The sequence below is a fragment of the Micromonospora sp. R311 genome, from assembly GCF_056780015.1.
The window spans coordinates 56829-170151 of sequence record NZ_JBSWCE010000008.1 but is presented as its reverse complement, the minus strand read 5'-3'; the positions used below and the strand labels follow the sequence as shown (position 1 = coordinate 170151).

Below are 113323 nucleotides of genomic sequence, written 5' to 3'. Positions count from 1 at the left end.
GGTGCAGCCGGTCAACAGGGCGGCCGTGACGACCGCCGCGAGCAGGGTGGTCATCGCACGGCGCATCCGCGGCCTCCCCCAGCCACCGACCGTCTTCCGACGGTGCGCTCAGGGTAACCAGTTATGACCGCCGGGTGACAGACCGGAGGCGCGGTCGGAAAACCACCCGCCCGCCCCCTGGTGACGGCGGGCGGGACGGCCGGCCGAGGCGGACCGGCTCAGACGGCGGCGAGCGGGCTCGGCACCGGGTCGCCGGCCATGCCCGGGGCCACCCCGGCCGGGTCGGCACCCAACTCGATCACCCGGTTGTCGGCGTCGACGTGCACCACCCGGGGCCGGTGGGCGCGGGCCTCGGCGTCGTCCATCTGCCCGTACGAGATCAGGATGACCAAATCGCCGGGGTGCACCAGGTGGGCGGCGGCGCCGTTGATGCCGATCACGCCGCTGCCCCGCTCGCCCGGAATGACGTACGTCTCCAGCCGGGCGCCGTTGGTGATGTCCACGATCGCCACCTGCTCGCCGGGGAGCAGGTCCGCGGCGTCCAACAGATCCTGGTCGACGGTCACCGAGCCGACGTAGTGCAGGTCGGCCTGGGTCACCGTGGCCCGGTGGATCTTCGACTTGAGCATGGTCCGCAGCATCGGGGTGCCTTTCGCGCGTGCGTGGTGGGGTTCAGGATCGGGGGGCGAGCCGGATCGCCGTGTTGTCGATGAGCCGGGTGCCGCCGACCCAGGCCGCAATGAGCAGCCGGGCCGGGCCGGTGACCGGCCCCGGCTCCAGGTCCGGGTCGGTGAGCACCAGGTAGTCCAGCCGCGCGCCGGGCGTGCCGGCGCCGAACCCGGCGTGCGCGGCGGCCAGCACGGCGCCCGCGTCCAGGCCGCGGTCGGCGGCCTCCGTGCCGGCCCGCAGCGCCGCCGAGAGGCTCAGCGCGGCCTGCCGCTCGGCGGGCGAGAGGTAGCGGTTGCGGCTGGACAGCGCCAACCCGTCCGGCTCCCGCACGGTCGGCACGCCGACCACCTCGACCGGCACGTCGAGGTCCCGGGCCATCCGCCGCACCAGGGTCAGCTGCTGGTAGTCCTTCTCGCCGAAGAAAGCCAGGTCCGGGCGGGTGAGCTGGAGCAGCTTCAGCACCACGGTGAGCACCCCGTGGAAGAAGCCGGGCCGGCTGTGCCCCTCCAGGTCCTCGCCGAGCGGGCCCGGATTGACCCGGACCCGGGGCTCGCCGTCCGGGTACATCTCCGCCGCCGAGGGGGCGAAGACCAGGTCGGCGCCGGCCCGCCGGCAGACCTCCAGGTCGGCGTCGAGGGTACGCGGATAGCGGTCGAAGTCCTCGTTCGGACCGAACTGCAGCGGGTTCACGAAGATGGTGACCAGCACGTGGTCGGCCCGCTCCCGGGCGGCGCGCAGCAGCGTCTCGTGCCCCGGGTGCAGGGCGCCCATGGTCATCACCACCCCCACGGTGCCCTTGAGCCCGCCGCGCGCCGCGGCCAGCTCGGCGCGGGTGTGCACCACTTCCGTCACGCGGCACCTCCGCCGGTCGTCACCTGCTCGATCACCGTGCCGCCCTCGTTCGCGACTGCGGCGCTCGCGAACCGCGACTCACTCCCCGCGCTCACGCGGCCACCTCCCGCGCCGTCCCGGCCAGCACGCCGAGCAGCGACTCCGCGTCGACCGGGCGCAGCCGGCCGGCGGCGATGGCGCGGTCCGCGGTGCGCCGGGCCAGCGCCAGGTACGGCGCGACCGACTCCGGCGCGGTGGCGGCGAGCCGGGCCAGGTGCCGTTCCACGGTGCCCGCGTCGCCCCGGGACACCGGGCCGGTCAGCGCGTCGTCGCCGAGCCGCAGCGCGTTCTCCAGGGCGGCCCGCAGCAGCGGGGCGAGCACCTTCTCCGGCTGGGCCACCCCGGCGTCGCGCAGCCGGTCGGCCGCCTCGTTGACCAGGGTCACCAGGTGGTTGGCGCCGTGCGCCAGCGCCGCGTGGTAGAGCGGCCGGTCCGCCTCGCCCACCCACTCGGGCACGCCGCCGAGGTCGGCGACCAGCCGGGCGGCCAGCGGGCGCAGCTCGGCCGGGGCGGTCACCCCGTACGAGATGCCGGCGAGCCGGCCGAGGTCGTCCGGCGTACCGGTGAAGGTCATCGCGGGGTGCAGGGCCAGCGGGCGGGCGCCGACGGCCGCGGCCGGGGCCAGCACGGCCAGCCCGTGCGCGCCGGAGGTGTGCGCGACCACCTGGCCCGGGCGGAGCGCGCCGCTGTCGGCCAGGCCGGCGACCACCCCGGCGAGCGCGTCGTCCGGGACGGCGAGCAGCAGCAGGTCGGTGGCCGCCCGGGCCACCGAGGTGGCGGAGCGGCGGGGAACGCCGGGCAGCAGCAGGGCCAACCGGGCGCGGCTGGCGCCGGAGACCCCGGCGGCGGCGACCACCCGGTGACCGGCGGCGGTGAGCGCGGCGCCCAGCACGGCGCCGACCCGACCGGCGCCGACGACGCCGACGGTGAGGAAGCGGGGGATGGTGACCGAGGCGCCGGGAAGGGCGCCGCCCGACGGTGCGGCGGCTCCACGTGGGGCCGCCGGACGCGGGCGCAGCGGTGCGCTCATGGCAGACGATCCAGTCCTCGAGAAGGGGTACCGGTCGACCGCAAGTATGCGCCGGGGCCACGATATTGAAACAAGGATGTGTGAAAACCTTCACCGACCGGGCGACCGGGCCGCCCCGGTGGCGCGGAGCGGCCCGGTGTGCGCGCGGATCAGCGGGCCGGGCGCAGGAAACCGGCGTCCAGGAACTTGAAGTTGGTGTCCGTCCGGGCCTCGCCGTCCGCACCCGGAGTCTCCGGGGTGTTCCGGCCGTCGTGCACCACCAGCAGGCCACCGGGGAACCCGGGCAGCGGGGTGGCGACCACGGCCGCGCCGTCGCACTCCTGGGACCCGTCGACCCGGCCGTCGACCACCGCGAACCGCCCGGTCGGCCGGCCGGTCCGCCGGTCGTAGGTGTAGAAGGTGTCGTCGCCCTGGCTGGAGACGACCAGCGTGCCGGTCGACCGGCCGGTCCGGTAGATGGTCAGACCCTCCACGTCCTGGGCGATCCGGCCACCGAACCCGGGATCGGCCGGGTAGTCGGTCACGCAGTCCTCCTCCCCGGCGTCGTACGCCGCCGGCACGCCGTACTCGCGGACCCGCTCCACCGGCACCGGCGCGCCGGCGAACCGGCCGCCCACCAGGCGGGTACGCCACAGCCCGACCTTCTCCTGGGCCAGGTGCACCACACCGGTCTCCGGGTCGACCACGGTGCCCTCGACCTGCGGCCCGTCACCCGGGTCGGTGCACGGCGACCAGCTGCTGCCGTCCGGCAGGGTGAACGTCGCGGGCAGGGCGAGCCGGTCCACCGGGCGGTAGGAGACCCGGCCGGCCCGCTCGACCAGCCGGAACACCCCCACCTCCGGGGTGCTGCGGCGGCTCACCACCGCGTATGCGGCGCCGTCGCGGTCGGTGAACGTGCCCAGGCCGTACGCGGTGCGCTGCGTGTTGACCTCGGCCTGGTCGCGGCTGAACGCGAACGGCACGTCCGGGGCGGTGACGTCGGTCAGCCGGCGGGTGCCGGGGTCGATCCGGTAGAACCGCAACTGGTCCCGCCCCCGGTCGGTGACCACCGCCAGGTCGACCCGCCGGTGACCGAGCCGGAACCCGGTCACCAGGTCGACGTTGTTGAACCGGCCGGCCTCGTCGCCGGGGCCGGGCGGCGGCGGGGTGGCGATCGCCTGGCGCTCCCGGGCCCGCAGGTCGTACACCCGCAGGCCGCCGTTCTTCGCGGTGGCCAGGACCAGGCTGCCCGCCGGGTCGGTCGGGTGCACCCAGATCGCCGGGTCGTCGGCGTCGGCGTCGCCGCCGGCCGCGTCGTCGTGGAGCGAGGGGGTCTCGGTCGCCGCCCGCACCGGGCGCGGGGCGTCCGGCGCGGCGACCGCCGGGGTGCCGGCCAGCAGCAGCGGTACGACCGCCAGGGCGGGGATGAGGGGTCGTCTCATGCCGGTGACCGTAGGGTCGGCACGGTGACGCACCCTGAACGTGGGATGAACTGATGCCGATGCCGATGCCGATGCCGTGGCGGGACGCGATGAGCCGGGCGCTCTACGGGCCGGGCGGGTTCTTCGTCTCCGGCGCCGGGCCGGCCGACCACTTCCGCACCAGCGTGCACGCCTCACCCGCGTTCGCCACCGCGCTGCTCCGCCTCGTCTCGCAGGTCGACGCCGCCCTCGGCCACCCGGACCGGCTCGACGTGGTGGACGTGGGCGCTGGTCGGGGGGAGCTGTTGCGCACTCTCGCCGCGCTGGCCGCTGCCGGGGTCGCGGATCGACCTCTGCTCGCCCGGCGGCTGCGGCTCACCGCGGTCGAGCTCGCCCCCCGACCCGCGGACCTTCCCCCGGAGATCGCCTGGTCTGCTGAGATCCCCTCCAACATCGTCGGGCTGCTCGTGGCGACCGAGTGGCTCGACAACGTGCCGCTCGACGTGGCGGCGCACACCTCCGACGGCTGGCGTTACCTGCTGGTCGACCCGCCCACCGGCCAGGAGAGCCTGGGTGACCCGGTCGGCCCGGAGGATGCCGACTGGCTGGTGGCCTGGTGGCCGGTCCCCGAAGCGGACCCGAAGTCTCCCTCGGACCGCGACTCGACTTCGCTGGTAGGCGTGCCGGGCTGCCCGGAACCCCCCACGGCAATGCGCGCCGAGATCGGAAGGACCCGCGACGAAGCCTGGGCCGAGGCGGTCGGAAGACTCGACCGAGGGCTGGCGTTGGCCGTGGACTACGGACACCTGCGCGAGAGCCGACCGGTGGACGGGAGTTTGACCGGGTACCGGGGCGGGCGGCAGGTGCCCCCGGTGCCGGACGGGTCGGGTGACGTCACCGCGCACGTCGCCATGGACTCCGTCGCCTCCGCCGGTGAGCGGGTCGCCCGGTGTGCGTACGCGCTGGTGTCGCAGCGGGAGGGGCTGCGGGCGCTCGGGGCGGACGGCGGCCGACCACCGCTGAGCCTGGCCGCCGGTGACCCGGCCGGGTACGTGCGCGCGCTGGCCGCCGCGTCGGCAGTGGCCGAGCTGACCGACCCGGCCGGGCTCGGTGGGCACTGGTGGCTGCGGCAACCGGTCGGCATCGACCCGGAGCCGTTCGTGGCACGATGACGGGCATGACCACGGACGCCGGCGACCTTCGCGAACTGACCGTCGGCACCGGGGCCGGCCTGGTGGCGGGCACCGGCGGGGAGCAGCTCGGCACCGACATGGTGCTCAACATCGGGCCGCAGCACCCCTCCACGCACGGGGTGCTGCGGCTGCGGTTGGTGCTCGACGGCGAGCGGGTGGTCTCCGCCGAACCGATCGTCGGCTACATGCACCGGGGGGCGGAGAAGCTCTTCGAGGTACGCGACTACCGGCAGATCATCGTGCTGGCCAACCGGCACGACTGGCTCTCGGCGTTCGCCAACGAGCTGGGCGTGGTGCTGGCGGTCGAGCGGCTGATGGGCATGGAGGTGCCCGAGCGGGCGACCTGGCTGCGGATGGCCCTCGCCGAGCTGAACCGGGTGCTCAACCACCTGATGTTCCTCGGCTCGTACCCGCTGGAGATCGGCGCGATCACGCCGATGTTCTACGCCTTCCGGGAACGGGAGACCCTCCAGGCGGTGATGGAGGAGGTCTCCGGCGGCCGGATCCACTACATGTTCAACCGGGTCGGCGGGCTGAAGGAGGAGGTGCCGTCCGGCTGGACCGGCCGGGCGCGGGCCGCGATCGGCGAGGTGCGCCGGCGCCTGCCCGACCTGGACAACCTGATCCGGCGCAACGACATCTTCATGGCCCGCACCGTCGGCGTCGGGGTGCTGTCGGCCGTGGACGCCGCCGCGTTCGGCGCGTCCGGTCCGGTCGCCCGGGCCTCCGGGCTCGACCTGGACCTGCGCCGCGACGAGCCCTACCTGGCCTACGACCAGCTCGACGTGCCGGTGGTGACGAAGACCGCCGGCGACTGCCACGCCCGCTTCGAGGTGCTGCTCGACCAGGTGTACGCCTCACTCGACCTCGCCGAGCAGTGCCTGGACCGGGTGGACCGGCTGACCGGGCCGGTGAACACCCGACTGCCCAAGGTGCTCAAGGCGCCCGAGGGGCACACCTACGCCTGGACCGAGAACCCGCTCGGGATCAACGGCTACTACCTGGTGTCCCGGGGTGAGAAGACGCCGTGGCGGCTCAAGCTGCGCACCGCGTCGTACGCGAACGTGCAGGCACTGGCCACCCTGCTCCCCGGCTGCCTGGTGCCGGACCTGATCGCCATCCTCGGCTCGATGTTCTTCGTGGTCGGCGACATCGACAAGTGACCGGCCGGCGACCGGGCGGTCAGCGCCAGCGGTCGGCGGAGCGGGCGCCGCCGGCGCGGGGCACGTCGTCCTGCGGCGGGTAGCCGTAGCGCTGCTCCTCGCCGCGTGGCCGCCAGCGCTCCGGCTCGGGCTCGGGCTGGTAGTCGCGCGGCGGGTCGGCCTGGTGCCCCCGCTGCCGGGGCGGACGCCACTCCTGCGGCACCGGCACCCCGCCGACCGGCAACGCCGGCCGGTCCTCCGGCTCGGCCCAGCCGTCGCGCCAGCCCTCCTCGCCGCCCCGGTCGGTCGCCCGCCGGGCCGTCGCCCAACGGTCCGCCACCCGGTACTCGGTGCCGCCCGCGTCGGCGAGCACCTCGGCGCGCCGTTCCCCGACCCGGACCTCCCGGCCGTGCTCGTCGTCGCGCACCGCGGCCCAGCGGTCACCGGCGCGCAGCTGCGACCAGTACTCCCCGCTGTCGGGGTCCGCCTCGTCCGGCTGGTACGACCGGTCGCGCCCGGCCGGCTCGCGCCAGCCGGTGTCTCCGGTGCCGGCCCAGCCGCGGTCCTCGCGCTGCTCGGACCAGCCCGGCTCGTCCCGCCGGCCGGACCAGCCCCGCTCCTCGCGCTGGCCGGGCCGGTCCCACTCGTCCCGTGCGGCGGCCGGCGTCGACCAGCTGCGGTCGTCGTCGCGGCCGTCCGCGTCGCCGTACCCGGACCAGGAGCGGTCATCCGCCTCGGCGGCGCCCCACGACCGCTCCTCGGCGTCCGGCGCCCGCCGGCCGGCGTACCCGCCGCCGTAGCGGGTGCCCGACTCGCCGGGCACCGCGGCGGCGCCGTCCACGATCGTGTGCCGCGTGGTGACGTGCACGGTCTCGGTGTGCCGGACCACCCCGAGCGGGCGGGGCGCGGCATCGGACCGGCTGTCGTGCTCGGCGGGCCGGGCCGCACCGTACACCCCGGCCGAACCGGCGCTGGTCCGCTCGCCGCCGCCGTACACCCCGTCCGGGCCCGGGGCCGGGCGGTCGGACCCGTACCGGGGCGTCGACTGCGACCGGCGGGCGGGCTCCTCGTCGTCGCGTTCCGGTCGCCACCGGGGCGCTGCCTCGTCCGGGACGCGGCCCCGGCCGGCCGGCATCTCGTCCGGAACCTCCGCGGCCGGTACCCGGGCCCGGCCGGCGCCGGCCGGCTCGTCGCCGGCCAACGCGGCGACGCTGGCGTCCAGCCGCCGGCGCAGCCCGGCGACGGCCTCCTGGGCCCGCTGCGCCTGGTCGAGTGCGTGGTTGCCGCGCTGGGCCGCGGCGACGATCTCGCCCCGCAGCTCCCGCCGGAGCTGCTCGATCTCCTCCAGCAACTCCTCGGTGCCGTGCTCGCCGCCGCCGTCGGCGCGCAGCGCGATCGACAGGCCGATCAGCACCACGGCCAGGATGGCCAGCACGGCGGCGAACCGCAGCGGCCCGTTGCCGTCGGCCACCAGCAGGATCAGCGCCGCCACCGGGGCCAGTGCCACACCGATCCAGAAGAGCGCGGTGAGCAGTGGCGGATTGCGCTTGTCGGCGGGGGCGACCGGGGCTGGCATGGGTGTGCAGCCTACCGAGAGTTGCCGTGCCTGGGAACGGTCGGAAGCGTCCGCGCCCGGCCTTCACCGCGGGTTAACCGATGGTTGACAAGGGGCGACCCCGCACCTCGGTGCGACAGGGCGTCCGGCGTGCCGGCCGGGGGTGGCCGGCACGCCGGACGGGTGGCTCAGCCGGTGGCCAGCGCCCCGTCGGAGGAGAAGACCAGCCCGACGCTGGCCGCGCCGGTCTTCAACGCGTTCTTGGTCTGCGGACCGCCCGCGTCGAGCGAGCTGAACGAGCCGGCCTTGAAGTCGTAGACCTCGACCAGCCCGGCCTGGCACTTCGGCCGCTGCGGGCACTCCGGCGGGCCGGCCAGCACGGTGGCCTGGCCGGAGCACTTCGCGGCGAGGTCGGAGAGGGTGCTGACGGCGTACTTGTCGGCGAACGCCGTGGTGACCGCGAAGGCGTTCTGGTCCTGTGCGGCGGACGGCGCACCGAAGGCGATGCCCACCTTGTCGCCGGCCGCCTTCAGCGCGGTGACCGTCTTGTCCAGGTCGGGCGAGGAGACCGGCTGGGCGTTCTGCCCGTTGGCCTTGGTGTTGAGGAACTCGGCCATGGTCGCCGCGTACTCCGGGACGACCTGGATCTCGCCCTTCTCCAGGGCCGGCTCGTAGAGCTCGCGGCTGCCGATCTGCTGCACCCGGACCTGGTAACCGGCGGCGGTCAGGGTGATCTTGTAGAGCTCGGCCAGGGTCTGGCTCTCGCTGAAGTTGCCGGCGCCGACCACGACCTGCCCGCCCGGGCCCTTGGCGATGCCGGCGGTGAGGTCGTTGGCGGTGGCGAAGTCCTTCGCGGCCACCTCGGGCGTCTTGCGGTCCACGTCGACGGCCTTGTTGAGCTGGATCAGCTTCGGCGTGTCGAGCGCGGTGGAGACCTTGTCGAGCGCCGCGACCAGCGGCGGGGTGGCCACGTCGACGTTGACCGCCGGGATGATGTTGTCGGTGTTCTGGAGCTTCTTGTCGTCGTCGAGGACGACCAGCTGGTCGCCGGCGACGGGGGCGCAGCCGGCCCCGCTGGCGCCCTGCTGGGGCGCGTCGGTGCCGGAGGAGCCGGCGTCGCCGCATCCGGTCAGGAGCCCGGCCGCCGCGAGGGCGCCGACCGCCCCCACCGCCAGGCGTGTACGTGCGCGCATGATGCCCGCCTTCCGTGTCCCGGCGCGGCCCGTGTCGGGCCGGCCGCGTGTCCGACGGACGACTGCTTGTCGATCGCCCGCGTTTCCACCCAACATCTTCCGCAGGGGTCCGACAACCTTGAGCGAGGTTCGTCACCGGATCGTCACGCCGGGGGCCGGCACCGCCGATCCGTGCCCGGCCGGCCCGCCGGGCTGGTCCGGCCGGCCCGCCGGGCTGGTCCGGCCGGTCAGCGGTGGCGGATCAGCCCCCGGCGACCGCGTCCGCCGCCCGCCGGTTCGCCCGGCGGCGGACCGGACGCAGCGGCCGGGGGGTCACCAGCCGCTCGACCACCGCCAGCACCAGCTCCACCAGCACCGCCAGCCCGGCCACCAGGACACCCCCGGCCAGGATCTGCCCGCCGCCGGCGGCGATGTCGAGCCCGAACCCGGCGCGGATGATCTGGCCCAGCCCACCTCCGTTGACGAAGGAGGCCAGCGCCGCGGTGGCCACCACCTGCACCGCGGCCGTGCGGAAGCCGGCCGCGAGGTAGGGCACCGCGAGCGGCAGCTCGACCCGGCGCAGCAGCTGCCAGCCGGAGAAGCCCATGCCGCGCGCCGCGTCGCGGGCCTCCGGGTCGGCCTGCCGCACCCCGGTGTACGCGTTGGCCAGCAGCGGCGGCACCGCGAAGACGGCCAGCGCCACCACCACGGCCGGGCGGCCGAAGCCGAGGAAGGTGAGCGGCAGGATGGTCAGCAGGGCGAGCGTCGGCACGGCGAGCGTGAGGTTGGCCACCAGCACCACGAGGCCGCCGCCGCGGCCGGTGTGCCCCAGCCAGAGCCCGATCGGCCAGGCGACCAGGCAACCCAGCGCCACCGCGGCGGCGGACATCGACAGGTGCTCGCCGAGCCGGTCCAGGATGCCGCCGGGGTTCGTCCAGTTCAGCGGGTCGTTGAGCCAGACCAGGGCCGCCTCGACCGGGTTCACCGCCGCCGCCTTCCGGGTCGTCGGGCGGGCCGGGCGCTCACGCGGCCCGCCCGCGCCGCAGCCAGGGGGTGAGCAGCCGGCCCACCCCGGCGAGGAACAGGTCGAGCACCAGGGCGAGCAGCACGCAGAGCAGCGTCCCGGTCATGATCTGCGCCTTGTAGAAGTTGTTCTGGAAGCCGGCGAAGATGAGCTGCCCGAGACCGCCGCGCCCGATCACAACCCCGACGGTGACCAGGGCCACGGTGGAGACCGTGGCCAGCCGCAGCCCGGTGAGGATGCCGGGCAGGGCCAGCGGCAGCTCGATCCGGAACAGCCGGCCCCACCGGCCGTAGCCCATCCCCTCGGCCGCCTCCCGGACCTCGGGCGGCACCTGGTTGAGCCCGGCGATGGCGTTGCGCACGATCACCAGCAGCGCGTACAGCACCACCACGCTGAGCACGGTCACCGCGCCGATGCCCAGGTAGGGGGCGAGGAAGGCGAAGAGCGCCAGCGACGGGACCGTGTAGAGCACACCGGTGAGTGCGAGAATCGGGCCGGCGAGCCGGCGGAACCAGTACGCCGCCACCGCGAGCGGCAACGCGACCAGGGCGGCGATCAGCACCGCGCGGGCGGTCAGCGAGGCGTGCTCCCGCACCGCGGCGAGGATCGTGTCAGAGTTGTCCCGCACGTACTGCCAGGAGAACCACGGGTTACCCGGGTCGGCCCGGTAGCTCAGGCGGAAGGACACAGGTGGACGTTACCCCGGAGACCGGCGGCGGGGCGCGCGCGGCGTCGATCAGCCTGGAGGGCATCCGCAAGCGCTACCCGGACGGCACCGAGGCGGTCCGCGAGCTCAGCCTCGACATCAAGGCCGGCGAGCTGGTGGTGCTGATCGGGCCGTCCGGCTGCGGCAAGTCCACCGTGCTGCGGATGATCAACCGGCTGGTCGAGCCGACCGGGGGCCGGATCCTGCTCGGCGACGAGGACGTGACCCGGACGGACCCGGTCCGGCTGCGCCGCCGGATCGGCTACGTGATCCAGAACGTCGGACTCTTTCCACACCAGACGGTCAGCGCCAACGTCGCCACCGTGCCCCGGCTGCTCGGCTGGCCCGGCGAGCGCAGCCGGCGCCGGGTCGACGAGCTGCTGGAGCTGGTCGGGCTCGACCCGGCACAGTTCGGCCGACGGTACCCGCACGAGCTCTCCGGCGGGCAGCGGCAGCGGGTCGGGGTGGCCCGGGCGCTGGCCGCCGATCCGGTGGTGCTGCTGATGGACGAGCCGTTCTCGGCCGTCGACCCGATCGTGCGGAGCCGGTTGCAGGAGGAGTTCCTGCGGCTGCAGGCCGAGGTGCGCAAGACGATCGTGCTGGTCACCCACGACCTGGACGAGGCGGTGCGGCTCGGCGACCGGATCGCGGTGCTGTCCCAGGGCGGCCACCTGGAGCAGTACGACACGCCGGCGGCCCTGCTCGGCGCGCCCGCCACGCCGTTCGTCCGGGAGTTCGTCGGCGCCGACCGGGGGATCCGCCGGCTGGTGGTGACCCCGGTCACCCGGGAGATGCTGGCGCCGCTGGCCGACGCGCCGCCCGACCTGCCGGCCGTCCCGCTCGGCGGGCCGGCGTACGACGCGCTCGCGGTGCTGCTGACCTCGGCCGCCGACCGGGTGCTGGTCACCGACGGCGGGCGGCCGGTCGGCGTGCTCACCCGGGCGGGACTGCTCGACATCGGCCGGCCCGAGCGCTGAGCCGCGCCGGGCGGCCTCGGCCGCCGCGAGCGCCGAAGCGCGGGACGACCGGACCGGCTCAGGCCCGCCCGCCCAGGCTGGCCGTGCCCACGATCCAACCGGCGAAGAAGCCGTACGAGGCGCCGGTGCCGGCGGCCTGGAACGCCGCGAGCAGCGACGGATCCGGCCCGAGGAACGCGGCGAGCAGCGACGCCAGGCCGCCGGCCAGGACGTACGCGGCCCAGCCGGAGCAGAACTGGCTGACCGAACCCTGCACCCGGGCCACCTGCGCGGCGGGCAGCAGGTAGAGGAAGGTCGCCGCGAGCGCCACCACCAGCACCGCGCGCAGGTTGCCGGCCAGCAGCCCGCCGTCCGCGCCGGTGAGCCGCCAGGCCGGCCAGCCGAGCAGCCGCAGGAACCAGCCACCCGCGGAGTTCGGGTCGGTGTGGTCCTGGGCCCAGCCGACGTACGCCGGGCTGCCGCAGACCGCGACCAGGACGAACGCCGCCAGCGCACCGGTGCCCGCCGCCGTGCCGTAGCGGCCGATGCGCCGCGGCCGGTTGGTGAGGGCCATCCGGGTCAGCTCCCGGCGGCCCGCTCGACGCCGGCCGGGCTCACTTCGGGTGCTTCATCAGGTAGTCGATGAAGGCGGCGCGCAGCAGCGGCTCCGACTCCTCGTAGCCGTGACCGGTCAGCTCCCGCCACAGCGCGTTCGCCTCGTCGATGATCGGTCCGACCGAGTTCGGCGCCCCGTCCAGCACGGCGGCCTCGTCCGCGTTCGGCAGGTGCCGCAGCACCGACCAGAAGAAGCCCGCGTCACGGCGTTGCCGGGCGACCGCGAACGCGCGCTCCCGCAGCTCCTCAGTGGACAGGGCGTCGAGTGCGGAGAACGACGGGCCGGCCCCGGGGGTCGATGGTGTGTCGGTCATGCCGCCGAGCCTAACCGCCGAGATCACCCGGGGCCCGGTGGACGCCGCAGCGGCTCACCGGCCGGCGTCGTCCCACCGGCGGGGCCCGGTCTCCCACTGCGGCCCGTTCCACGGGTCCGCCGGGCTCTCGATGGGCTGCGTGGGCAGCGTGGGCGGCCAGCTGTCGGCCGGGCCCGACCGGGGCACCGTCCAGCCGGTGCTGATCCGGCCGTCCCCGCCCAGCGACGACTCCGCCACCGTTGCGGCCCCGGGCCGCCCGAACGCCTCGACCAGCCGGGTGAGCACCAGCCCGACGCCCAGGGCCGCGCCGCCGACCGCCCAGCGGCTCAGCGTCCAGCCCTGGGCCTGCGCGTAGGCCAGGACGAGCGCCACCAGGCAGACCGCCAGCAGGGTGCCGAAGACGCCGCCGCGCCGGCCGTACGCGCTGGTCCCGGCGAGCAGCGCGGCGCCCACCGCGAGCACCGTCCAGTCCAGCCCGGGCGTGGGCGCCACCGGCCCGCCGCCGCCGCTGGCCACCAGGACCCCGGCCAGCATGGCCAGCACGGTCGAGCCGACCATCGCCCCGGCGGCGACGAACGCCGCCGCCGCGCCCCGGCGCCGGGCCGGATCGCCGACCGGGCGGAACCGGCCGAGCAGCCGGCGGACCGGCCGCACCGCCCCGAGCAGGCCGCCGAGCACGGCGACCGCCGCGAACCCGGCGAAGAGCTGGGCGGCCCCGCTGCGCGGGTCGTAGCCGCCCTGCACCAGCACCGGCGCGGAGCGCTGCTCGATGTACACGATCACCCCGGCCGCACCGGCGAGGCTCGCCGCCCAGGCCGGGACGTGCAGCACCACCACGGCCAGCGCCACGGCCAGTCCGCCGACGGCGGCCACCGCGGCGGCCGGGGCGACGGCGTCCAGCATCCCCCGGTCGCCCTGCTCGGCCACGTGCAGCGCGGCGGCCACCGCGACCGGGCCGATGGCCAGGTTGACCGCGGCGGTACGCAGACTCAGCCCGGCGGCCAGCGCCAGCAGCCCGAGGGTGGTCACCTCGATGAGCAGGGAGCGCAGGTCGTCGCCGCGCAGGGCCTCCGGGCTCTCCCGCCAGAGCAGGAAACCCAGCACGCCGACCGCGACCAGGAGCAGCGACTCCCAGGTCAGGTGCACGGCCATCCGGTCCCGGCCGGGCTCGCCGTGCGCAGGGTCGTCGAAGACGTTCTCCAGGACGGCGGCCGGTACGCCGGACGAGGGTTCATCCGACCCGTCGCGCCCCGGTTCGTCGTACGCCATCAACGCCTCCCACCCTGGCCGGTCGTCCAGGTCCGACGCGCGGGCGGACCGGGGCGGCCGTTGCTCTCCGGTCGCCAGGCACGGTACCGGCGCAGGCAGCCGTGCGTAACCCCCGGCTCAGCGCGGGCCGGGGCGGGTGTCCCGGTCGCCCGGTTCGCGGTCCTCGTCGTCCTGTTGCTCGGGGACCCGGCAGGAACGCTCCAGCCAGAGCGCGGCGGCGACCAGGGCGAGCGAGGCGAGCAGCCCGGCGCCGGCGGCCGGCCGGTCCTCCGCCGCGGCGCGGGTGTTCTCCACGAAGAGCCAGCCGGACAGGCCGGCGTAGCCACCGGTGAAGATGGCGCCGGCCAGCGAGGACGCCTTGGCCAGCACCACGAACCGGGCGACCATCAGCGGGTTGACCGGGTCGCGGCCCGGGCGGCGCTCGATCCGGCCCCGGGTGTTGATCGCGGCGTACCCCTCGAGCACGGCGAGCCCGGCCAGGGTGACCACGGGCAGCCAGGGCAGCCGGGGCATGCCGCTGTAGTAGAAGCCGCTGATCAGCAGCAAGGCCGCCGCCGCGGCGGCGAGGGCGGCCACCACGAGGGTGGAGATCCGGGTCGGACCCATCCGGCCGGGACCTGGCCGGCCGGGTGGTCGGGACTGCGGCTGGGTCATGCCGGCCGGCTCCACTGGCTCATGCCGGCACTCCGCTCCGCTGCGTGCCGCCATGAGGCACCACCGCTGAGCTGATGATTCGCTCGCTGGCGCTCGCTCATGCCGTCGACTCTATCGCCAGTTCCGGCCGGGGACGCAGATCCAGGGCGTCGGCGGCGGCCGGCCCGGTGGTGAGCAGGTCGGTCAGCCAGCCGTGGCCGGGCAGCCGGCCGTACGGCTGGATGTCGATCCACGGCCGCAGCACGAACGCCCGCAGGTGCGCCCGGGGGTGCGGCAGGGTCAGCTCGGGGTCGTCGCTGAGCACCGGCTCGTCGTCGTCGGTCCAGACGGCGATGACGTCGACGTCGAGGGTGCGCGGGCCGAACCGGCGGGCCGGGTCACGGGTGCGGCCGGCGGCCCGCTCGGCCGCGCGGGCCCGCTCCAGCCAGTCCCGCGGGCTCGCCGCCGGGTCCGCGGCCAGCAGCACCGCGTTGAGGTACGCGGGCTGGTCGACGTCGCCCCACGGCGGCGTCTCGTACACCCCGGACACCACCAGCACGGTGTCGCCGAGCGCGCGGACCGCCGCGCGCAGGTGGTCGAGCCGGTCGCCGAGGTTGCTGCCCAGCGAGAGGACCGCCCGGGTCACCGGGCACGCGTCCGGGCCATGGTGACGGCCACGTCGGTGAAGGCGTGCGGGACCGGCGCCTCGGGCTTGTGCACGGTCACCGTCGCGGTGACCGCCCGGGGATCGGCCAGGCAGACCGCCAGCAGCCGGTCGGCGAGCGTCTCGATCAGGTTGACCGGCTCGCCGGTCACCACCGCGACCAGCCGCTCCGCCAGTTCGCCGTAGTGGACGGTGTCGGCCACGTCGTCGGAGCGCGCGGCCGGGGCCAGGTCCAGCTCCAGCACGGCGTCGACGACGAACTCCTGGCCCTGCTCGCGCTCGAAGTCGTAGACCCCGTGCCGGCCGTGGGCCCGCAGGCCGGTCAGCTCGATCCGGTCGGTCACCGGTCTCCCCCTCCGGTCGGCACGGGCCCGGCGACGAGGCGGGGGCGGCCGGTGGCCTGCCAGACCGCCAGCGCGTCCACGGTGGCCCGGACGTCGTGCACGCGTACGCCCCAGGCGCCGGCCGCCACCGCGAGCACGCTGGTCGCGACGGTGGCCGCCTCCCGGCCGTCGGTCGGGCGCGGGGTGCCGTCGGGGCCGGCCAGCAGCCGGCCCAGGTACGACTTCCGGCTCGCCCCGAACAGCAGCGGGAAGCCGAGATCGAGCAGCTCGGGCAGACGCGCGCTGAGCTCCCAGTTGTGGGTGGCGGTCTTGGCGAAGCCCAGGCCCGGGTCGACCACGATCCGGTCGGCGGCGACCCCGGCGCGCAGCGCCTCGTCGACCCGCTGACCCAGCTCGGCCCGGACGTCGGCGACCACGTCGGTGTAGCTGGCCAGCTCCCGCATCCCCCGGGAGTGGCCACGCCAGTGCATCAGCACCCAGGGACAGCCGGCGTCGCGCACCACCCGGGCCATGTCCGGGTCGGCGAGGCCGCCGGAGACGTCGTTGACCACCGCCGCCCCGGCCGCGAGCGCCGCCTCGGCCACCCGCGCCCGGCTGGTGTCGATGCTGGTCGGCACGCCGGCGGCGGCCAGTTCGCGGATCACCGGGACCACCCGGGCCACCTCGGTCTCCGCGTCCACCCGGTCGGCGCCGGGCCGGGTCGACTCGCCGCCGACGTCCACCAGGTTGGCGCCCTCGGCGCGCAGCCGCACGCCGTGTCCGACGGCGGCGTCCAGGTCGGCGTACCGTCCGCCGTCGGAGAACGAGTCGGGCGTGACGTTGAGGACGCCCATCACCACCGGGGCCGGGGCCCGCACCAGATCGGTCACGGCTAGACGGTACCGGTCGTCGGACGGCCCGGACGGGCCCGGGTGGCCGGCCGTACGGCATCCCTGACGAGGGCATTGGAACAGGTGTACGATCGGTCGTCCGGGTCGGATCAGGCAGGCTCTTCGCGGCTTGTCGCAAACAGGGCCGGCCCGTACGCTTTGGAATTGCCCAGCATCGAGATGGCGAAGCCTGGAGGGAGGGCCGAAGCGGGAAATACCGCCCAAAGCTCACCACTCTCCGTGATGAGTAACGAACGCAGGGTCCCGCACGCTGCGCACAGTGAGCACCGTTCCCGCCAGGCATGCCTACTGCACCGCCGCGGCGCCGCCGGCCGCGATTTGGGGAGGTTCCAGTGATCGCCATCGAGCTGATGGAGACGGCATCGTCCACCGCCGCCCACCTGCTCTCCACCCTGGCGTCGACTCCACTCGCCGAGCCGGCGCCGAAGGGCATCGACACCGAGGGTGTCGTCACCTTCTTCGCCAGCAAGATCGCGCCGATCCTGCTCGCCGTCCTGGGCGTCATCTTCATCGGACGGGCCAGCCGGGGCGAGATCTCCAAGGTGCTGACAAGCTCCGCCATCGCCATCGTCGGGCTCGCGTTCATCGCCGGAGCGGCCACGCTCTTCTTCATCGGCGACTACCTGATCGACCTGATCTTCGAATAGGCGCGGGCTCGACATGCGGCTGCGCACCGACGACGACATCTACCGGGCTCGCCTGGTCTACCTCGGGCCGCCCGGTTACACCCTTCCGGTCCACCTGCCGTACGCCCAGTACGGGCTGTTCATGCTGCTCGTCCCCCTCTACATGTTCATCCACTGGCTGTTCACGCTGAAGGTGGAGCTCTTCCCGGCCTGGGAGATCGCGCTCGCCATCGTGACCACCTCGTTCGTCTTCCGGTACGTCGACCCGGACCGGCCGGCGCGGATGGTGATCCGCACCGCGCTGACCGACTGGCGGCGCACCCGGGAGCCGGCCGCCGAACAGCGCGATCCCCGCCTGGTCGGCAGCCGGATCAGGATCCGGGAGGAACTGGCATGACCGGGCAGTCGTACGACGCGGGTGAGGCGATCGCATGAACCGCTCTTCCACGCCGGGTTCCCCGGCCGGGCGTCCGGCCGCCCCGCCCGGTAACCGTGCGCGATCGTTCGACTACGCCGACGATCCGGAGTTGGACGAGGCCACCCTCGACCCGGCGCTGGTGCCCGCACCGGGGCACGGCGGGGTGGGCGTCTTCCAGGCACCCCGCCCGGTGCCGCGCCGGGCCGCCGCCGAGCCCGCGCCGGCACCGTCCACGAGCGACAGCGCCGACATCGACTCCCCCTTCCTCGACCTCTTCGGCGCGGCCCACCCGGGGGCGGCCCGGTCGGCGCGGCCCCGCCGCGGCGCCGAGCGTGAACAGCCGGCGATCCCGCAACAGCCGACCCCCGCGCCCCTGCCCGCGGGGCCGGCGGCGACCGAGGTCGCCCCGGCGCCGCCCGCACCCGTCGAGGACGCCGCCCCGACGTACCAGCCGCCGGCCCGCCGCCGGGTGCCGCAGCAGCCCGGCGACCGGCTGCCCGTGGTGCGCCCGCCGGCGGAGCCGGAGCCGGCATCGGCCGGCCCGGCCACCGACGCGCCCGAGCCGCCCGCCCGCCCGGCCCGGCGGGCGGCGAGGCAACTGCCCGAGCGGCCCGCCACCCGGGAGGTCGCCCCGCCCCGGCAGCGCGCCGCCGCACGACGCAACGAGCCGGCCAAGCCGATCCGGGTCAAGCCACCGAAGATCAAGTTCGGTGACCGCGATCCGGCCGTGGAGCTGGCCATCACCGAGATAGCCGGGCACCTCACCTTCACCCCGAACACCGTCACCGCCTGGTACTGGCTGCCCGAGGTGCGCTGGGCGTTCCGGCCGGACGCCGAGCGGGAGGCGCTGCTCTCGGCGATCTCCGAGCAGTACGCGGGCCTCGCCGGCTTCCGGCTGCACCTGCGGCGCACCACCCGGCCCTTCCCGGCCGACGAGTGGGCCCGCACCATCGACGCGCACACCCGAGCACCGCTGCCCGACGTGCCGGGCACGCCGGGCTGGGCCGACCACCTGGTGGCCGCCCAACGACACCTGCTCTCGGTCAACCACGCCGAGGGCCAGACCTACCTCGGGGTCACCTTCGCCCGGCGGTCGCTCGGCGACTCGCTCACCGAACGGCTGCTGCGCACCTTCGGCCGGGGCGTCGCCGAGGGCGAACGCCGCCGACTGGGCCGGACCGTCGAGCAGTTCGACGAGGTGCTGGGCGCGTTCGGCATGCGCGGACGGCGGGTCACCGCGCAGGAGCTGGAGTGGCTCCTCTACCGCTCGGTGGCGCTCTGCATGGCGCCGCCCGGCGCGCTCTCCCCGGTCACCGACGGCCGGTGGGAACGCGGCGACCTGTTGGCCCTCACCGAGCAGGTGGAGCGCTACCGCACGCCGTACGGCTCGACGGTCAAACTGGTCAACCGGGTGACCGGTGAGGAGCGGCACGTCGCGGTGCTGGCGGTGGGCCGGATGGAGCCGCTGGAGATCCCCGAGCGGCACGAGCCCTGGCTGCACTTCCACGAGCGGCTGCCCTGGCCGATGGAGATCTCCACCCGGGTCGACATCCTCGGTCCCGGCGACTCCTTCCGTAACCTCGAACACCGGCTGCGGATGATCCGCTCGCAGCAGCTCGACTACGCCGAGCACGGCATCGACGCCCCGCCGGAGCTGGAGCGGCTGGCCAAGCGGGCGCTGGTGATCGGCGACGAGATGACCACCGGGCTGCCCGTCGACTCCGCCCGCGCGCACGGCTGGCACCGGATCGCGGTCGGCGGCCGCACCCGCGAGGAGTGCCTGGAACGGGCCCGGCGGCTGGTCCAGCTCTACTCCCGCGAGCTGCGCATCTCGCTGCAACACCCGAAGAACCAGGACTGGCTGGCCCGCGAGTTCATCCCCGGCGAGCCGATCGCCAACACCGGCTACGTCCGGCGGATGCCGGTCAACCTGCTCGCCGCGGCGCTGCCGCAGGCCGCGTCCACCGTCGGCGACCGGCGCGGCGACCTGATCGGCCGGACGGCCGGCACCTGCCGCCGGCCGGTCTTCCTCGACCTGCACTACCCGATGGAGGTACGCGAGCGGTCCGGGCTCGCCGTCTTCGTGGCCGAGCCGGGCGGCGGCAAGTCCACCCTGCTCGGCGCGCTCGGCTACCTGGCCGCCCGGCGCGGCGTGCAGGTGACCCTGCTCGACCCGTCCGGCCCGCTGGCCCGGCTCTGCGCGATGCCGGAACTGCGCCCGTACTCGCGGGTGCTCAACCTGACCGGGTCGGAGCACGGCACCCTGGCGCCGTACTCCCTCATCCCCACCCCGCTGCGCAGCGAGTTCGGCCCCGGCGCGACCGGCGACCGGGAGTTCGAGATCGCCGTCTCCAACGCCCGCGCGGAGCGGCGGATGCTGGTGCAGGACATCTGCATGATGCTGGTGCCGCCCCAGGTGGCCCGGGAGGCCAGCACCGCCACCCTCTTCCGGCACGCCGTACGCCAGGTGCCGGCGGAGGAGACCTCCACCCTGGACGACGTGGTCACCATGCTCGGGCAGGTGGACGACGACGCCGGCAAGGAACTGGCCAACCTGCTGCTGGACACCGCCGAGATGCCGCTGGCCATGCTCTTCTTCGGCCGGCCGCCGGAGGGGCTGCTCGGCGCGGACGCGGCGCTCACCGTGATCACCATGGCCGGCCTCCGGCTGCCCGACCTGAAGATCGAGCGGGAGTACTGGTCGGCCGAGGAGGCGCTCGCCCTGCCGATGCTGCACACCGCGCACCGGCTCGCCGTCCGCCGCTGCTACGGCGGGTCGATGTCCTCCCGGAAGCTGGTCGGGCTGGACGAGGCGCACTTCATGGAGGGCTGGCGCTCCGGGCGCTCGTTCCTGGTCCGGCTCGCCCGCGACTCCCGCAAGTGGAACCTCGCCGCGCTGGTGGCCTCGCAGAACCCACGCGACATCCTCGGCCTCGACGTGCAGAATCTCGTCTCCACCGTCTTCGTCGGCCGGATCGCCGAGGACACCGAGATCGCCTCCGAGGCGCTGCGCCTGCTCCGGGTGCCGGTCAACGACGGCTACGAGGCGACCCTCGCCTCGCTGTCGACCGCGGACGCGACCTCGGCCAGCCGGCTCGGCTTCCGTGAGTTCGTGATGCGCGACGTCGACGGGCGGGTGCAGAAGGTCCGGGTCGACGTCTCGTACGTCGAGGGGCTGCTGGACCACCTCGACACCACACCCGCCGCGGTCGCCGCCGCGACCGGCGTGCTGCCGACCGTGCCGGACCTGGAGGCGTGACATGGCGAGGGCCCGGGCGCTTCTCCTCGCACTCGGCATCCTCGCCGGGGCCACCATCGGCTGGCCGGCGGTCGGGGCGACACCGGCGTCGGCGGCCCCGGTCGTCACCGCCCAAGCCGCGGCCGACCTCTGCACCACGCCGGAGTGGCAGGCCGATTTCCGCGCCTGCGTCGCCAAGCTGAAGGACGTATCCGCGGCTCGGGCCGACTGTCTCGAGGCACCCACGCCGGGAACCCCTGACGCGGGGCTCGCCGGCTGGTTCGCGAGCGCGCCTCCGGAGGCCGCGACCGGCGGGGTGACCGGCCGGTACAGCCTCTACGGATACGCGGGCTACAGCTACACGACATACGACGTCGGTTGCGCAGCGCCGGTGCTGCATCCCGACTACAAGTTCACCACGACCATCGCGAACGGCGAGTTCATGATCGCAACGGCGGTGATCGGAGCCTCGAACGCCTTGCGTGAGCGGGCCTGGGATCCGCGTTCCATGTGGGGTTGGGCCGACCCGCTGGTGGAGAAGGCCACCAAGGCCGTCTACCAGAAGGTGTTCAGTGTCTTCGGCATCGTCACCCTCTGTGTGGTCGGGCTCTACCTGCTCTGGCGCTCCCGCCAGTCGGACATGAGCAACGCGATGACCACCGCCGGCTGGGCCCTGCTGGTGATGGTGGCGGTCACCGCCCTGGCCGCCTGGCCGGTCAAGTCGGCGAACGTCGCCGACGGCACCCTCGTCACCACCCTCGGCGTGGTCCACGACGCGGTCGGCCCACAGGCCAGGGACGTGGCGCCGGGCCGGTGCATCGATCCGAATCCGGACCGGTGCAAGGACCATCGCCCTCCCGCCGTCCGGGCAAGCGACACCGCCACCGAATCCATGCTCTACCGGAACTGGCTGCGCGGCGTCCTGGGCTCCGCGGACAGCGAGACCGCCAAAAAGTATGGACCGGCCCTGTACGACGCACGGTCCTTGACCTGGGGTGAGGCGCGGTCAATGCGCGCCAATCCCGCGACCCGCCAGGCGACCATCTCCGCGAAACAGCAGCAGTGGATGAAGGTGGCGGAGCAGATCCGGATAGAGGACCCGGAGGCGTACGAGTACCTCCAGGGGGTGCGGGACATGGACCGGGTCGGCGCCGGGTTCATCGCCGTTCTCGCCTCGGTGCTGTTCGCGATGTTCGACCTGACCGCGTCGGTGCTGGTGCTGCTGGGCTTCCTGATCTTCCGATGGGCGGTGATCGCGGCGCCGATCCTGGGCACGGTCGGCCTGCTGCGCCCGGCCAGCGCGGGGCTGCGCCGGCTGGCGAACGCGGTGGTCGCCGCGGTCTTCAACATCGCCATCTTCGGCACCGGGGCCGCCATCTACCTCTTCGCGGTCGACCTCATCATGAGCACGACCACGCTGCCCGGTTGGCTCCAGGTGGTGCTGGTCTGGCTCTGCGGCGTGGTCGGCTGGCTGCTGCTGCGTCCCTACCGCCGGATCACCCAACTCGGCGGCAAGGACAGCAGCGAGGCGGTCAGCTCGGCCGGTTCCTGGCACCGGCGCTTCTTCCGGGACATGCGCACCGCCGCCCGGTTGGACGTGGCGGAGCCGGGCGGCACCGCCGAGCCCGCGATGGGCAGGCGCCGCACCGTCGTGGCGGAGCAGACCCGCCTGCGTCCCGAGGCGCGGCACGAGGATCCGGCGCACGCCGCCGGCGGTGCCGACCGGCAGCGGCCGGACGGCCGGGATCCGGCGCGCGAGGCGACCGCACCGGAGGACCGGGGCGGCGGCGCCCGGCCGGCCGCGCCCCGGCCCCGCCGCCGGGCCGCCTGGACCGAGCCGGACGTGCCCGAGGAGAGCCCGTCCTACGTCATCTACCGTCCGGGCACGGCCGACAGCACCCCCGATCGGCCCACTCCCCGGATCCGCTCCGAGGCCCGGTGAGTGCGGTGCGACGAGCCCTGGAGTTCCTGGTCACCCGGGCGCTGCGGTCCCGACTGGGGATCGCGCTCGCGATCGCCGTGGTGGTGTTCGGCATCATCGGCGCGGCCCGGCTGGTCGCCGGCCCCGGTGACCCGACGGCCGGCCTGGCCAACCGGCCGAGCCAGCCGGTCACCACCGTCGACCCGCACGCGGGCGACGACGGCGCGATCACCACCGCCGCGCCGGCCTCGCCGGTCACCCGCCCGGGTGCCCGCACCCCCGAGCAGACGGCGGAGCGCTTCGTCGCCGCGTGGCTGGGCAGGCCCGGCCTGACCACCGATCAGTGGCACGAGGGCCTCCGGCCGCTCTCCACCCCGGCGTTGACCGAGAAGCTCGCCGGCGCCGAGCCGGCGGGAGTGCCGGCCGAGCAGGTGACCGGTGAGGTCAGGCTCCGGCCCCGCACCGAGACCTTCGTCGAGGCCCTGGTGCCGCTGGACACCGGACGCCTCCGGCTGGAACTGGTGGCCCCCGACGGGCAGTGGCTGGTCGACGCGGTGGACTGGGAGCAGGCATGAGCGACGAGATGCGACCGCCCCGGCGACGGCTCCGGCTCGGCGCGCTGGCCGCCTTCCTCACCGGGACCCTGGCCCTGCTCTGCTGTGCCGGTGGAACGGCCGCCTTCTTCCTCACCGAACTGGGCGGCGACGCCGGCGAGCAACTGACCCTGGCCGGCCAGGAATGCACGGACAACTTCCAGGTCAACGCGACCGGGAAGATGCCCCGCATGTCGGAGTACGGCGACATCCAGCTGCGCAACGCGGCCCGGATCATCAAGGTCGGGCAGGAGATGAAGGTGCCGCCGCGCGGCTGGGTGATCGCGGTGGCGACCGCGATGCAGGAGTCCGGCCTGCGAAATTTGGCCAACCGGACGGTCGGGCAGTCGCGGGACCTCCCGAACGAGGGGGTCGGCGCCGACCACGACTCCGTCGGCCTGTTCCAGCAGCGGGCCAGCTGGGGCAGCGTCGCGCAGCGGATGACCCCCGAGTACGCAGCCCGCAAGTTCTACGAGAAGCTGCTCGACGTACCCGGATGGCAGCGGATGCCGCTGACCCGGGCGGCGCAGAGGGTACAGATCAGCGCCTTCCCCGACGCGTACGCCAAGCACGAGACGCTGGCCTCGCGGATCGTCGACGCGCTGGCCGGCGGCGCGGCCCGCACGGCGCAGATCGGCGACCGGCAGGTGTGCGACGCGGCCTCCGGCGCGGAGATCGCCGCCTCCGGGTGGACGGCTCCGATCCCGGGCGGTGTCGGTTCCGGCTTCCGCACCGCGAGCCGGCCCGGCCACAACGGGGTCGACATCGCCGCCCCGACAGGCACCCCGATCCACGTCGCGGCCACCGGTCGGGTCCTGGTGTCGCGCTGCGACCCGGACAACGGCGGCCGGCTGAGCTGCGACGTGGAGGGCTGGCCGGGCAAGGGCGGCTGCGGCTGGTTCGTCGACGTCCTGCACGCCGGCGGCACGATCACCCGCTACTGCCACCTGGTCTCGAAGCCCCGGGTCCGGGTCGGCCAGACGGTGCAGGCCGGCGAGGTGATCGGCGAGGTGGGCAGCAGCGGCAACTCCTCCGGCCCCCACCTGCACTTCGAGGTGCACACCGACGGCGACCGAAGCAGCCGGAGCGCGATCGACCCGGTGCCGTTCATGCGGTCGCGGGGCGCGCCGCTCAAGCACGCGGGATGAGACGCTCGGTGCCATGAAGGACCCGCTGCCCGACCCGTTCGCGGACCAACCGGACTGGGCGCCGGCACCACCGCGACCGATCGAGGTCGTGCCGGCGACCGGCCGGGTCGAGCTGCGGGGCCGACGCGTGCTGGTCGGCCTGCCGGGGCTGGGCTGGCGTGGCGACCTGCGTGCCGACGAGCGCGTGGTGCAGGGCAGCCGGACCTACGTCCCGGTCATTCCGGAGCACGAGTGGTACCGCGCGGAGGCCGACAAGGTGGAGGTCTTCGCCCCCCTGGTGCCGGTGGAGCGGGTCTGGGTGGAGACCGTGGGCACCCGGCCGGCGGCCGCCGGCGGGCAGCACGAGAGCGGGATCCGGCTGGTCTCCCTGGACACCCCGACGCACCGCCCGCCGACGCCGGTCGTCGAGGCGGACTCGGTCAGCGGTCGCCGGGTCGTGCACGTGGTCGATTCCGTCGAGCACCGCGACCTGCGGGCGGTCACCGAGACCTATTCCGGCGCCGACGGCGACATCTGCGTCCGGGTGACCCCGGAGGTGGAGTGGTACCGCTGGGCCTGGCGCGGCCAGTCACCGACCACCCTGGAGGTCCCGGTCCACCTACTGTGGATTGAATGAGGTCAGCTGACGGGCGCGCCGGCGCAGACCTGCCAGCCGTCCCGATCCTCCACCTCGAATTGCCAAGCGTCGGTCAGGCTCTGCTGAACGCCGTCGACGGAGGCACTCCGCCGGATCGTCGCCATGACGGTCGCCTTCGCCGGCCCACTCGTCGAAACCACGACATTCTCGATGTTGATGGAAAAGCCGACGCTCAACTCCTGTTCGCGCCGCTCCAAATTAGAGCGAAAACTGTCGATGGAGGGCAGTGATCCGTCGCAGGTGAAAAGAGCAGCTCGACCCTGGTCACGCGAAACCAGCGCGGCCTGCAGATAGCTCACCACCACCACGTCCGGTGCGCTCCGGTCCGGGGTGGCCGCCCGGTTGTACAGCACGAACCCCGCCACCACCCCGCCGAGGCAGAGCACCGCGAGCACCCCCGCGACCACCGTGAGGACCGTGCGCAGCCGCCGCCGTGGCCGCTCCGGCGCCGGGCTGGCCTGAGGCGGCGCCAACTGCTCGGGCGGCATCCGCTGCGCCGGTACGCGGGAGACCTGGGAACCGGCGGGGGGCTGCACTGATTCCACTCCCTGAGGCTAGCCGCTGGCCGCTCCGGACCCAATGCCCCAGATTCAGCGGATCGTGACGGCCCCCGCTGCACCGGTGAGATCCACGACAACACCGACGCAGCGCCGCCGCGCATCCGCCGGGAGCGGCTCGACCTGGGATACCGTCACTGGCGGGGTTGCCAGCCTCGGGCAGAGGGGGTGGACGGGTGGCCGGTCCGAAGGCACGTACCAACCGCGCCGCCGCCCTGCACCGGCGGGCCGCCGCCACCGCGGCCGCCGCCGCGGTGATCCTCGACGAGACCCGTCCCGCCCCGGCCGACCAGCGCCGCCAGTACGAGTTGGCCGAGCGGCTGCGTACCGCGGCGGCGCTGCTGGCCCCGGGTTGGTCCGGGGCTCCACTGGAGACGCTCGCCCCGGCCGCACCGGCCGGCGAGGGCCCCCCGCCGTTCGTCCGGGTCGGCGTCGCCGCCCCGCTGGACGACGCCCGCTTCCCGGCGCTGGTGCCGCTGCTCGGCACCGGTCACCTCACGGTGGACGCCGACGCGCATGACCCCCGGGTGGCCGGGCTGCTCCGGGCCGTACTGCTGCGGCTGCTGGCGGCGACCCCGGCCGGAGCGCTGCTGGTCCGCGCGGTGGACGCGGCGGGTGGCACGCTGGCGCCCTTCGCGGCGCTCGCCGATGCCGGCCTGCTGCCGCCGCCGGTGGCCGACGTGGCCGGGCTGCGGGCGGTGCTGGCCGAGGCGGAGCAGTGGGTCGCACCGGGCGCGAGCGGCCGCCGCCGGCACGACCGGACGCTGCTGCTGGTGATCGCCGCGCTGCCGGACCCGACCGGCCCGACCGACCTGGCCCGGATCGAGGCCCTGGCCGAGCAGGGCCGCTCGGCCGGGTTGCACCTGGTGGTCGCCGGCTGGCCCCGGCCCGGCCGCGGGCCGCTGCCCCAGGCCACCGCGCTGGCGATGCGCACCGCGTACGCGCTGCTCGGCGACCCGCCCGGGGCCTCCTTCGCCGGTCCCGGCGCGGAGCCGCCGGGTGGGTTGAACTCGCCGGTCTTCGTCGAGGCGGACCCGCCCGCCGACCTCGTCGACGCGGTCTGCCGGCGGCTCGCCGCTCAGGTGGAGGCGGGCTCCCGGCTGTCGCTGGGCGACCTGCTGCCACCGGACGACGCCGAGCTGTGGACCGCCGGTTCGGTCGACGGGATCTCCACCACGGTGGGCGACGCGGGCGGGCGTCCGGTGTCGCTCGGTTTCACCGAACTGACCCCGCACTGGCTGGTCAGCGGCCGGTCCGGGACGGGCCGATCCACCTTCCTCACCACCGCGCTGCTCGGCCTCGCCGCCCGGTACGGCCCGGACGAGCTGACCCTGCACCTGGTCGACCTGGGCCACGGCGAGTCCTTCGTGGAGTTCCTGCAGACCGAGCGGGACCGCTCCTGGGTCCCGCAGGTCCGCGCCGCGGCGATGGCCGCCGACCGGGAGTACGTGCTCGACCTGCTCGAACAGTTGACCGCGGAGCTGCACCGCCGCGAGGAGGCCGGGCGCCGGGCCGGCGGCCAGCGCTACGCCGAGCTGCGGGCGCACCAGCCGCTGCCCCGGATCGTCTGCCTGCTGGACAATCTTCCGCGACTCTTCGCCGAGCGGGACCGGTTGGCCACGGACGCCGCCGCCCGGTTGGAGGCGCTGGCCCGGGGCGGCCGGTCGTACGGCATCCACCTGGTCCTCGCCGGCGAGGGTGACCTAGGGCTGGGCTCGCGCGCCGACGGCGGGCACCGCGACTCGATGCTCGGCCAGTTCCCGGTGCGGGTGGCGCTGCCCGGCGGTGGCGCGGTGCTGGAGCCGACCAACGACTCGGCGGCGGGGCTGCCCGTGGGCAGCGCCGTGGTGAACACCGCCGGTGGGCTGGGCGGTCCCCGGGGCGCGATCCGGGGGCACGAGCGAATGGTCCGCTTCCCCGACCCGCAGGACGACCCGGAGACCGTGGAGCGGCTGCGCCACCGGCTCTGGTCGGCCCGGCCGGAGGGGTCGGGACCACCGGTGGTCTTCGCCGGCTACGCGCGCCCGCTGCTGCGCAACGATCCCCGGCACCGGGCCGCGCTGGCCGGGCAGGCGCACGGCCCGGCCGCCCTGCTCGGCCGGGCGGTGGACGTGGCCCGTACCACGGTGGCGGTGCCGCTCGGGCCGGCGGCGGGCCGGAACCTGGCCGTCCTCGGGCCGGAGGCGGCCGGGCTCCTGGTCACCGCGGCCCGCAGCGCCGCCGCCCACCACCCGCCCGGTGGCGCCCGCTTCGTGCTGGTGGCGGCGGACGGCGCGGCCCGGCCGGTCGCCGACGCGCTGGCGGCCGAACTGGCCGCGCGGCATCCGGTCGACACGGTCGACGTGCCCGGCCTGCTCGCGGTCGCGGACGCCGGCGAGCCGGCCTACCTGGTGATCTTCGGAGTGGACGGCGCGTCGCCGGAGCGGCTGCCCGCCGCCCGGTTGCGGGCCCTGCTGCGGGAGGGGCCGCCCGCCGGCCTGCACGTGCTCGGCTGGTGGCGCACGGTGCCGCCGTTCGCCGCGCTGCTGGAGCCGGCGGACGGCGCGGTGGACAAGCTGGCCGCGGTGGCGGCGGTGGACGTGCCGGGCGCGCAGCTGGCGGCGGTCTTCGGCCGCCCGGTCGACTGGCGGCCCCGGCCCGGCCGGGCGGTGCTCTGGGACGGGCCGGGCGAGCGGGGCACCGTGCTGGTGCCGTTCGCCGAGGAGGGAGCGGTATGACCGGTGGCGAGGCGCGCGGCCGGGCCGGGCCCGCCGTTCCCGGCCGGCAGCGCGACGGCGGGCGGCGGGTGCCGGCCCAACCGACCGGCGCCGACCCGGTCCCCGCCGCCTGGACGGACTACCTTGCCGCGGCCCGGCAGCTGGACGGGGTACGGCGGGACGCGGTCACCGCCGCGGGTGAGCAGGCCCGGTCGGTGCAGGCCGCCCGCGAGGAGTTGACCGCGGTACGCACCCGGTTGGCGCCGCAGGAGGCGCGGCTGCGGGAGCTGGGCGTACCGCCGATCTCGCTGGTGCCCACGCCGCCGGAGCTGACCGAGGCGACCCGGTCGATGGCGGGTGGTCCGGCGGCGGTGCTGGCCGCGCTGCGCGCCGCCCACGGCCGGGCGGACGCCGCGGACGCGGCGCTGGCCGCGCGCGGTCCGGTCAGCCCGGCCACCTGGCCGGCGTGGGTCCGCAACCTGCTGGTGTACGCGCCGCTGGCGCTGCTGGTGCCGGTGATCCAGGTGGTGGTCTACGTCGCGACCGGGCCGGGCCCGGCGAGCGTGGCGGCGCTGATCTGCGGGCTGCCGATGCCGGCGGTGGCGTTCGCGGCCGGTTGGATCGGCACCGGGCGGCTCTTCCCGGCGCGTCCGGGCGGGCGGACCGACCGGACGACCCGGCTGGGTGCGCTGGTCTGCCTGGTCCCGGCGGTGCTGGTCACCGCCGGGCTGCTGCTCGCGCTGCTCGCCGGCTGAGCCGGGGCGGCCACCGGCCGCCGTGGCCGCCAGCCACCGTCCGCACGGACGGCGGCCCGGCAGGCGACGGGGCCCCGACCGGTTCGCTCCGGACGGCAATCGGCCGGCCACCGCGGGACGCCGGGCCGGCCGGTGGTTGCTCGCGGGTCAGCGGGGGATGATCAGCGCCATCGCCTCGGCCCGCGACTTGGCGTCGTGCTGGAGCGTGCCGCGCACCGCCGAGGTGATGGTCTTGGCGCCGGACTTCTGGATGCCGCGCATCGCCATGCACATGTGCTCGCACTCCAGCACCACCACCACGCCGCGCGGTGCCAGCTTGCTCATCAGCAGGTCGGCGATCTGCGAGGTGAGCCGCTCCTGCACCTGCGGCCGGCGGGCGAAGACCTCGACCAGCCGGGCCAGCTTGGACAGGCCGGTGATCCGGCCGTCCGGCCCGGGGATGTAGCCGATGTGCGCGCTGCCGCGGAACGGCAGCAGGTGGTGCTCGCAGAGGCTCATCACGTCGATGTCCCGGACCAGCACCAGCTCCTCGTGGTTGGCCTCGAAGGTGGTGCTGAGCACCTGGGCCGGATCGACCCGGAGGCCGGCGAAGAGTTCCGCGTACGCGCGGGCCACCCGGGCCGGGGTCTGCTGGAGCCCGTCGCGGTCCGGGTCCTCCCCGACGGCGATCAGGATCTCCCGGACCGCCTTCTCGATCCGGCCGAGGTCCATCGTGTCCTCGACCGGCCGGCCGGTGAGCTTGCCGCTGATCAAACGGGCGGCGACGTAGTCCAGGTCGTCGCCGTCCGGTTCGGTGGCGGAAGCGGCCAGCCCCCGGTCCTGGGGGCTGGCCGCCGGGTCGGTACTCAGTGCGTACCGTCCGAGTTGTTCGAGGTGGCGCCACCGCCGACCGTCGCCTCGGCGCCGTCGGCCTGGGCCTGCACCTTGAGCGCCTCCTTCTCCGCCGGGGTGAGCACCGGCGGCTCGGTGGAGGGCTGCCGCTTGCCGAAGCCGTTGTACGGCGCCATCGGCGGCCGCTTGGCCACCCGGGCGCAGATCCGGGCCATGTCGGCGGTGGAGAGGGTCTCCTTCTCCATCAGCTCCAGGACGATGTTGTCCAGCACGTCCCGGTACTCCACCAGGATCTCCCAGGCCTCGTCGTGGGCCAGCTCGATCAGCGCCCGCATCTCGGCGTCGATCTCGGCGGCGACGGCGTCGGAGTAGTCCCGCTCGTGGCCCATGTTGCGGCCGAGGAACGGCTCGTCGCCGCTGGTGCCGTACTTGATCGCACCGAGCTTGGAGCTCATGCCGTACTGGGTGATCATCGCGCGGGCCAGCTGGGTGGCCTTCTCGATGTCGTTGCCGGCGCCGGTGGTCGGCTCGTGGAAGACCAGCTCCTCGGCGGCCCGGCCGCCGAGCGCGTAGGCCAGCGTGTCGACCATCTCCGCGCGGGTCTGGGTGTACTTGTCCTCGGTGGGCAGCACCAGGGTGTGGCCCAGCGAGCGACCGCGGGACAGGATCGTCACCTTGTGCACCGGCGCGGCGTGCGGCAGCGCCCAGGCGACCAGCGCGTGCCCACCCTCGTGGTACGCGGTGATCTTCTTCTCCTGGTCGCTCATCACCCGGGTCCGGCGCTGCGGACCGGCGATCACCCGGTCGATCGACTCCTCCAGCGAGTCGTTGGTGATCGCCCGCTGGTCCTTGCGGGCGGTGAGCAGCGCGGACTCGTTGATCACGTTGGCCAGGTCGGCGCCGCTGAAGCCCGGGGTGCGCCGGGCCACCGCGTCGAGGTCGACGTCGGGGGTGAACGGCTTGCCCTTGGCGTGCACCCGCAGGATCGCCTTGCGGCCCTCCATGTCGGGGGCGTCCACCGGGATCTGCCGGTCGAACCGGCCCGGGCGCAGCAGCGCCGGGTCGAGGATGTCCGGCCGGTTGGTGGCGGCGATCAGGATGACGCCGCCCTTGGTGTCGAAGCCGTCCATCTCGACGAGCAGCTGGTTCAGCGTCTGCTCGCGCTCGTCGTGGCCGCCGCCCATGCCGGCACCGCGGTGCCGGCCGACGGCGTCGATCTCGTCGACGAAGACGATCGCCGGGGCGTTCGCCTTGGCCTGCTCGAAGAGGTCGCGGACCCGGCTGGCGCCGACACCGACGAACATCTCCACGAAGTCCGAGCCGGAGATCGAGTAGAACGGCACCCCGGCCTCGCCGGCGACCGCCCGGGCCAGCAGGGTCTTACCGGTGCCGGGCGGGCCGAAGAGCAGCACGCCCTTCGGGATCTTGGCACCCAGGGCCTGGTACTTCGCCGGGTTCTGCAGGAAGTCCTTGATCTCGTGCAGCTCCTCGACGGCCTCCTCGGCCCCGGCCACGTCCGCGAAGGTGGTCTTCGGCGTGTCCTTGGTGATCATCTTGGCCTTGGACTTGCCGAAGTTGAGCACCCGGGAGCCGCCGCCCTGCATCTGCGACATGAAGAAGAGCAGCAGGAGCACGAGCAGCGCGATGGGCAGGAGGTTGACCAGCAGGCTCACCCAGATGCTGTCCGAGGAGACCTTGGTGTCGGCCGGGCCGGTGATCCGGTTCGCCGCCTTGGCGTCGAGGACCTCGTTCCAGACCTGGTCGCCGACCTCGTACGGGAACTGGGCCTCGATCCGGTCGGTCGTGGTGTCGCCGAACTTCGCCTTCTCGGCGAGTTCGAGCTGGAGCGTCTGCTCCTTGTCCTGGAAGACCGCCTTGTCGATCTTGGCGGTGTGGAGCTGGTCGAGCGCCACCGAGGTGTCCACCCGGTGGTAGCTGGGGCCAGCCGTGAAGAGTTGACTGAGCACAACGGCGCCGAGGATGACCAGGATGATCCAGACCACCGGTCGGCGGAAGAAACGCGTACGTTCCATGCTGTTGTCGGGCACCGAGACGCCCGCATCCTCCTGATCGACGTCCTGACCGTCTGAATGGTGTCGCCGCCTGGGGCGGCGCCGGGCCGCCGTGCGGGCCGGCCGCGACCCCGAGGCGCGAGTCTGCCGCGCCGCGGTCATTCGACGGTACACCGTGCGCGCGAGAAGCGAGCTTGCGAGCCCCGCAGTCACGCCCCATCGAGATCGACGGAGCGCCCCGCGGCCGGGCCCCCAGCGCGCCTTTTCGCTCCCAGCGGAGCCCGGGCGATGGCCGGCGTGGCGAGGAGTCCGGCCCCGGCCATCCGATCGCCCGGTCACGCGGTCGAGGGGCCGGGAGCGGAGCTGCCTCCGCGCCACCGACGTCCACGGTAGTCCGATCGGCTGGGAGTCCGCTGAACGTCCGCTCGACGCGCGCCGATGCGAGGCGGGCTCAGGACCGGGCGTAGACCTCCGGCTTGAGCACGCCGACGTAGGGCAGCTCGCGGTAGCGCTCGGCGAAGTCGAGGCCGTAGCCGACGACGAACTCGGTCGGGATGTCGAAGCCGACGTACTTCACCGGCACCGACACCTTGACCGCGTCGGGCTTGCGGAACAGCGCGACCACCTCGACGCTCGCCGCGGAGCGCGACTCGAGGTAGCGCAGCAGCCAGGAGAGGGTCAGCCCGGAGTCGACGATGTCCTCGACCACCACGACGTGCCGGCCGGCGATGTCGCGGTCCAGGTCCTTGAGGATGCGGACCACGCCGGAGGAGGTGGTGCCCTGGCCGTACGAGGAGATGGCCATGAAGTCCAGTTCGGCGGGGGGCCCCTGCCGGCCCAGCGCCCGGGCGAAGTCGGCCATGAACATGACCGCGCCCTTGAGCACGCAGACGAGCAGGAGCCCGTCCTCGACGTGGGCGTAGTCCGCGGAAACCTGCTTGGCCAGTTCCGCGGTCTTCTCGCGGATCTGCGCCTCGGAGATGATCACGTGGTCGATGTCGGCGTCGTACCAGGAGCCGTCAGCCATGACCCCTAGCCTGCCGTACGCCGGACGGCCCCCGTCGGCGGGGCCGCCCCTTTTGGCGCGGTCCCGCCCAGGATTTTTCCCGCAAAGTTGACCAATCACCTCAGCAGGTACGGGACCGCCACCGGCGGCCGTCGTCGCTGGGCTTCCAGTCGGCCGAGTCCCGGCTGTCGGCGGTCAGGCCGGTCGCCGAGGCCACGGCGAGGAGGACGAGGAACAGAAGGAAGAACAGGAACTCCATGGCGGCGCTCGCTTTCGCACGTTTGCTGTCGTTTTCGCCGCCGGTGCGCACCGGACTGGATCCAGTTTCCGCCGCTCCGTCCGCCCCGGACAGTGGCAGGAATGCCACCGGGGCTCGATTTCCTGCCACCTCCGGGGTTACCCTCGTCACATGCTGCGCACGGTTGCCGTCCTCGCCCTCGACGGGGTCGCCGCGTTCGAGTTGGGCGTCCTCGCCGAGGTCTTCGGCACCGACCGCACCGCCGACGGCTTCCCCGGCTACCGCTTCCAGGTGTGCGCCCCCGACGGCGCGCCGGTGCGCACCGCCTCCGGCTTCCACCTCGTCCCGCACGCCGACCTCGGGCCGGTCGAGGAGGCCGACCTGGTCGCCGTGCCCGCCCACCAACACGGGACGACCGTGCCGCCGGAGGTGCTCGACGCGCTGCGCCGGGCCGGCGCCCGGGGGGCCTACCTGCTCAGCGTCTGCTCGGGAGCGTTCCTGCTCGGCGCGGCCGGGCTGCTCGACGGCCGTGACTGCACCACCCACTGGAGGTACGTCGACGAACTCCAGCGCCGCCACCCGGCCGCCCGGGTGCAGTGCAACTCGCTCTACGTCCAGGACGGTCGGTTGCTCACCAGCGCCGGCACCGCGGCCGGCATCGACGCCTGCCTGCACCTGGTGCGCCAGGAGCACGGGTCGGCCACGGCCACCCGGTTGGCCCGCCGGATGGTCGTCCCGCCGCACCGCGACGGCGGGCAGTCGCAGTACGTCGAGGCGCCGATTCCCAAGGCGCCCGAGGCGCCCACCCTGGAGCCGGTGCTGGAGTGGCTGATGGGGCACCTGGACCGGCCGGTGACGGTCGACGAGATCGCCGCCCGGGCCGGCATGGCGCCGCGGACCTTCGCCCGCCGGTTCCGGGCCGAGACCGGCACCACCCCGCACGACTGGCTGACCAACCAGCGGGTGCTGCTGGCCCGGCGGCTGCTGGAGGAGACCCGGCTGAGCGTGGAGGACGTCGCCGACCGCTCCGGGTTCGGCGACGCCGCCGCGCTACGGCACCACTTCGCCCGCCGGGTCGGCGCCACCCCGCACAGCTACCGGACCACCTTCCGCGACCGCGCCCACGCCGGCTGAGTTGCCGCGTCCCAGCACGGCCAGGCCGGCCGCCGCGGCCAGCGGGTGGCTCGGGAGCGCCGACCCGGCGGCGACCGCTCCTCAGGGCCCGCCGACCCGGGTCAACCGGCCGTCCCGGCGGACCACCCGCAGGCCGCCGGGCAGGTGCGCCGCCCCCTGCCCGCGCCAGCCGGTGACCAGCGTGTCGAGGGCGGCCACGTGCCGGTGCGACAGCGCGGCCGGCGGGGCGCCCAGCTCGCGGGCCCAGGCGTGCAGCACCCGGCCGCGTACCGCGGGTGCCAGGTCGGCGAGCGCCGCCACCGACAGCCCGCCGGCCGGGTGCCGGACCGCGGCGAGCGCGGTGGCGGCCAGGTCGTCGAGCGTGGCGTTGTCCGCCGCCACCAGCCGGGCCGTCCGGGCCAGGTTCTCCAGCACGCCCGGCCCGAGCGCCCGCACCAGCGCCGGCAGCACGTCGGCCCGGACCCGGGCGCGGGCGTACGAGGGGTCGGCGTTGTGCGGGTCCTCCCACGGGGTCAGCCCGAGCACCGCGCACGCCTTGCGGGTCTGCTCCCGGCTCACCTCCAGCAGCGGGCGCAGCAGCGGCACCCCGGCCAGGTCCCGGCGGGCGGGCATCCCGGCCAGCCCCCGCGGACCGGCGCCCCGGGCGAGCGCGAGCAGCACCGTCTCGGCCTGGTCGTCCCGGGTGTGGCCGGTGAGCAGCGCCGCCGCCCGGTGTCGCCGGGCCACCTCGGCCAGCGCCTGGTAGCGGGCCTCCCGGGCGGCCGCCTCCGGCCCACCGGGACGGCCGACCACCTCGACCCGGACCGTCTCCACGGGGGCGAAGCCGACGTCGCCCGCCCAGGCCGCCACCGCCTCGGCCCGCTCGGCCGAGCCGGCCTGCAGGCCGTGGTCGACGGTCACCAGACCGGCCGGCCGACCCAGCCGGGGCGCCACGAAGACGGTGGCCGCGGCCAGCGCGAGCGAGTCGGCGCCACCGGAGCAGGCGACCAGCACCGGTCCGGGCGGCAGACCGGCCAGCGCGCGGCGCACCGCGACCCGGATCGCGGCGACCGGCGGGGCGAGCGCGGCCACGGCCGGACGGTCAGCCGACGACCGGCACCGGGCCCACCGGCCCGTGCACCCGGGCCACCCAGGCGTCCGGGTCGCCGAGTTCCTCGAGCCGGGGCAGGGTGAGCGGCGAGTCGAAGACCTTGTTGAAGCCGGGCATCCCGACCCGCTCCACCACGCCGTGCACGAACTTGCGGCCCTCGGCGTACTGGCGCATCTTGACGTCGACGCCGAGCAGCCGGCGGATCGCCTTCTCCAGCGGGTTGCCGGACTCCCGGCGCCGGTTGAACGCCGCCCGGATCCGCTCGACGCTCGGGATCACCTGCGGGCCGACCCCGTCCATCACGAACTCCGCGTGCCCCTCGAGCAGGGTCATCAGCGCGGTCAGCCGGTCCAGCACGGCCCGCTGCGCGGGCGTCTGGACGAGGTCCAGCACGCTGGTGCGGCTCTCCGGGTCGCGGACCGCGTCGGAGAGGGTGGCCACGCCCCGGCGCAGCCGCTCCAGCAGGTGCTCGCCGCCGCCGGACGAGGCGTCGACGAAGGCCTGCACCTCGCCCAGGAAGTAGCCGCGCATCCAGGGCACGGCGGTGAACTGGGTGCGGTGGGTCACCTCGTGCAGGCAGACCCAGAGCCGGAAGTCGCGCGGGTCGGCGTCGAGCTTGCGCTCCACCTCGACGATGTTCGGCGCGACCAGCAGCAGTTGCCCCGGGTCGGCGGAGAAGACCTCGTACTGGCCGAGCACCCGGCCGGAGAGGTACGCCAGCACGGTGCCGGCCTGCACACCGGTGAGCCGGGAACCGATCGCCTCGGTCAGCGGGCCGGGCTGCTTGTCGCCGGAGAGCCGGCTGACCAGGGGGCTGATCACCTCGCGCAGCCCGGCGATGTTGGTCGCCGCCCAGTCCCGCCGGTCGACCACCCGCACCGGCGGGTGCGACACCTGCGGCCGCAGCCCGGTGTAGTCCGCGACGTGCCCGGCCGCCTCCTCGGTCAACCGCCGCAGGTCGGCGACCACGTCGGTGGCCTCCGCGTACGACACCCGGGGGCCCGACTTGCCCAGCGCCCCCGCGGTCGCGGCGGCCAGATCCCAGTCCACGAACTGCGCCATGCACCCACCGTACCCGCGCCGGAACACCCCGGCCCGGGCTCGCGGTGGCGATCGACGCCGGTCGCGGCCGGCCCGGGCACCGGGTGGGCCACGCCACCGCCGGGGCGGCGCGGGTCAGCGGCAGCCGCAGCCGGCCAGCGCGGCGCCGATCCGGTCCAGCGCTCCCCGGGCGGCGTCCATCCCGTCCGGGGGCACCGCGTCGGTGAGCACGGCGAAGGTGAGCAGCCGCCCGTCGGCGGTGGTGACCAGCCCGGCGATGGCGTGCACCTTGGTCAGCGTGCCGGTCTTGGCCCGGACCACGCCGGCGCCGGCCCTGGACCCGCTCGCCGCGAAGCGCTCGCCCAGCGTGCCGGACCAGCCGGCGACCGGCAGGCCGCCGAAGACCGCGGCCAGCTCCGGCCGGCTGCCGTTGCCGGCGAGGGTGACCAGGTCGGTGAGGAGCGAGGGGCTGATCCGATTGGTGCGGGACAACCCGCTGCCGTCGGCGAGGGAGAGCTCGTCGGCGGGCAGGCCCAGTTCGGCCACCACGGCGTCCATCGCGGCGGCGGCGCCGGTGAACGAGGCGGGCTGGTCACGGGCCAGCGCGACCTGGCGGGCCAGCGCCTCGGCGACGATGTTGTCACTGTCGCTGATCATGATGTCGACCAGCCGGACCATCGGCAGCGACTCCACCTTGCCCAGCTCGCCGCCGGGCGCGCCGGCGGTGGCGTCGGCGCCGGCCGCCGGGGCCCTGCCGCGGCTGACCTTGTCGGCCGGCACGCCGAGCAGCCGGGCGAACGCGCGGCCGGCGACCAGGTCGGGCTGGGACACCCGCTCGGCGCCGTGGTTGCCGGCATCGTGGTCCCGCTTGGCCTGCGGCACGTCCTCGCGCGCACCGTCGGTCATCAACGCGGTGATGGCGCCGCCGTACCCGCCGGTGGGGATGTCGGCGTCCCAGCCGGGCTCGTGGACCGGGCCGGAGTAGAGCGAGGAGTCGACGATCACCTTGGTCGGCGCGGTGCCGCCGAGCGCCGCCTTCACCTGGGCGGCCAGGTCGTCCAGCCGGGCCGCGCCGGGGTAGAAGCCCTTCCTGTCGACCGCCAGCGTCGGGTCGCCGCCGCCGACGATCACCACCTCGCCCGGATTCGCGCCGGCCACCGCCCGGGTCGGGATGCGGTATCCGGGACCGCGCGCGGCGAGCACGGTCACCGCGGTCACCAGCTTGGTCACCGAGGCGGGCACGGTGCCGTCGTCCTCGTTGGCGCCGAAGATCGGCTGGCCGGTGGCCACGTCGGCCACCGAGACGTTGACCCGGTCACCGAGGGCGGCCGCGCGGACCAGCGGGTCGAGCGCGGCGGAGACCCCCTCCGGGGTGGGGAGTGGGGCGTTCGCGTCCGCCCCGGCCAGCACCGGCACCGGCGGTGGATCGGCCGTCCCGGCGGCGGGCCCGGCGGCCCGGTCGTCGCCGAGCCAGCCCGCCACCGGGCCGGGACGGACCACGACCACGCCGGCGGCCAGCGCGAGCAGCAGCACCGTGGCGAGCACGAGCGGGAGCGGCCACCGGCGCCGGGCCGGAGGAGGGGGCACGGCGGCCGACGGCGGCGGACCGCCGGGCGGCGGCGACACCGGGCCGGAGGCACCGGCGTGGAACTGCGGCACCCTGGCCGTACCGGAGGCACCGGCGTGGAACGGCGGCACGCTGGCGGTCCCGGAGGCGCCGGGGTTCAGCGGGCGGCCGCCGGGCGGGCCGGCGACGCCCGGGTACGGCGTCCCGGGCGCGGCGGCGGCGTTCGGTGCGTCGCCGCCCGGCCGCCAGGGCGGGGGCGTGGGTCGGTCCGCGCCGTACGCCGCGGCCGGGTCGGCGGACGGCTGCGGAGCCTGCGGAGGGTGCGCGTCGGGGACCCGGAACCGGCCGGTGGCGGCACCCGGAGCAGATCCACCCGTACCACGTCCAGCACCCGCCTCCGGGCGGTAGTGTGAATCTTCCCTCCCCACGACCCCCTCCTCCCCCACGAAATTCGGCCTGGGTGACACTACTTCGGTCCGAACACTATGCGGTGGCCGGAGCCGGCGGGTGGGCATTCACCCGGACCGGGCGGCGCCGGTGGTTTCCGTTAGCCAGCGTGGGCAAACGAGGGAGCGTGCAGATGGATTTCGACGTGACGGTTGAGATCCCGAAGGGTCACCGCAACAAGTACGAGGTCGACCACGCGACCGGCCGGATCCGGCTGGACCGCACCCTCTTCACGTCCACCCAGTACCCGGCGGACTACGGGTTCATCGAGGGCACCCTCGGCGAGGACGGCGACCCGCTGGACGCGCTGGTGCTGGTCCCCGAGCCGACCTTCCCCGGCTGCCTGATCCGCTGCCGCACCATCGGCATGTTCCGGATGACGGACGAGAAGGGCGGCGACGACAAGGTGCTCTGCGTCCCCTACGAGGACCCGCGCCAGGAGCACCTGCGCGACATCCACCACCTCGGCGAGTTCGACCGGCTGGAGATCCAGCACTTCTTCGAGGTCTACAAGGACCTGGAGCCGGGCAAGTCGGTCGAGGGCGCCACCTGGGTGGGGCGGACCGAGGCCGAGGCCGAGATCCGGGCGTCGTACCAGCGCGCCAAGGAGGCCGCGGAGCGCGGCGACGCCGGGCACTGACCCGCAGCGACGTTCCAACGGGCCCGGGGGCCGCTCAGCCGAGCAGCCCCCGGGCCCGTTCGTACAGGTCGAGCACCGCGCAGGCGACCGGGACCACGGAGACCACCAGCGCGGTGTCGGTCAGGTCGGCGAGCCGGCCGAGGTAGGGGGAGACCGGCCGGGAGGCGTACGTGCGGCCCGCCGCCACCGCCAGCACGGCCACCGCGAGCCCGCCGACGACCAGCACCAGCCGGCCGGCCGGACCGGAGCCCGCGGCGAGCACGGCGCCCAGCACCGCGTACCCGGCCAGCCCGGCGGCCACCGTCGGCACCCGGTGCCGCAGTGCCACGAACAGCCGGGAGCGCAGCAGCAGCACGGCCCCGGCCACCGCGACGAGCACCCGGCCGGCGGTCCCGCCGGCGACGCCGAGCACCAGCGCGGCGGCGACCGCCAGCACCGCGTGCCCGAGCAGCATCCCGGTCAGCATCTCCTCGGTGCGGGCCACCGCCGCGTGGACCCGGCCCCGGTCGGGCAGGTCCCGGGCCCGGTCGTCGCCGGGGGCGCCGGTCGGCAGGGTGATCGGCGGCAGCGGCACCTTGCCGAGCCGGATGGCCAGCAGCGGGACCGCACCGACGGCGAAGACCAGGACGCAGAGCAGCACCGCGGCGGTGCCGGCCGGGTCGAGCAGCAGCCCGCCGAGGGCGGCCGGCGCGCCGGCCGCTCCGACCACCGCCCCGGCCACGAAGACCCGCAGCCGGGTGGCGATGCCGGCCAGCCCGAGCACCGACACCAGCAGCAGCGCCACCGAGCCGGCCAGCAGCTCCGGCGCGCCCAGCCAGCGCAGCGGGGCGAGCGGGCCGACCGGGTCGCCGGAGCTGACCGCGAGGGCGCCGGCGGCGGCCGCGTACGGCAGCGCGTAGCCGCCCAGGGTGGCGCCGACCGGCCCGTCCCCGTGCGCCCGGGACGCCACCGTGCCGGCCAGGGTGAGCAGCAGCGCCACCACCGCCGCGGCGGGCCAGCCGGCGCCGCGCCCCGGACCGCCGGCGAGCACGGCGAGCAGCCCCACTCCGAGCGGCACCGCCGCCCCGGCCAGCACGGCGGCCCGGGTGGCCGCGGGCGACCAGGCGCCGCCCCGCCGCCGGGCGCCGTCGGCGATCGCCTCCACCACGTCGTCGTACTCCAGCTCGGGCCACTCGGCGCGGGCCGGCACCAGGTGCAGCACCTCGCCGTCCCGGACCCCCTGCGGCAACAGCGCCTGCGCGGTCGCCAGCACCGCTCCGTCGGTACGCCGCAGCACCCAGCCGCCGTGCCGCTCGCCGTCGTCGGCCAGCCCCTCACCGGCGTGCCGCAGCACCTCCGGCAGCAGCTCGGCCAGCGGGACCTGCTCCGGCAGCGCGACGTCCACCCGCCGCTGCGGGGCGCTGATGGTCACCCGGGCCAACCCGATTGTCATCGACCGATCTCCATATCGAGCGGGTTTGGTGGCTGCGCGGACGACAGGACTTTACCTACCATGAGCCAGGCTCGGGTCACCGTGCGCAGTCAGGAGGGTGGAGTGTCCACTGTCGTCATCAAGCGGCCACCCCGACGCCCGGCGCCCGAGATCCCGGTCGGCGAACTGCCGGTGGAGGCGCCGCCGGAGATTCCCGCGGTCACCGGCGGGCGCTGGCAGCAGCTGCTGATGGTGCTGCCGATGCTCGGCGGCACGGTGGCCATGGCGATGATGTTCGGCCGCGGCGGCGGGGCCTACTCGTACGTGGTCGGCGGCATGTTCGGCCTCTCCTCGCTGGCCATGCTGGTGACCTCGTGGGGCAGCGCCTCCGGCACGCCGAAGAAGTCGGAGATGATGGCGGCCCGCCGGGAGTACCTGCGACACCTGACCGCCCTGCGCCGGCGGGTCCGGCAGACCGCCGGCCAGCAGCGCGCCGGGCTCTACTACCGGCACCCGGACCCGGGCCGGCTCTGGTCCACGGTGGAGAGCCACCGGGTCTGGGAACGCCGGCCGGTCGACCCGGACTTCGCGGTGGTCCGGGTCGCGGTCGGGCCGCAGACCCTGGCGACGCCGCTGGTCCCGCCGGTCACCCGCCCGCTGGAGGAGCTGGAGCCGATGACCGCGGGGGCGCTGCGCCGCTTCCTGGACGCGTACTCGGTGGTGCCCGACCTGCCGGTGGCGCTGTCGCTGCGCAGCTTCGCCCGGGTCCACCTGAAGGCCACACCGGCCGGCGACGGCCGGGCGCTGGCCCGCGCGATGCTCACCCAACTGGCCGTCTTCCACGCCCCCGACGAGCTGCTCGTCGCGGTCTGCGCCGGGCCGGAACGGCGGAACGCCTGGGAGTGGGTGAAGTGGCTGCCGCACGCCCACCACCCCGGCCGTACCGACGCCCTGGGCCCGGTGCGGCTGGTCACCAGCGCCGCCGCCGAGCTGGAACGGCTGCTCGACGACGTGCTGGCCAGCCGGTCCCGGTTCAGCCCGGCCGGGCCGGCGACCGACGGGCCGCACGTGGTGGTGGTGCTCGACGGCGGCGACCTCACCGGAGCCACCGACCTGACCGGGGACGGCGGCATCGACGCCGTGACGGTCATCGACCTGGACACCGCGCCGCCGCGCCTGCTGGACCGGTTCGCGCTGCTGCTGGAGCTGCGCGAGGGTCGGCTGCACTCGCACTCCACCGAGGGACACGTCGAGGTGGGCACCGCCGACCGGTTGGAGCTGGCCGACGCCGAGGCGGTGGCCCGTCGGTTGGCACCGCTGCGGTTGGCCAGCGCACCCCGTGGCCCGGACGCCCCGGCCGGCGCCGAGCCGGGGCTGCCCGAGCTGCTCGGGCTCGGCGACCCGGAGAGCTTCACCGCCGAGCAGGGCTGGGTGCCCCGGTCACCGCGCGAGCGGTTGCGGGTGCCGATCGGGGTGGGCACCGACGGCGGCGCCATCGAACTGGACCTCAAGGAGTCCGCCCAGGACGGGATGGGCCCGCACGGCCTGCTGATCGGGGCCACCGGCTCCGGGAAGTCCGAGCTGCTGCGCACGCTGGTGCTCGGGCTGGCCACCACGCACAGCTCCGAGCAGCTCAACTTCGTGCTGATCGACTTCAAGGGCGGCGCCACCTTCGCCTCCTTCGACCGGCTGCCGCACACCGCCGCGGTGATCACCAACCTGGCCGACGCCCTACCGCTGGTCGACCGGATGGTCGACGCGATCAACGGCGAGCTGGTCCGCCGCCAGGAACTGCTCCGCCGGGCCGGCAACTTCGCCGGCCTGCGCGACTACGAACGGGCCCGGGCCGCCGGCGCGCCGCTCGCCCCGCTCCCCTCGCTGCTGCTGATCTGCGACGAGTTCTCCGAGCTGCTCTCGGCCAAGCCCGACTTCATCGACCTCTTCGTACAGATCGGCCGGCTGGGCCGGTCGCTCGGCGTACACCTGCTGCTGGCCTCGCAACGGCTGGAGGAGGGGCGGCTGCGCGGCCTGGACACGCACCTGTCGTACCGGATCGGGTTGCGGACCTTCTCCGCGCTGGAGTCCCGGACGGTGCTCGGGGTGCCGGACGCGCACGAGCTGCCCCGCTCGCCCGGCCACGGCTACCTCCGCTTCGGCACCGAGCCGCTGGTCCGGTTCAAGGCCGCGTACGTCTCCGGGGCGGTACGCCGGCACCCCGTCGCCGCCGGCGCGGGCGGTGCCGGCAACCCCCGCCTGCTCGCCTTCTCCACCCACTACGTGCCGCCGCCGGAGCCGGCCGGGCCGGCCGCGCCACCCGCCGAGGAGGACGGCACGGAGAGCCTGCTCGAGCTGCTGGTCGGCCGGCTGGCCGGGCAGGGCCCGCCGGCGCACCAGGTCTGGCTGCCGCCGCTGGGCCACCCACCGGCGCTGGACGAGCTGCTCGGCCCGGCCGGCCTCGACCCGGCGCGCGGGCTGACCGTCGGCAACCCGGAGCTGCACGGCGCGCTCCAGGTGCCGGTCGCCGTGGTCGACAAGCCGTTCGAGCAGCGCCGCGACCTGCTCTGGTTGGCGCTGGACGGCGCCGCCGGGCACGTGGCGGTGGTCGGCGCGCCGCAGAGCGGGAAGTCGACCGCGCTACGCACGCTGATCTGCTCGCTGGCGCTCACCCACACCCCGGCCGAGGTGCAGGTCTACTGCCTCGACTTCGGCGGCGGCGGGCTGGCCGGGCTGCGCGACCTGCCGCACGTCGGCGGGGTCGCCGGGCGCACCGACCCGACCGCCGTCCGGCGTACCGTCGGCGAGATCGCCACCCTGCTGGTCGACCGGGAGCGGCGCTTCGCGGAGCTGGGCGTGGAGTCGATGGCCGCCTGGCGGCAGCGCCGCGCCGCGCTGGCCGGCACCGGCCCGCCGGCCACCGACCCGTTCGGCGACGTGTTCCTCGTGGTCGACGGCTGGGCCACCCTGCGCGGCGAGTACGACGACCTCGAGCCGCTGATCACCGACCTCGCCACCCGGGGCCTGTCCTACGGGGTCCACGTGGTGGCGACCGCGCTGCGCTGGCTGGACTTCCGGCCGGCCATCCGGGACCTCTTCGGTTCCCGGCTGGAGCTGCGCCTCGGCGACCCGGCCGACTCGCTGGTGGCGCGACGGGCCGCGGCGAACGTGCCGGAGCAGAGCGCCGGCCGGGGCATCACCGCGGAGAGCCTGCACTTCCTCACCGCGCTGCCGCAGCTCGCCACCGGTGCGGACACCGCCGACCTGGTCAAGCAGGTGGCCGCCGGCTGGCCCGGGCCGGGCGCGCCGCGGGTGCGGCTGCTCCCGCCGGTGCTCCCGTACGCCGAACTCGACCTGACCGCGACGACCGGGCTGCGGCTGCCGATCGGGGTGGCCGAGGCGGACCTGCGCCCGGTGGTGCTGGACTTCGCCACCGAGCCGCACTTCGTGGTCTTCGGCGACGCCGAGTGCGGCAAGTCGTCGTTCCTGCGCGCGCTGGCCACCTCGATCATCACCCGGTTCACCCCGGAGCAGGCCCGGGTGATCCTGGTCGACTACCGGCGCAGCCTGCTCGGCGCGATCGAGTCGCCGCACCTGATCGGCTACGGCACCGCCGCCGCGCACACCGCCGACCTGATCGAGTCGGCCACCGGCTACCTGCAGGCCCGGCTCCCCGGCCCGGAGGTCACCCCGGCGCAGTTGCGGGAGCGGTCGTGGTGGTCCGGGCCGGAGCTGTTCGTGCTGGTCGACGACTACGACCTGGTCGCCAGCGGGCCGGCCAACCCGTTGCGGGCACTGGAGGAGCACCTGCCGCACGCCCGCGACGTCGGGCTGCACCTGGTGCTGGCCCGCCGCTCCGGCGGCGCCGGCCGGGCCCAGTACGAGCCGATCGTGCAGCGGCTGCGGGAGCTCTCCACGGCCGGGCTGGTGATGGCCGGCAGCCCGGACGAGGGGGCCCTGGTCGGCCCGGTCCGGCCCGGGCCGCTGCCGCCGGGGCGGGGTCGGCTGGTCACCCGGCGCGAGGGCGTACGCCTCGTGCAGCTGGCCCACCTGCCGCCACCGTGACAGGTGTCCCCGGATAGCCCCGGAAGAGGGGGTGGAACCGGTAATCTCCGATCGTCGTCTTTCCGGAACCGATGAATGGCTGGGGATGTGACCAGGGTGCGGCACGGTCGTCCGCCGACGGCGCGACGGGTCGCCGGCCGGGCGCTGCTCGGTGTGGCGGCCACAGTCGTGTCGCTCGCCGGTGCAATGCCCGCCGCCGCCGCCCCCGCCCGACCGGTCGCGGGCCCACCGGCGGCCTTCGCGCCGGCGGACAGCCAGGCCCGCGCCGACCAGGTCCGCGGCGAGCAGTGGCAGCTCGACGAGCTGGGGGCGAAGACAGCCTGGCGCACCTCGACCGGGCGCGGGGTCACCGTCGCGGTCATCGACTCCGGTGTGGACGCCGACCACCCCGACCTGGTCGGCCAGGTGCTGCCCGGCCACGATCTGGTCGCCCCGGACGGTGACGGCGACCCGGACCCGGTCGGCCACGGCACCACGGTGGCCGGGCTGATCGCCGGGCGCAACGACGACAACCGGGGCGTCGTCGGCCTCGCGCCCGACGCCAAGATCCTGCCGGTGCGGGTGCTGGACGACGAGAACCGCTACGACGACGCGCTGATCGTCGCCAAGGGCGTGCGCTGGGCCGTCGACAACGGCGCCCGGGTGATCAACCTCTCCCTCGGCGGAAGTGGCGACAGTCCGGCGCTGGCGGCCGCGCTCGACTACGCCTTCGCCCGGGACGTGGTGGTGGTCGCCTGCACCGGCAACCTCGCCACCTCGACCAACTCCAAGGTGTGGTACCCCGCCCGGGAGCCGGGCGTGATCGCGGTGTCCGGCCTCGATCGGGACAGCGAGAACCTCTGGTCCGGCGCGATCACCGGCCGTGCCACCGTGCTCACCGCCCCGGCCACCGGGCTGGTCGGCGCCCGGCCGCCCGGCGGCTACTGGCGGGTGCAGGGCACGAGCTTCGCGGCGCCGCTGGTCGCGGCCACGGCCGCGCTGGTCCGGGCCCGCTACCCGGAGATGTCCGCCGGCGACGTGGTCAACCGTCTGCTGGCCACCGCACGCGACATCGGCCCCGCCGGCCGGGACGACCGCTTCGGGTTCGGCCTGGTCGACCCGGTCGCGGCGCTCGACGCCGAGGTGGCCCCGGTCGGCCGCAACCCGCTGGACGACCACTCGTCGCCCGGCGTGGTCGGGTTCGGTCCGGCACCGGGTTCGGCCGAGGCGGCCGGCGCCGGGGCCGACCCGCTGGGCGACTGGACCTCGCCGCGCCAGCAGAGCCGGTGGACGGCCCAGCCGGCGGGCGCCGAGCACGACTCGACCCCCGAACGGCTCTGGACCGGCGCGGCGCTCTTCGTCGCCCTGCTCACCGGCGCGGCGCTGATGGTGCGCCGGTTCCGGCAGTGGGGAAGGCGTTGACCCGCCCGCGCCGCCGGCCGGGTCGGCCACGCCCGACCGCACCCGGACGACCGAATCACCCCGGCACGGGCCGGACGCCCGACCCACCCCTTTGCGGACGGTACGCCTGACACCGCCCCGTCCCGGGTAGAAAAGATGGCATGACCTCGCCCGGCCAGCACACTCTCCCGGCTCCGCCGGGGCCGTCGTGGCGGCGGCGCCGGCTGCACCCGGACGACTCGGGCGGCCTCCGCCTCACCCTCGCCGTCGCCGCGGCGTTCCTGGTGCTGGTGCCGTTCGCCCTGCTCGCGCTCCTGGTCCTGGCCGGCTGGCCACCGCTGCGTCAACTGGACGCCACGGTGGCCGAGTCGCTGCACGGCTTCGCCGCCGACCACCCCGCCTGGGTCCGGCTGATGAGCCTGTGGACCAACGTGTTCGCGCCGATGTCCCTACGGATCGCCGCGCTCGCGCTGGTCGTGTGGCTGGCCCGGCGCGGCGCCCGGCAACTGGCCGTCTGGGTGGCCGTCACCATGCTGGTGGGCGGGCTGCTCAGCCCGCTGCTCAAACTGCTCTTCGGCCGGGCGCGGCCGGACCTGCCCGAGCCGGTGGCGCAGGCCGCCGGCCTCGCCTTCCCGTCCGGTCACGCGCTGAACGCCGCCCTGGCCGCCGGGGTCCTGCTGGTGGTCTTCCTGCCGTACGCGCGGGAGCGGGCCGCCCGCTGGGCGGTGCTCGCCGCCGCGCTGCTGCTGGCCGGGGTGACCGGGTTCAGCCGGCTGGCGCTCGGGGTGCACTGGACCAGCGACGTGCTGGCCGGCTACCTGCTCGGCACGGCAGTGGTCGCCGCGACCGCCGCCGCCTTCACCGTCTGGCGCCACCATCCCCCATCCGCCGCTCCCCACCCTTGAGGAGCGAGCGGGGCGACACGGTCAGGGACAGTGCGGGGCGTCGGCGCCTGACGGGTGGGCGAGGGGTCAGGTGCACTTGCCGGTGGCGACGCCGCGGGTGCGCTCGGCCCCGGCCAGCGCGACCGGGCGAGCCTCGCCGGCGGTCACCGCGAAACCGGTGTTCGGGTCGTCGGCGGCCGCCGCGAAGATCACCCCGAGCACCAACCCGTTGGCGGAGACCAGCGGCCCGCCGGAGTTGCCGCTGCGGACCAGCGCCCGGATGGTGTAGATCTCCCGGGTCACGTCGCCGGAGGCGTAGATGTCCGGCCCGGTGATCCGGTCCACGTCGCGGACCCGGGCCGACTGCGCGTCGTACGGGCCGTCGAGCGGGAAGCCGAGCACGATCGCGTCCGCGCCGCTGCCCGTGTTGCCGGCGGCGAAGCGCATCGACGGGCCGGGCAGCCCCGGCACGTAGAGCACGGCCAGGTCCCGGTCCGGGTCGTAGACGACCACCTCGCCGTCGTACCGGTCGCCGTTCAGCTCCACCGCCACCGTGCGGGTGCCCGCCACCACGTGCGCGTTGGTCATCACCCGGTCGTCGGCGTAGACGAAGCCGGAGCCCTCGATCCGGCGCGAGCAGCTCGGCGCGGAGCCGAGCACCTTGACCACCGAGCGCTGGCCGTTGACCACCACCTGGGAGCCGGCGAGCGCCGGGTCGGGCGGCGAGACCTGCCGGGCGGAGGTACGGCCCAGCCCGTCGAAGACGTCCGGGAAGCCGTTGGTGTCCACCGTGTCCCGCAGCGCGGTGGAGAGCTGCTGCGCCCGGTCCGGCAGCACCCGGTCGACCACGGTGAGCAGCGCGCTGTTCTTCACCGACGCGGCCAGCCAGGGCAGCGAGGACGAGCCGAGCGGCACCGCGACCAGCCAGGCGACCAGCAGCACCGCGAAGATCGAGACGAACGCCCCGCCGATGTCGTCGACCTGCTTGCCCACGTCGCTGGTGATCGTCTTGCGGAGGTGGGAGCCGAGCCAACCGGCGAGCGCCTGGCCGACCACGGCGAGCCCGAAGACCGCCACCAGGGCGATCAGCACCCGGGTGCCGCTGTCCACGAACTGCTGGGCCAGCAGCGGCCCGATCTGGAGGCCGGCGAGGGCGCCCAGGAAGAAGCCGGAGAAGGACAGCAGCCCGATGACGAACCCCTGGCGGTATCCGCTGATCGCGAACACGAGCATGAGCAGCAGCAGGACGAGATCGACGGCGGACACGGGTCAAGCGTACGGGCAGCGCGCTCGCGGGATGACCATCGCTTGCGGAAGGTGACCGGCGGGTCAGCGCAGGGCGCTCTCGTCGACCTCGTCGGTGCCGGCCGACGGCGCCGGGGTGGCGGCGGTCGGCGGCAGCTCGACCACCCGGCCGGGCGGCCACGGTCGCGCCCAGCCGCCCATCTCCAGCAGGGTGGCCAGCACCCCCGCGGTGAAGCCCCACACCAGCATCCCCCGGGCGGAGAAGGCCGGGCCGATCCAGCCGCTCGGGTGCCGCACCCGCATCCGGTTCGCCGGGTCGACCAGCTCGGCGATCGGCAGCCGGGCCACGTGTGCCACCTCGGCGGGTTCCCGGGGATGCACCGGGTGCGGTGCGTGCCACCAGGCGAGCACCGGGGTCACCACGAAGTCGCTGACCGGGATCCAGAGCCGGGGCAGCTCGGCCAGCACGGTGACGCTGGTCGGGTCGAGGCCGACCTCCTCGTTCGCCTCGCGCAGCGCGGTCGCCGAGGCGTCGGCGTCGTCCGGGTCGGCCGCGCCGCCCGGGAAGGCCGGCTGACCGGCGTGGTTGCGCAGGGTGGCGGCGCGCTGCAGGATCAGCACGTCCGGACCGGCGCCGGGTTCCTCGCCGAGCAGCACCAGCACGGCGCTCTCCCGGCCGCCGTTGTCCGGCGTGGCCAGTCGGGTGAAGTCCTCCGTACGGGCGTCGCCGAGCCGGCTCAGCAGTGGCTCGATCCAGGGCGGTGGCTGCCGGGTCACGCCGGCACCGCCAGGCCCAGGTGCTGCCGGACCAGCGCGGCGAGGCGGGCGTCGTCCAGCGCGCCGGACGCGTCGACGTGCCGCACCCGGCCCTGCCCGTCGACGAAGAGGGTGAGCGGGATGGCGTTGCGGCCCAGCGCCCGTTGCAGCGCCTCGCCCTGGTCGACCAGGACCGGGAAGCGGATGCCGAAGTCCTCGCCGATGGACTGCGCGCCGGCCCGACTGTCGCGGCTGTTCACCCCGAGCACCTGGAGCTGGCCGGTGGTGCGCTCGCTGAGCCGCTGGAACGCGGGCAGCTCCTTGCGGCAGGGCGGGCACCAGGAGGCCCAGACGTTGACCACGGCCGGGCCGCGGAGGTCCCGGAGGGCGACCGGCGCCCCGCCGGTGAAGCAGTTCAAGGTCAGCTCGGGCAGCGGGTCGCCCCCGCCGGACCCGGCCGGCGACGCGGCGCTCGCCGGGGTGGTGGCCGGCGCGGCGGTCAGCGCGGTGCAGTCCTGGAACGGGGACGGCCGGCTGGCGGCGGCGCCCTGCCGGGTCGGTGCGGCCTCCTGCCCGGTGCCGGTGCAGCCCGCGGCGGCCAGCAGCAGCGGGACGAGCAGGGCAGCGAACCGCCGGTTCATCGGTGCCCCGTGGTTCGCGACTGCGGGGCTCGCCGGACCGGCTCACTCCTCGCGCTCACGGTGCCTCCGCGACGACCGCCTGGGCCGGCACCAGCTCCGGGTCGACCCCGGCGGCCACCGCGAGGTCCCGCGCCCGCGGGCCCTTGAGCAGCTTGGCGGCCGCGGCCGGCTCGGTCGGGCCGGTGCCGTAGGACGGGCAGAGCTTGGCCAGCGTGCAGGCGCCGCAGGCCGGCTTGCGGGCGTGGCAGACCCGCCGGCCGTGGAAGATCACCCGATGCGAGAACATCGTCCAGTCGCGCCGCTCGATGAGCGCCCCGATGGCGTGCTCGACCTTGACCGGGTCGGTCTCACCGGTCAGCCGCCAGCGGCCGACCAGCCGGTGGAAGTGGGTGTCGACGGTGATGCCGGGCACGTCGAAGGCGTTGCCGAGGATGACGTTGGCCGTCTTGCGACCGATCCCGGGCAGCGTCACCAGGTCGGCCAGCTTGCCGGGCACCCGGCTGTCGTAGCGCTCGACCAGGGCCTGGCCGAGCTTGATCAACGAGTCGGTCTTGTTGCGGTAGAACCCGGTGGGCCGGATCAGCTCCTCCAGCTCGGCCCGCTGCGCGCCCGCGTAGTCGGCGGCGGTCGGGTAGCGGGCGAAGAGCTTCGGGGTGACCTCGTTGACCTTCTTGTCCGTGCACTGGGCGGAGAGGATCGTGGCCACGGCCAGCTCCAGCGGGTTGGAGTGGTCGAGCTCACAGTGCGCGTCGGGGTGGGTCTCGGTCAGCACCCGGCCGATCTTGCGGGCGCGCCGCTTGCGGCCCAGGTCGGTCTCGGTGGCCCCGGGAGAGCTGGTGGTCACGCCGGCCAGCCTACGTCGCCGGTCCGACGAACCGCCGGGCCCCACGCGCCGAGCCGCCGGATCAGCCCTCCGCCGGCGGGCTGATCCGGCCGGAGTCGTCGAACCGGGCGCCGGTCTTCGGGAAGTCGCTGCGGGTCAGCTGCCGCACCAGGCCCAGACCCCGGTCGTCCCGGTCCATGGTCGGCTTGCCGATGGAGTTCATGTACGTCGACACGAAGGACCCGCCGGCCCAGCTGCCGTCCGGCTTGAGCGACACCTTGAGCACCCCGCCCCAGCCGAGCCGGCCGGCGTTGCTCAGCGAGTTGCCGCCGCCGGCGAAGTTGCCGAGGCTGTAGGCGATCAGGCGGCCCTTGTAGAACTCCATGCCGCGCAGCACGTGCGGCCCGTGCCCGACGATCAGGTCGGCGCCCGCGTCGATCATGGCCTTGGAGAACTTCACCGGGTCGCCCCGGTTCTCGCCGAGGAACAGCTCGGTGCCGGGCCGCACCCGGGTCTTGTCCGACCCCTCGGCGCCCATGTGCACCTGCACCACCACCAGGTCGGCCATGCCGGCCGCCTTGGTGATCACCTGCTTCGCCGCCGCGATGTCGATCAGGCTGTTCGACCAGACGTACGACGAGAAGCCGGCGACGGCGACCTTGACCCCCTCCACCTCGACCACGGTGATCTGGTCGGGGGCCCCGGTGTGCGCCAGGTCGTAACGCTCCAGCGCCTTCTGGGTGTTCTCGTAGCCCTTGGGGCCGTAGTCGTAGCCGTGGTTGTTGGCCTGGTTGAGCAGCTCGAAGCCGGCGTCGCGCAGGTGCGCGGCGTACTCGGGCGGGGCCCGGAACTGGAAACAGCGGGTCGAGTTGGCGCCGCACTTGCCGGTGCCGGTGTCGACGGTGAGCGGCTCCTCCAGGTTGCCCATCACCAGGTCGGCTTCGAGCGCCTTCTTGACCGAGTCGAAGAAGCCCTTCCCGCCGTTGGGGGGCAGCCGGTTGGGCGCGTTGCCCATGATGATGTCGCCGGTGGCGGAGAGCGAGATGGACTTCTCGGCCGGCTGCTCCGCGGGGGCCGAGCCGACCGGGGCGCCGGTGGCGCCACCACCCGCGCCGGGCTGCCAGACCGGGTCGCCCGCCGGGTCGCCGCCGCACCCGGCCGCGAGCACTGCGGCGAGCAGCACGACGAGCGCCAGCGCCGGGCGGCGGCGCGGGCGGGGCGTGGTGGTGGCGGCAGCGTACATCGCCCGCGACCCTACCGGTCGGCAAACGGGCGGACGAGAGCCGATCGGCCAGAGATTCAGCCGGCCAGCCGATCGGACCAGGGGACCACGGTGCCGGCCCCGCCGGTCAGCACGGCGGCGTGCACGGCCCGGGCCAGCGGGGCTCCCCAGACCGAGCGCGGGCCGCCGTACTCGGCGACCGGCCCGTCGGCCGGGCAGAGCACGGTGACCGCGTCGGTGGGGGTGCCGGTGCCCGGCATCCCCAGCTCGCCGATCGCCTGCGCCTTCGCCTCGGTGGCCGTGGCGACCGCGTTGACCAGGGCGGCGTCGCCGAGGCGCGCCGGGACGTACAGCACGATGTTGACCGTGCCGACCCGCTGCCCGGGCGCCGCCGGCGCGGGCGCGGCGGCCCAGACCGGGGTGCCGAGCCCGACCGTCGCCCAGGCCCGCACGCCGGTGTCGGTCCGGGCCACCACCTCCGCCACGTCGACGCCGGTCAGCAGGCCCACTCCGGGCCCGTCCAGGCCGAGCTGGCCGGCCAGGCCGGCCAGGTGGTCGGCGGGGTCGTCCCGGTCGTACGACATCGGCACGGTCGCGTTGACCACCCACCGCCGTTCCCCGATGCCGCCGCCCAGCGGCGCGGAGCTGACCGCCCGCAGCGGGCGGTCGGCGCGCCAGACCAGCAGCGGCACGTCGCGCCCACCCTCGCGGCGGGTGGTCAGCAGGGGGTCGCTCAGCACGCCGTGACCCTACGACCTGGGGCGTGACCGGGCCGCCGGGGCCCGGAAATCGCGCGATCCTACTGGTCGGGCGGGTCGGTAGGGTTACGCCCGGGGATCAAGATTCCAGGGGTGCACCTCTGATTCGTGCTCAACTGTGCCTAGACTTGGCGGCGCGCGAGGGATCAGCGGACGGCGGACCCGGCCGAGAAGACGGCACGCGCAACCGGAGGTGCGCGATGGACGAGGTACTGGCCCGCAGCGGGATCTTCCAGGGAGTCGACCCGGAGGCTGCCGAGGCGCTCGCCAAGGAGATGGAGACGATCGAGGTCCGCAAGGGCGAGGTCGTCTTCAACGAGGGCGAGCCCGGCGACAGTCTCTACATCCTGCTGTCTGGCAAGATCAAGGTCGGCCGCCGGGCGGCGGACGGCCGGCAGAACCTGATCGCGGTGATGGGTCCGTCGGACATGGTCGGCGAGCTGTCGCTCTTCGACCCGGGTCCGCGTACGGCGACCGCCACCGCGGTGACCGACACCCGGCTGGTGCGGCTGCGCAAGCAGGCGCTGCGGCCGTGGCTGAACAACCGGCCGGAGATCGCCGAGCAGCTGCTCCGCGTGCTGGCCCGGAGGCTGCGCCGGACCAACGACTCGCTGGCCGACCTGATCTTCACCGACGTGCCCGGCCGGGTCGCGAAGAACCTGCTCCAGATGGCCGGCCGGTTCGGCACCCGCGACGGCGGCGTGCTGCGGGTGACCCACGACCTCACCCAGGAGGAGATCGCCCAGCTGGTCGGCGCCTCCCGGGAGACCGTGAACAAGGCGCTGGCCGACTTCGCCTCCCGGGGCTGGCTGCGGCTGGACGGCAAGAGCATCATCATCCTCGACCCGGAGCGTCTGGCCCGCCGCGCCCGCGTCTGACCCGGCCGGGGCCCGCCCCCGGCCGCCGAGCAACCCGGCCCGGATCGCGTCGTCGGTCCGGGCCGTTCGGCTGCGCCCGTCTGCCCGGCGCAGAATTCCTGGACCCGACGGGCGTCCCTCCCGCACGCTGGAGCGATGCTGAACCGGGTCGCCGTGCTCTCCGACATCCACGGGGCGCTGCCCGCGCTCGAGGCCGTGCTGGCCGAGCCGGACGTCGTCGCCGCCGACCTGATCGTGCTCTCCGGCGACATCGCGGCCGGGCCGCAGCCGGTCGAGGTGCTCGACCTGCTCGCCGGCCTCGGCGACCGGGCCTGCTGGGCACGCGGCAACGCCGACCGGGAGCTGGTCGAGGCGCGCGCCGGCCGCGCCTCCCCGATCGAGGTGTCGAACTGGGCCGCCGGGCAGCTCCGCGACGACCAGGTGGCCCGGCTGGCGGCGCTGCCGCTGACGGTGACCCTCGAGGTCGCCGGCCTCGGGCCGGTGCTGTTCTGCCACGCCACCCCGCGCGACGACGAGGAGGTCGTGCTGGTCGACACCCGGATGGCCCGCTGGGCCGAGGTGTTCGCCGGGGTGCCCGCCGAGGTGCGGACGGTGGTCTGCGGGCACACCCACATGCCGTTCACCCGGCTGGTCGACCGTCGGCTGGTGGTCAACCCGGGCAGCGTCGGCATGCCGTACGGCGGCCCGGGTGCGTACTGGGCACTGCTCGGGCCGGGCGTGCACCTGCGTCGGACCGACTTCGACGTCGACGCCGCCTGCGCCCGGGTGGCCGCCGAGTCGTCCTTCCCGGACGCCGCGGAGTGGGCCGACGAGTACCTGCGCTCCCGGCACAGCGACGCCGACGCGCTGGCCGTCTTCGCGCCACGCGACGGCCGCTGAATCCCGACCGAGCCATCCGGCGGCCCGGTCGCCGGGGCACGCCGTCCCGATCCGGCCAGCACTGCCGCCGCTCCGTTCCGGGCCGACAGGGCTGCCGCCCGCCGATGTTCCGCTCCCGCGATCGGCCTGCGGGGGGCCGCTGGGAAATTCGGTCAGGTGCCCGCCAGATGGGGACGGAGCGAGCCGGCGCCCTGCCTTCCGGGCACTGTCGACCTGAACCGTCTGTGACATCACCCGCCCCGTCTCGTCCGTGCCAGCCGTCGGGCCGCCGACCGGTCGCGGTCCTGTGAATCGTTTGTGACATCAGCTCGACAGTGCCCGCGCCCCAAGCACGTCCGTCGTCGCCGTGCCGTCGCGCGGGGCGCCCCCGAAAAAGTCAGGCTTGACTGTTTGTTTCGGGGGCGGCACGCTGTCCCCGTGCCCGCCGCATCGACCCGCGTCCCTCAACAGGAACGCAGCCGCGCCACCCGCACCCGGCTGCTGGAGGCGACCGTCGAGTGCCTGATCGAGCACGGTTGGTCGGGCACCACCACCACGCTCGTCGCGGCCCGGGCCGGCGTCTCCCGGGGCGCCCAGCTGCACCACTACCCCACCAAGGCGGCCCTGGTCATCGCGGCCGTCGACCACCTCGCCGAGCGCCGGGCGGCCGAGCTGCGCACCGAGGCGGAGGCCCTGCCGGCCGGCCCGCGGCGGCTCGACCGGGTGGTCGACCTGCTCGGCGCCGCCTTCACCGGGCCGCTCTTCGTCGCCGCCCTGGAGCTCTGGGTCGCCGCGCGCACCGACCGGGAGCTGCGTGAGGCCCTGGTGCCGCTGGAGGCCCGGGTCGGCCGGGAGATGCACCGCCTCACCGTCGCCCTGCTCGGCGTCGACGAGCGCCGCCCCGGCGTACGCGAGGCCGTCCAGGCCACCCTCGACCTGCTCCGCGGGCTCGGGGTGGCCAACCTGCTCAACGACGACTCGGTCCGCCGCGCCGCCCTGCTCGCCACCTGGAAGCGCCAGCTCGCCACCCTGCTCACACCCTGACCGCCCGTCCCGACCGGAGGCACCATGGTCGACCTCGCAGACCTGCTCGCGGATCTGGCCACCGAGTCCGAGCAGCTGGACGCCCTGGTCAGCCCGATGGGGCCGGCCGACTGGGCGCGGCCGACCCCGGCGCCGGGCTGGACGGTCGGGCACCAGATCGCCCACCTCGCCTGGACCGACCACGTGGCGCTGCTCGCCGCCACCGACGCCGCCGCCTTCTTCGCCTCGGTCAGCGCCGCACCGGATCCGGCCCGGCTGGTCGACCACGGCGCCGAGGAGTTCCGCGCCCCGCCCGCCGAGCTGCTGGCCCGCTGGCGTGCCGGGCGGAGCGCGCTCGCCGCCGCCCTCGCCGCCGCCCCGCACGGCGAGAAGCTGCCCTGGTACGGCACCCGGATGTCGCCGGCCTCGATGGCCACCGCCCGGATCATGGAGACCTGGGCGCACGGCGAGGACGTGGCCGACGCGCTCGGCGTCACCCGGCCCGCCACCGCCCGGCTCCGGCACGTCGCATACCTCGGGTTCCGTACCCTCGGGCACAGCTTCGCCGCCCACGGCCGGCCGGCGCCGGCGGTGCCGGTACGGGTCGAGCTGGCGGCGCCCGACGGCACGACCTGGAGCTACGGCCCGGCCGACGCCGCCGACCGGGTCACCGGCCCGGCACTCGACTTCTGCCTGCTGGTCACCCAGCGCCGGCACCGCGCCGACCTCACCCTGACGGCCACCGGCCCGGTGGCCGACGAGTGGCTCGACGTGGCGCAGGCTTTCGCCGGCCCACCCGGTACCGGCCGCCCACCCGCCAGCGCCGACAGCGGGGTACCGGCATGAGCGACGTGCTCCGGGTCGGCAACGCCTCCGGCTTCTACGGCGACCGGTTCACCGCCTGGCGGGAGATGCTCGACGGCGGCGACCTGGACGTGCTGACCGGCGACTACCTCGCCGAGCTGACCATGCTGATCCTCGGCCGGGACCGGCTGCGCGACCCCGCCCTGGGCTACGCGAAGACCTTCCTCCGGCAACTGGAGGGCTGCCTCGGCACCGCGCTGGACCGGGGCGTGCGGATCGTGACCAACGCCGGCGGGCTGAACCCGGCCGGCCTGGCCGCCGCGATCGACGCGCTCGCCGACCGGCTCGGCCTGCCGCTCCGGGTCGGGTACGTCGAGGGCGACGCGCTGTCCCGGCCGGACGCGCTCACCGCGAACGCCTACCTCGGGGCGTTCGGCATCGCGGCCTGCCTGGACGGCGGCGCGGACGTGGTGGTCACCGGCCGGGTCACCGACGCGTCCCTGGTGGTGGGCCCGGCGATCGCCCGGTTCGGCTGGCGCCGCGACGACCTCGACGCGCTGGCCGGGGCGACCGTCGCCGGCCACCTGGTGGAGTGCGGCGCCCAGGTGACCGGCGGCAACTTCAGCTTCTTCACCGAACTGCCCGACGGCGGGCACCGCCCCGGCTTCCCGATCGCCGAACTGCACCCGGACGGCTCCTGCCTGATCACCAAGCACCCGGGCACCGGCGGCGCGGTCACCGTCGAGACGGTCACCGCCCAGCTGCTCTACGAGGTGGGTGGGCCCGCCTACCTGGGACCGGACGTGGTGACCCGGCTGGACACGGTGACCCTGCTCTCCGACGGCCCGGACCGGGTCCGGGTCAGCGGGGTGCGCGGCACGCCCCCGCCGGGCACCCTCAAGGTCGGCGTCAACAACCTCGGCGGCTTCCGCAACTCCATGACGTTCGTCCTCTGCGGGCTCGACATCCCGGCGAAGGCGGCCCTGGTCCGGGGCCAGCTGGAGGAGGCGGTCGGCAAGGAGGGGCTGGAGTTCACCCTGGCCCGCACCGACCACCCGGACGCCGCCGACACCGAGGCGGCCAGCGCGCTGCTGCACGTACACCTGCGCGACGGCGACCGGGCGCGGGCCGGGCGGGCCTTCTCGGCGGCCGCGGTGGAGCTTGCCCTGGCCTCCTACCCGGGCTGCACGCTGACCACGCTGCCCGGCGACGCGACGCCCTACGGGGTGTTCACCGCGGACACCGTGGCACAGGACGCGGTGGCGCACGTCGCGGTGCTCCCCTCCGGCGAGCGGGTGCCGATCCCGCCGCCGACCCGCACGGCCGCCGAGGCTCCGGAACCGGCGCCCGCCGAGCCGTCGCCGGTCGCCGGCGAACCCACCCGGCGCGGTCCGCTCGGCGAACTGGTCGGCGCGCGCTCCGGCGACAAGGGCGGCGACGCCAACCTCGGCGTCTGGGCCCGCACCGACCGGGCGTACGAGTGGCTGCGCGGCTGGCTCACCGTCCCCCGCCTGGCCGAGCTGCTGCCGGAGACGGCGCCGCTGGCCGTCGAGCGGTACGAGCTGCCGAACCTGCGCGCGGTGAACTTCGTGATCCGGGGCCTGCTCGGTCAGGGGGTGGCCGCGTCCACCCGGTTCGACCCGCAGGCCAAGGCGCTCGGCGAACTGCTCCGGGCCCGGATCGTCGACCTGCCCGCCGACCTCGCGGCCGGGCCGGCCACCAGCGCCAGGGAGGACTCGTGACCATCGTCGACACGCCGGAGCGACGGCAGCTGCGCGAGCTGACCCGGTCGTTCGTCACCCGCGAGGTGCTGCCGCACCTGGACGACTGGGAACGGGCCGGCGAGGTGCCCCGGTCGCTGCACGAGACCGCCGCGAAGATCGGCCTGCTCGGCATCGGCTTCCCCGAGTCGGTCGGCGGCAGCGGGGGCGACCTGCTCGACTCGATCGTGGTCACCGAGGAGATCATCCGTGCCGGCGGGTCGTCCGGGCTGGTCGCGGCGCTCTTCACGCACGGCATCGCGCTGCCGCACATGGTCGCCGCCGCCGGCGGCCGGACCGGCGGCCTGCTCCGTGGCCGGCTCGGCGGCGGCCAGCTCCGGGGCGACGACGACCTGGTCGACCGGTACGTCCGCCCCACCCTGGCCGGGACGATGATCGGCGCGCTGGCGATCACCGAGCCGGACGGCGGCTCGGACGTCGCCGCCATCCGCACCACGGCGCGCCGCGACGGCGACCACTACGTGGTGAACGGGTCGAAGACCTACATCACCAGCGGGGTCCGGGCCGACTTCGTGACCACCGCGGTCTGCACCGACTTCCCCGGCAGCGGCGAGCTCAGCCTGCTGGTGATCGACAAGGGCAGTCCCGGCTTCACCGTGGGGCGCCGGCTGGAGAAGCTGGGCTGGCACTGCTCGGACACGGCCGAACTCTCCTTCGTCGACGTCCGGGTGCCGGTGACCAACCGGATCGGCGAGGAGAACACCGGCTTCCTCGCGATCATGCAGCACTTCGCCACCGAGCGGCTCTCCCTCGCCACCCAGGCGTACGCGACCGCGCAGCGCTGCGTCGAGCTGGCCACCCGCTGGTGCCGGGACCGGTCCACCTTCGGCCGCCCGCTGGCCAGCCGGCAGCTGGTCCGGCACCGGCTGGCCGAGATGCACACCCGTGCCGAGGCGGCCCGGGCGTACGTGCACGAGGTGGCCGCCCGGGTGGCGGCCGGCGAGCCGGTGGTGACCGAGGTGGCGATGGCCAAGAACGTCGCGGTGGCCGCCTGCGACCACGTCGTCGACCAGGCGCTCCAGCTGCACGGCGGCTTCGGCTACCTGCGCGACGCCGAGGTGGAGCGGCACTACCGGGACGCCCGGATCCTCGGCATCGGCGGCGGCACCACCGAGATCATGAACGAGATCATCGCGAAGGGGATGGGGCTGTGACCACACTGGACAGCTCGGTCGACCCGTCCGCGCCCGGTTTCGCGGCCAACCGGGCGGCGCTGCTGGAACGCCTCGCCGAGTTGGACGCGGCGCTCGACCAGGCCCGCGCCGGGGGCGGTGAGAAGTACGTGACCCGGCACCGCGCCCGGGGCAAGCTGCTGCCCCGGGAACGGATCGAACTGCTGCTCGACCCGGACAGCCCGTTCCTGGAGCTGTCGCCGGTGGCGGCGTACGGCACCGACTTCCCGGTCGGGGCGAGCGTGGTGACCGGCATCGGCGTGGTCGAGGGGGTCGAGTGCCTGGTCGTCGCGAACGACCCGACGGTACGCGGCGGCGCGGTGAACCCCTGGTCGCTGGCGAAGACCCGGCGGGCCGGCGAGATCGCGCTGGCCAACCGGCTGCCGATGGTGAACCTGGTCGAGTCGGCCGGCGCCGACCTGCCGACCCAGGCGGAGATCTTCATCCCGGGCGGGCGGGTGTTCCGCGACCTGACCCGGCTCTCCGCGGCGAAGATCCCCACGGTCAGCGTGGTCTTCGGCAACGCCACCGCCGGGGGCGCGTACGTGCCGGGGATGTCCGACCACGTGATCATGATCCGGGACCGGTCGCAGGTCTACCTGGCCGGGCCGCCGCTGGTGAAGATGGCCACCGGCGAGGTCACCGACGACGAGTCGCTGGGCGGGGCGGCGATGCACGCCACCACCTCCGGGCTGGCCGACTTCCTGGCCTCCGACGAGCGGGACGGCATCCGGCTGGCCCGGCAGTGCGTACGCCGGTTGAACTGGCGCAAGCAGGGCCCGGCGCCCCGCAACGCGGCGCCGCAGCCACCGAAGTACGACCCGGAGGAACTGCTCGGCATCACGAGCGCCGACCTCAAGGTGCCGTTCGACCCGCGCGAGGTGCTGGGCCGGATCCTCGACGGCAGCGAGTTCGACGAGTTCAAACCGGCCTACGGCACCGCCCTGGTCACCGGCTGGGGCGAGCTGCACGGCTACCCGGTCGGTGTGCTGGCCAACGCGCGGGGCGTGCTGTTCAGCGCGGAGGCGCAGAAGGCGGCGCAGTTCATCCAGCTCGCCAACGCCGCCGACACCCCGCTGCTCTTCCTGCAGAACACCACCGGCTACATGGTCGGCACCGAGTACGAGCAGCGCGGCATCATCAAGCACGGCGCGCTCATGATCAACGCGGTGTCGAACTCGACCGTGCCGCACCTGACGGTCAACCTGGGCGCCTCGTACGGAGCGGGCAACTACGGCATGTGCGGCCGGGCGTACGAGCCGAGGTTCCTGTTCACCTGGCCGAACGCGAAGTCGGCGGTGATGGGGCCGGCGCAGCTGGCCGGGGTGCTGTCGATCGTGGCCCGGCAGGCCGCCGCCGCCCGGGGCCGGGAGTACGACGAGGAGTCCGACGCCGCCATGCGGATGATGGTCGAGCAGCAGATCGAGTCCCAGTCCGGGGCGCTCTTCCTCTCCGGCCGACTCTACGACGACGGGGTGATCGACCCCCGGGACACCCGTACCGTGCTCGGGCTCTGCCTCTCCGCGGTCCACAACGCACCCGTGAAGGGCGCCGACGGCTTCGGCGTCTTCCGGATGTGAGGCGGTGCGCCCGATGAACGCGAAGCCCGCGCCCGAAAGGCAGGACCAGTGATCCGGAAACTGCTCGTCGCCAACCGGGGCGAGATCGCCCGCCGGGTCTTCGCCACCTGCCGGGCGCTCGGCGTCGGGACGGTGGCGGTGCACGCCGACGCCGACGCCGGCGCGCCGTACGTGGCGGAGGCCGACGAGGCGGTCCGGCTGCCCGGGAACGCCCCGGCCGAGACGTACCTGCGCATCGACCTGGTGCTCGACGCGGCCCGGCGGACCGGCGCGGACGCCGTCCACCCCGGCTACGGCTTCCTCGCCGAGAACGCCGACTTCGCCGCCGCGGTCACCGACGCCGGCCTGACCTGGGTCGGCCCGCCGGCCAAGGCGATCGCCGCGATGGGCGACAAGATCGAGGCGAAGGCCCTGCTCGCCGAGGCCGGTGTGCCGATGCTGCCGACCTGGACCGAACCCGCCGAGATCACCGACTTCCCGGTGCTGGTCAAGGCGGCGGCGGGCGGCGGCGGGCGGGGCATGCGGATCGTCCGGGACGCGGCCGGGCTGGCCGATGCGGTCGCCTCCGCCCGCCGCGAGGCGGCCGGCGCGTTCGGCGACGGCACGGTCTTCATCGAGCGGTACGTCGAACGCGGCCGGCACGTCGAGGTGCAGATCCTCGGCGACACCCACGGGACGGTCGCCGCGCTCGGCGTCCGGGAGTGCTCGATCCAGCGCCGGCATCAGAAGCTCCTCGAGGAGGCGCCGGGGGTCCTCCCCCCGGGGGTACGCGAGCGGCTGCACGAGGCGGCGGTCGCCGCCGGCCGGGCGGTCGACTACGTCGGCGCCGGTACGGTGGAGTTCCTCCTCGCCCCGGACGGCGAGATCTTCTTCCTGGAGATGAACACCCGGCTCCAGGTCGAGCACCCGGTCACCGAGCTGGTCACCGGGCTGGACCTGGTCCGGCTGCAACTGCTGGTCGCCGAGGGCGAGCCGCTGCCCGAACCCCTCCGCGAGCGGGTCGAGGTGCGCGGCTACGCGATCGAGGCGCGGCTCTGCGCGGAGGACCCGGCCCAGGGTTTCCGCCCGGCCACCGGGACCCTGCACCGGTTCGCCGTCCCCGGCGTGGACCGCCAGTTCGGCAACCTCCAGCAGGCCGGCCTGCGGCTCGACTCCGGCGTCACCGACGGTTCGGTGGTCTCGGTCCACTACGACTCCATGCTCGCCAAGGTGATCGCCTGGGCACCCGGCCGGGCGGAGGCGGTCCGGGCGCTGGCCGGCGCGTTGGCTCGCGCCGAACTGCACGGCGTGCCCACCAACCGGGACCTGCTGGTCCGGGTGCTGCGCAGCCCCGAGTTCGGCGCCGCCGAGATCGACACCGGCTTCCTCGACCGGCACCCCGAGGTCTTCGCCCCGCTGCTGCCGGCCGACCAGCTTCCGCTGGCGGCACTGGCGGCTGCGCTCGCCGGCGCCGCCGGACGCCGCGCCGCCGCTGCGGTGCTCGCCGGGCTCCCCTCCGGGTGGCGGAACGTCCCGGCGTTTCCCCAGGTCACCCGCTTCACCGGCAGCGACGGCGGAGAGATCGAGGTCCGGTACCGGTTGGACCGCACCGGCGCGCTCGCCGAGTGGTCCACCGATCCGGCCAGCGACCGGACGGTGAGCCTGGTCGAGATGGCCCCCGATCGCGTCGTGCTCGACGTGGACGGGGTGCGCCGCGCGTTCCGCGTACACCGGCTGGGGCCGGCGGTCTTCGTGGACGGCCCGGAGGGGGCGGCGAGCCTGGCCGAGCTGCCCCGCTTCCCGCCGCCCACCGCGGAGCTGGCCGCCGGCTCGCTGCTGGCCCCGCTGCCCGGCACGGTGACCCGGCTGCACGTCGAGGTCGGCCGGCGGGTCGCCGCCGGCGACCTGCTGCTCACCCTGGAAGCGATGAAGCTCGAACACCCCGTGCTCGCCCCGACCGACGGCGTGGTGGCCGAACTGCCGGTGCCGGCCGGTGGCCAGGTCGACACCGGCGCCGTGCTGGCCGTGGTCAACCCCGATCTGGAGGCCTCGCGATGAACTTCGACCTCACCCCGGAGCAGGAGCAGCTACGCGACGCCGTCCGCGCGCTGGGCCGCAGGTACGGTCATTCCTATTTCGTAGCGAAAGCGAAATCGGGGGAACACACCAGCGAGCTGTGGAACGAGGCCGGCCGGCTCGGCTATCTCGGGGTCAACATCCCCACCGAGTACGGCGGTGGCGGCGGCGGCATCACCGAGCTGGCCCTGGTCTGCGAGGAACTGGCTGCGGCCGGCTGTCCGCTGCTGCTGCTGGTGGTCTCCCCGGCCATCGCGGCCACCGTGATCACCCGGCACGGCACCGACGAGCAGCGCAAGCGCTACCTGCCCGGCCTCGCCGACGGCTCGCAGAAGATCGTCTTCGCGATCACCGAACCGGAGGCCGGCTCGAACTTCCACCGGCTCGGCACGGTCGCCCGCCGCGACGGCGACGACTGGGTGCTCTCCGGCCGCAAGTGCTACATCTCCGGCGTCGACGAGGCCGGGCATGTCCTGGTGGTGGCACGAACCGAGGACGCGGCGAGCGGGAAGCTCAAGCCGGCGCTCTTCGTCGTGCCGACCGACGCGCCGGGGCTGACCTGGTCCAAACTGGACATGGAGATCCTCTCCCCGGAGAACCAGTTCCTGCTCTACCTCGACGACGTCCGGCTGCCCGCCGACGCGCTGGTCGGCGAGTCGCTGGACGCCGGCCTGCCGGCGCTCTTCTCCGGGCTCAACCCGGAGCGGATCACGGTCGCCGCGATGGGCGCCGGCACCGGCCGGTACGCCATCGAGCGCGCGTCCGAGTACACCGCCAGCCGCAAGGTCTGGGGCGGCCGGAGCATCGGCTCACACCAGGGGGTGTCCCACCCGCTGGCGCACGCGGCGGTGCAGGTGGAACTGGCCCGCCTGATGATCTACAAGGCGGCCACCCTCTACGACGCCGGCCGCGACCTGGAGGCCGGGGTGGCCGGCAACATGGCCAAGTACGCGACCGGCGAGGCCGCCGCGCTCGCCGTGGACACCGCCGTCCAGGTGCACGGCGGCGCCGGCATGACCACCGAGTACGGCGTGGCCACCCTGCTCGGCGCTGTCCGGGCCGGCCGGATCGCCCCGGTCAGCCGGGAGATGATCCTCAACTTCGTCGCCCAGCACGTCCTCGGCCAGGACAAGTCGTACTGAGGATCGGCCGGGAGCCGGCGCGGTGACGCCGGCGCTCAGCCGACCGCCCGGCAGGCGGCGTCGATCCGGTGCACCGGGCGGACCCGCCGGCCCAGCCCCTCCAGCAGCGAATCCTCCACGTGGAAGTCGTGGATCCGCAGCCGGTGCCGGGGCAGTTCCTCCTCGCTCGGGCAGAGCACCTGCGCGCGTACCCGGTCGACCGGCACGTACCGGACGCCGCCCTGCTCCTGGAGGATCACCATGTTCACGTCGTCGGTGGTCACCACGTGCCCGCGGACGTCCTCGGTGGCGCCGGTGTCGTGCCCGACGGTGGTGACGGTGAGCGGCAGCACCGGCGTGCTGATCACCGGTAGCGCCGCCCAGACCAGCATGGCCAGCACGGCGGCCTGGGTGACCGAGGCGAGCGGCCGGATCACCGCGCCGGGCAACGGACCGGCGATGGCGAGGGCGAGCAGCGGCGGTACGACGAGCAGCAGCACGGGCAGCGGCTCGCCCTGCCGCCAGGCGTCCCGCAGCGTCGGCAGCAGCAGCCAGAGGTAGCCGCCGAGCAGGGCCGCGATGATCAGCACCCGCGGGCCGGGCCGCTCGTGCAGCCGCTCGGGGGTGAACTGGAAGGCGGCGGCGGCCGCGGGCACCAGCAGCGGCAGGTAGAGCAGTGGCCAGGTGACCAGGGCGAGCAGGAAGCTCGCCGCGACGAACCAGGCCGGGGTGATCTCCGACCAGCGGGCGAAGAGCGGGCGGCGCCGGCTGGCCGGCGGCAGCCGGTCCACGCTGGCGCCCAGCACGGCGCCGAGCGCGAAGACGGCGACCAGGGCGGTGGAGAGCAGCCGGGCCGCGGTGGTGAGGAACCCGGCCAGCAGGTTGACCGGGCCCACGTTCGCCACCAGCAGCAGGGTCGTCTGCAACTCGCCGCCGGCCTCCACCCCGAGCCGGAGCACGGAGAAGACCGCCGGCACGCCGACCACCGCCGTCCAGAACGACTGGCTGGCCCGGGCCCGCCGCTCCACCTGGTCGTGCGCCTCGATCGGGACGGGTTCCTCGACCGGTCGCCCGGCCGGCGGGGCGTCCGGCGGGGTGGGATCCCGGGGCGTGCGGACCGGACCCTCGGCGGCGGGGCCGCCGGTGGCGGTGGCCGGCGCCGTGCTCATCGCCGCGGCGCCTTGTCGTCGAAGTCCACCAGTTTCGGCACGTCGAGCGGCTGCGGTTGCCGCTTCTCCGCCCGCAACCACGGGCCCAGCGTCCGGTTGTAGGCGGTCAGCCAGGGGCTGGTCTGCCCGTCCCGCCCCTGCTGGTAGCTCTTCTGCAGGAAGAAGGCGACCAGGTCGCGCAGGGCCGGGTCGCCGATCGGCACGCCGATGCCGAGCAGTTCGCTGGTGCCGAAGGGCATGTCGACGATCTCGAACTCGGTGGGGAAGGTGGCGAGGAATCCGGCGAGGATGGCCTCGTCGGAGCTGACCGCGTCGTACCGCCCGGCGCGGATGCCCTCGACGCAGTCGCCCACGTCCTTCACCACCAGCGCCTTGATCTGGTGTTTCTCCAGCTCCGCCTCGGTGGTGGAGCCGCCGCTGGTGCAGATCTTGTGCTTCGGGTCGCGGAGGTCCTCGATGGTGCGGATGCGGTCCTTCAGCCGGGTCGGGACCATCACCTCCTGGGTGGTGACGAAGTAGGGCCCGGCGAAGCTGACCAGCTTCTTGCGCTCCTCGGTGATGGAGAAGCTGGAGACCACCAGGTCGACCACGCCGCCCTGCAGGGCCGGGATGCGGTCCTCGGTGGAGACCGACACGAACTCCAGCCGCTGGTCGCCCTCGTAGCCGAGGGAGGCGGCGATGTAGCGGGCGATCTCGACGTCGAAGCCGGTGTGCACGCCGTTGCGCAGCTCGCCCATCAGCGGCTCGTTGGTGGCGACCCCGATCCGCAGCTTCGGCTGGCCGTAGATGTGGCTCTCGCGCAGCTTCTCCTGGACCGAGGGCAGCTCCGGCTCCTGCCGGCTGTCGCAACCGGCCGCCGCCGCCAGGGTCAGGGTCAACGCCACGGCCAGCGTGGTGGCGATCGAGCGGAGCCGGGAGCCGGTGGAGTGTGCGTTCATCGGGACCTCGCTGCTGAGCGGAGCCTGCGGAAAACCGAGCGTAGCGGCATCCGTCCACATTCCACAGTCACGCCGCGGTCGGGATCCCGGGTGGGGCCGGGGTACGGCGGGCGCCCGATCGTCCGCCGTACCCCGGGTCTCAGCGGACGGTGAGCGTGCCGACCGCGGGCAGCGGCGCGACCACCGGCGGGAGCCGCTTGGGCTCACCGCGGCGTGGGGCGTCCCTGCCGGCCAGGGCGCTCTTCGTGGCGTCCGCCCGCTCGGTCGCCTCGGGCGCCACCGGCGGGTCGGCGAACGGCTGCACGTCACCGGCGCAGACCGTGCCCCTGGCCGGCAGCACCCCGGAGATCAGGTACGCGTCGATCGCCCCGGTGGCGCAGGCCGACGTGCCGTACGCGGTGTGGCCCCAGCTGTCGCTGCTGAGCAGGCGGCTGTTCGGCAGCAGCCGGGCCGAGCTCACCGCGCCCTGGTAGTTGGTCGCCGGGTCCCAGTAGTTGCCGACCACCAGCACCGGAGCGCCGGTGCGCCGGTTGAACGGCCCGGTGTAGGCGTCCTCGTCGCGCACCGTCCAGGTGTCCCGGGCGCAGGGCGAGGTGGCCCAGGCCCAGGCCCGGCCGAAGTAGGGGTCACGCCGGTCGGCCTGCGCCGCCCGGGCCGGCCACGAGCCGGCGTCCGCCGGGTGGTACCCGTCGGTGCAGTCCACCCCGAGGAAGGTCTCCAGCCCGTTGTCGTACGGGAAGTCGAACGCGCGCTGCTGCCGCGCCTCGGCGGCGAGCCGCACCACGGCGGCGCGGGCCCGCTCCCGGGCCGCCGCGGCGGCCTGCGGGTCGGTGAGCACCAGCAGTTCGGCGGTGAGCCCGACGACCTGGGCGTAGCCGGCCGGGTCGTAGAGCGCGCCGAGGGTGGCGCCGACGAAGTCGGCGTAGCTGACCGTGAACGAGCCGAGGTCGGGGTCGTCGATCACCAGCGGCTTGGCCCGCAGCCGTTGGGCCACCAGGTCGAACGAGGCGACCGGGTCGCCGGCCGCCAGCGGGCAGGCCGCCTCGCCGGCCGCGTCGCAGCGCGCCAGGATCTCGCGCAGCGCCCGGTACGCGCCCTGCGCGCTGCGCAGCCGGTCCTCCTGGACCAGGTTGCGGGCCTTGCCCCGGCCGACCCACGCCTCGGGGTCGAGCACGCCGTCCACCACCAGGGCGCGGAACCGGTCGGGGAACATGTTGGCGTAGTACTGCCCGAGCGCGCTGCCGTAGCTGAATCCGAGGAAGGTCAGCTTCCGGTCGCCGACCGCGCGGCGGAGCACGTCCATGTCGCGGGCGACCTCGGCGGTGGACATCGCCCCGCTGAGCGGGCGGCCGGTGGTGGAGCAGCCCCGGCCGACCGCCGCGGAGGAGGCGACGTACGCCTGCTCCTCGGCCTTCGTCCAGGGGAAGGCCACGTTCAGCCCGGCGTACGCCCGGGTCTGGTCCTTCACCGACGGGAAGCACCGCAGCTGGTCGCTGGCGGCCACGCCGCGCGGGTCGACGCCGACCACGTCGAACCGGTCCAGCACGGAGTCGCTGAGGAAGTACGGCGCGGCGAGCGCGATGCCGGTGCCCGAGCCGCCGGGGCCGCCCGGGTTGAGGAAGAGGCTGCCGATCTTGTTCTGCTGGTCGCGGGCCTTCACCCGCAGCAGGGCGATCTCGGTCGTCGCGCCCCTGGGCTTGTCGTAGTCGAGCGGCAGCCGGACCGTGGCGCACTCGGCGTAGTCGTAGCAGGCGTACCAGTCCAGGTCGGGGGTGGGCACCCGGTCGACCCGGCGTGCCTCGGCGGGGCTGGTCCGGTCGGTGACGACCGGGCGCCCCCAGCCGGCGCCGGACGGTGCGGCGGCGGCCGGCGCAACCGCCGAGCCGGCGAGGAGGACGCCGGCGATTCCTGCTGCGGCCAGAGACCGGGTTCGTCGTGGCATGTGGACGCCTTCCGGTGGACGACGGGGACAGGTCGAGACCAGCTCGACCCCCGTCACTCTAGAGACGTCGGGCAATGAATGTGGTCCGCGAAACAGCCACAAAGCCGACATTGTGCCGACGGATGTAACGATTTATTCGCGGTCGACGCTGTTGTTGCCCCGCTCGGGCGCCGGGACCGGGTGGTGCGGCCGGCCGGGTGCCGGTCAGCCGATGCCGGCGAACCAGTCGGGCGCCGGCCGTGCCGACGACCCGTCCGCCGGGAGGTCCGGCACGTACGCGTCGACCACCCGCCAGCCGCCGGCCTCCTCGTCGAGCAGCAGGAAGGCGTCGATCTCGCTGAACGGCGCGCCGATCCCGTACACCTCGCCACCGTCCACGGTGGCCTTGCGCAGCGCGCAGACCCCCGTCGCGCCCGGGCGGGCGTCCGCGCAGCGGCCCACGTACCGGACGTCCGGGCCGTACGTGTCGGCGACGAACCGGGTGATCGCCTGCTCGACGGTGAGCGGCGCGGCGCTCGACGGCGGGGCGGCGGACGCTGTCGGAGACGGAGCTCCCGGCGGTGGCGACGACCCGTCGTCGCAGGCCACCAGCACGCCCGACACCAGCAGGGCGGCCACGATCCGGAAAAGGCGCGTCACGGTAATCCCCTGTGGTCGGCCGGAACGATTCGTCAGGGGATGGTAGGCGGTGCCGGTTGACAGCCGGCACCGCGGAGACATGCTGGACGGGTGAGGTTGCCCGGTCCCCCCGACGCGCGGACGGTGGCGGCGGTCGCGGCGGTGGTCGCGGTCGCGCTACTGGTGACGCTGCTCGTCTGGCGCCGCCAAGATCTCCTCGGGGTGGTCCTGGCGCTGCTCTGCGTCCTGTCCGCCACCATCGCCGGGGTCTCGGTGGCCGCCGCCCGGCAGCGCGACGACGGCGGGCCGGACGCCGCGGCGGCGGCGGGGCAACCGGCGGACGGCCTGTACGGCATCGACGCGGACACCCTGGAGACGCTGGACAATCTGGAGGCGGTGCGCGCGATGCGGGAGCGGCACCGGGACCGGTTCAGCGACCGGTGAGGGTCGGTGCGGCCAGCGCGTCCAGCCCACGACCGGCCAGGCAGCGGTAGGTGCGGTCGGCCCCCGCCCCGGCCGGCGGCAGCACCTCCAGGTTCCACCCCGCCGACTGGGCGATCCCGCTGGTGAGCCGGAAGGTGGTCTCGTTGCAGACCCGGCGGACGGCCGGGTCCGCGCTGATCTCGGCGTGACCGGCGCCGACCAGGGTGGCGGGCAGCTCGCCCTCGGCGTAGCTCTCCCAGGTGTGCTGCCCGTCGCAGGGCACCCGGGCGGCCTCGGCACGCTGGCCGCGTACCCGCACCGGGCCGAAGCACTCCAGCTCGGCGCCGCACCGCGCGCCGTCGGGCAGCGCGGCCGTGCCGCTCGCGCAGCCGGGCAGCGCCGCGGGGGTGGCCGCCACCGCGTCGACGGTCGGGGACGGGGTCGGCGCGGGCGCGCCCCCGGCGACCCACGCTCCCACGGTGGCCGAGCCGGCCAGGGCGAGCGCCCCGGCACCACCGAGGAACCAACGCCGCCGCCAACGCCGGCCGGTGGTGGGCACGGTGGGATGGGCGTCCTCCACCGGCCCGCGCGGCGCGGGCCCGCCGAACCGGCCGGCGGTGTACGGGTTGGTGGGGCCGGCGCCGCCGCCGAGCGGGACACCGGCGGCCGGCGCGCCACCGGTCGCCGCGCCGCCCGGCTCCAGCCGCAGGCCGGCGAGCAGGCCACGCAGTTCCGCGGCGGAGGGCCGGTCGGCCGGGTCGTTCGCCATCCCGGCGCGGAGCACGTCGACCAGTTCGTCGGGCACGCCCGGCAGGCCGGGGATCGGCTGGTGGAACAGCTCCAGCACGGTGACCAGGCTGGGGTTCCGCTCCGACTGCCAGCGGGGCGGCCGGCCGTGCATCACCGCGTAGAGGGTGGCGCAGAGGGCGTAGACGTCGACCGCCGGCGACGGCGGGCTGTGGTTGAACATCTCCGGCGGCGCGTACGCCGGGGTGAGCACCTCCAGGGCGACCGAGGCGTCCCGCATCTCGGCGAGCACGGCCAGCCCGAAGTCGGCCAGCACCGCCGGGTTGAAGTGCGAGTAGAGGATGTTCGCCGGCTTCACGTCGCGGTGCAGCACGCCGGCCGCGTGCGAGTGGACGATCGCGTCGGCGATCTTGACCCCGAGGTCGCGGGCCTCCACCGGCCCGAGCGGCGAGGTCCGCATCCGTTCCGCGTACGACCCGTCGCAGAGTTCCATGATCAGGTAGGGGTGCTGGTCGACGGTGACCCCGACGTCGAAGAGGTCGACCACGTGCGGGTGCGACGACATCCGGCCGGCGGCCCGCGCCTCGCGCAGGAACCGCGCCTGGTCCCGCTCGCTGTCCAGCGTGCGGTTCTCCACCTTGACCGCCACCTCGCGCCCGACCGAGATCTGCGTCGCCCGGTAGACGGTGGCGTAGCCACCCCGGGCAAAGACCCGCAAATCAGTCAGACCAGGCACGATGGGCATCGGCAGGGCGCCGGGCGGAGTGTCGGTCACGGTCTCGAAAATACCCAACCGGGCCGGACGCTCAGTGCACCGCGTCCGCGGCGGGCGCGGTCCCGGCCCGGGCGGACGGCTCGGCGGAGCCCGCCCGCCGGGCGTCCCACCAGAGCCCGACGGCGGTCGCCACCGCCCCCACGCCCTCCCACGCGGCCACCCCGAAGAACCGCCCCGGGGCGATGTCGGCCAGCACCGCGATGCTGAAGACGGTGAAGGTGACCAGCCGGAAGACGACGGTGAACCGGTAGAACGCGCGCCACTCCGTGGCCGTGGCGAGCAGGTAGTAGACCCCCATGTTGAACGAGGCCATCGACGAGGCCATCAGGAAGGTGCCGGTGTGGTCGCCGGCCGCCCGCCGCTCCGGCACCTCGAAGCCGAGCATCCGCAGCAGCGCCTCCGGCCAGAGCAGCCCGACCGCGCCCATGAGCAGCGCCAGCACGCCGAAGACCGCGATCGTCCAGCCGGCGCCCGAACGCGGCAGCCTCATGACGGCCCTCCCCTGACCCCGGTACGGCCGCCACTGTGGACGCCGCGTGGAGTGACAGGCTAGCGACCACCTCCGCCGGGCACATCGGCAGAACCGCCACAATCCCCCACCCCACCGGACCGCGTTCACTCCGGGTCGATCCCCGTGTGCAGCGGCAGGGGGCAGGACCGGTCCGGCCGGGAGGGGTTCAGCCGCCGGCGAGTCGGGCGCGCAGGGCGTCGGCGGCGGCCCGCTCGCTGCGCTGTTCCGTGGCGTACGCCAGCCGCACCGCCTTCTCGGCGCAGGCCACCGCCTCCACCGGCCGGCCGCAGGCGGCCAGCGCCTCGGCCAGCACGCTCTCCGCGATCACCTGGCTGCGCACGTCCTCCGCCGGGGCGGCGACCGCTCGCCGGGCCCAGTCCAGCGCCTGTTCCCGCTGGCCGTGGGCGAGCAGCGCGGAGGCGTACCGGGCCAACGTCTGGCGGCGGGAGAAGAGCAGCGACGGGGCGTTCGCGGCGGTGGTGGCCACCGGGGCGAGCAGGCCGACGGCGGTGGCCGAATCGCCGGCCGCCAGCCGGGCCATCGCGAGCAGCACCCGGGGCGCCACCTGCGCGGGCGCCTGCGGATTGTGCGGCTCGACGGCGGTCAGCACCGCCCGGGCGTCCCGCTCGGCGGCGGCCCCGTCGCCCATGTCCAGCGCCACGAACCCGCGCAGCGTGCCGGCCATCCCGGTGAGCAGCGGGTGCGACGTCCGGTGGGCGTACGACAGCGCGTCGGTGAACAGGTCGGCGGCGTGCTCCGGTTCGCCCAGCCCGCGGGCCACCACCCCCCGGACGACCAGCGCGAACCCGCGCCCCCAGTCGTCGGAGGCGGCGGCGAAGTCCCGGTACGCCCGGCGCGCCTCCCGGTCCGCGTCAGCCAGTTCGCCGAGTTCCGCGGTGGCGAACGCCTCGACCGCGCGGAGCGTGCCGACCGCCCACGCCTCGCCGACCCGCTCACCGAAGGGCAGGAAGACCCGGGCCAGCCGGCTCGCCTCGCGCAGCCGGCCGGCGAGCAGCCGGGCGAACGCGGTGGTGCCGCGCAGCCAGGCCCGCCCGTACGGGTCCTTCAGCTCGGCGAAGAGCCGGGCGGCCCGGCCGAGCACGGCGTCCGCGCCGGCGAAGTCCCCCCGGGTGGTGGTCACCCAGGCCAGGTTCTGCAACGACCAGGCCTGCCCCCGGCGGTCGGCCACCGAGAGGCTGACCTGGTACGAGGCGGCGAGCCGGCTGCTCGCCTGGCCCAGCCGGCCGGCGATGAAGTCGGCCATCCCCAGCCGGCGCATCGCGGAGGCCCGCAGGGTGGGCAGCTCGGCGGCGGTGGCCACCTGCAACGCCTCCTGCCAGCAGGACACCGCCCGCGCCTGGTCGCCCATGGTCTGGTGGGCCTGGCCGGCGAGGAGCAGCGCGCTGGCCCGGACCCCGGCCTCGTCGCCGGCGTTCGCGGCGATCTTCTCGGCGTAGGCGAGCGCGTCGGCCGGCCGGCCGACCTGGAGCAGCGCGCGGGCGTGCACCACCCGGTCGGCCGCCGGCACCCCGTCCCGGCCCAGTTCGGCGGCGCGGTCGGCGTGCTCCACGGCCAGCGCGGGCTCGCCCACGTGCAGCGCGCGACGGGCGGCCCGGGCGAGCGCGGCGACGCCGAGCGGCACCACCGCGCGGGCCGGCGCGTCCGGTCGCAGCCCGACGGCGTCGGCCAGCGCGGCGGCCCGCTCCACGTGCTCGGCCACGAAGTCGTCCCGGGCCGATTCGGTGAACCCGCCCGGCGGCGTCGACCCGTCCACCGGGTCGAGACTGGCCCACCGGGCCAGCGCGGCGTGCCGGTCGGCCAGCTCGGCCTTGCTCACCCCGGCGTAGGCGGCCTCGCGCATCAGCGGGGTGGCGAAGGCGTACCCGGTGCGGGTGCGGTGCAGCATCCGGCGTTGCAGCAGTTCCTCGACGGCCCGCTCCAGCTCGACCGCGGCCACGGCCGCCGGTCGGCCGGCCAGTCCGGCGCGCTGCTCGCGCAGCGCCTCCAGGGCGCCCTCCGGCACGGTGTCGCCCACCACGGCGGCGTCCCGGAGCACCGAGCGCGCCTCGGCCGGCAGCGCGTCGATGCGGGCGGCGAGCACGGCGGCCAGGTCGCGCGAGAGCAGCCGGCTGCCCAGCGAGCCGGGCACCAGCCGCCAGCCGCCCGGGTTCGGCGCGCTCCGGTCGGCCACCGCGGTCAGCGCCCCGCGCTCCATCAGCAGGGTGACCAGCTCGGCCAGGTAGAACGGGTTGCCCTGGGCGGTGGCGAGCAGCCGGTCGGTGTCGGCCTGCGGCAGCTTGCCGCCGCCCAGATAGCTGGTGAGCAGCCGGGCCGCGTCGGCGCCGCGCAGCGGCGGCAGCACGTACACCTCGGCGTCGGCCACCCGGGTCAGCGCACCGGCGGTCCGCACCAGCTCCGGCCGGCCCAGCAGCAGCACCAGCACCGGACCGCTCAGCCGGGACAGCGTCACCCCGAGGGCGCGGATCGTCTCGGCGGTGGCGTCGTGCAGGTCGTCCACGACGACCACCAGCGGCGCCTCCACGGCGAGCGCGCTGAGCAGGTCGGCCACCGCGTTCGGCACCGCGTCGGCGTCGGCGGGCGCCTGCGCGGCGCTCCACTCGCCCTGGTCGGTCGGCCCGCCGGCGGGCAGTTCGGCGTAGCCGAGCAGGGCCAGCAGCTGGTCGGTGGCGATCGGGACCGGCTCGCCGGTCCGGCCGAGCCGCTGCCCGAGCCGGCGCAGCCGCTCCTCCACCGCCGGCCGGGTGACCGCGGTGGCGGCGTCGCCGGGCAGGCCGACCGCGGCCCGGACCAGGTCGGCCAGCGGGGCGAGCCGGCGCCGTTCACCGAACGCGGCGCAGCGCACCGAGAGCACCCGGGCGCCGGTGTGCGCGGCGAACCGGCCGGCGCCCACGTCGTAGCCGGCGGCGAGGCGTTCCACCTCGGCGGCGAACCGGGACTTGCCGATCCCCGCCTCGGCGGTCATCAGCAGCACCCGGGGCTCGCCCCGGTCGACCACCTCGGCGAGCCGGCCGGCGACCCGGCCGATCTCGGTCTCCCGGCCCACGAACGGCGCCTCGTCGCCGAGGCCGGACCGGGTGCCCGGGGCGTCCAGGAGACCGAGCAGCTCGTACGCCTCGACCGGCTCCCGCTTGCCCTTGAGCCGCAGCGGCCGCAGCGCCCGCCAGGAGGCGACGTGCCGGGTGGCGGCGGAGGTGCGCGCGCCGGCGTAGACCGCGCCCACGGCGGCGGCGTCGGCCAACCGGGCGGCGGTGTTCACGGTGTCGCCGATGACCGTGTACTCGATGGCGGCCTGGATGCCGGCGATCACGTCGCCGGTGTTGAGCCCGACCCGCAGGCCCAGCGGGGCGCCACCGCCGCGCTCGTCGTCGAGCACCCGGCGCACCGCGCGCTGCATGGAGAGCGCGGCGCGGACCGCCCGCTCGGCGTCGTCCTCGTGGGCCACCGGCGCGCCGAAGACCGCCATGATCCCGTCGCCGGTCAGCTTGTCGACGTGCCCGCCGAAGGTCTTCACCGCGCCGGCCAAGGCGGCCAGCACCCGGTCGGTGACCGCGCCGACCCGTTCCGGGTCGAGGTCCTCCGACCAGGAGGTGAAGTCGGACAGGTCACCGAAGAGCACGGTGACCACCCGGCGCTCGGCCGCCGGCAGCGTCGCGGCGGCCGGCAGGGCCGCCCCGCAGTTGTGGCAGAACCGGGCGCCGGGTACGGCGACGGTTCCGCACACCGGGCAGGTCACGCTTGCTCCAACCCGCTCACCCCGGGGTCCGATTCCCCGGTGTCGACCCCGAGGTGCTCCAGCTGGGCGCGGACCGACCACTCGGCGGCCCACCACAGCGACCGGTCCACGTCCGCGTAGACCGCGGCGACCACCTCGGCGGGGGTGCGCGCGCCCGCGGCGACCGCCGCGCGGACCTGGTCCAGGCGGGCGCGGCGGTGGGCGAGGTAGAACTCGGCGGCGGCGCCGCAGTCGGCCAGCGCCGGGCCGTGCCCCGGCAGCGCCGGGACCCCCCGGTACGTGCTGAGCAGCTCCAGGCTGGTCAGGTAGTCCCCGAGGTGCCCGTCCGGGTGGGCCACCACGGTGGTGCCCCGGCCCAGGATGGTGTCGCCGGTGAGCACCACCCGCTGGTCGTCGTGCTCGACCAGGAAGCAGACCGAGTCGCCGGTGTGCCCCGGGGTGGGCAGCAGCCGGATGCCCAGGCCGGCGCCGTCGAGCTGGTCGCCCGGCCCGGAGAGCGGCGGCCCGCCGAGGGTGTGCGCCGGGTCGGCGGCGCGTACCGGCACCCCGCCGAGCAGCTCGGCGAGCCGGCGGGCGCCGTCGGTGTGGTCGCCGTGCCCGTGCGTGATCAGCACGAGGTCGACCGGGCCGTGCGCCGCGATGCGGGACAGGTGCTCCTCGTCGGCCGGGCCCGGGTCGACCACCACCGCCCGCTCGGCGCCGGGCGCGCGCAGCAGCCAGGTGTTGGTGCCGTCGAGCGTCATCGGCCCCGGGTTCGGGGCGCGCAGCAGCGTCGCCCAGCCCGGCAGCTCGTCGGCGAGCGCGGCCGCCGGCGCCGTGAAGTGCCCGGTCATGGCTGCGATCGTACGGCCCCGCCGGCCACTCCCCGCGATCTTGCGCTATCGGCTCGGGATACGTGCCGCTTCAGGGCTTTTGCCCGGCCGAGCGGCGCGGATCGCGGGGAGCGTTGCCAGGTCAGGCGACCTCGACGATGACCTCGATCTCGACCGGGGCGTCGAGCGGCAGCTCGGCCACGCCGACCGCGCTGCGGGCGTGCCGGCCGGCCTCACCGAAGACCGCGCCGAAGAGGTCGGAGGCGCCGTTGATCACGGCCGGCTGGCCGGTGAAGCCCGGGGCCGAGGCGACGAAGCCGGTGAGCTTCACGATCTTGACCACGTTCTCCAGGCCGACCAGCGAGTCGATCGCGGCCAGCGCGTTCAACGCGCAGCGCTGGGCCAGGTCCTTGGCCTGGTCGGCGGAGACCCCGGCGCCGACCTTGCCGGTCGCCAGCAGCTTCCCCTCGGCCATCGGCAACTGGCCGGACACGTACACGTGCTGCCCGGACTGCACGGCCGGCACGTAGCTGGCCACCGGGGGCACGACCTCGGGAAGCGTGAGCCCGAGCTCCGCGAGCTTTCCGTGCGGACCGTTGCTCATGCCGGCACTCCGCTCCGCCGCGTGCCGCCATGCGGCACCATCGCGCCGAGCCTGGCGACTCGCTCGCTCCGCCCGCTCATGCCTTCGGCCGCTTCAGGTAGGCGACCAGCTGGTCCGGGTTCGGGCCGGGGATCACGGCGACGAGTTCCCACCCGTCCTCGCCCCAGTTGTCGAGGATCTGCTTGGTCGCGTGGACCAGCAGCGGGACCGTGGCGTATTCCCACTTCTGCATCGGCGGAGGGCTCCCTCGGTGGCGTTGACACTTCGAGGGACAGCCTACGGTCCGCCGGCCGGCCGGGGTGCGGGACGCTGCTCCGGGGCGCTCGGCAGTTCGCCGCACGCCCCGCTGTGCTCGTACCGCTGCGGGCACCGGGTCCGGTCCGGCAGCAGCAGGTCGCAGAAGACCCGGTGCCGGTTGTTCTGGTCGTCGGCGGTGGAGACGGTGGTCTCGCCGGCGTCGAGTTCGGTGAGGAACCCGAGCGAGGTGGCGACCGTGCCCGCCAGCGCGGTCGCCGCGGCCAGGTCGGCGACCCGGATCGGCAGGTGGATGACGTAGCCCGGCTCGTCCTCCTCGCGGGCCCGGTCGGCGGGCCGGGGCAGCGTCCGCAGCACCTCGACGGGTTCGGCGATCCGCCGGTACGACCGCTCGTTGATCGGCAGTCCGGCGGCGGCCCCCTCGGCCTCGCCCGCGGCGGGACCGGTCCGGCGCCCCGTCGGAGACTGGGCTCGGGGGTTGTTGTCCGCGTCGCGCATCGCTGCCTCCGGGCGTCGTACCTGGTCACGTCATCGCCATCCGGTCCGGACCCGCCCCCGCCCCGGTCCCTCTACGCAGGTCAGAAGGTAGGTCGGCGGCCCGAGTCCCGTAAACAGGACGCGCACGCCAAGTGACCGAAAGTCACATATGCGACAGAGCGTCCGAGTTCGAGTCCGGCCGACCGCCCTCCCCCGCAGTACGGCGCCGACCGCTACCCTTCCGGTCGGACGCCCGCGCAGGGCTCGCCCGCTCGTACCCGCTCGTCGCCTCCGGTGGTGACGACGTCGCACCCCCGGGGGAAGAGATGACCCAGCCACCCAGCGGCGAGCCGACCGGCCAGCCCGACGCCCCGACGTCGCCCGGTCCGGCCGCGGCCACCCAGCCCGGCGCCCTGCCCAACCCCGACCCGGCGACCGTCCCGCCGCCCCCGGCCGGGTACCCGCCGTACCAGGACCCGGCGGCGCCGAAGAAGAAGCGCGGCCTGCTGATCGCCTCGATCGCGCTGGCGGTGGTCCTGCTGCTCTGCGCCGGGGGTGGCGTGGCCGCCTTCTTCACCCTGCGCAACGCGGAGACCGGCGCGGGCGCCAAGGAACCGGCGGTCGCGGTCGACGAGTTCCTCACCGCCGTCTACAAGGACCGGGACGCGGCCAAGGCGGCGACCCTGGTCTGCTCGGCGGCCCGGGACGACGACCGGATCGCCGCCAAGGTCGCCGAGGTGGAGAAGTACGTCGGCACCTACCAGAACCCCCGGTTCCGGTGGACCAAGCCGAAGGTGGACAACCAGACCGGCGAGCGGGCCACGGTCAGCACCAAGGTGACCATGACGACCGCCGACGAGAAGGTCGCCGACCAGGAGCTGCGCTTCACGGTGGTTAGGAAGACCGGTTGGTGGGTCTGCGAGGTCGCCTGAGCGCCGCCGCTGGATAGGCTCGACGGGTGCGAGCAGCTGAGCGACCGGCCGACCCGGCCGAGGGATGGCCGGGCCGCCTCCACGTGGTGACCGGCAAGGGCGGCACCGGCAAGACCAGCGTGGCGGCGGCGCTGGCCCTCGGGCTGGCCGCCGGCGGCCGGCGCACCCTGCTGGTCGAGGTCGAGGGGCGGCAGGGCATCGCCCAGCTCTTCGGCACCGAGCCGCTGCCCTACGAGGAGCGGCACCTCACCGACGCGCCCGGCGGCGGCGAGGTGCGGGCGCTGGCGGTGGACGCCGAGGAGGCGCTCCTGGAGTACCTCGACATGTTCTACAAGCTCGGCGCGGCCGGCCGGGCGCTGCGCAAGCTGGGGGCCATCGACTTCGCCACCACCATCGCCCCCGGGCTGCGCGACGTGCTGCTCACCGGCAAGGTGAAGGAGGCGACCACCCGCACCGCCGGGCAGCGCCGGGTGTACGACGCGGTGGTGCTGGACGCCCCGCCGACCGGGCGCATCGGCCGCTTCCTCAACGTCACCGCCGAGACCGCCCGGCTGGCCAAGGTCGGCCCGATCAAGACGCAGAGCGAGGGGGTCTCCGCGTTGCTGCGCTCGCCGATCACCGCGGTGCACGTGGTCACGCTGCTCGAGGAGATGCCGGTCCAGGAGACGGTCGACGCGATCGCCGAGCTGACCTCGTTCGGCTTCCCGGTGGGCCGGGTGATCGTCAACGCCGCCCGGCCCCCGCTGCCGGCGGGCCGGGTGGTCAGCCAGGCCGAGCTGCGCCGGGGGTTGCTCGCCGCCGGGCTGCCGGCCGACCGGGACATCGTGGCCGGGCTGCACGCCGAGGCGCGCGACCAGGCCGTCCGCCGCGAGCTGGAGGATTCGCTCCGGGCCGACCTGGTGGAGCTGGGCCTGCCGTTGACCGAGCTGCCGCTGCTGCCCGAGGGCGTGGACCGGGCCGGGTTGGACACCCTCGCGCAGGCGCTCGTCCGGGCCGATTGACTCACACCTGCCGTCGGCACCGGCGCACGGACCCAGCCGGCCCGATACGCTCGATTGGTGCCTTCCGAAGACGCGGCGCCGCAGCTGGACGTCGACCAGATCCTCGCCGACCCCGGCGTGCGGATCGTGGTCTGCTGCGGGGCGGGCGGGGTGGGTAAGACGACCACGGCCGCCGCACTCGCGCTCCGGGCCGCCGAGCAGCACGGCCGGCGTACGGTGGTGCTCACCATCGACCCGGCCCGCCGGCTGGCCCAGTCGCTCGGGCTGACCGAGCTGGACAACACCCCTCGCCAGGTGAAGGGGATCGACGTCGAGGCCAGCGGCGGCGAGCTGCACGCCATGATGCTCGACATGAAGCGCACCTTCGACGACGTGGTGCTCCAGCACACCGACCCGGCGAAGGCGGCGGAGATCTTCGGCAACCCCTTCTACCAGGCGATGAGCTCCACCTTCGCCGGTACGCAGGAGTACATGGCGATGGAGAAGCTCGGCCAGCTGCACGCCCGGGGCGAGTGGGACCTCATCGTGGTGGACACCCCGCCGTCCCGGTCGGCGCTGGACTTCCTCGACGCCCCGGCCCGGCTGTCCCGTTTCCTCGACGGGCGGATGCTGCGGCTGCTGCTGGCTCCGGCACGCACCGGCGGGCGGAGCATGTTCAGCCTGGTCACCGCGTCGTTCGGGATGTTCTCCAAGGTCGTGCAGAAGGTGCTCGGCGCCCAGTTGCTGACCGACCTCTCCGGCTTCGTCGCCGCGCTCGACTCGATGTTCGGCGGCTTCCGGCAGCGCGCCGAGCAGACGTACCGCATCCTGCAGGCGCGGGAGACGGCGTTCCTGCTGGTCGCGGCGCCGGAGCCGGACGCGGTCCGGGAGGCCGCCTACTTCGCCGGCCGGCTGCGCGAGGAGCGGATGCCGCTGGCCGGGCTGGTGCTCAACCGGGTGCACCGCCCGACGGCGCCCGGCCTCGACGCGGCGGAGAGCCTGGCCGCCGCGGAGCGGCTGGCCGGCCTCGGCGGACACGGGGGCACCGTCGACGTGCTCCGGGCGCACGCCGCGCTGGTCCAGCAGGCGCTCCGCGAGCAGCGGGTCGCGGAGCGGTTCACCGCGGAGTTCCCGGCGGTGCCGGCGGTGTCGGTGACGGCGCAGCCCGCCGACGTGCACGACGTCGACGGGCTGCGGACGATCGGCGCGGCGATCAGCCAGGACTGAGCCGTGGCGGGCCGGTCCGGCCCGGGCCGCGGCGGTCAGCCGGCGGCGCTCACCAGGATCTTGTCCTTGCCGGCCTTGTCCTTGCTGTTCTTCTTCATCGCGGCCTCGAACATCTTGCGCCAGCTCGTCACCTGGGGGTGACGGCGCAGCAGCGCACGGCGTTCGCGTTCGGTCATGCCACCCCACACACCGAACTCGATCCGGTTGTCCAGCGCGTCGGCCAGGCACTCGTACCGAACTGGGCAGCTCCGGCAGATCCGCTTCGCCACGTTCTGTTCGGCGCCCTGTACGAACAACGCGTCCGGGTCCCCGTTCTGACATGCCGCCAGCGACGGCCAGTCAGTGATCATGCCCATGTGTACACGTCCCCCCTTGCAGTACCTACCGACGTCGTGCGGACCAGCCGGCAATTCCCCCCGGTCGCCCGGCCTGCCTTCCCCAAGGCGGCACGGACGACATGTGGCGCTGTCGCCGCCCCCATCATGCTCTGTAGTCGCCCGATTACGCAACGTTGTCGGCCAAATCCATCATTCCGGACACTCCCGGCTTCCCGGGCTCTCGACCGCCGCTTACCCCGCCCCAGTACGTGAAAACGCTGCGACCGCCTCCGTGATGGAGGAGACTCGGCGCCGGGTTCACGCAACCACGCACCAGGGGTCGTGCGTTTAGCACAACGAGGTCGGCGCGCGCAGGAAATGGGGAAAGAATGCCCCAGCGCCCCTCGTTACCTGTTCGCGTACCCTGTCGAGGTGACCTGGATGCGGAAACGTGACCACAACGTGCTGACCAACGCCGCATCGCTGCTGATCTGCGGCCTGTTGGCCGGCGTGGTCGTCGCGGCGGCGGCCTTCCCCGCGGTGGCGATGTCCGGGCTGGCCGCAAAGGCCGGCGCCGAGACCTTCGGCGCCCTGCCCAAGGAGCTGACGGTGGCCCGCGCGCCACAGATCAGCTACCTCTACGCCTCGGACGGCAAGACCCCGCTGGCGACCATGTACGACGAGAACCGGCGCGACGTGAAGCTCGCCGACATCTCGCCGGTGATGCAGAAGGCCATCATCGCGGCCGAGGACCACGACTTCTACAAGCACAACGGCGTCGATCTCAACGGCGTGGCCCGCGCCTTCGTCAACAACCAGAGCGCGGGCGCCGACCGGCAGGGCGCCTCCACACTGACCATGCAGTACGTCCGGCTGGCCATCGCGTACTCGGCCACCCACCCGGCCGACGTGGTCGCCGCGACCGAGGACACCAGCGCCCGCAAGCTGCGCGAGATGCGCTACGCCCTGCAGATCGACAAGGAGCTCTCCAAGGACGAGATCCTGGAGCGCTACCTCAACATCGCGGCGTTCGGCAACGGCGCGTACGGCGTCTACGCCGCCAGCCAGGTCTACTTCGGCAAGCCGCCGAAGAACCTGAAGATCGAGGAAGCGGCGATGCTGGCCGGCATGGTGAAGGCCCCCAGCTCGTTCGACCCGACCACCAAGAGCGGCCATCCGCTCGCCAAGGACCGGCGCGACTACGTCATCGAGAACATGTTCGAGATCGGCGCGATCAGCCGTCAGGAGGCGGACGCCGCCAAGGCGACCCCGCTGGTGGTGAAGGACAAGCGCACCCCGAACGGCTGCGTCGACACCACCGAGAAGGGCTGGGGCTTCTTCTGCGACTACTTCTACCGCTGGTGGATGCAGCAGGAGACGTTCGGCTCGACGTCGTACGACCGGGAGCGGCGGCTCAAGAGCGGCGGCTACCAGATCATCACCACGCTCGACGTGCAGGCCCAGAGGGGCGCCGACAAGGCGGTCCGGAAGGCCAAGAGCGAGACCGCCAAGGAGGCGGCGATGGTCGCGGTGGTCGAGCCGGGCACCGGCCGGGTCCGCGCGCTGGCGGTGAACCGCACCTTCAAGCTGGACGACCCGAAGAAGCCGACGAACAAGGCGCACAGCGATCCGAAGCAGCGCAAGAAGGGCAAGCGGGGCAACTACCCGAAGACGGTCAACCCGCTGCTGACCGGCGGTGACGGCATCACCGGCTACCAGGCCGGCTCGACCTTCAAGATCTTCACGATCGTGGCGGCGCTGGAGAAGGGCATCCCGCTCAGCTACACCATCAACGCGCCGCAGCAGTTCAAGTCGGAGTACATCGTCGAGGCAGGTTCTCCCGCGGCCTGCCCGGGCACCAACAAGTACTGCCCGACCAACTCCGGTAAGAAGGCCGGCGGCGTGCAGAACATGTGGAGCGCCTTCTCCGCCTCGATCAACACCTACTTCGTGCCGCTGCAGCAGCAGGTCGGCGCGGAGAACGTGGTCGACGTGGCCAAGCGGCTCGGCATCCAGTTCCGGGTCAGCAAGGAAAACCTGTGGGCCAACAACAAGGACTACGCGCACGACTGGGGCGCGTTCACCCTGGGCGTCACGGACACCACCCCGCTGGAACTGGCCAACGCGTACGCCACCCTCGCCGCGGACGGCAAGTACTGCGAGCCGATCCCGGTACAGGAGATCCGCGACCCGGAGGGCAAGAAGCTCGACGTCGCGAACACCCGCTGCGAGAAGCGGATCAGCACGGACGTGGCCCGGGCCGCGGTGGACGCCGCCCGCTGCCCGGTCGGTGACAGCCCGGCCAACGGCAGTTGCGGCGGCAGCCGGACGGCCGCCAACGTGCGCGGCATCGTCAAGGCGCCGGTGGCCGGCAAGTCCGGCACCACCGACTCGGAGAAGAGCGCCGCCCTCGTCGCGATGACCAAGCAGTACGCGGTGGCCGGCATCATGGCCGACCCGGACTGGCCGCAGACCAACGTCAAGATGGGGCACAACGTGCCCAACGGCATCAACCCGCCGGTCTACGAGACGCTGCGCGACGCGATGAAGGGCAAGCCCCGGATCAACTTCGAGCCGCCCGGCAAGAAGATCTCCGAGGGCGACCAGCGCCCCATCCCGAACGTCAAGTGCCAGTCGGTCGAGACGGCGAAGAACCGGATCGAGGGGGCCGGCTTCGACGCGGTCGTCTCCGATACCAAGGTGGCGTCGAGCTGCCCGGCGGGCACCGCCGCCGGCACCAGCCCGGACGGCCGGACCATCAAGGGTGGCGTGGTCACCATCCAGGTCAGCAGCGGCGGCGGAGGCGCCACGCCGGGCAGCACCGGTGGCCAGCCGACCAACCCGGGCCGTCCACCGGGCCGACCCCGCGGCTGATCACCGCCAGCACGACGACGGGCGGGCACCGTGAGGTGCCCGCCCGTCTCGCGTACGCCGGCAGATGCCGGCGGGGTCAGAGGCCGAGCTGCCGGCGTACCTCCGCGGCCACCCGGCCCCCCTCGGCGCGGCCGGCCACCGCGGCCTGGGCCGCCTTCATGGCCGGGCCCATCTGCGCCTTGCCGGTGAACCCGCCCGCGGCGAGCGCCCCCGCGACCAGCTCGGTCAGCTCGTCGTCGGCGAGCTGCTTCGGCAGGTACCGCTCCAGCACCTCGCCCTCGGCGGTCTCCTTCGCGGCCTGGTCGGTGCGGCCCGCGTCGGCGAAGGCGGTCGCGGCCTCGCGCCGCTTCTTCGCCTCCTTGGTCAGCACCGCGAGCACCTCGTCGTCGGTGAGGTCCCGCTTGGCCTTGCCGGCGACCTCGGCGGTGCCGACGGCCGCCAGGGCCATTCGCAGCGTGGAGGTGGTCAGCTCGTCGCGCGCCTTGAGAGCGGCGCGCATGTCGGCGGTGAGACGGTCCTTCAGCGTGCTCATGGACGGTCAAACTACCCTGAACGCCATGCGAAAGCGCACACTATTCCGGCTCGCGGCCGGAACCGCCGCGGTGGGCGGGGCCGCCCTGGCCTACGCGTCGCTCGTCGAGCGCAACATGTTCACCCTGCGGCGGTACGACGTGCCGGTGCTGCCGGCCGACGCCGAGCCGCTGCGCGTGCTGCACCTGTCGGACCTGCACATGATGCCCGACCAGGCGCGCAAGCAGCGCTGGGTGGCCTCGCTGGCCGCCCTCGACCCGGACCTCGTCGTGGTCACCGGGGACAACATGGCGCACCCCGGCGCCGTGCCGGGAGTGCTGCGGGCCCTCCAGCCGCTGCTCGACCATCCGGGTGCCTTCGTCTTCGGGTCCAACGACTACACCGGCCCGGTCTGGAAGAACCCGTTCACCTACTTCCTGCCCGACCGGGAGTACACCGAGGGCGTCGAGCTGCCGCACGAGGAACTGCGCGAGGTGCTGACCGGCGCGGGCTGGGTGAACCTGAACAACGCCCGCACGACGATCAAGGCCGGTGGCCGGGTGGTCGAGCTGGCCGGCGTCGACGACCCGCACATCGAGCGGGACGACTACGCCGCGGTGGCCGGGGCGGTGTCCCCCTCGGCCGACCTGTCGATCGCACTCACCCACTCCCCCGAGCCGAGGGTGCTCGACCAGATGGCCGCCGACGGGTTCGGGCTGCTGCTCGCCGGGCACACCCACGGCGGCCAGGTCTGCGTGCCGGGCTTCGGCGCGCTGGTCACCAACTGCGGGCTGCCCCGGTCGATGGCGCGCGGCCTGCACCGCTGGCCCGGCTCGGACTCCTGGCTGCACGTCTCCGCGGGCCTCGGGACGCACCCCACCGCCCCGGTCCGGTTCGCCTGCCCACCCGAGGCCAGCATCCTCACCCTCATCCCCCGCTGATCCGCGGTCGCCCGCGCCGCGGCCGCCCCCGAGATCCGCGCAACCTCCGGGAAGTAGTGGCCTCCTCGGCTCGATGAGGGCACCACATCAGGGAAGTTGCGCGGATCTCGGCGCCACCGGGACCGGCCGCCGGGCGGCGGGGGTACCGAGTTTGACCACCGGAGCGGGTGGGCTACTATTTGTCGGCACGCCTCGGGGTGTGGCGCAGCTTGGTAGCGCGCTTCGTTCGGGACGAAGAGGTCGTCGGTTCGAATCCGGCCACCCCGACCAGAGGTAACAGCAGGTCAAGGCCCCTCCACAGAGGGGCCTTGATTCGTTTCCGGGGATCACCGCTCATCCCCAGGCAGCGAGAAGGCAGCAGACGACGCAAGTCCCTGCGATCCCGGTCACGCGTCGAGCGCGTGTAGCGATCCGAGGTCGAAAACCGGGCAGCCGGCTGCCGGCGATGTGTCGAGTCCGCCCTGCCGGCGCTGATCTTGTAGGCGACGCCTGGCACGAACGGTTCGGTCGGATCAGGAAGACTGGCCGGCATGACTGACCTGAGCGACCCGAAGACGGCGCTGCACAACTACCTCAAGGCGACTCGCGACGACCTGATCTGGAAGCTCGACGGGCTGAGTGAGCGCGAGGTCAGACTGCCCCGCACCGCGACCGGCAACAACCTGCTGGGAGTCATCAAGCACTGCCTCAATGTCGAAGCCGGCTACTTCGGGCCCACCTTCGGGCGCGAGTTCCCGACCCCGGAGGAACTGGTCCCCATGCGGGTGTACGAGGACGATCCGCAAGCAGACTGGTACGCACGGGAGGACGAGACGAAAGATGGGCTGATCGACCTCTATCGCCGGGTCGGGGTCTTCGCGGACCAGACCATCGAACAGCTACCGCTCGACGCGCCGGGGCGGGTGCCGTGGTGGCGGCCGGGTGGACAGGGCGTGACGCTGCAAAGGATCATCGTTCACGTGATCTGCGACCTGGCGCGTCACGCGGGTCACGCCGACATCATGCGCGAGCAGCACGACGGGGCGATCGGCTTGCGGCGGGAGAACACCAACGTCCCCCACGACCATGACTGGCCGGCGTACGTCACCAAGCTGACGAAGCTCTCTGACCAATTCGAGTAGCCGCCCGGTACGGCGCGCTCGGGTTGAGGTCGACCACATGGCCGACGAGAAGCTGTCGGGTCACGCACGAGGGCGCGGCTCCTGAGCCTGATCCGTAGGCCGGCACGCATGCCCGCAGCGGTGGGGCGAGGCGTCCGGCTGGGGCCTGCGCAGGAAGCTGCGGCAGGCCCCATTCCCGAACGCCCTGGGCCACGCCCCAGGGTGGGCAGTGGGTCAGGCGGCTGTGGCGGGCTTTTGGGTGGGATCGGCCGAGGTGGTGCCGCGAGTGGGGCGGCGGGTCAGGACCTGGGGGCCGGAAGCCGTGATGGCGACCGTGTGTTCGGAGTGGGCGGTGCGGGAGCCGTCGGCGGAGCGGATCGTCCAGCCGTCGTTGTCGAACGTGATTTTGTCGGTGGAGCGGCAGAACCAGGGCTCGATGGCGATGGTGAGGCCGGGTTCGAGTTTCATGCCGCGGCGGGCGCGCCCGTTGTTGGGCACGTGCGGGGCCTCGTGCATGGTGCGGCCGATGCCGTGGCCGCCGAACTCGGCGTTGACGCCGTAGCCGTAGGAGTGGGCGACCTCGCCGATCGCCGCGGAGATGTCGCCGAGGCGGCCGCCGGGCTGGGCGGCGGCGATGCCGGCCTCCAGTGCGACCTCGGTGGCCTCGATCAGCTTCAGGTCGGCCGGGTCGGGGGTGCCGACGATGACGGAGAGCGCGGAGTCGGCGACCCAGCCGTCGATGCCGGCCGCCATGTCGATGCTGAGCAGGTCACCGTCCCGCAGAACATAGTCGTGCGGCAGGCCGTGCAGCACCGCGTCGTTGACCGACAGGCACAGCACATTGCGGAACGGGCCGCGGCCGAACGAAGGGGCGTAGTCCCAGTAGCAGGATTCAGCTCCGCGTTCGGAGATCCGGCGGCGGGCATGGTGTTCGAGCTCGATCAGGTTGACGCCGACTGCGGCGACACCGCTCAGCTCGGCGAGCAGCTCGCCGACGAACTGGCCGGCCACCGCCATCCGGCCGATCTCCTCGGCGGACTTGAGCTCGATCACGACAGCCTCCCTCTCCGGATGCGGTATTTCTATACCGTTATTTTTATACCACGCCAGATCGGGGCCGCTCCGGAGGGATATCCTGCTGACATGGTTCGCCAACCACTCACCGCCGACCAGATCGCAGCGGGCCAGCGCCTCGGAGCCGCCCTCCGGGCCGCGCGGACCGGCCGGAGCCTCGTCGAGGTGGCCCTGGCAGCCGGCATCTCCCCCGAGACGCTGCGCAAGATCGAGGCAGGCCGCCTTCCCGCACCGGCGTTCGGCACTGTGGTCTGCCTCAGCCAGGCCCTCGACGTCCCCCTCAGCGACCTGGCCGACGTCTGGCTGGCCGACATGCCCATCCGCCAGGCGTCCTAGGGACCGGCCGCCCTAGTACTCCGCCAGGAGAGCCGCCGCCTCCCGTTCTTGGCGGCCCGTGCAGGGCTACGACCGCTGCCACGATCGTCTCGACGGCCGGAGCTCCACCGTCCGAGGTGTCGATCTCAACGACGGCGTCGACGCCCTCCGGCGGTTCGAAGATCGACCGTTTCATCTCACCCCGTTGAAACAGGGACAGGAGCTGCTGGTCGATGGCCCCGCCTTCGGCCGCCCGAGCAACAAGTCGCCGGCCGATGACCGCCTCCCGGGCGACGACGTGAACAGCCAGCACTCGGGCGCCACCCGCGAGCAGCACGCCTAGCAGCTCGCGGGACAACACCGAGGACTCCACGACGAAGCTCACCCCTGCGGCCGCGAGCAGCCGGACCGCGTCGACCATCACGGCCTCAGCCCGGAGGCTGACGGGGCCACCGGCCACGTGGAAGTCTTCGCCGAGCCGGAGCCGGCCGTCCTCGGCGACGGAGGCGGAGGACAGCCCAAGACCTGTCTTGATCTTGTCGCGGGTCAGGAACGGGACCCCGAAGCGGCCAGCCGTTGCAGAGGCGATGGTGGTCTTCCCCGCCCCCGGACACCCGCAGACAGCGATCACCACCGGCCGTTCCCTCACCAGCATCCGCCGATCCTGGCAGACCCGCAGACACGCTGTCGACGTGCCGAGCGAGAGCGCCAGGGCGGCACGGGCCATCGCTGGGCCGGTGGCGGCGACCCGGCAGCGGTCATGACCGGGCATCAGTGGCAGGTAGCTTCACCGGGTTGTGCAAGTGGCCCGTGGCGAACAACTTGATCTCGAAGGGCGTAGGTCGACGGTTCGATCCCGTCAGGCGGTGCGACCGGCGACGGTTGCTCGCCACCGGTCGCACCCTCCGCACGGTCGTCGTGTCAACAACGCCACATACGCGGCCCGAGGTTCTGGTCGTGGTCGCTGCCCCTGGTCAGCGCCTGCCCCACGACCAACCCGGTGTCGGACACGGCGGCCGCGCTGCTGGTCTGCCCGGTGGGCACGGCAAGGTCGACAGTGGCACCGTCACGCAGCACGGCGCCACCGGCGACAACCCAGGCGGAGGCGTTGAGCGCCTCGCCCGGTCCCTGCGTCCCCAGCTTGATCACCTCGCCGGTCCGGAGGTTCCACAGCGCGGTTTGCGGTTCGCGCGGGCCTCCTTTCGGGCGACGCTGGCCGCCTGTGGCGGAGCTGGACGGCCACAGACCGCCCGTCGCCCAGTCACCCTCTGCCGCGTACGCGGCTCCGGTCCGGTCGGTCGGCAGCTCCAGCTTGCGGCCGTTGCCCTGCTGGTCCCAGGCGTACGCCGTGGTGGCGACGCCGTCCTTGTAGATCGCGCCGACGATGGTGCCGTCGTCGGTGATGTCGTAGGCGTTGGCCCCGGCCGGAAGCGGCAGCGTGACCGCGGTCGTCGAGCCTGCCTTCCAGAGCAGGACGATACTGTCCTTGCCGCCCGTGTTGCCGCGCGGCTCGACGTTGATGACGACGTCGCCGGCGGCGTTGATCGCCGGTGTCGGGTAGGGGTGCCAGTTCCCCGGCGGGGTGTGCAGCCTCGTGTACGCGCCATTCTCGTAGCGGAAGACGTACTCCTGCTGCGTGTTCGCCACCAGGCCGACCACGACCCCGCTGGCGTTGACGGCGGTCACCTCGACCGACTTGCCCTGCACCGGCAGTGCCTGCGGCTGCCCGTCGGTCCACAGGATCGGCCGGAAGTCCTGGCCGACGACGTTGTGCCCTACGAAGTACCTGCCGGTCGGATCGACCCCGACGACCGCGACATCCTTCATCCCGGACGGCACGGGCAGTTCCGTCATCCGGCACGGGCCGGCCGGGCGAGCCGGTGCAGTCGCCCCCGCCGAGGCGCTGGCCGGGCCCGCACCCGCCTCGACCGCCGGCTGCGCCCCCGCTCGCGTCAGGATCGACGGAACCGCCAGTAGCACGGCTGCGGCCAGCGCCACGCCCCCGGACGCCTGCACCGATCGGCGGCGAAAGGCGCGCCGGCGCCCGGCGCGGACCAGCACGTCCACCTCGATGCGGCTGGGCGGCACATTGACCGCTCGCAACTGGTCCCGCAGTTCCTGTTCCTCGTTCATGACCGACCCCTCGCTCCTTGTGCGGTGGCGACCAGATGCCGTGCGTCAAGCGCCTCGCGCAGGCTGGCGAGACCTCGGGAGCACTGGCTCTTGACGTTGCCCGTCGAGCACCCCATGGCCTTCGCGGTCGCCTCGACCGACAGGTCAGCGAAGAAGCGCAACACCACGACGGCCCGCTGGCCCTTGGGCAGCGACCGCAATGCCGTCACCAGCGCGTCTCGCTCCTCGACACCGTGGTCGGCGGGTGCGGACAGTTCCGGGACGCGATCGCCGAGCAGCACCTTCGACCACCCGCGCCGCCGTTCGTCGAGGTGGCGCCGCACCATGATCCGATGCACGTACCCGTCGAGGTTGTCCGCAGCGGCGGCTCGCCTCCAGTTCAGGTAGAGCGCCGTGAGCGTCGCTTGGACGATGTCGTCCGCCTGGAACGCGTCGGCGCAGAGCAAGTACGCCGTGCGATGCAGGCGGGGCAACCGCGCCGTCACGTACTCGACGTACTCCCGTTCGAGGTCCGGCCGCATCCTGCTCCCTTCTTCCATCCATGTGCAGGTTGTCGCTGGTCGTCTTCTAGTCGGAGCCGGGTTGGCGAAAGGTTGCATCTGGGCCGGGAGCAGCCGACGGCGCAGCCGAGCTGCCGGACGATGACGGACACGACGGACCTCGGCGCGGGGCCACCATCGCGAGGACGACGGCGACCAGGCAGCCGACGCCGACTCGCGACGCATCGGTCGGAGAATTGCCCAGCCTCCCGACCGTCCGCTTGGGGAATCCGCTCGCATCCCCGGATGCCCGAGTCAGGTGCGGCCGGGCGGTCCACCTGGCGCCATGGCTCCCCGCGCCAGCTCCACGCAAGCTCAGACGACCACGGACCTGGCTACCATCCTGGATGGCACGGTCAGCACAGCTCGATGGGGGCCGCATGCGGGTCGATCAACTGTGGCGCTATCCGGTGAAGTCGGTCGGCGGCGAGCCGCTGACCGCCGCCGCAGTCGGCGCCCTCGGGGTCGAGGGTGACCGGATCGTCGCCGTCCACGACGAGCGGGGCGAGGTCACCTGGGCGGGTGCCATTCCAGAGCTGATGCGGGTGCGAGCGGTCGCGGTGGGCGGGGACGCGGCCGAGCTGGTCCCGCCGAACGGCGAGTCGTTCCGCTCCGACGCACCCGACGCCGACAGCCGGCTCGGCGCCGCGGTCAACGCCAAGGTCACCCTGGCCGGGCACCGACCGGACAAGCCGGACGCCGCACTGCACGTGCTGACGACGACCTCGCTGCGCCGCCTCGGCCTGGCGCTGCCAGACAGCGCGATCGACGTCACGAGGTTCCGGCCCAACCTGGTCCTGGCCGACGTGACCGACGAACGCGGAACGGGGTTTCCCGAGCACGACTGGATCGGCCGGCGGATGGCCATCGGCACGCTGCGGTTGCGTTTCACCGAGGGATGCGACCGATGCGTGATGATCACCAAGGAGACCCCGACCGTTCCCCATGACCGCGCGGTGCTGCGCTGGGTCGCTCGCGACCTCGGCAACACCCTCGGGGTGTACGCCGCGGTCGAATCGCCCGGTCACGTCCGGGTCGGCGACGAGGCCCGCTGGCTCGACTGAGCCGGCCCGATCGCGGAAACCGGTGTAGCTGACCTTCCGTGTTCCACCGGGCAGCGGACCGTACGGCCGATGCCTATGCTCTGCGCCGTGCCCACCCCGAGGATCGTCACCGCCTTCGGCCTGCCGAAGCTCAGCCTCACCCGCCACTACCCGGACCTGCGCCCGCTGCGCCGGGCCGTCGTCCGCCGGGACTGGCCCGCCGTGGTCGACTTCTTCGCCCGACTGCCCGCCGAGCACGACCCGTCGGTCGCCACCAACCTGGTGGCGGACCTGAAGGGCGTCGAGGCACTCCTCGAACCGGCTGTCCACGGCCCGCTGGCGCCGGAGCTCGCCGGAACGCTGCTCGGCGCGCGCTGGGTCACGATGGGCTGGGAGGCCCGCGGCGCCCGGCCGGCGAAGTTCACCAGCGCCGAGCAGTTCGAGCAGTTCCACGCCTACCTCGGCCGCGCGGACGAGTTACTCGATCAGGTCACCGCCGGCGAACCGGGCAACGTCTCGGCGTGGACCACCCGGGTCCGCATCGCCCGGGGGCTGAGCGTGGGGTTGGCCGAGGCACGACGGCGCTACGAGCAGGCCGCCCGGTCCCGGCCGCACCCGTTCAGCGCCCAGCTCGCGCTCGCGCAGCAGCTCTGTCCGAAGTGGGGCGGCTCCTTCGCGCAGCTGCACGCGTTCGCCGCCGAGTGCGCGTCGCAGTCGCCGCCGGGCTCGCTGAGCGCTGCGGTGGTCGCCGAGGCGCACATCGAGCAGGCGCGCGCCGAGAAGTCGGTGACCGGCTGGATGCGCCAGCCCTGGGTCCGGGCCGAGCTGAGCCGGGCCGTCGAGCGCTCGGTGGAGCATCCGGCCTACCTACCGGTGCACGGCTGGGTGATGGCGCACAGCCGCTTCGCGTACGCCTGGACCCTGGCCGGTGACCGTCGCCGTGCGGCCCGGCACTTCGCGGCGCTGCGCAACAACCTCACCGACTACCCGTGGAAGTACTGGCTGGGCTCGGGCCGGAGCACGTACAAGGTGCGGCAGCTGGCGGCGTTCGCGAAGTCGGTCGGCCGGGGCGGCGAGCCGGCGAGCGACGACGACCTGGCCTCGACCCCGATCCTGCGGTGACCGCGACGCTCGGCCGGGTCCACGGGGCCGGAATGCCGTGGTCACGGTCGGCGGACGCGTTCGTAGCCGGCCAGCACGCCAGCGCGACGGCGAGCAGCGCCGGGCGGCCGTCGCGGGCAGCGGCCGTCAGTCCTGCCGCTCGGTGCGCTCGATCTCGCCGAACGCGGCGGCCAGGTAACCGTCGAGCGGGCGGCCGGTGACCGCCAGCAGGTCGGCGACGAGCAGCGGCGCGTGCCGGGCGACCGCCGCCGGGTCGGGCGGGGTGTCGTCGTCGCCCGGGTCGTACACGCCGAGGGCACCGGCGAGCAGCACCAGCACCACGTGCGGATCGACCTCCGGCCGCCAGGCGGCGGCCGACCGGACGCAGCGCTCCAGCACCTGCCGGACGTCGTCGCCGGCCAGCCCCTCCGGGTGGGTCTCCTCGAGCAGCAGCCGGACCACCGCGCCGAGCACGAGGCCGGACCGCTCGGCCCCCGCCAGCCGCCCGGCGGACGTCTCGTACACCTGCGGGTCGCGGACCTGCGCGGCGGCGACGGCCTCGGCGGCCGCGACGGCGATCTCACGGGCGGACGCGGGCAGGTGTCGCCAGGTCACGGTCACCGGACCAGCATGGCAGAGCGCACCGACACGGCCGACCGCCGAGGGCGGAGCCGTCAGCGGGCCGGCGTGGCCAACGTGGCGTTGGTCACGTGGCCGGACGGACGTCCGCGCGGGCCACGGTAAACGGCTCGCCACCTGTCGCACCCCGCGAACAGAATCGCGGACATGCTGCGTCGCGCCCTACCTCGCCGCCCGGAAGCCCGCCGGATCCTCGTCGGCACCCTGCTCTCGGCGATCGGGCGCGGCCTCACCCTGCCGTTCCTGTTCATCTACCTGACCGACGTGCGGGGGCTCACCGACGCCCGAGCCGGTCTGGTCATCGGCTGGTACGGCGCGGTCACCCTGGCGCTGTCGCCGATCGGCGGCACGTTGATCGACCGGTTCGGCGCCCGCCGGGTGGTGCTGCCCTGCCTGGTGGTCGAGGCGGTGGGCACCGGCTCGCTGGCGCTGGTCGACTCGACCGCCTCGGCCTTCCTGGTGATGACGGTGATCGCCATCGGCAGCTCCGCGATCTGGTCCGGGCAGAACACCATCCTCGCCTCGCTCACCGACGACGGCGAGCGGCAGCGGGTCTTCGGGCTCAACTTCGCCCTGCTCAACCTCGGTATCGGCATGGGCGGCCTGACCTCCGGCGCGATCGTCGACACCGGTCGCCCGGTCACCTTCCAGCTGATCTACCTGCTGGACGCGGTGACCTACCTGATGCCCGCGCTGATCCTGCTGACCCTGCCGGGCGTCGGGCACCGGCTCGCCGCGCGGACGGCCGGGGACAAGCCGTCGACCGGTGGCTACCTGACCGTGCTCCGCGACCGCCCGTTCCGCCGCCTGGTGATCTTCGGGCTGGTCCTCACCACCTGCGGGTACGCCCAGATCGAGGTCGGCTTCGCCGCGTACGCCGTCCGGGTGGTCGAGGTGAGCCCCCGGGTGGTGGCGTGGGCGCTGGCCGGCAACACGGTGATGATCGTGCTCGCCCAACTCGTGATGCTCCGCCGGCTGGAGGGGCGCAGCCGCACCGGCGCGCTGGCCGTGGTCGGCGCGGTCTTCGCGACCGCCTGGCTGGTCCTCGGCGCCGCCGGGGTCGTCGGTACGGGCAACGCGCTGCTCGCGGCGCTCGGCGTGGTGGCCTGTTCGGCGATCTTCGGCTTCGGCGAGACCATGCTCTCGCCGGTGATGCCTGCGTTGACCAACGCGCTGGCCACCGACGAGCTGCGCGGCCGCTACAACGCGATGAGCTCAATGATCTTCGGCATCAGCGGGGTGATCGGCCCGGTGACCGCCGGTCCGTTGATCGGCGCGGCCGACGGCCGGATCTGGGTCGCCACCGTTGTCGGCGGCTGCCTGGTCGCCTCGCTGGTCGCGCTCTCCCTGCGGCGGCTGCTCACGCCGGGCCAGGACGGCCGCCTGCCGGCCGTCCCGTCCACGCCCGAGCCGGCGCCCGCCCCCGCCTGACCCCACCCGGCCACCCGGCCGGTCACCCAGTCACCCGGTCACCCGGTCACCCGGTCACCCGGTCACCCGGTCACCCGGTCACCCGGTCACCCGGTCACCCGGTCATGATCGCGCTCGATCCTTGATGTAGTGGCCTCGCGGAGGCGAGGAGACCACTACATCCAGGATCGAGCGCGATCTTGCGCCGACCGTCGCGACCGGACGCGGAGCGTGCGGCGTGCGGCGGGACGCGCCAGCGGCGCGGGCGGCGCGGCGGCGCGGGCAGCGCGGCGGCGCGGCGGCGCGGCTGCGGTAATGCGTCGGGCCCCGGAGCGCGCTGCTCCGGGGCCCGAACTGCGTGGGGCGCTGCCGTCAGGCGGCGGCGACCTCGGCGGTGGTGCGGATACGGTCCAGCGCCGGGGCCGAGACCGGGGACTCCGCGGTCAGATAGGCCACGAAGGCGTCCAGGTCGATCATGCCGGTGACCAGGTTCTTGCCGCCGGTGAGGACGCTGAACCCGTCACCGCCGCCGGCCAGGAAGTTGTTCACCGTGACCCGGTAGGTGGCGGCGCTGTCGACGGCCACCCCGCCGAAGCTGAGGCTGCCCCGGACCACCCGGGTGCCGGCGCACGGGTCCGCCGCGGTGGCCGTGGCGCCGTTCAGGTCGACGACGTAGCGCACGGTCGACGACGGGTAGAGGATGCGGCCGGTGACGAACTGCTGCTCCATCAGGCAGTACAGCTGCGCGCCGGTGAGGTCGAGGGTCACCAGGTTGTTGGCGAACGGCTGCACCGTGAACGCCTCCTCGTAGGTGACCGGGCCGGCGTCCAGGTCGGCGCGGACGCCGCCCGGGTTCATGAACGCGGCGACCGCGCCCTGCTCGTCGTCGGTGGCGGCGAGCTGCGCGTCGGCGATCAGGTTCCCCAGCGGGGACTCACCGCAGCTGGCGGGGACCTGCGAGCTGCACGTGGCGAGCAGGTTCTCCTGGGTCTTGGTGATCGCCGTGCTGGTCTGACCGACCACGCGGCCGGCCACCGGGCCGAGGACCGTCTTGTAGCGGCCGATCAGGTCCGTCTGCGCCGGGTCCTTGGCGACGTCCCGGGTGACCACCACGTTCTCGGCGGTCGCGGTGATCACGTCGCCGGTCTGCGGGTCGATCTTCAGGTCGATGTCGGTGACCAGGCGGCCGAACGAGCTGGCGCTGGTGACCAGCTTGTTGTTGATGTTGCAGTTGTACGCCTGGTGGGTGTGCCCGCTGACCACGACGTCGATCGACGGGTCCATCCGGTTGGTGATGTCGACGATCGGCCCGGTCATCCCGACGCAGTCGTTGATGCCGCCGGTGGCGGCCTGGCTGCCCCCCTCGTGCAGCAGCACGACGATGGTCTCGACGCCCCGGGCGCGCAGCTCGGCGGCGTACCGGTTGGCGGTGTCCGCCTCGTCGGAGAAGGTCAGGCCGGCGACGCCCTGCTGGCTGACGATCTGCGGGGTGCCCTCCAGCGTCATGCCGATGAAGCCGATCCGCACGCCGTCCACCTTGTGGATGGCGTACGGGGCGAGCAGCGGCTCCCCGGTGGCGGTCTTGAAGGCGTTCGCCGAGAGGTACTGGAAGCCGGCGCCCTCGTACGGGGTGCCGTCGGCGCAGCCGTCGACCGGGTGGCAGCCGCCGTTCTGGATGCGCAGCAGCTCGTCGGCGCCCTCGTCGAACTCGTGGTTGCCGACGCTGGCGTAGTCGAGCCCGGCCAGCGACAGCGCCTCAATCGTCGGCTCGTCGTGGAACGCCGCGGAGAGCAGCGGGGACGCGCCGATCAGGTCGCCGGCGGCGACCGTGATGGTGTTCTTCTTCTTGACCGTCTCGCGCAGCTCGGCGAGGTGGGTGGCGAGGTACTCGACGCCGCCCGCGGGCTGCCCGGCGATGGAGCCGCTGGAGCCGCTCGGCGGTTCGAGGTTGCCGTGGAAGTCGTTCAGGGCGAGCAGGGTGACGTCGACCGGCTTCGGTCTGGCGTCCGCCTGTTCGGGGCCGGTGGCGACCGCGCCGAAGGCGGTCACGGCGAGCGCGGTCAGGCCGATGGCGGCCCGACGCATCCCGGGGATGGACATGGAACTCCTCATGGGATTTCCGGCGCGGCGGGCGCCCGGTCGGTGGTTCGCGCCGGGCTCCGGCCCCGCCGTCGGCAGGGTTCGATCGCGGGTGGCAGCGGTGGGGGCCGCCGCCCCGCCGGGGACAGCCTCTCATCCGCGCCGCGAACGGTCGACCTGGACAGCACAGCAGAGCTGGGAACATCGCCGGTGACCGGGACCGGGCGAAGGGACGATTCCGACATGGCCGGCAGGTGACGACCGACCGTCCCCCGTTGTCGGTGGGTTGGTCTAGAAAGGAGAAACCAGACGGCGTACGAGCAGAGGGATGATCGGATGAGCGGGAGCAGCCCGGCGGTGGAAACGGTGCGGTCGGCCGACGGCACCCCGATTGCGTACGAACGGTCCGGCGACGGTCCACCGATCATCCTGACCGGCGGCGCCTTCAACGACCGGTCGACCACCCGCGCGCTGGCCGAGGCGCTGGCGTCCTCCGGTTTCACCGCCGTCAGCTACGACCGGCGCGGCCGCGGCGCGAGTGGCGACACCCCGCCCTACGAGGTGCGCCGGGAGATCGAGGACGTCGCGGCACTGATCGAGGCGGCCGGCGGCAAGGCTCACCTCTACGGGCTCTCCTCGGGCGCCATCCTCGCCGCGTACGCCACGTCGCACGGGCTGCCGGTGACCGGGCTGGTCATGTTCGAGCCGCCGTTCCAGATCGGGCCGCACGCCGGCTCCCGGCCGGACATCTCGGCCCGCACGGCCGAGCTGATCGCGGCCGGTGACCGCGCCGGGGCGGTCGAGCACTTCCTGGTCACCGCCGTCGGGGTGCCCGCCGAGGCGGTGGCCGGGATGCGCGCCGAGCCGATGTGGCCGTTCCTGGAGTCGATGGCGCACACCCTCCCGTACGACACGCTGATCAGCGGCGACGGCACCCTCCCGGTCGACCGGCTGGCCGGCATCGGTGTCCCGACGCTGCTGGTGGACAGCACGGCCAGTCCACAGTGGCTGCGCGACGGCGCCCGGGCCGCGGCGGAGGCGATCCCCGGTGCCCGGCACGTCAGCCTGCCGGGCGGCTTCCACGAGGTGCCGGCCGACACACTGGCCGCCGAGATGCGCCACTTCCTGCTCGGCTGACCAGAGCGGCGGGCAACCCGCCCGACGGCAGCGCGGGCAGCGGGGGCGTCCGCGGCTGGGCCTGAGCGTCCGGCGCCCACCGCCACCGGCCCGGCCGGTGGGGCGACGTGCCCGGCCGCCGCTGCCCGCCGGGCGCCCATCCCGCCACCGGGCCCGGCCGGTGGGCGACGTGCCCGGCCGCCGCTGCGCGCCGGTGGGAGCTCCGAAACGACCGGGGCGTCCGCGGCGGGAAGCTGGTCGTCCGCCGCCGGAGCGTCAGAAGGTGCAGGTAAGGCCGGCGGCGTGGCTGACCTGGACGGTGTGCGTCACGCAGCCGCCACCGGTCACCAGGTGCAGCAGGAAGCTGGTCGGCTCGGCGACCCAGCCGATCGGCTCGTCCGGGCTCATGGTGAGTGAGGCCTGCCGCCAGGTGCTGGGCGCGGTGGTCAACACGGTGCCGGCGAAGGCCGCCGTGACCGGCCGGTGCAGGTGGCCGGTGAGGACCCGGACCACGTGCCGGTGCCGGCCGATCACCTCGGCGAGTGCGTCACCGTCGGCGAGCCGGACGGCGTCGGCGGCGGGGAGCCCGACGTCGATCGGCGGGTGGTGCAGGCAGACCAGGGCGGGCGCCTCGGGCCGGCCGGCGAGCACCCCGTCCAGCCAGCCGAGCTGCTCCTCGCCCAGCCGCCCGCCGCCCGACCCGGGCACCAGCGAGTCCAGCACCACGATCGTGACGTCCGGGTGGTCGACGTGGTAGTAGGCGGAGAAGCCGCCGCCCAGCCAGGGCGTACCGCCGAAGGTGTCGAGCAGCGACTCCCGGTCGTCGTGGTTGCCGGCCACCAGGTGCACCGGCAGCGGGAACCGGCCGATCACCTCGCGCAACGTGACGTACTCGTCGGTGCGGCCGTGGTCGACGAGGTCACCGGTGATGACCACGCAGTCCGGCCGGGGGCGCAGCGCCAGCACCCGGCCGAGGGCGCGGTGCAGCCCGGCCGCGGGCTCGGCGCCGAGCACGCCGGCGGTCAGGTGCGGATCACTGAGCTGGGCGATGAGCATCCTGCCTCCACTCGACCGGTAACCCCCACGCTATCGCCGCGGCCCGCGCCGCGCGGGCGCCCCGGACCCACAGCCCGCGTCCACAGCCTGTGGATAGCACATGTGTACGAAGCTGTCGGCCCAGCTCGGGCGAGGGCGGACCGATCCCGCGCTGAGTACCCTTGATCGCGCCTCCCGGCCCCGGGCCAAGCACCCCTACCTGGAACGACGTGCGAATGGATCACGAGCGAGTCATCCGTGACGTCACGGTCCGCCTCCCCATGGCGTCGACCGCCGTCGAGGCGTGCCAGTGGACCGTCACCGCGCTCGCCCGCTACGCGCCGGCCACCATCTCGGTGCTGCTCCAGGTGCACGACCGGCTCCGCTGCGTGGCGGCGACCGGCTCCTGGCAGGTCTTCTCGACCGTCCCGCCGCGGACCGGGATCGTCGGCCGGGTCTACGACTCCGGCGTGACCGCCGCCGTCCCGGACGTCACCGCGGACCCCGACTACCTCCCGGTACGCCCCGACGTCACCGCCGAGGTGTGCGTACCGGTGCTGGACCCGGCGGGCCGGCCGATCGGCGTGCTCGACCTGCAGTGGACCGGCCCGGTGGACCTCACCCCGTGGCGGGAGACCGCCGAGCGGCTGGCCGCCCGGCTCGGCGCCCGGATCGTGGCGCTCGGCGGGCCGCCGGCGGAGAGCCGCAGCGAGAAGCTGCTCCGGCACGCCGCCGCGCTGACCTCGGCGCCGACCGAGTGGGACGTGCTGGCCGCCGCGGTCACCGCGGCCCGCGACGTGTCCACGCTCCCCGCCGCCGTGCTGCTGCTGGCCGGCCCTGCCGGGCCCCGGCTCGACCCGCCGACCGGCACCCCGGGCGAGCTGGAGACGCGGATCCGGGCCGAACTCGCCGAGGCCGGGCCGGCGGCGCTGGGTCGGGTGATCAGCCGCGCCCACCGTTACGGGGCCGGCTACACCCTCGGCGAGCCGGGGCACCCGCCGGTCGCCGACCACGAACCACTGGTCCGGGCGGGCGTGCGCACCCTGATCGTGGTACCGGTCGGCCCGCCCGGCGAGGGCGGCGCACTGCTGGTCGCCGACGAGCGGCTGCTCCGCCCCGACCCGACCACGGTGAACCTGGTGGAGCTTCTCGCCGGACAGGCGTGGAGCTGCCTGGACCGGCTGCGCACCCTGGCCCGACTGCGCGAGCAGGCCAGCTCGGACCCGCTGACCGGGCTGCGGCACACCGGGCCGTTCGGCCAGCGGATCGCGTCGGCGACCCCGGGGCGTACCGCCCTGCTCGCCATCGACGTGGACGGCTTCAAGACGGTCAACGACACGTACGGGCACCAGGCGGGCGACCGGGTGCTGGTCAGTCTGGCCCGGGCGCTGGAGGGGGCGTTGCGCCAGGGCGACGAACTCTACCGGATCGGCGGCGACGAGTTCGTCGCGGTGATCGAGGTGAACCGGCCCGAGGAGGCGGTCCGGATCGCCGAGCGGCTGACCGAGGCGGCCCGGCGTACCGGCCGGACGATCAGCGTCGGCGTCGCCCTGTCCCGCCCCGGCGAGTCGCCGGAACTCACCCTCCGCCGCGCCGATCAGGCCCTCTACGCCGTCAAACGGCACGGCCGCGACGGCGTCCACCTCGCCGCCGCCTGACCCACACCCCACCCCGGCGATCTTGCGGCTGCGCCTTCGATATGCACCCTTCGCCCCTTCCGCCCGAGCGGAAAGTGCAAGATCGCGGGCAGGAAGAGGGGGGCTCGGGGGGGTAGCAGGCGCGCCCGGGCGCGGCCAGGTTCGCGGTGAGGTCAGCGGGTGAGTTCGGTGGCGAGGAGTTCGGCGATCTGGGCGGTGTTCAGGGCGGCGCCCTTGCGGAGGTTGTCGCCGGTGACGAAGAAGTCCAGGGCGCGGGGGTCGTCGACGGCGCGGCGGATCCGGCCGACCCAGGACGGGTCGGTGCCCACCGCGTCGATCGGCATCGGGAACTCCCCCGCGGCCGGGTCGTCGACCAGGATCACCCCGGGCGCGTTGCGCAGCACCTCGCGGGCGCCCTCGGCGTCGACCTCGGTGGCGAAGACCGCGTGCACCGCCACCGAGTGGCCGGTGACCACCGGCACCCGGACGCAGGTGGCGGAGACCTTCAGGTCGGGCAGCCCGAGGATCTTACGCGACTCGTTGCGCAGCTTCAGCTCCTCGGACGACCAGCCGGCGTCGGCCGGCGAGCCCGCCCAGGGCACCACGTTCAGCGCCAGCGGCGCCGGGAACGGGCCGAGCTCGTCGCCGACCGCCTGGCGGACGTCGCCGGGGCGGGAGCCGAGCCCCCGGTCGCCGGCGATCTTGCCGAGCTGGGCGTGCAGCGTGTCCACGCCGGCCTGACCGGCGCCGGAGACCGCCTGGTACGAGGCGAGCACCAGCTCGCGCAGGCCGTATTCGCGGTGCAGCGGAGCGACCGCGACGATCATCGTGAGAGTGGTGCAGTTGGCGTTGGCGATGATCCCCTTGGGCCGGTTGCGCACCTGCTCCGGGTTGATCTCGGGCACCACCAGCGGGACGTCGCGGTCCATCCGGAAGGCACCGGAGTTGTCCACGGCGACCGCGCCGCGGCTCACCGCGATCGGGGCCCACCGCGCCGAGACGTCGTCCGGCACGTCGAACATCGCCACGTCGACCCCGTCGAACGCCTCCGGGGTGACCGCCTGGACGGTGAGGTCCTCGCCGCGGCAGCGGACGACCTTGCCGGCGGAACGTTCGCTGGCGAGCAGCCGGATCTCGCCCCAGACGTTCTTGCGCCCGGTGAGCAGTTCGCACATCACCGTGCCGACGGCCCCGGTCGCGCCGACCACGGCGAGGGTGGGCAGCCGCGCCACGGGCGCTACCGTCCCGTCCCCGCGTAGACGACGGCCTCGGTGTCGCCGCCGAGCTCGAAGGCGTCGTGGATGGCACGCACCGCGGCGTCGAGGTCGGTGTCGCGGCAGACCACGGAGACCCGGATCTCCGAGGTGGAGATCATCTCGATGTTCACGCCGGCCTGGCCGAGGGCGGCGAAGAAACCGGCCGCCACACCCGGGTGCGAGCGCATCCCGGCGCCGATCAGCGACACCTTGCCCACGTGGTCGTCGTAGAGCAGGCCCTTGAACTTGACCGATTCCTGGATCTTGCTGAGCGCGGCCATCGCGGTCGGGCCGTCGGTCTTGGGCAGGGTGAAGGAGATGTCGGTGCGCCCGGTGCCCTCGGTGGAGACGTTCTGCACGATCATGTCGATGTTGATCTCGGCGCCGGCCACCGTGTCGAAGATCCGCGCGGCGGCGCCCGGCTCGTCCGGCACCCCGACGATCGTGATCTTGGCCTCGCTGCGGTCGTGGGCGACCCCGGTGATCAGTGCTTGCTCCACAGGAAGGTCCTCCATCGATCCGGTGACCATGGTGCCGGTGTTGGTCGAGTATGACGAACGGACGTGGATCGGCAAGCCCGCCCGGCGGGCGTACTCCACGCTACGCAGGTGCAGCACCTTGGCGCCGCAGGCGGCCAGCTCGAGCATCTCCTCGTAGGTGATCCGCCTGATGTGCCGGGCGTTGGGGACGATCCGCGGGTCGGCGCTGAACACGCCGTCGACGTCGGTGTAGATCTCGCAGACGTCCGCGTTCAGCGCGGCGGCGAGCGCCACGGCGGTGGTGTCCGAGCCGCCCCGGCCGAGGGTGGTGACGTCCTTGGTGTCCTGCGAGACGCCCTGGAAACCGGCGACGATGACCACCGCGCCCTCGTCGATCGCGCCCTTGAGCCGGCCGGGGGTGACGTCGATGATGCGGGCCCGGCCGTGCACCGAGGTGGTGATCACCCCGGCCTGCGAACCGGTGAACGAGCGGGCCTCGTAGCCCAGGTTGTGGATCGCCATGGCGAGCAGCGCCATCGAGATGCGCTCCCCCGCGGTGAGCAGCATGTCCAGCTCGCGGCCCGGCGGCAGCGGGCTGACCTGGTTGGCCAGGTCGAGCAGCTCGTCGGTGGTGTCCCCCATGGCGGAGACCACCACCACCACGTCGTCGCCGGCCTTGCGGGCGGCGACGATGCGCTCGGCCACCCGCTTGATCCGCTCGGCGTTGGCGACGGAGGACCCGCCGTACTTCTGCACCACGAGTGCCACGACGGTGCGCTCCCTCCCAGTGACCCTGAGCGTGCCGACGCCGCCGGCACCGGGGCCGGCGGCGCGTGTCAAACGCCCTCAGCCTATCGGGCGGCTCGCGCCGCCGGGTCGGGTGATCCCACGATCCGGCCGACCCGGCCCCCGCGGCGTGGCGCGCGACACGCCGGGCCGGGCACCGACGCACGGGTCACCGCGCGTCGGCCGGGCAGCCGAGAATGACCGGGTGCACGCTCAACTCTGTCCCGCCAGACGCCTGGCCGGCCCGCTCGCGCTGGCCCTGCCGGCCGCCCTCGCCGCCTGCACCGCCGACCCGCCCGCGACGCCGCCGCCCACCCCGTCCACCGCGCCCGCCCCCGCCGGCCTGGACGCGGCCCGGGACGAGTTGGCCGCGCTGGCCGCGGCGGCGCAGGACCGGCACCTGGTCGCCAGCTACACCCTGCGCGCGCCGGACGCCCCGGACCGGACGATCGTGGTGACCAGCGCGAACGACGGCACCTGGCGGGTGGACGTGCCGGGCGGGGCGCTCGGTGGCAGCGCCGACGTCTCACTGGCCGCCACGGCCGACGGGCTCTTCCAGTGCGCGCTGCCCTCGGCCACCCGGCCCGAGCCGCCGGGCTGCGTACGCCTCGGCGACCCGGACGACGGGCTGCCCCGCCGGCTGGACCCGCGGGTGCAGCACCCGTTCACCGACTGGCTGGACGTGCTCACCGACCGGCGCGCCCCGCTGGCCGTCTCCCCGGCGGCCCCGCCGGCCGGCGCCACCGGCACCTGCTACGCGGTGGAGACCACCTCGGCCTCGATCAACCCGCCGCTCGACGTCGGCATCTACTGCTACGACGCCGACGGCACGCCCACCGCGGTCCGGACGGCGTCCGGGACGCTGACCCTGGCCGGTACGCCCGCCCCGGCGCCGGCCACCGTGCAGCTCGCCGGGCCGGTGGTGGAGGGCGAGCCGCTCGGCACCGCCTCCCCGCCGCCACCCGACCCGTCCGAGAGTCCGAGCGCGGGAACGTTCTGACCGTCGTTCCGTTACGGGTGCGATTGCCCACATTCGCCCCCCCCATGCCCGGAGGGCGAAACGCCCATAGGGGACGCTCTACCCATGGCCGACCTGACCCCGCTGCTCGCGATCCGTTGGAGTCCCCGCTCGTTCGATCCGGCCGCGGAGTTGACCCCGGCCGAGGCGTCCTCGCTGCTGGAGGCAGCCCGGTGGGCGCCGTCGGTGGGCAACCGCCAGCCCTGGCGGTTCGTCCTCGGACACCGCGACGACGAGACGTTCAAGCGGATCCTGGTCAACCTGCCCGCGCGGGACCAGCGCTGGGCGGGTCGCGCGTCGGCGCTGCTGCTCGCCGCGCACCTGGCCGAGCCGACCGGGCACGCCGTGCACGAGCCGACCGAGCACGCCGCGTACGACCTGGGGCAGGCCGTCGCGCACCTCACCGTGCAGGCCACCGCGCTCGGCCTGCACGTCCGTCAGGTGCTCGACCTGGACCGGGCCGGCCTGGCCGCCGACCTCGACCTGCCGCCCGACGTCCGCCCGTACGCGGCGGCGGCCGTCGGTCAGCTGGGTGACCCGCTGAGCCTCCCCGCCGACCTGCTGCCCGAGGAGACCACGCTGCGACGCCGCCGCCCCCTCGCCGACCTGCTGCTGCACTGAGCCGGCGTTGGCGGGTGCGACGTCGATCTCATAGTCCGGACCTTCCTTCCCACCCCACCACTCATCACGTAGGGTCACCCTGTCATGTGGCGGGCGTACCTCCTCCTTGGTCGCCGCGACGAGGCCTGAAGGCCGGCACCTCGTCGCGGAGTAGAACCGCGCCGTCCAGCACATCCGAACTTCCCATCGGCACCGCCCGGGCACCGTCGCCCGGCACCTCGCCGACACCTTCCGATTGCTGACGCCACATGTACGCCAGGGAGCACTCCTGATGGCTCAACCTGTCACCGACGCTGAGACCGATCCGATCGCCCGGCAGCGCCCCAGCCGGATGCCGTACCACCGTTACCAGCCCTACCACCAGCAGTTCCGGATCGACCTGCCGGACCGGCGCTGGCCGACCCGGCACGTCGAGGCCGCGCCGCGCTGGTGTGCCGTCGACCTGCGGGACGGCAACCAGGCCCTGATCGACCCGATGTCGCCCGAGCGCAAGCGCCGGATGTTCCAGCTCCTCGTGCAGATGGGCTACAAGGAGATCGAGGTCGGTTTCCCCTCGGCCAGCCAGACCGACTACGACTTCGTCCGGCAGCTGATCGAGCAGGACCTGATCCCCGAGGACGTCACCATCCAGGTGCTCACCCAGTGCCGGGAGCACCTGATCGAACGCACCTTCGAGTCCCTGCGCGGCGCGCGCCGGGCGATCGTGCACTTCTACAACTCGACCTCGACGCTCCAGCGCCGGGTGGTCTTCGGGCTGGACCGGGACGGCATCACCGACATCGCCACCTCCGGCGCCCGGCTCTGCCAGAAGTACGCCGAGATCCACACCCCGGACACCGACATCCACTACGAGTACTCGCCGGAGTCCTACACCGGCACCGAGCTGGAGTACGCGCTGGAGGTCTGCGCGAAGGTCATCGAGGTGGTCGACCCCACCCCGGACCGCAAGCTGATCGTCAACCTGCCGGCCACCGTCGAGATGGCGATGCCGAACATCTACGCCGACTCGATCGAGTGGATGAACCGGCACCTGCCCCGGCGGGACAGCCTGGTGCTGAGCCTGCACCCGCACAACGACCGGGGCACCGGGGTGGCCGCCGCCGAGCTGGGGCTGCTCGCCGGCGCCGACCGGATCGAGGGCTGCCTGTTCGGCAACGGCGAGCGCACCGGCAACGTCGACCTGGTCACCCTGGGGCTGAACCTGTTCTCCCAGGGCATCGACCCGATGATCGACTTCTCCGACATCGACGAGGTCAAGCGGGCCGTCGAGTACTGCAACCAGCTGCCGGTGCACGAGCGGCACCCGTACGCGGGCGACCTGGTCTACACCGCCTTCTCCGGCTCCCACCAGGACGCGATCAAGAAGGGCTTCGACGCGCTCGCCACGGACGCCGCGGCGGCCGGGGTGCCCGTCGACGAGCACCGGTGGGCGGTGCCCTACCTGCCGATCGACCCGAAGGACCTGGGCCGCACCTACGAGGCGGTCATCCGGGTCAACTCGCAGTCCGGCAAGGGCGGCGTCGCGTACATCATGAAGACCGAGCACCAGCTCGACCTGCCGCGCCGGCTCCAGATCGAGTTCTCCGGCGTGGTCCAGCAGGTCACCGACCACTCCGGCGGCGAGGTCGACCCGGGCACCATGTGGGAGATCTTCGCCGGGCACTACCTTCTGGACCACCAGCGCGACCCGGCGGTCATCCTGGCCGGCTACGCCATCGGCACCGCCGAGGGCAAGGTCGAGATCGAGGCCCAGGTGGGGCTCGGCGGGCAGCAGCGGTCGCTGACCGCGGTCGGCAACGGTCCCATCGACGCGTACGTCAACGCGCTCCAGTCGGTGGACGTGGCGGTACGGGTGCTCGACTACCACGAGCACGCGCTCTCCTCGGGTGAGGACGCGCAGGCCGCGGCGTACGTCGAGTGCGAGGTGGACGGGCGGACGGTGTGGGGCGTCGGCACCGACGCCAACATCGTCACCGCCTCGATCAAGGCCGTCACCAGCGCCGTCAACCGCGCCCGCGGCTGAACCCGCGGCGGGTCCCCGGTCCACCGGGGGCCCGCCCGGCTCAGCCCGGTCGGGCGTCCGGGGCGCCTTCCCCGGCCCGCCGCTCCGGCGGGGTGGCGACCGGCAGGGTGTGGCAGGGCTGGGCCGGCGGCGCCTTCCGGGGCGGCCGGTGGACGAGCAGGCCGGCCAGGAGCGCGCCGGCCAGCAGCAGCCCGGCGCACCAGAGCAGCGCGTCGCGGTACGCGCCGGTCAACTCGGCGCGCTGCTCGTAGCCGCTGCCGGAGAGCCCGACCAGCAGCGGCAGCGTGGCGACCGCGAGCAGCCCGCCAGCGCGGGCGGCGGCGTTGTTGAAGCCGCTGGCCACCCCGGCGAACCGGTCCGCCACGGCGGCCAGCACCGACGCGGTCAGCGGCGCCACCACCAGGGTCAGCCCCACCCCGAACAGGGCCACCCCGGGCAGCACGTCCCGCCAGTACGACGCGCCCGGATCCACCCCGTGCAGCAGCAGCAGACCGGCGGCGGCGATCACCGGCCCGACCAGCAGCGGCAGCCGCGGGCCGATCCGCGCCGACAGCGCACCCGCCCGGGCGCTGCCCGCCAGCAGCAGCACGGTCATCGGCACCAGCGCGATGCCGGTGCGGAAGGCCGACCAGTCGAGCACGTTCTGCAGGAACATGGCGAAGAAGAAGGTGAAACCGCCGAGCGCGGCGTAGACCACCACGGTGAAGACGTTCAGCACCGAGAAGAGCCGGCTGCCGAACAGCCCGGTGGGCAGCATGGCGGTGTCCCCGCGCCGCCGCTCGACCAGCACGAAGGCCACCGCGCCGGCCACCCCGAGCAACGCCGCGACCAGCACCGGCAGCGAGTCCGGGCCGCGCGCCGGGGCGTCGATCAGGGCGTACGTGACGCCGGCCAGGGCGAGCGCGCCGAGCGAGGCGCCCAGCACGTCGAAGTGCCGGTGCCGTCGGCCCGGCCCCCGGGTGCGGGAGACGTCCTCGTCCCGGCTCTCCGGCACCCAGCGCAGTGCGGCCAGCACCACCAGCACGGCCAGCGGCGCGTTGAGGAAGAAGATCCACCGCCAGGAGAGCATGTCGATCAGCCAGCCACCGACGAGCGGGCCGAGCGCGGTCGAGACGCCGGAGAGCCCGGACCAGGCGCCGATCGCGCGGCCCCGCTCGTCCGGGTGGAAGTTGGCCTGGAGCACCGAGAGCGAGCCCGGGGTGAGCAGGGCGCCGCCCGCGCCCTGGAGGAACCGGGCCGCCACCAGCTCGGCCGTCTCCTGCGCCAGGCCGCACAGCACCGAGGCCACGGTGAACCAGACCACCCCGAGGAGGAAGACCCGCCGCCGCCCGAACCGGTCGCCGAGCGCCCCGCCGAGCAGCACGAACGCGGCGAGCGTCAGCAGGTAGCCGTTGACCGTCCACTGAAGACCGGCAACGGTGGCGTCGAGGTCGGTGCCGAGCCGGGGCAGCGCGACGTTGACCACCGTGCTGTCGAGGAAGACCATGCCGGAGCCGAGCACCGCCGCGAGCAGGGTGCCACGGCCGGCCGCGGTGCCGAGGCGGAGCGCGGGAGGGGTTGCGGTCATCCGACCAATCTGCCTCGCACCATTCTCCAGACGCCACGAAACGCCGAAACCTGGTCCGGGTACTGTGCGGGATCGCCGGAAGCCCGCAAGCTGGAGAGGTGTCGTCTGTGCGTACCAGATCAGGACCGCGCGCCGCGGTGACGGCCGCGCTCGCCGCGGCGCTGGCGCTCGGCGCGACCGGCTGCGTTCCGCTCGACGAGCCGACGCAGACTCCGTCGCCGACCACCGGGAGCGACCCGGTGCAGCTGCTGGGGCAGCTGACGGTGGCCGGTGCCAGCTCGATGAAGGGCTACAGCCGCAACCGCTTCCCGCACTGGCGGGACACCGGCACGAACTGCGACGTGCGGGACAACGTGCTCAAGCGGGACGGCGAGAACATCAAGCTCTCCGGTTGCAACGTGGTCGGCGGCCGGTGGGAGAGCGTCTACGACGGCCGGGCCCTGACCGACCCGTCCGACGTGGACATCGACCACATGGTGCCGCTGGCCAACGCCTGGCGGTCCGGGGCCGACGAGTGGGACGACGCGAAACGCGGCGACTTCGCCAACGACCTGGACCGGCCGCAGCTGATCGCGGTTTCCGCGACCTCCAACCGGGCAAAGGGTGACCAGGACCCGTCGCAGTGGAAGCCGGCGAACCGGTCGTACTGGTGCCAGTACGCCGCGAACTGGGTGACGGTCAAGCACCACTGGCGGCTCACGGTGACCAGCGCCGAGAAGGCCGCCCTGACGGACATGTTGGAGGGCTGCACATGGGCGAGCAACCCGTGACCGGGGACCGGGCGACCACGGCCGGGATGACCGCCGACGGCACCACCGCCGCGGCGGTGCCGGGGGCCGGGATGAGCGCGGACAGCCCGGACGCGCCGTCCGCCGCCGCGCCGGGGGCGGGCATGTCCGCCGACGCGGGCGGGACGGGCACCGGCCCGCAGCAGCGCACGGCCGACGTCGTGCCCGGCCCGGGCGGGGTGATGACCGACGAGGTCGGCGTGGTCACCGGCGAGCTGACCCTGCGCACCGAGTACGCCGACGGCCAGGTGACGCTGCGGGTGCAGTACAAGGACGCCGACGAGTGGTACGTGGTGACCGGCGGCCGGACGCCGCTGGCCGACCCGGCCGGCCTGGACGCCGTGCACGCGATCGCGGTCGCCCTGCTCAACCGCCCCGAGGGCTGACCGTTCCGGGCGCGCCGCGCCCGGGTACCGGAACACCGACGAGCGTGCCACCGCGGTGGCACGCTCGTCCGGTTCGAGCGGGGCGGGTCAGACGTACGAGCCGGGCTCGCTGGGGGCGGAGACCACGCCCGGCGCCTCGCCCTCGTCCTCGGGACGGACGATCTGGACCTCCACCTTGTGCGGACGCAGTTGCCCGCTGGCGATCTGCTCGGCCCAGTGGCAGGCCACCCGGCTGCCACCGATCTCGCGCAGCGCCGGGCGCTGGTCGGCGCAGCGGGTCGGCTGCGCCCACGGGCACCGGGTGTGGAACCGGCAGCCCGACGGCGGGTTGGCCGGCGAGGGCAGGTCGCCGGCGAGCAGGATCCGCTCCCGCCGGTCCTCCACGTCCGGGTCCGGCACCGGCACCGCCGACATCAGCGCCCGGGTGTACGGGTGCAGCGGCTCGGTGTAGAGCCGCTCGCTCGGCGCCTCCTCGACCAGCGCGCCCAGGTACATCACGCCGACGGTGTCGGAGATGTGCCGCACCACCGCCAGGTCGTGCGCGATCACCAGGTAGGTCAGCCCGAGGTTGTCCTGGAGTTCGTCGAGGAGGTTCACCACCTGCGCCTGGATCGAGACGTCGAGCGCGGAGACCGGCTCGTCGGCGACGATCAGCTCGGGACCGAGCACCAGCGCCCGGGCGATGCCGATGCGCTGCCGCTGCCCGCCGGAGAACTCGTGCGGGTAGCGGGAGAGCGCCCAGCGGGGCAGCCCGACCTTGTCCAGCGTCTCGCCGATGATCTGCCGGCGCTCGTCCCGGTTGGCACCGATCCCGTGCGTCTGCAGGCCCTCGGTCAGGATCGACTCGACGTTCTGCCGCGGGTCCAGGCTCGACATCGGGTCCTGGAAGATCATCTGCATCCGGCGGCGCGTCGACCGCAGCTTGCCCGCCGGAAGCGTGGTCAGCTCGACCCCGTCGAAGACGACCTCGCCGCCGGTCGGCGGGGTGAGCTGGAGCAGCGCCCGGCCGAGCGTGGACTTGCCGCAGCCGGACTCGCCGACCAGGCCGTACGTCTTGCCCCGGGGGATCCGCAGGTCGACGCCGTCGACCGCCTTCACGTGGCCGATCGTCCGGTCGAAGAGCACCCCCCGCTTGATCGGGAAGTGCACCTTCAGGTCGCGTACCTCGACGAGGATGTCGTTGTCGGTCACGCTGTCTCCTCCTCGCGCGGGGCGGGACCGATGCCCGGCACCGTCGGCGGGTCGTTCGGGACGGCCTGCGCCGGCACCGAGCCGGGCTCGGCGGCGGTCGGAACCGCGCCCCGGACCTCCTCGGCCGGCGTCAGCCCCGGCACCGGCGCCGGGTTGACGCAGCGGTAGCTGCGGCCGTCGTGGGCGAGCACCAGCTCCGGGGGCTCGCCGACGCAGGCGTCGACCCGCCGGGCGCAGCGCGGCGCGAAGGCGCAGCCGTCCGGCCAGGGCAGCACGTCGCGGACCGAGCCGGGGATCGGGTTCAGCCGCTCGCCGCGCCCGGCGTCGAGCCGGGGCACCGAGCCGAGCAGCCCCACGGTGTACGGGTGCCGCGGCTCGCGGAACAGCGGACGGCGGCGGGCCGTCTCCACCACCCGGCCGGCGTAGAGCACGTTGATGGTGTCGCACATGCCGGCGACCACGCCCAGGTCGTGCGTGATCATCACGAGCGCGGTCCCGGAGTCGCGGACCAGCTCCTTGAGCAGCTCCAGGATCTGCGCCTGGATGGTCACGTCCAGCGCGGTGGTCGGCTCGTCGGCGATCAGCAGCCGGGGCTTGCAGGCCACCGCCATGGCGATCAGGGCCCGCTGCCGCATGCCGCCGGAGAGCTGGTGCGGGTATTCCTTGAGCCGCCGCTTCGGGTCGGGGATGCCGACCCGCTCCAGCAGCCCCGCCGCCTCCTTGGCCGCCGCCTCGCCCTTCATCCCCCGGTGCCGGGCGAGCACCTCGGTCACCTGCAACCCGATCGGCACGACCGGGTTCAGCGAGCTGAGCGGGTCCTGGAAGATCATCGCGATGTCCCGGCCGCGGATGTCCCGCCGGGACCGGTCGTCGAGCTGGAGCAGGTCGGTGCCGTCGAAGACCGCCTTGCCGCCGACCCGCAGGCCGGGCTGCTTGGGCAGCAGGCCCATGATGGCCAGCGAGGTGACGCTCTTGCCGCAGCCGGACTCGCCGACCAGGCCGACCACCTCGCCGGCGTCGACCGAGAAGGAGACCCCGTCGACGGCGTGCACGGCCCGCTGGCCGCGCCGGGCGAAGGTGACGGAGAGGTCGTCCACTTCGAGCAGAGACATGGTGACCTACTTCCGCAGCTTCGGGTCGAGGGCCTCGCGCATCGCCTCACCAAGCAGCGTGAAGCCGAGCGCCGTGACGATGATGCCGAGGGCCGGCAGGATGGCCAGCCGGGGCGCCGCGTCGAGGTAACGCTGGGCGTCGGCGAGCATGACGCCCCACTCCGGGATCGACGCGTCGTTGTTGCCGAGGCCGAGGAAGGAGAGCGCGGCGGCCTCGATGATCGCGGTGGCCAGGGTCAGCGTGGCCTGCACGATGACCGGGGCGAGCGAGTTGGGCACCACGTGGGTCAGGGCGATCTTCGGCTTCCGGACCCCGAGCGAGGTGGCGGCCAGCACGTAGTCGCTGTTCGCCTGGGAGATCATCGAACCGCGCAGCAGCCGGGCGAAGACCGGCACCGAGACCACACCGACGGCGATCATCACCGTCTCGAGCCCGGCCCCGAGGATGGCGGCGATGCTGATCGCCAGGAGCAGGCTCGGCATCGCCAGCAGCATGTCGACGAAGCGCATGAGCACGTTGTCGATGGCCCGGCCCCAGCGGCCGCCCAGGCCGGCGGACGCGCCCGCGATGCCGCCGATGAGCGAACCGATCGCGAGACCGATCAGCGTGGAGACCACGCCGACCAGCAACGTCTGCCGGGCGCCGACGATCATCCGGCTGAACTCGTCCCGGCCGATGTGGTCGACGCCGAACCAGTTCTCGGCCCGGGGCCCGGGGAAGTAGCCGATGTTGTCCCGGATCTCGCCCTTCCAGAGCTGGGCCTCCGGCGGATGCGGGACGAGGAACGGCCCGACGATGGCGATGAGGAGGAAGAGCGCCAGGATCACCGCGCCGACGATCGCCGCCGGATTGCGCCGCAGCCGGCGGAACGCCTCGCGCCAGAGGCTGACCCCCCGCTCGTCGTCCCGGGCGGCCAGCTCGGCGAGCCGGTCGATCTTCTCGCGCTTCTTGCCGCTGGTGATCGTCATCGGACCCTCACCCTCGGGTCGATCAGGCTGTAGGAGAGGTCGACCAGGAGGTTCACCAGCACGTACACCACCGCGATGATCAGGATGAAGCCCATCAGCACCGGGTAGTCCCGCTGGCTGATCGCGTCGTAGATGAAGGCTCCGATGCCGCTGAAGGCGAAGACCGTCTCGGTCAGCACCGCGCCGGAGAGCAGGCCGCCGGTGAGCAGGCCGATCGAGGTGACCACCGGCAGCATCGAGTTGCGCAGCACGTGCCGGCGCCGGACGACCCGCTCGGTGAGGCCCTTGGCCTCGGCGGTGCGGACGAAGTCCTCGTTGAGCACCTCGAGCACGCTGGCCCGGGTGATCCGGACGATGATCGCCAGCGGGATGCTGGCCAGCGCCACGGCGGGGAGCACCAGGTGCCAGAGCGCGTCGGCGGCGGCGTCCCACTCCCGGGTCATCAGCCCGTCGAGGACGAAGAAGTTGGTGATCCGGGTGGCCCCGAGGGTCGGGTCCTGCCGGCCACTGGACGGGAACCAGCCGAGGTTCTCCGCGAAGATCGCCTTCAGCACGTACGCCAGGAAGAAGACCGGGATGCAGATGCCGATCAGCGACCCGCCGACCGAGGCGTGGTCGAGGAACCGGCCGCGACGGCGGGCGGCCAGGTAGCCCAGCGGGATGCCCAGCCCGATCGCGATCACCATGGCGCTGATGGTCAGCTCGACGGTGCCGGGGAAGCGCTCGATGAACTCGGTGACCACCGCGCGCTTGGTGGAGGTCGAGGTGCCCAGGTCCAGGCGGATCAGCCGCCGGACGAACCGGCCGTACTGCACCAGGATCGGCTCGTCGAGGCCCATGTTGCGGCGGATCGCGGCGCGCATCTCGGGCGTCCCGCGCTCGCCGAGGATGGCGGTCTCGGGGCCGCCGGGCAGTCGACGGAGCCAGATGAAGAGCAGGAGGGAGAGCCCGAACAGCGTCGGTATCAGCTGGAGCAGGCGTCTGACGATGAACCGGAACACGGTGGCCTCGAAAGGGGTACGGAGGGTCGCGGGCGGACGCTGTCGAAACAGCGCCCGCCCGCGGTCCTTACGTCAGGTCAGGACTTGAACTCGGCGTTGGCGTACCGCTCGTCGGTGAGCGGGCTCGCCTTGACCCCGGTCACGTCCTTGCCGAACACGATCGCCGGCGGCGAGTGCGACACCGGGACACCCGGCAGGAAGTCCATGATGGCCTTGTTCAGGGCCTTGTACTTCTCGGTCCGGGCCGCCTGGTCGGCGGTGGTGTCGGCGTCCTTGAACTGGTCGAACAGGGCCTTGTTGGTGAAGCCCCACTCGTCCTTCGGCCGGTCGAAGAAGGTGCCGATGAAGTTGTAGCCGTCGCCGTAGTCACCGGTCCAGCCGAGGAAGTGCAGGTCGTGCTTGTTGCCGGAGGTGGTGGCGTTGAGGTAGTCCGGGCTCCACTTCAGCGGGATGGCCTGGACGTTGATGCCGACCGCCTTGAGGTCCGCCGAGAGCAGCTCGAAGATGTCCTTCGGGTTCGGCATGTACGGCCGGGTGACCTCGGTCGGGTAGTGGAACCGCAGGGTCAGGTTCGTCGCGCCGGCCT

The 113323-nt window shown here is 74.3% G+C and carries 103 protein-coding genes and 1 tRNA gene (2 of these 104 only partly in view); 45 read left to right on the top strand and 59 right to left on the bottom strand.

Going from position 1 to position 113323, the window contains the following annotated elements; genetic code table 11:
* The 5 genes from AC1WTP_RS09225 to AC1WTP_RS09205 all read right to left on the bottom strand — a co-directional run.
* A protein-coding gene (locus AC1WTP_RS09225) for a septum formation family protein (protein ID WP_481648790.1) crosses the window boundary here: on the bottom strand, window positions 1-66 show its 5' portion. 831 nt of this gene lie to the left of the window's left edge; the window shows 66 of its 897 coding nt (coding positions 1-66); it begins with the start codon at window positions 64-66; its stop codon lies off the left edge, out of view.
* Between the two features lie 152 nt (window positions 67-218).
* Entirely contained in the window at window positions 219-641 is a 423-nt protein-coding gene (gene panD, locus AC1WTP_RS09220) for an aspartate 1-decarboxylase (RefSeq protein ID WP_481648789.1), read from the bottom strand.
* 31 nt (window positions 642-672) lie between these two features.
* The gene (panC, locus tag AC1WTP_RS09215; RefSeq protein WP_481648788.1) at window positions 673-1521 is read right to left on the bottom strand and encodes a pantoate--beta-alanine ligase; all 849 of its coding nucleotides are present in this window, start codon (window positions 1519-1521) and stop codon (window positions 673-675) included.
* A 91-nt stretch (window positions 1522-1612) separates the two neighbouring features.
* Window positions 1613-2590: a Rossmann-like and DUF2520 domain-containing protein gene (locus tag AC1WTP_RS09210; RefSeq protein ID WP_481648787.1), complete on the bottom strand. Its 978-nt coding sequence runs from the start codon at window positions 2588-2590 to the stop codon at window positions 1613-1615.
* Between the two features lie 149 nt (window positions 2591-2739).
* Window positions 2740-4011, bottom strand: coding sequence for a phytase (locus AC1WTP_RS09205; RefSeq protein WP_481648786.1), 1272 nt, complete (start codon window positions 4009-4011; stop codon window positions 2740-2742).
* A 65-nt stretch (window positions 4012-4076) separates the two neighbouring features.
* Here AC1WTP_RS09205 and AC1WTP_RS09200 point away from each other — a divergent pair, with 65 nt between their 5' ends.
* Together AC1WTP_RS09200 and AC1WTP_RS09195 are read left to right on the top strand one after the other, a co-directional pair.
* Window positions 4077-5162, top strand: a complete 1086-nt coding sequence (locus AC1WTP_RS09200) for an SAM-dependent methyltransferase (RefSeq protein WP_481648833.1) — start codon at window positions 4077-4079, stop codon at window positions 5160-5162.
* Complete coding sequence (locus AC1WTP_RS09195) at window positions 5159-6346, top strand: NADH-quinone oxidoreductase subunit D (protein ID WP_481648785.1); 1188 nt, start codon at window positions 5159-5161, stop codon at window positions 6344-6346. Before AC1WTP_RS09200 ends, AC1WTP_RS09195 begins: the two co-directional genes overlap by 4 nt.
* A 19-nt stretch (window positions 6347-6365) precedes the next feature.
* Here AC1WTP_RS09195 and AC1WTP_RS09190 read toward each other — a convergent pair whose 3' ends face one another.
* The 4 genes from AC1WTP_RS09190 to AC1WTP_RS09175 all read right to left on the bottom strand — a co-directional run bounded on the left by AC1WTP_RS09190 (window position 6366) and on the right by AC1WTP_RS09175 (window position 10764).
* Entirely contained in the window at window positions 6366-7901 is a 1536-nt protein-coding gene (locus AC1WTP_RS09190; protein WP_481648784.1) for a hypothetical protein, read from the bottom strand.
* A 167-nt stretch (window positions 7902-8068) separates the two neighbouring features.
* Window positions 8069-9073 (bottom strand): glycine betaine ABC transporter substrate-binding protein, encoded by a 1005-nt coding sequence (locus AC1WTP_RS09185; RefSeq protein ID WP_481648783.1) that lies wholly within the window; start codon window positions 9071-9073, stop codon window positions 8069-8071.
* 241 nt (window positions 9074-9314) lie between these two features.
* Window positions 9315-10037 (bottom strand): ABC transporter permease, encoded by a 723-nt coding sequence (locus AC1WTP_RS09180; protein ID WP_481648782.1) that lies wholly within the window; start codon window positions 10035-10037, stop codon window positions 9315-9317.
* Between the two features lie 37 nt (window positions 10038-10074).
* The gene (locus AC1WTP_RS09175; RefSeq protein WP_481648781.1) at window positions 10075-10764 is read right to left on the bottom strand and encodes an ABC transporter permease; all 690 of its coding nucleotides are present in this window, start codon (window positions 10762-10764) and stop codon (window positions 10075-10077) included.
* 2 nt (window positions 10765-10766) lie between these two features.
* Between AC1WTP_RS09175 and AC1WTP_RS09170 the strand changes: the two genes are divergently transcribed.
* A complete protein-coding gene (locus tag AC1WTP_RS09170; protein WP_481648780.1) occupies window positions 10767-11759 on the top strand; it encodes an ABC transporter ATP-binding protein in 993 nt (330 codons plus the stop codon).
* Window positions 11760-11817: 58 nt separating this feature from the next.
* Here the strand turns inward: AC1WTP_RS09170 and AC1WTP_RS09165 are convergent, their stop codons facing one another.
* From AC1WTP_RS09165 to folP, 7 genes are all read right to left on the bottom strand, one after another.
* The gene (locus tag AC1WTP_RS09165) at window positions 11818-12312 is read right to left on the bottom strand and encodes a hypothetical protein (protein WP_481648779.1); all 495 of its coding nucleotides are present in this window, start codon (window positions 12310-12312) and stop codon (window positions 11818-11820) included.
* Between the two features lie 40 nt (window positions 12313-12352).
* On the bottom strand, window positions 12353-12667 hold the full coding sequence (locus tag AC1WTP_RS09160; RefSeq protein ID WP_481648778.1) for a hypothetical protein: 315 nt from the start codon (window positions 12665-12667) through the stop codon (window positions 12353-12355).
* A gap of 54 nt (window positions 12668-12721) precedes the next feature.
* A complete protein-coding gene (locus AC1WTP_RS09155) occupies window positions 12722-13936 on the bottom strand; it encodes an ABC transporter permease (RefSeq protein ID WP_481648777.1) in 1215 nt (404 codons plus the stop codon).
* Between the two features lie 117 nt (window positions 13937-14053).
* Window positions 14054-14590, bottom strand: coding sequence for a DUF3180 domain-containing protein (locus AC1WTP_RS09150; protein ID WP_481648776.1), 537 nt, complete (start codon window positions 14588-14590; stop codon window positions 14054-14056).
* A gap of 97 nt (window positions 14591-14687) precedes the next feature.
* Window positions 14688-15215, bottom strand: a complete 528-nt coding sequence (gene folK, locus AC1WTP_RS09145; protein ID WP_481648775.1) for a 2-amino-4-hydroxy-6-hydroxymethyldihydropteridine diphosphokinase — start codon at window positions 15213-15215, stop codon at window positions 14688-14690.
* Window positions 15212-15577, bottom strand: a complete 366-nt coding sequence (folB, locus tag AC1WTP_RS09140; RefSeq protein ID WP_481648774.1) for a dihydroneopterin aldolase — start codon at window positions 15575-15577, stop codon at window positions 15212-15214. Before folB ends, folK begins: the two co-directional genes overlap by 4 nt.
* The gene (gene folP / locus AC1WTP_RS09135; RefSeq protein WP_481648773.1) at window positions 15574-16446 is read right to left on the bottom strand and encodes a dihydropteroate synthase; all 873 of its coding nucleotides are present in this window, start codon (window positions 16444-16446) and stop codon (window positions 15574-15576) included. Before folP ends, folB begins: the two co-directional genes overlap by 4 nt.
* Window positions 16447-16799: 353 nt before the next feature.
* On the opposite strand from folP, the gene AC1WTP_RS09130 reads away from it, so the two are divergent.
* From AC1WTP_RS09130 to AC1WTP_RS09100, 7 genes are read left to right on the top strand one after another with little or no spacing between them, the layout of a single operon-like run.
* Window positions 16800-17114 carry a hypothetical protein gene (locus tag AC1WTP_RS09130; RefSeq protein ID WP_088996416.1) on the top strand — a complete coding sequence of 105 codons (315 nt, stop codon included), beginning with the start codon at window positions 16800-16802 and terminating at the stop codon, window positions 17112-17114.
* A 13-nt stretch (window positions 17115-17127) separates the two neighbouring features.
* Window positions 17128-17490 (top strand): hypothetical protein, encoded by a 363-nt coding sequence (locus AC1WTP_RS09125; protein ID WP_447134050.1) that lies wholly within the window; start codon window positions 17128-17130, stop codon window positions 17488-17490.
* 34 nt (window positions 17491-17524) lie between these two features.
* Window positions 17525-20770, top strand: a complete 3246-nt coding sequence (locus tag AC1WTP_RS09120) for an ATP-binding protein (protein WP_481648772.1) — start codon at window positions 17525-17527, stop codon at window positions 20768-20770.
* A gap of 1 nt (window position 20771) precedes the next feature.
* Window positions 20772-22691, top strand: coding sequence for an MFS transporter (locus AC1WTP_RS09115; RefSeq protein WP_481648771.1), 1920 nt, complete (start codon window positions 20772-20774; stop codon window positions 22689-22691).
* Window positions 22688-23245, top strand: coding sequence for a hypothetical protein (locus AC1WTP_RS09110; RefSeq protein ID WP_481648770.1), 558 nt, complete (start codon window positions 22688-22690; stop codon window positions 23243-23245). Before AC1WTP_RS09115 ends, AC1WTP_RS09110 begins: the two co-directional genes overlap by 4 nt.
* Window positions 23242-24411, top strand: coding sequence for a M23 family metallopeptidase (locus AC1WTP_RS09105; RefSeq protein ID WP_481648769.1), 1170 nt, complete (start codon window positions 23242-23244; stop codon window positions 24409-24411). Before AC1WTP_RS09110 ends, AC1WTP_RS09105 begins: the two co-directional genes overlap by 4 nt.
* Before the next feature lie 13 nt (window positions 24412-24424).
* The gene (locus AC1WTP_RS09100; RefSeq protein ID WP_481648768.1) at window positions 24425-25027 is read left to right on the top strand and encodes a hypothetical protein; all 603 of its coding nucleotides are present in this window, start codon (window positions 24425-24427) and stop codon (window positions 25025-25027) included.
* Between the two features lie 2 nt (window positions 25028-25029).
* Here the strand turns inward: AC1WTP_RS09100 and AC1WTP_RS09095 are convergent, their stop codons facing one another.
* Window positions 25030-25584 carry a hypothetical protein gene (locus tag AC1WTP_RS09095; RefSeq protein WP_481648832.1) on the bottom strand — a complete coding sequence of 185 codons (555 nt, stop codon included), beginning with the start codon at window positions 25582-25584 and terminating at the stop codon, window positions 25030-25032.
* A 197-nt stretch (window positions 25585-25781) separates the two neighbouring features.
* Here AC1WTP_RS09095 and AC1WTP_RS09090 point away from each other — a divergent pair, with 197 nt between their 5' ends.
* On the top strand, window positions 25782-28322 hold the full coding sequence (locus AC1WTP_RS09090) for an FtsK/SpoIIIE domain-containing protein (protein ID WP_481648767.1): 2541 nt from the start codon (window positions 25782-25784) through the stop codon (window positions 28320-28322).
* Window positions 28319-29056 carry a hypothetical protein gene (locus AC1WTP_RS09085; RefSeq protein WP_481648766.1) on the top strand — a complete coding sequence of 246 codons (738 nt, stop codon included), beginning with the start codon at window positions 28319-28321 and terminating at the stop codon, window positions 29054-29056. The genes AC1WTP_RS09090 and AC1WTP_RS09085 overlap by 4 nt, the downstream gene beginning before the upstream one ends.
* Window positions 29057-29203: 147 nt before the next feature.
* Here the strand turns inward: AC1WTP_RS09085 and folE are convergent, their stop codons facing one another.
* The 4 genes from folE to AC1WTP_RS09065 form a co-directional block, all read right to left on the bottom strand.
* The gene (gene folE, locus AC1WTP_RS09080) at window positions 29204-29866 is read right to left on the bottom strand and encodes a GTP cyclohydrolase I FolE (RefSeq protein ID WP_481648831.1); all 663 of its coding nucleotides are present in this window, start codon (window positions 29864-29866) and stop codon (window positions 29204-29206) included.
* Between the two features lie 35 nt (window positions 29867-29901).
* A complete protein-coding gene (gene ftsH, locus AC1WTP_RS09075; protein ID WP_481648765.1) occupies window positions 29902-31920 on the bottom strand; it encodes an ATP-dependent zinc metalloprotease FtsH in 2019 nt (672 codons plus the stop codon).
* Window positions 31921-32350: 430 nt separating this feature from the next.
* The gene (gene hpt, locus AC1WTP_RS09070) at window positions 32351-32926 is read right to left on the bottom strand and encodes a hypoxanthine phosphoribosyltransferase (protein ID WP_447134041.1); all 576 of its coding nucleotides are present in this window, start codon (window positions 32924-32926) and stop codon (window positions 32351-32353) included.
* A 100-nt stretch (window positions 32927-33026) separates the two neighbouring features.
* Window positions 33027-33164, bottom strand: coding sequence for a hypothetical protein (locus AC1WTP_RS09065; RefSeq protein WP_481648764.1), 138 nt, complete (start codon window positions 33162-33164; stop codon window positions 33027-33029).
* A gap of 150 nt (window positions 33165-33314) precedes the next feature.
* On the opposite strand from AC1WTP_RS09065, the gene AC1WTP_RS09060 reads away from it, so the two are divergent.
* Complete coding sequence (locus AC1WTP_RS09060; RefSeq protein WP_481648763.1) at window positions 33315-34277, top strand: GlxA family transcriptional regulator; 963 nt, start codon at window positions 33315-33317, stop codon at window positions 34275-34277.
* A gap of 81 nt (window positions 34278-34358) precedes the next feature.
* On the opposite strand, the gene tilS is transcribed toward AC1WTP_RS09060, so the two are convergent.
* From tilS to dacB, 3 genes are all read right to left on the bottom strand, one after another.
* Window positions 34359-35348, bottom strand: coding sequence for a tRNA lysidine(34) synthetase TilS (gene tilS / locus AC1WTP_RS09055; RefSeq protein WP_481648762.1), 990 nt, complete (start codon window positions 35346-35348; stop codon window positions 34359-34361).
* 10 nt (window positions 35349-35358) lie between these two features.
* The gene (locus AC1WTP_RS09050) at window positions 35359-36429 is read right to left on the bottom strand and encodes a zinc-dependent metalloprotease (protein ID WP_481648761.1); all 1071 of its coding nucleotides are present in this window, start codon (window positions 36427-36429) and stop codon (window positions 35359-35361) included.
* A 114-nt stretch (window positions 36430-36543) separates the two neighbouring features.
* Entirely contained in the window at window positions 36544-37995 is a 1452-nt protein-coding gene (gene dacB / locus AC1WTP_RS09045; protein ID WP_481648830.1) for a D-alanyl-D-alanine carboxypeptidase/D-alanyl-D-alanine endopeptidase, read from the bottom strand.
* A 560-nt stretch (window positions 37996-38555) separates the two neighbouring features.
* Here dacB and AC1WTP_RS09040 point away from each other — a divergent pair.
* On the top strand, window positions 38556-39062 hold the full coding sequence (locus AC1WTP_RS09040) for an inorganic diphosphatase (protein WP_481648760.1): 507 nt from the start codon (window positions 38556-38558) through the stop codon (window positions 39060-39062).
* Between the two features lie 34 nt (window positions 39063-39096).
* Here the strand turns inward: AC1WTP_RS09040 and eccD are convergent, their stop codons facing one another.
* The gene (gene eccD, locus AC1WTP_RS09035) at window positions 39097-40494 is read right to left on the bottom strand and encodes a type VII secretion integral membrane protein EccD (RefSeq protein WP_481648759.1); all 1398 of its coding nucleotides are present in this window, start codon (window positions 40492-40494) and stop codon (window positions 39097-39099) included.
* 102 nt (window positions 40495-40596) lie between these two features.
* Here eccD and eccCa point away from each other — a divergent pair, with 102 nt between their 5' ends.
* The 3 genes from eccCa to AC1WTP_RS09020 all read left to right on the top strand — a co-directional run bounded on the left by eccCa (window position 40597) and on the right by AC1WTP_RS09020 (window position 46817).
* On the top strand, window positions 40597-44532 hold the full coding sequence (gene eccCa / locus AC1WTP_RS09030; RefSeq protein ID WP_481648758.1) for a type VII secretion protein EccCa: 3936 nt from the start codon (window positions 40597-40599) through the stop codon (window positions 44530-44532).
* A gap of 75 nt (window positions 44533-44607) precedes the next feature.
* Window positions 44608-45933 carry a type VII secretion-associated serine protease mycosin gene (gene mycP, locus AC1WTP_RS09025; protein ID WP_481648757.1) on the top strand — a complete coding sequence of 442 codons (1326 nt, stop codon included), beginning with the start codon at window positions 44608-44610 and terminating at the stop codon, window positions 45931-45933.
* 140 nt (window positions 45934-46073) lie between these two features.
* Entirely contained in the window at window positions 46074-46817 is a 744-nt protein-coding gene (locus AC1WTP_RS09020; RefSeq protein ID WP_481648756.1) for a phosphatase PAP2 family protein, read from the top strand.
* Between the two features lie 66 nt (window positions 46818-46883).
* On the opposite strand, the gene AC1WTP_RS09015 is transcribed toward AC1WTP_RS09020, so the two are convergent.
* From AC1WTP_RS09015 to AC1WTP_RS08990, 6 genes are all read right to left on the bottom strand, one after another.
* Window positions 46884-48062: a MarP family serine protease gene (locus tag AC1WTP_RS09015; protein WP_481648755.1), complete on the bottom strand. Its 1179-nt coding sequence runs from the start codon at window positions 48060-48062 to the stop codon at window positions 46884-46886.
* Between the two features lie 63 nt (window positions 48063-48125).
* On the bottom strand, window positions 48126-48818 hold the full coding sequence (locus AC1WTP_RS09010; protein WP_481648754.1) for an NUDIX hydrolase: 693 nt from the start codon (window positions 48816-48818) through the stop codon (window positions 48126-48128).
* Window positions 48815-49438, bottom strand: a complete 624-nt coding sequence (locus AC1WTP_RS09005) for a TlpA family protein disulfide reductase (protein WP_481648753.1) — start codon at window positions 49436-49438, stop codon at window positions 48815-48817. Before AC1WTP_RS09005 ends, AC1WTP_RS09010 begins: the two co-directional genes overlap by 4 nt.
* A 55-nt stretch (window positions 49439-49493) precedes the next feature.
* On the bottom strand, window positions 49494-50282 hold the full coding sequence (gene nth, locus AC1WTP_RS09000; protein ID WP_481648752.1) for an endonuclease III: 789 nt from the start codon (window positions 50280-50282) through the stop codon (window positions 49494-49496).
* Between the two features lie 61 nt (window positions 50283-50343).
* Window positions 50344-51504, bottom strand: coding sequence for a CapA family protein (locus AC1WTP_RS08995; RefSeq protein ID WP_481648751.1), 1161 nt, complete (start codon window positions 51502-51504; stop codon window positions 50344-50346).
* A 56-nt stretch (window positions 51505-51560) separates the two neighbouring features.
* Window positions 51561-52223, bottom strand: a complete 663-nt coding sequence (locus tag AC1WTP_RS08990) for an adenosylcobinamide amidohydrolase (protein WP_481648750.1) — start codon at window positions 52221-52223, stop codon at window positions 51561-51563.
* 218 nt (window positions 52224-52441) lie between these two features.
* Between AC1WTP_RS08990 and AC1WTP_RS08985 the strand changes: the two genes are divergently transcribed.
* The 9 genes from AC1WTP_RS08985 (at window position 52442) to AC1WTP_RS08945 (ending at window position 63534) form a co-directional block, all read left to right on the top strand.
* Entirely contained in the window at window positions 52442-53119 is a 678-nt protein-coding gene (locus tag AC1WTP_RS08985; RefSeq protein ID WP_007073398.1) for a Crp/Fnr family transcriptional regulator, read from the top strand.
* 135 nt (window positions 53120-53254) lie between these two features.
* On the top strand, window positions 53255-53998 hold the full coding sequence (locus AC1WTP_RS08980; RefSeq protein ID WP_481648749.1) for a metallophosphoesterase family protein: 744 nt from the start codon (window positions 53255-53257) through the stop codon (window positions 53996-53998).
* 417 nt (window positions 53999-54415) lie between these two features.
* On the top strand, window positions 54416-55021 hold the full coding sequence (locus tag AC1WTP_RS08975; protein ID WP_481648748.1) for a TetR/AcrR family transcriptional regulator: 606 nt from the start codon (window positions 54416-54418) through the stop codon (window positions 55019-55021).
* 24 nt (window positions 55022-55045) lie between these two features.
* Complete coding sequence (locus AC1WTP_RS08970) at window positions 55046-55846, top strand: TIGR03084 family metal-binding protein (protein ID WP_481648747.1); 801 nt, start codon at window positions 55046-55048, stop codon at window positions 55844-55846.
* Window positions 55843-57546, top strand: a complete 1704-nt coding sequence (locus tag AC1WTP_RS08965; RefSeq protein WP_481648746.1) for an acyclic terpene utilization AtuA family protein — start codon at window positions 55843-55845, stop codon at window positions 57544-57546. Before AC1WTP_RS08970 ends, AC1WTP_RS08965 begins: the two co-directional genes overlap by 4 nt.
* A complete protein-coding gene (locus AC1WTP_RS08960) occupies window positions 57543-58739 on the top strand; it encodes an acyl-CoA dehydrogenase family protein (RefSeq protein WP_481648745.1) in 1197 nt (398 codons plus the stop codon). Before AC1WTP_RS08965 ends, AC1WTP_RS08960 begins: the two co-directional genes overlap by 4 nt.
* Complete coding sequence (locus AC1WTP_RS08955) at window positions 58736-60337, top strand: acyl-CoA carboxylase subunit beta (protein ID WP_481648744.1); 1602 nt, start codon at window positions 58736-58738, stop codon at window positions 60335-60337. Before AC1WTP_RS08960 ends, AC1WTP_RS08955 begins: the two co-directional genes overlap by 4 nt.
* Window positions 60338-60385: 48 nt before the next feature.
* The gene (locus AC1WTP_RS08950; protein ID WP_481648743.1) at window positions 60386-62374 is read left to right on the top strand and encodes an acetyl/propionyl/methylcrotonyl-CoA carboxylase subunit alpha; all 1989 of its coding nucleotides are present in this window, start codon (window positions 60386-60388) and stop codon (window positions 62372-62374) included.
* Window positions 62371-63534: an acyl-CoA dehydrogenase family protein gene (locus AC1WTP_RS08945; protein WP_481648742.1), complete on the top strand. Its 1164-nt coding sequence runs from the start codon at window positions 62371-62373 to the stop codon at window positions 63532-63534. The genes AC1WTP_RS08950 and AC1WTP_RS08945 overlap by 4 nt, the downstream gene beginning before the upstream one ends.
* Before the next feature lie 35 nt (window positions 63535-63569).
* On the opposite strand, the gene AC1WTP_RS08940 is transcribed toward AC1WTP_RS08945, so the two are convergent.
* The 4 genes from AC1WTP_RS08940 to AC1WTP_RS08925 all read right to left on the bottom strand — a co-directional run bounded on the left by AC1WTP_RS08940 (window position 63570) and on the right by AC1WTP_RS08925 (window position 68201).
* Window positions 63570-64682, bottom strand: a complete 1113-nt coding sequence (locus AC1WTP_RS08940; protein WP_481648741.1) for a hypothetical protein — start codon at window positions 64680-64682, stop codon at window positions 63570-63572.
* The gene (locus AC1WTP_RS08935) at window positions 64679-65620 is read right to left on the bottom strand and encodes a transporter substrate-binding domain-containing protein (protein ID WP_481648740.1); all 942 of its coding nucleotides are present in this window, start codon (window positions 65618-65620) and stop codon (window positions 64679-64681) included. The genes AC1WTP_RS08940 and AC1WTP_RS08935 overlap by 4 nt, the downstream gene beginning before the upstream one ends.
* A 139-nt stretch (window positions 65621-65759) precedes the next feature.
* Window positions 65760-67562 (bottom strand): alpha/beta hydrolase, encoded by a 1803-nt coding sequence (locus AC1WTP_RS08930; protein ID WP_481648739.1) that lies wholly within the window; start codon window positions 67560-67562, stop codon window positions 65760-65762.
* Window positions 67563-67766: 204 nt separating this feature from the next.
* Complete coding sequence (locus AC1WTP_RS08925) at window positions 67767-68201, bottom strand: hypothetical protein (protein WP_481648738.1); 435 nt, start codon at window positions 68199-68201, stop codon at window positions 67767-67769.
* A 90-nt stretch (window positions 68202-68291) separates the two neighbouring features.
* Here AC1WTP_RS08925 and AC1WTP_RS08920 point away from each other — a divergent pair, with 90 nt between their 5' ends.
* Complete coding sequence (locus tag AC1WTP_RS08920; protein WP_481648737.1) at window positions 68292-68624, top strand: hypothetical protein; 333 nt, start codon at window positions 68292-68294, stop codon at window positions 68622-68624.
* Here AC1WTP_RS08920 and AC1WTP_RS08915 read toward each other — a convergent pair.
* From AC1WTP_RS08915 to AC1WTP_RS08885, 7 genes are all read right to left on the bottom strand, one after another.
* Window positions 68611-70125 carry a serine/threonine-protein kinase gene (locus tag AC1WTP_RS08915; RefSeq protein WP_481648736.1) on the bottom strand — a complete coding sequence of 505 codons (1515 nt, stop codon included), beginning with the start codon at window positions 70123-70125 and terminating at the stop codon, window positions 68611-68613. The genes AC1WTP_RS08920 and AC1WTP_RS08915 overlap by 14 nt on opposite strands.
* Before the next feature lie 31 nt (window positions 70126-70156).
* Entirely contained in the window at window positions 70157-70615 is a 459-nt protein-coding gene (locus AC1WTP_RS08910) for a hypothetical protein (RefSeq protein ID WP_481648735.1), read from the bottom strand.
* Window positions 70616-70802: 187 nt separating this feature from the next.
* Window positions 70803-74390 carry an adenylate/guanylate cyclase domain-containing protein gene (locus tag AC1WTP_RS08905; RefSeq protein ID WP_481648734.1) on the bottom strand — a complete coding sequence of 1196 codons (3588 nt, stop codon included), beginning with the start codon at window positions 74388-74390 and terminating at the stop codon, window positions 70803-70805.
* Window positions 74387-75223 (bottom strand): MBL fold metallo-hydrolase, encoded by an 837-nt coding sequence (locus AC1WTP_RS08900; RefSeq protein ID WP_481648733.1) that lies wholly within the window; start codon window positions 75221-75223, stop codon window positions 74387-74389. Before AC1WTP_RS08900 ends, AC1WTP_RS08905 begins: the two co-directional genes overlap by 4 nt.
* 121 nt (window positions 75224-75344) lie before the next feature.
* A complete protein-coding gene (locus tag AC1WTP_RS08895) occupies window positions 75345-75806 on the bottom strand; it encodes a RidA family protein (RefSeq protein ID WP_447134010.1) in 462 nt (153 codons plus the stop codon).
* A gap of 76 nt (window positions 75807-75882) precedes the next feature.
* Window positions 75883-76038: a Sp36 family protein gene (gene sp36 / locus AC1WTP_RS08890; protein WP_088996459.1), complete on the bottom strand. Its 156-nt coding sequence runs from the start codon at window positions 76036-76038 to the stop codon at window positions 75883-75885.
* Window positions 76039-76082: 44 nt separating this feature from the next.
* On the bottom strand, window positions 76083-76559 hold the full coding sequence (locus AC1WTP_RS08885) for a hypothetical protein (RefSeq protein WP_481648732.1): 477 nt from the start codon (window positions 76557-76559) through the stop codon (window positions 76083-76085).
* Window positions 76560-76864: 305 nt separating this feature from the next.
* Between AC1WTP_RS08885 and AC1WTP_RS08880 the strand changes: the two genes are divergently transcribed.
* From AC1WTP_RS08880 to bagB, 3 genes are read left to right on the top strand one after another with little or no spacing between them, the layout of a single operon-like run.
* Window positions 76865-77470 (top strand): Rv0361 family membrane protein, encoded by a 606-nt coding sequence (locus AC1WTP_RS08880; RefSeq protein WP_481648731.1) that lies wholly within the window; start codon window positions 76865-76867, stop codon window positions 77468-77470.
* A 26-nt stretch (window positions 77471-77496) separates the two neighbouring features.
* The gene (gene bagA, locus AC1WTP_RS08875; RefSeq protein ID WP_481648730.1) at window positions 77497-78471 is read left to right on the top strand and encodes an ATPase BagA; all 975 of its coding nucleotides are present in this window, start codon (window positions 77497-77499) and stop codon (window positions 78469-78471) included.
* A 54-nt stretch (window positions 78472-78525) separates the two neighbouring features.
* Window positions 78526-79677: an ATPase BagB gene (gene bagB / locus AC1WTP_RS08870; protein WP_481648729.1), complete on the top strand. Its 1152-nt coding sequence runs from the start codon at window positions 78526-78528 to the stop codon at window positions 79675-79677.
* A gap of 35 nt (window positions 79678-79712) precedes the next feature.
* Here the strand turns inward: bagB and AC1WTP_RS08865 are convergent, their stop codons facing one another.
* Entirely contained in the window at window positions 79713-80033 is a 321-nt protein-coding gene (locus AC1WTP_RS08865) for a WhiB family transcriptional regulator (protein WP_447134006.1), read from the bottom strand.
* Between the two features lie 402 nt (window positions 80034-80435).
* On the opposite strand from AC1WTP_RS08865, the gene AC1WTP_RS08860 reads away from it, so the two are divergent.
* A complete protein-coding gene (locus AC1WTP_RS08860) occupies window positions 80436-82868 on the top strand; it encodes a penicillin-binding protein (protein WP_481648728.1) in 2433 nt (810 codons plus the stop codon).
* Between the two features lie 76 nt (window positions 82869-82944).
* On the opposite strand, the gene AC1WTP_RS08855 is transcribed toward AC1WTP_RS08860, so the two are convergent.
* Entirely contained in the window at window positions 82945-83400 is a 456-nt protein-coding gene (locus tag AC1WTP_RS08855) for a GatB/YqeY domain-containing protein (RefSeq protein ID WP_481648727.1), read from the bottom strand.
* A 25-nt stretch (window positions 83401-83425) separates the two neighbouring features.
* On the opposite strand from AC1WTP_RS08855, the gene AC1WTP_RS08850 reads away from it, so the two are divergent.
* From AC1WTP_RS08850 to AC1WTP_RS08840, 3 genes are all read left to right on the top strand, one after another.
* Entirely contained in the window at window positions 83426-84319 is an 894-nt protein-coding gene (locus AC1WTP_RS08850) for a metallophosphoesterase (protein WP_481648726.1), read from the top strand.
* 193 nt (window positions 84320-84512) lie between these two features.
* Window positions 84513-84589 (top strand) — tRNA-Pro (locus AC1WTP_RS08845).
* A 260-nt stretch (window positions 84590-84849) separates the two neighbouring features.
* Window positions 84850-85440, top strand: a complete 591-nt coding sequence (locus AC1WTP_RS08840; RefSeq protein ID WP_481648725.1) for a DinB family protein — start codon at window positions 84850-84852, stop codon at window positions 85438-85440.
* Window positions 85441-85653: 213 nt separating this feature from the next.
* Here the strand turns inward: AC1WTP_RS08840 and map are convergent, their stop codons facing one another.
* On the bottom strand, window positions 85654-86472 hold the full coding sequence (map, locus tag AC1WTP_RS08835; protein ID WP_481648724.1) for a type I methionyl aminopeptidase: 819 nt from the start codon (window positions 86470-86472) through the stop codon (window positions 85654-85656).
* Window positions 86473-86562: 90 nt separating this feature from the next.
* Between map and AC1WTP_RS08830 the strand changes: the two genes are divergently transcribed.
* Window positions 86563-86829: a helix-turn-helix domain-containing protein gene (locus AC1WTP_RS08830; RefSeq protein WP_481648723.1), complete on the top strand. Its 267-nt coding sequence runs from the start codon at window positions 86563-86565 to the stop codon at window positions 86827-86829.
* Here the strand turns inward: AC1WTP_RS08830 and AC1WTP_RS08825 are convergent.
* The 3 genes from AC1WTP_RS08825 to AC1WTP_RS08815 all read right to left on the bottom strand — a co-directional run bounded on the left by AC1WTP_RS08825 (window position 86774) and on the right by AC1WTP_RS08815 (window position 89462).
* Window positions 86774-87463 carry a P-loop nucleotide/nucleoside kinase family protein gene (locus AC1WTP_RS08825; RefSeq protein WP_481648722.1) on the bottom strand — a complete coding sequence of 230 codons (690 nt, stop codon included), beginning with the start codon at window positions 87461-87463 and terminating at the stop codon, window positions 86774-86776. The two genes, AC1WTP_RS08830 and AC1WTP_RS08825, sit on opposite strands and share 56 nt — an antisense overlap.
* 266 nt (window positions 87464-87729) lie before the next feature.
* Window positions 87730-88941 (bottom strand): hypothetical protein, encoded by a 1212-nt coding sequence (locus AC1WTP_RS08820; protein WP_481648721.1) that lies wholly within the window; start codon window positions 88939-88941, stop codon window positions 87730-87732.
* Window positions 88938-89462, bottom strand: a complete 525-nt coding sequence (locus AC1WTP_RS08815; protein WP_481648720.1) for a SigE family RNA polymerase sigma factor — start codon at window positions 89460-89462, stop codon at window positions 88938-88940. Before AC1WTP_RS08815 ends, AC1WTP_RS08820 begins: the two co-directional genes overlap by 4 nt.
* Before the next feature lie 398 nt (window positions 89463-89860).
* Between AC1WTP_RS08815 and AC1WTP_RS08810 the strand changes: the two genes are divergently transcribed.
* Both AC1WTP_RS08810 and AC1WTP_RS08805 read left to right on the top strand, forming a co-directional pair.
* Complete coding sequence (locus tag AC1WTP_RS08810) at window positions 89861-90544, top strand: MOSC domain-containing protein (protein WP_481648719.1); 684 nt, start codon at window positions 89861-89863, stop codon at window positions 90542-90544.
* A gap of 87 nt (window positions 90545-90631) precedes the next feature.
* Window positions 90632-91645 carry a hypothetical protein gene (locus AC1WTP_RS08805; RefSeq protein ID WP_481648718.1) on the top strand — a complete coding sequence of 338 codons (1014 nt, stop codon included), beginning with the start codon at window positions 90632-90634 and terminating at the stop codon, window positions 91643-91645.
* A gap of 126 nt (window positions 91646-91771) precedes the next feature.
* Here the strand turns inward: AC1WTP_RS08805 and AC1WTP_RS08800 are convergent, their stop codons facing one another.
* Window positions 91772-92245 carry a hypothetical protein gene (locus AC1WTP_RS08800; protein WP_481648717.1) on the bottom strand — a complete coding sequence of 158 codons (474 nt, stop codon included), beginning with the start codon at window positions 92243-92245 and terminating at the stop codon, window positions 91772-91774.
* A gap of 165 nt (window positions 92246-92410) precedes the next feature.
* Here AC1WTP_RS08800 and AC1WTP_RS08795 point away from each other — a divergent pair, with 165 nt between their 5' ends.
* Window positions 92411-93694, top strand: coding sequence for an MFS transporter (locus AC1WTP_RS08795; RefSeq protein WP_481648716.1), 1284 nt, complete (start codon window positions 92411-92413; stop codon window positions 93692-93694).
* 351 nt (window positions 93695-94045) lie between these two features.
* On the opposite strand, the gene AC1WTP_RS08790 is transcribed toward AC1WTP_RS08795, so the two are convergent.
* A complete protein-coding gene (locus AC1WTP_RS08790; protein WP_481648715.1) occupies window positions 94046-95773 on the bottom strand; it encodes a bifunctional metallophosphatase/5'-nucleotidase in 1728 nt (575 codons plus the stop codon).
* Window positions 95774-96088: 315 nt separating this feature from the next.
* Between AC1WTP_RS08790 and AC1WTP_RS08785 the strand changes: the two genes are divergently transcribed.
* Window positions 96089-96889, top strand: a complete 801-nt coding sequence (locus AC1WTP_RS08785; protein WP_481648714.1) for an alpha/beta fold hydrolase — start codon at window positions 96089-96091, stop codon at window positions 96887-96889.
* Window positions 96890-97144: 255 nt separating this feature from the next.
* Here the strand turns inward: AC1WTP_RS08785 and AC1WTP_RS08780 are convergent, their stop codons facing one another.
* Window positions 97145-97924: a phosphodiesterase gene (locus AC1WTP_RS08780; RefSeq protein ID WP_481648713.1), complete on the bottom strand. Its 780-nt coding sequence runs from the start codon at window positions 97922-97924 to the stop codon at window positions 97145-97147.
* Window positions 97925-98139: 215 nt separating this feature from the next.
* On the opposite strand from AC1WTP_RS08780, the gene AC1WTP_RS08775 reads away from it, so the two are divergent.
* Entirely contained in the window at window positions 98140-99561 is a 1422-nt protein-coding gene (locus AC1WTP_RS08775; protein WP_481648712.1) for a GGDEF domain-containing protein, read from the top strand.
* A gap of 152 nt (window positions 99562-99713) precedes the next feature.
* Here the strand turns inward: AC1WTP_RS08775 and AC1WTP_RS08770 are convergent, their stop codons facing one another.
* Both AC1WTP_RS08770 and AC1WTP_RS08765 read right to left on the bottom strand, forming a co-directional pair.
* Entirely contained in the window at window positions 99714-100772 is a 1059-nt protein-coding gene (locus AC1WTP_RS08770) for an aspartate-semialdehyde dehydrogenase (protein ID WP_481648711.1), read from the bottom strand.
* A 5-nt stretch (window positions 100773-100777) separates the two neighbouring features.
* Window positions 100778-102043, bottom strand: a complete 1266-nt coding sequence (locus tag AC1WTP_RS08765; protein ID WP_481648710.1) for an aspartate kinase — start codon at window positions 102041-102043, stop codon at window positions 100778-100780.
* Window positions 102044-102266: 223 nt separating this feature from the next.
* On the opposite strand from AC1WTP_RS08765, the gene AC1WTP_RS08760 reads away from it, so the two are divergent.
* The 3 genes from AC1WTP_RS08760 (at window position 102267) to leuA (ending at window position 105723) form a co-directional block, all read left to right on the top strand.
* Entirely contained in the window at window positions 102267-103061 is a 795-nt protein-coding gene (locus AC1WTP_RS08760; protein ID WP_481648709.1) for a hypothetical protein, read from the top strand.
* A gap of 84 nt (window positions 103062-103145) precedes the next feature.
* Window positions 103146-103700 carry a nitroreductase family protein gene (locus AC1WTP_RS08755; protein WP_481648708.1) on the top strand — a complete coding sequence of 185 codons (555 nt, stop codon included), beginning with the start codon at window positions 103146-103148 and terminating at the stop codon, window positions 103698-103700.
* A gap of 271 nt (window positions 103701-103971) precedes the next feature.
* Window positions 103972-105723 (top strand): 2-isopropylmalate synthase, encoded by a 1752-nt coding sequence (gene leuA, locus AC1WTP_RS08750; RefSeq protein WP_481648707.1) that lies wholly within the window; start codon window positions 103972-103974, stop codon window positions 105721-105723.
* Window positions 105724-105763: 40 nt separating this feature from the next.
* Here the strand turns inward: leuA and AC1WTP_RS08745 are convergent, their stop codons facing one another.
* Window positions 105764-107290, bottom strand: a complete 1527-nt coding sequence (locus AC1WTP_RS08745; protein ID WP_481648706.1) for an MFS transporter — start codon at window positions 107288-107290, stop codon at window positions 105764-105766.
* 107 nt (window positions 107291-107397) lie between these two features.
* Between AC1WTP_RS08745 and AC1WTP_RS08740 the strand changes: the two genes are divergently transcribed.
* Together AC1WTP_RS08740 and AC1WTP_RS08735 are read left to right on the top strand one after the other, a co-directional pair.
* Window positions 107398-108060, top strand: a complete 663-nt coding sequence (locus tag AC1WTP_RS08740; RefSeq protein WP_481648705.1) for an HNH endonuclease family protein — start codon at window positions 107398-107400, stop codon at window positions 108058-108060.
* Entirely contained in the window at window positions 108042-108464 is a 423-nt protein-coding gene (locus AC1WTP_RS08735; RefSeq protein ID WP_481648704.1) for a hypothetical protein, read from the top strand. The genes AC1WTP_RS08740 and AC1WTP_RS08735 overlap by 19 nt, the downstream gene beginning before the upstream one ends.
* Before the next feature lie 87 nt (window positions 108465-108551).
* On the opposite strand, the gene AC1WTP_RS08730 is transcribed toward AC1WTP_RS08735, so the two are convergent.
* The 5 genes from AC1WTP_RS08730 to AC1WTP_RS08710 form a co-directional block, all read right to left on the bottom strand.
* Complete coding sequence (locus AC1WTP_RS08730; protein ID WP_481648703.1) at window positions 108552-109655, bottom strand: ABC transporter ATP-binding protein; 1104 nt, start codon at window positions 109653-109655, stop codon at window positions 108552-108554.
* Complete coding sequence (locus AC1WTP_RS08725; protein WP_481648702.1) at window positions 109652-110767, bottom strand: ABC transporter ATP-binding protein; 1116 nt, start codon at window positions 110765-110767, stop codon at window positions 109652-109654. Before AC1WTP_RS08725 ends, AC1WTP_RS08730 begins: the two co-directional genes overlap by 4 nt.
* Window positions 110768-110773: 6 nt before the next feature.
* Window positions 110774-111736, bottom strand: coding sequence for an ABC transporter permease (locus AC1WTP_RS08720; protein WP_481648701.1), 963 nt, complete (start codon window positions 111734-111736; stop codon window positions 110774-110776).
* Window positions 111733-112737: an ABC transporter permease gene (locus tag AC1WTP_RS08715; RefSeq protein WP_481648700.1), complete on the bottom strand. Its 1005-nt coding sequence runs from the start codon at window positions 112735-112737 to the stop codon at window positions 111733-111735. The genes AC1WTP_RS08720 and AC1WTP_RS08715 overlap by 4 nt, the downstream gene beginning before the upstream one ends.
* 77 nt (window positions 112738-112814) lie before the next feature.
* Window positions 112815-113323, bottom strand: partial view of an ABC transporter substrate-binding protein gene (locus AC1WTP_RS08710; RefSeq protein WP_481648699.1) — the 3' end only. The gene runs 1156 nt beyond the window's last position; the window shows 509 of its 1665 coding nt (coding positions 1157-1665); its start codon lies off the right edge, out of view — the gene reads right to left on this strand; its stop codon occupies window positions 112815-112817.

Coding starts and splice junctions, on each gene's coding strand:
- AC1WTP_RS08970 (WP_481648747.1), top strand. CDS start 55,046: ATGGTCGACCTCGCAGACCTGCTCGCGGATCTGGCCACCGAGTCCGAG.
- AC1WTP_RS09165 (WP_481648779.1), bottom strand. CDS start 12,312: ATGGCCCTCACCAACCGGCCGCGGCGCATCGGCCGCTACGGCACGGCG.
- AC1WTP_RS08895 (WP_447134010.1), bottom strand. CDS start 75,806: ATGAGCAACGGTCCGCACGGAAAGCTCGCGGAGCTCGGGCTCACGCTT.
- AC1WTP_RS08790 (WP_481648715.1), bottom strand. CDS start 95,773: ATGTCCATCCCCGGGATGCGTCGGGCCGCCATCGGCCTGACCGCGCTC.
- panD (WP_481648789.1), bottom strand. CDS start 641: ATGCTGCGGACCATGCTCAAGTCGAAGATCCACCGGGCCACGGTGACC.
- AC1WTP_RS08855 (WP_481648727.1), bottom strand. CDS start 83,400: ATGAGCACGCTGAAGGACCGTCTCACCGCCGACATGCGCGCCGCTCTC.
- AC1WTP_RS09150 (WP_481648776.1), bottom strand. CDS start 14,590: ATGACCCAGCCGCAGTCCCGACCACCCGGCCGGCCAGGTCCCGGCCGG.
- AC1WTP_RS09085 (WP_481648766.1), top strand. CDS start 28,319: ATGACCGGTGGCGAGGCGCGCGGCCGGGCCGGGCCCGCCGTTCCCGGC.
- AC1WTP_RS08945 (WP_481648742.1), top strand. CDS start 62,371: ATGAACTTCGACCTCACCCCGGAGCAGGAGCAGCTACGCGACGCCGTC.
- AC1WTP_RS08810 (WP_481648719.1), top strand. CDS start 89,861: ATGCGGGTCGATCAACTGTGGCGCTATCCGGTGAAGTCGGTCGGCGGC.
- AC1WTP_RS08780 (WP_481648713.1), bottom strand. CDS start 97,924: ATGCTCATCGCCCAGCTCAGTGATCCGCACCTGACCGCCGGCGTGCTC.
- AC1WTP_RS08785 (WP_481648714.1), top strand. CDS start 96,089: ATGAGCGGGAGCAGCCCGGCGGTGGAAACGGTGCGGTCGGCCGACGGC.
- AC1WTP_RS08965 (WP_481648746.1), top strand. CDS start 55,843: ATGAGCGACGTGCTCCGGGTCGGCAACGCCTCCGGCTTCTACGGCGAC.
- AC1WTP_RS09160 (WP_481648778.1), bottom strand. CDS start 12,667: ATGACCGACACACCATCGACCCCCGGGGCCGGCCCGTCGTTCTCCGCA.
- AC1WTP_RS09195 (WP_481648785.1), top strand. CDS start 5,159: ATGACGGGCATGACCACGGACGCCGGCGACCTTCGCGAACTGACCGTC.
- AC1WTP_RS09020 (WP_481648756.1), top strand. CDS start 46,074: ATGACCTCGCCCGGCCAGCACACTCTCCCGGCTCCGCCGGGGCCGTCG.
- AC1WTP_RS08850 (WP_481648726.1), top strand. CDS start 83,426: ATGCGAAAGCGCACACTATTCCGGCTCGCGGCCGGAACCGCCGCGGTG.
- AC1WTP_RS09185 (WP_481648783.1), bottom strand. CDS start 9,073: ATGCGCGCACGTACACGCCTGGCGGTGGGGGCGGTCGGCGCCCTCGCG.
- AC1WTP_RS09100 (WP_481648768.1), top strand. CDS start 24,425: ATGAAGGACCCGCTGCCCGACCCGTTCGCGGACCAACCGGACTGGGCG.
- AC1WTP_RS09205 (WP_481648786.1), bottom strand. CDS start 4,011: ATGAGACGACCCCTCATCCCCGCCCTGGCGGTCGTACCGCTGCTGCTG.
- AC1WTP_RS09190 (WP_481648784.1), bottom strand. CDS start 7,901: ATGCCAGCCCCGGTCGCCCCCGCCGACAAGCGCAATCCGCCACTGCTC.
- AC1WTP_RS08820 (WP_481648721.1), bottom strand. CDS start 88,941: ATGAACGAGGAACAGGAACTGCGGGACCAGTTGCGAGCGGTCAATGTG.
- AC1WTP_RS08840 (WP_481648725.1), top strand. CDS start 84,850: ATGACTGACCTGAGCGACCCGAAGACGGCGCTGCACAACTACCTCAAG.
- AC1WTP_RS09060 (WP_481648763.1), top strand. CDS start 33,315: ATGCTGCGCACGGTTGCCGTCCTCGCCCTCGACGGGGTCGCCGCGTTC.
- ftsH (WP_481648765.1), bottom strand. CDS start 31,920: ATGGAACGTACGCGTTTCTTCCGCCGACCGGTGGTCTGGATCATCCTG.
- AC1WTP_RS09115 (WP_481648771.1), top strand. CDS start 20,772: ATGGCGAGGGCCCGGGCGCTTCTCCTCGCACTCGGCATCCTCGCCGGG.
- AC1WTP_RS08880 (WP_481648731.1), top strand. CDS start 76,865: ATGACCCAGCCACCCAGCGGCGAGCCGACCGGCCAGCCCGACGCCCCG.
- AC1WTP_RS09200 (WP_481648833.1), top strand. CDS start 4,077: ATGCCGATGCCGTGGCGGGACGCGATGAGCCGGGCGCTCTACGGGCCG.
- AC1WTP_RS09050 (WP_481648761.1), bottom strand. CDS start 36,429: ATGGCGCAGTTCGTGGACTGGGATCTGGCCGCCGCGACCGCGGGGGCG.
- AC1WTP_RS08940 (WP_481648741.1), bottom strand. CDS start 64,682: ATGAGCACGGCGCCGGCCACCGCCACCGGCGGCCCCGCCGCCGAGGGT.
- hpt (WP_447134041.1), bottom strand. CDS start 32,926: ATGGCTGACGGCTCCTGGTACGACGCCGACATCGACCACGTGATCATC.
- AC1WTP_RS09210 (WP_481648787.1), bottom strand. CDS start 2,590: ATGAGCGCACCGCTGCGCCCGCGTCCGGCGGCCCCACGTGGAGCCGCC.
- mycP (WP_481648757.1), top strand. CDS start 44,608: ATGGCTGGGGATGTGACCAGGGTGCGGCACGGTCGTCCGCCGACGGCG.
- AC1WTP_RS08865 (WP_447134006.1), bottom strand. CDS start 80,033: ATGGGCATGATCACTGACTGGCCGTCGCTGGCGGCATGTCAGAACGGG.
- AC1WTP_RS08885 (WP_481648732.1), bottom strand. CDS start 76,559: ATGCGCGACGCGGACAACAACCCCCGAGCCCAGTCTCCGACGGGGCGC.
- sp36 (WP_088996459.1), bottom strand. CDS start 76,038: ATGCAGAAGTGGGAATACGCCACGGTCCCGCTGCTGGTCCACGCGACC.
- AC1WTP_RS09155 (WP_481648777.1), bottom strand. CDS start 13,936: ATGGCGTACGACGAACCGGGGCGCGACGGGTCGGATGAACCCTCGTCC.
- AC1WTP_RS08935 (WP_481648740.1), bottom strand. CDS start 65,620: ATGAACGCACACTCCACCGGCTCCCGGCTCCGCTCGATCGCCACCACG.
- AC1WTP_RS08735 (WP_481648704.1), top strand. CDS start 108,042: ATGGGCGAGCAACCCGTGACCGGGGACCGGGCGACCACGGCCGGGATG.
- AC1WTP_RS08980 (WP_481648749.1), top strand. CDS start 53,255: ATGCTGAACCGGGTCGCCGTGCTCTCCGACATCCACGGGGCGCTGCCC.
- AC1WTP_RS08815 (WP_481648720.1), bottom strand. CDS start 89,462: ATGCGGCCGGACCTCGAACGGGAGTACGTCGAGTACGTGACGGCGCGG.
- AC1WTP_RS08910 (WP_481648735.1), bottom strand. CDS start 70,615: ATGAGGCTGCCGCGTTCGGGCGCCGGCTGGACGATCGCGGTCTTCGGC.
- AC1WTP_RS08795 (WP_481648716.1), top strand. CDS start 92,411: ATGCTGCGTCGCGCCCTACCTCGCCGCCCGGAAGCCCGCCGGATCCTC.
- AC1WTP_RS08720 (WP_481648701.1), bottom strand. CDS start 111,736: ATGACGATCACCAGCGGCAAGAAGCGCGAGAAGATCGACCGGCTCGCC.
- AC1WTP_RS09105 (WP_481648769.1), top strand. CDS start 23,242: ATGAGCGACGAGATGCGACCGCCCCGGCGACGGCTCCGGCTCGGCGCG.
- AC1WTP_RS08755 (WP_481648708.1), top strand. CDS start 103,146: ATGGCCGACCTGACCCCGCTGCTCGCGATCCGTTGGAGTCCCCGCTCG.
- AC1WTP_RS08745 (WP_481648706.1), bottom strand. CDS start 107,290: ATGACCGCAACCCCTCCCGCGCTCCGCCTCGGCACCGCGGCCGGCCGT.
- AC1WTP_RS08830 (WP_481648723.1), top strand. CDS start 86,563: ATGGTTCGCCAACCACTCACCGCCGACCAGATCGCAGCGGGCCAGCGC.
- AC1WTP_RS08775 (WP_481648712.1), top strand. CDS start 98,140: ATGGATCACGAGCGAGTCATCCGTGACGTCACGGTCCGCCTCCCCATG.
- AC1WTP_RS09125 (WP_447134050.1), top strand. CDS start 17,128: ATGCGGCTGCGCACCGACGACGACATCTACCGGGCTCGCCTGGTCTAC.
- AC1WTP_RS08860 (WP_481648728.1), top strand. CDS start 80,436: ATGCGGAAACGTGACCACAACGTGCTGACCAACGCCGCATCGCTGCTG.
- AC1WTP_RS08825 (WP_481648722.1), bottom strand. CDS start 87,463: ATGCTGGTGAGGGAACGGCCGGTGGTGATCGCTGTCTGCGGGTGTCCG.
- AC1WTP_RS09005 (WP_481648753.1), bottom strand. CDS start 49,438: ATGAACCGGCGGTTCGCTGCCCTGCTCGTCCCGCTGCTGCTGGCCGCC.
- AC1WTP_RS08900 (WP_481648733.1), bottom strand. CDS start 75,223: ATGACCGGGCACTTCACGGCGCCGGCGGCCGCGCTCGCCGACGAGCTG.
- AC1WTP_RS09065 (WP_481648764.1), bottom strand. CDS start 33,164: ATGGAGTTCCTGTTCTTCCTTCTGTTCCTCGTCCTCCTCGCCGTGGCC.
- AC1WTP_RS08930 (WP_481648739.1), bottom strand. CDS start 67,562: ATGCCACGACGAACCCGGTCTCTGGCCGCAGCAGGAATCGCCGGCGTC.
- AC1WTP_RS08985 (WP_007073398.1), top strand. CDS start 52,442: ATGGACGAGGTACTGGCCCGCAGCGGGATCTTCCAGGGAGTCGACCCG.
- AC1WTP_RS09040 (WP_481648760.1), top strand. CDS start 38,556: ATGGATTTCGACGTGACGGTTGAGATCCCGAAGGGTCACCGCAACAAG.
- eccD (WP_481648759.1), bottom strand. CDS start 40,494: ATGACAATCGGGTTGGCCCGGGTGACCATCAGCGCCCCGCAGCGGCGG.
- AC1WTP_RS08995 (WP_481648751.1), bottom strand. CDS start 51,504: ATGTACGCTGCCGCCACCACCACGCCCCGCCCGCGCCGCCGCCCGGCG.
- AC1WTP_RS08725 (WP_481648702.1), bottom strand. CDS start 110,767: ATGTCTCTGCTCGAAGTGGACGACCTCTCCGTCACCTTCGCCCGGCGC.
- AC1WTP_RS09120 (WP_481648772.1), top strand. CDS start 17,525: ATGAACCGCTCTTCCACGCCGGGTTCCCCGGCCGGGCGTCCGGCCGCC.
- leuA (WP_481648707.1), top strand. CDS start 103,972: ATGGCTCAACCTGTCACCGACGCTGAGACCGATCCGATCGCCCGGCAG.